This is a genomic window from Enterobacter sp. MGH119, from assembly GCF_001037675.1.
In the GTDB taxonomy this organism is placed as follows: Bacteria; Pseudomonadota; Gammaproteobacteria; order Enterobacterales; family Enterobacteriaceae; genus Enterobacter; species Enterobacter hormaechei_C.
Genome location: NZ_KQ089929.1, coordinates 1 through 115,343 on the forward strand (window position 1 = coordinate 1; position 115,343 = coordinate 115,343).

General features: G+C 56.1%; 98 protein-coding genes and 2 rRNA genes. 66 read left to right on the forward strand and 34 right to left on the reverse strand.

Annotation, left to right across the window (positions count from 1 at the left end; genetic code table 11):
* The 4 genes from SK53_RS00005 to SK53_RS00020 form a co-directional block, all read left to right on the forward strand.
* Positions 1-2,062, forward strand: a 23S ribosomal RNA gene (locus SK53_RS00005); the annotation flags it as partial.
* Positions 2,063-2,132: 70 nt separating this feature from the next.
* A 5S ribosomal RNA gene (rrf, locus tag SK53_RS00010) occupies positions 2,133-2,248 on the forward strand.
* Positions 2,249-2,376: 128 nt separating this feature from the next.
* The gene (locus SK53_RS00015) at positions 2,377-2,829 is read left to right on the forward strand and encodes a DUF4385 domain-containing protein (RefSeq protein WP_048208216.1); all 453 of its coding nucleotides are present in this window, start codon (positions 2,377-2,379) and stop codon (positions 2,827-2,829) included.
* A 151-nt stretch (positions 2,830-2,980) separates the two neighbouring features.
* Complete coding sequence (locus tag SK53_RS00020) at positions 2,981-4,288, forward strand: MFS family transporter (RefSeq protein WP_048208219.1); 1,308 nt, start codon at positions 2,981-2,983, stop codon at positions 4,286-4,288.
* Here the strand turns inward: SK53_RS00020 and SK53_RS00025 are convergent.
* The 5 genes from SK53_RS00025 to trxC form a co-directional block, all read right to left on the reverse strand.
* A complete protein-coding gene (locus tag SK53_RS00025; RefSeq protein WP_003860739.1) occupies positions 4,285-4,608 on the reverse strand; it encodes a YfiM family lipoprotein in 324 nt (107 codons plus the stop codon). The genes SK53_RS00020 and SK53_RS00025 overlap by 4 nt on opposite strands.
* Before the next feature lie 45 nt (positions 4,609-4,653).
* A complete protein-coding gene (gene pssA / locus SK53_RS00030; protein WP_023314682.1) occupies positions 4,654-6,009 on the reverse strand; it encodes a CDP-diacylglycerol--serine O-phosphatidyltransferase in 1,356 nt (451 codons plus the stop codon).
* Between the two features lie 109 nt (positions 6,010-6,118).
* Positions 6,119-8,782: a bifunctional acetate--CoA ligase family protein/GNAT family N-acetyltransferase gene (gene pat / locus SK53_RS00035; protein WP_003860736.1), complete on the reverse strand. Its 2,664-nt coding sequence runs from the start codon at positions 8,780-8,782 to the stop codon at positions 6,119-6,121.
* A 35-nt stretch (positions 8,783-8,817) separates the two neighbouring features.
* Complete coding sequence (gene tapT, locus SK53_RS00040; RefSeq protein WP_003860734.1) at positions 8,818-9,516, reverse strand: tRNA-uridine aminocarboxypropyltransferase; 699 nt, start codon at positions 9,514-9,516, stop codon at positions 8,818-8,820.
* A gap of 70 nt (positions 9,517-9,586) precedes the next feature.
* Complete coding sequence (gene trxC, locus SK53_RS00045) at positions 9,587-10,006, reverse strand: thioredoxin TrxC (RefSeq protein ID WP_003860733.1); 420 nt, start codon at positions 10,004-10,006, stop codon at positions 9,587-9,589.
* A 204-nt stretch (positions 10,007-10,210) separates the two neighbouring features.
* Here trxC and SK53_RS00050 point away from each other — a divergent pair, with 204 nt between their 5' ends.
* Positions 10,211-11,296 carry a tRNA/rRNA methyltransferase gene (locus SK53_RS00050; protein ID WP_022651671.1) on the forward strand — a complete coding sequence of 362 codons (1,086 nt, stop codon included), beginning with the start codon at positions 10,211-10,213 and terminating at the stop codon, positions 11,294-11,296.
* A 39-nt stretch (positions 11,297-11,335) separates the two neighbouring features.
* On the opposite strand, the gene ung is transcribed toward SK53_RS00050, so the two are convergent.
* Positions 11,336-12,025, reverse strand: a complete 690-nt coding sequence (gene ung, locus SK53_RS00055; protein WP_003860729.1) for a uracil-DNA glycosylase — start codon at positions 12,023-12,025, stop codon at positions 11,336-11,338.
* A 315-nt stretch (positions 12,026-12,340) separates the two neighbouring features.
* Here ung and grcA point away from each other — a divergent pair, with 315 nt between their 5' ends.
* On the forward strand, positions 12,341-12,724 hold the full coding sequence (gene grcA / locus SK53_RS00060) for an autonomous glycyl radical cofactor GrcA (RefSeq protein WP_048208221.1): 384 nt from the start codon (positions 12,341-12,343) through the stop codon (positions 12,722-12,724).
* Between the two features lie 51 nt (positions 12,725-12,775).
* Here the strand turns inward: grcA and srmB are convergent, their stop codons facing one another.
* Positions 12,776-14,104: an ATP-dependent RNA helicase SrmB gene (gene srmB, locus SK53_RS00065; RefSeq protein WP_003860725.1), complete on the reverse strand. Its 1,329-nt coding sequence runs from the start codon at positions 14,102-14,104 to the stop codon at positions 12,776-12,778.
* A 132-nt stretch (positions 14,105-14,236) separates the two neighbouring features.
* Between srmB and SK53_RS00070 the strand changes: the two genes are divergently transcribed.
* On the forward strand, positions 14,237-14,974 hold the full coding sequence (locus SK53_RS00070) for a tRNA(1)(Val) (adenine(37)-N(6))-methyltransferase TrmN (protein ID WP_032665848.1): 738 nt from the start codon (positions 14,237-14,239) through the stop codon (positions 14,972-14,974).
* On the opposite strand, the gene nadB is transcribed toward SK53_RS00070, so the two are convergent.
* Positions 14,959-16,578: an L-aspartate oxidase gene (gene nadB / locus SK53_RS00075; protein ID WP_048208224.1), complete on the reverse strand. Its 1,620-nt coding sequence runs from the start codon at positions 16,576-16,578 to the stop codon at positions 14,959-14,961. The two genes, SK53_RS00070 and nadB, sit on opposite strands and share 16 nt — an antisense overlap.
* A 425-nt stretch (positions 16,579-17,003) precedes the next feature.
* Between nadB and rpoE the strand changes: the two genes are divergently transcribed.
* The 11 genes from rpoE (at position 17,004) to acpS (ending at position 26,386) form a co-directional block, all read left to right on the forward strand.
* Complete coding sequence (gene rpoE / locus SK53_RS00080) at positions 17,004-17,579, forward strand: RNA polymerase sigma factor RpoE (protein ID WP_006176728.1); 576 nt, start codon at positions 17,004-17,006, stop codon at positions 17,577-17,579.
* Between the two features lie 31 nt (positions 17,580-17,610).
* Complete coding sequence (gene rseA / locus SK53_RS00085; RefSeq protein ID WP_006811610.1) at positions 17,611-18,261, forward strand: anti-sigma-E factor RseA; 651 nt, start codon at positions 17,611-17,613, stop codon at positions 18,259-18,261.
* Entirely contained in the window at positions 18,261-19,214 is a 954-nt protein-coding gene (rseB, locus tag SK53_RS00090) for a sigma-E factor regulatory protein RseB (RefSeq protein WP_003860717.1), read from the forward strand. The genes rseA and rseB overlap by 1 nt, the downstream gene beginning before the upstream one ends.
* Positions 19,211-19,687 carry a SoxR-reducing system protein RseC gene (gene rseC, locus SK53_RS00095; protein ID WP_003860716.1) on the forward strand — a complete coding sequence of 159 codons (477 nt, stop codon included), beginning with the start codon at positions 19,211-19,213 and terminating at the stop codon, positions 19,685-19,687. The genes rseB and rseC overlap by 4 nt, the downstream gene beginning before the upstream one ends.
* 185 nt (positions 19,688-19,872) lie before the next feature.
* Entirely contained in the window at positions 19,873-21,678 is a 1,806-nt protein-coding gene (gene lepA / locus SK53_RS00100) for a translation elongation factor 4 (protein ID WP_003860714.1), read from the forward strand.
* 15 nt (positions 21,679-21,693) lie between these two features.
* The gene (gene lepB / locus SK53_RS00105) at positions 21,694-22,668 is read left to right on the forward strand and encodes a signal peptidase I (protein ID WP_003860712.1); all 975 of its coding nucleotides are present in this window, start codon (positions 21,694-21,696) and stop codon (positions 22,666-22,668) included.
* A gap of 223 nt (positions 22,669-22,891) precedes the next feature.
* Positions 22,892-23,572 (forward strand): ribonuclease III, encoded by a 681-nt coding sequence (gene rnc, locus SK53_RS00110; RefSeq protein ID WP_003860711.1) that lies wholly within the window; start codon positions 22,892-22,894, stop codon positions 23,570-23,572.
* Complete coding sequence (gene era, locus SK53_RS00115) at positions 23,569-24,474, forward strand: GTPase Era (protein WP_003860709.1); 906 nt, start codon at positions 23,569-23,571, stop codon at positions 24,472-24,474. The genes rnc and era overlap by 4 nt, the downstream gene beginning before the upstream one ends.
* A gap of 17 nt (positions 24,475-24,491) precedes the next feature.
* Positions 24,492-25,199 (forward strand): DNA repair protein RecO, encoded by a 708-nt coding sequence (gene recO / locus SK53_RS00120; protein WP_003860708.1) that lies wholly within the window; start codon positions 24,492-24,494, stop codon positions 25,197-25,199.
* A gap of 75 nt (positions 25,200-25,274) precedes the next feature.
* Entirely contained in the window at positions 25,275-26,006 is a 732-nt protein-coding gene (gene pdxJ, locus SK53_RS00125; protein ID WP_045330528.1) for a pyridoxine 5'-phosphate synthase, read from the forward strand.
* Positions 26,006-26,386 carry a holo-ACP synthase gene (acpS, locus tag SK53_RS00130; RefSeq protein WP_003860706.1) on the forward strand — a complete coding sequence of 127 codons (381 nt, stop codon included), beginning with the start codon at positions 26,006-26,008 and terminating at the stop codon, positions 26,384-26,386. Before pdxJ ends, acpS begins: the two co-directional genes overlap by 1 nt.
* On the opposite strand, the gene SK53_RS00135 is transcribed toward acpS, so the two are convergent.
* Both SK53_RS00135 and SK53_RS00140 read right to left on the reverse strand, forming a co-directional pair.
* On the reverse strand, positions 26,383-26,643 hold the full coding sequence (locus tag SK53_RS00135; RefSeq protein ID WP_003860704.1) for a YfhL family 4Fe-4S dicluster ferredoxin: 261 nt from the start codon (positions 26,641-26,643) through the stop codon (positions 26,383-26,385). The genes acpS and SK53_RS00135 overlap by 4 nt on opposite strands.
* A gap of 56 nt (positions 26,644-26,699) precedes the next feature.
* The gene (locus SK53_RS00140; RefSeq protein WP_003860702.1) at positions 26,700-27,548 is read right to left on the reverse strand and encodes a MurR/RpiR family transcriptional regulator; all 849 of its coding nucleotides are present in this window, start codon (positions 27,546-27,548) and stop codon (positions 26,700-26,702) included.
* A gap of 118 nt (positions 27,549-27,666) precedes the next feature.
* On the opposite strand from SK53_RS00140, the gene murQ reads away from it, so the two are divergent.
* From murQ to tadA, 4 genes are read left to right on the forward strand one after another with little or no spacing between them, the layout of a single operon-like run.
* On the forward strand, positions 27,667-28,563 hold the full coding sequence (gene murQ, locus SK53_RS00145) for an N-acetylmuramic acid 6-phosphate etherase (protein WP_003860700.1): 897 nt from the start codon (positions 27,667-27,669) through the stop codon (positions 28,561-28,563).
* Between the two features lie 9 nt (positions 28,564-28,572).
* Entirely contained in the window at positions 28,573-29,937 is a 1,365-nt protein-coding gene (locus SK53_RS00150; RefSeq protein WP_048208228.1) for a PTS transporter subunit EIIC, read from the forward strand.
* 3 nt (positions 29,938-29,940) lie between these two features.
* Positions 29,941-30,576 carry a phosphatidylglycerophosphatase C gene (yfhb, locus tag SK53_RS00155; protein WP_003860696.1) on the forward strand — a complete coding sequence of 212 codons (636 nt, stop codon included), beginning with the start codon at positions 29,941-29,943 and terminating at the stop codon, positions 30,574-30,576.
* A gap of 24 nt (positions 30,577-30,600) precedes the next feature.
* Positions 30,601-31,140: a tRNA adenosine(34) deaminase TadA gene (gene tadA, locus SK53_RS00160; RefSeq protein ID WP_022651606.1), complete on the forward strand. Its 540-nt coding sequence runs from the start codon at positions 30,601-30,603 to the stop codon at positions 31,138-31,140.
* Here tadA and mltF read toward each other — a convergent pair.
* The gene (mltF, locus tag SK53_RS00165; protein WP_022651605.1) at positions 31,028-32,578 is read right to left on the reverse strand and encodes a membrane-bound lytic murein transglycosylase MltF; all 1,551 of its coding nucleotides are present in this window, start codon (positions 32,576-32,578) and stop codon (positions 31,028-31,030) included. The two genes, tadA and mltF, sit on opposite strands and share 113 nt — an antisense overlap.
* 267 nt (positions 32,579-32,845) lie before the next feature.
* Here mltF and purL point away from each other — a divergent pair, with 267 nt between their 5' ends.
* The 5 genes from purL (at position 32,846) to glnB (ending at position 41,201) form a co-directional block, all read left to right on the forward strand.
* The gene (gene purL / locus SK53_RS00170) at positions 32,846-36,733 is read left to right on the forward strand and encodes a phosphoribosylformylglycinamidine synthase (RefSeq protein ID WP_048208231.1); all 3,888 of its coding nucleotides are present in this window, start codon (positions 32,846-32,848) and stop codon (positions 36,731-36,733) included.
* 532 nt (positions 36,734-37,265) lie between these two features.
* Positions 37,266-38,699: a two component system sensor histidine kinase QseE/GlrK gene (qseE, locus tag SK53_RS00175; protein WP_032610263.1), complete on the forward strand. Its 1,434-nt coding sequence runs from the start codon at positions 37,266-37,268 to the stop codon at positions 38,697-38,699.
* Positions 38,696-39,448, forward strand: coding sequence for a two-component system QseEF-associated lipoprotein QseG (gene qseG / locus SK53_RS00180; protein WP_003860689.1), 753 nt, complete (start codon positions 38,696-38,698; stop codon positions 39,446-39,448). The genes qseE and qseG overlap by 4 nt, the downstream gene beginning before the upstream one ends.
* On the forward strand, positions 39,445-40,782 hold the full coding sequence (glrR, locus tag SK53_RS00185) for a two-component system response regulator GlrR (protein WP_045343126.1): 1,338 nt from the start codon (positions 39,445-39,447) through the stop codon (positions 40,780-40,782). Before qseG ends, glrR begins: the two co-directional genes overlap by 4 nt.
* Positions 40,783-40,862: 80 nt before the next feature.
* Complete coding sequence (glnB, locus tag SK53_RS00190; RefSeq protein WP_003860685.1) at positions 40,863-41,201, forward strand: nitrogen regulatory protein P-II; 339 nt, start codon at positions 40,863-40,865, stop codon at positions 41,199-41,201.
* 76 nt (positions 41,202-41,277) lie between these two features.
* Here the strand turns inward: glnB and hmpA are convergent, their stop codons facing one another.
* Positions 41,278-42,468: an NO-inducible flavohemoprotein gene (hmpA, locus tag SK53_RS00195; RefSeq protein ID WP_032665849.1), complete on the reverse strand. Its 1,191-nt coding sequence runs from the start codon at positions 42,466-42,468 to the stop codon at positions 41,278-41,280.
* A 304-nt stretch (positions 42,469-42,772) separates the two neighbouring features.
* Between hmpA and glyA the strand changes: the two genes are divergently transcribed.
* Complete coding sequence (glyA, locus tag SK53_RS00205; RefSeq protein ID WP_003860678.1) at positions 42,773-44,026, forward strand: serine hydroxymethyltransferase; 1,254 nt, start codon at positions 42,773-42,775, stop codon at positions 44,024-44,026.
* A gap of 53 nt (positions 44,027-44,079) precedes the next feature.
* Here the strand turns inward: glyA and SK53_RS00210 are convergent, their stop codons facing one another.
* Positions 44,080-44,502, reverse strand: coding sequence for a DoxX family protein (locus SK53_RS00210; protein ID WP_003860675.1), 423 nt, complete (start codon positions 44,500-44,502; stop codon positions 44,080-44,082).
* A gap of 172 nt (positions 44,503-44,674) precedes the next feature.
* Here SK53_RS00210 and SK53_RS00215 point away from each other — a divergent pair, with 172 nt between their 5' ends.
* The gene (locus SK53_RS00215; protein WP_003860673.1) at positions 44,675-45,814 is read left to right on the forward strand and encodes a 3-phenylpropionate MFS transporter; all 1,140 of its coding nucleotides are present in this window, start codon (positions 44,675-44,677) and stop codon (positions 45,812-45,814) included.
* Here the strand turns inward: SK53_RS00215 and csiE are convergent, their stop codons facing one another.
* A complete protein-coding gene (gene csiE / locus SK53_RS00220; protein ID WP_045336921.1) occupies positions 45,815-47,092 on the reverse strand; it encodes a stationary phase inducible protein CsiE in 1,278 nt (425 codons plus the stop codon).
* Between the two features lie 125 nt (positions 47,093-47,217).
* Here csiE and SK53_RS00225 point away from each other — a divergent pair, with 125 nt between their 5' ends.
* On the forward strand, positions 47,218-47,856 hold the full coding sequence (locus SK53_RS00225; RefSeq protein ID WP_045330516.1) for a DUF1007 family protein: 639 nt from the start codon (positions 47,218-47,220) through the stop codon (positions 47,854-47,856).
* Positions 47,847-48,827, forward strand: a complete 981-nt coding sequence (locus SK53_RS00230; protein ID WP_023314655.1) for a nickel/cobalt transporter — start codon at positions 47,847-47,849, stop codon at positions 48,825-48,827. The genes SK53_RS00225 and SK53_RS00230 overlap by 10 nt, the downstream gene beginning before the upstream one ends.
* Before the next feature lie 61 nt (positions 48,828-48,888).
* Here SK53_RS00230 and suhB read toward each other — a convergent pair whose 3' ends face one another.
* Complete coding sequence (gene suhB / locus SK53_RS00235) at positions 48,889-49,692, reverse strand: inositol-1-monophosphatase (RefSeq protein WP_003860668.1); 804 nt, start codon at positions 49,690-49,692, stop codon at positions 48,889-48,891.
* 132 nt (positions 49,693-49,824) lie between these two features.
* On the opposite strand from suhB, the gene trmJ reads away from it, so the two are divergent.
* The 11 genes from trmJ (at position 49,825) to sseB (ending at position 58,536) form a co-directional block, all read left to right on the forward strand.
* The gene (gene trmJ, locus SK53_RS00240) at positions 49,825-50,550 is read left to right on the forward strand and encodes a tRNA (cytosine(32)/uridine(32)-2'-O)-methyltransferase TrmJ (RefSeq protein ID WP_003860666.1); all 726 of its coding nucleotides are present in this window, start codon (positions 49,825-49,827) and stop codon (positions 50,548-50,550) included.
* A 216-nt stretch (positions 50,551-50,766) separates the two neighbouring features.
* Positions 50,767-51,258, forward strand: a complete 492-nt coding sequence (gene iscR, locus SK53_RS00245) for a Fe-S cluster assembly transcriptional regulator IscR (RefSeq protein WP_003860665.1) — start codon at positions 50,767-50,769, stop codon at positions 51,256-51,258.
* Between the two features lie 117 nt (positions 51,259-51,375).
* Positions 51,376-52,590 carry a cysteine desulfurase gene (gene iscS, locus SK53_RS00250; protein WP_003860663.1) on the forward strand — a complete coding sequence of 405 codons (1,215 nt, stop codon included), beginning with the start codon at positions 51,376-51,378 and terminating at the stop codon, positions 52,588-52,590.
* Between the two features lie 24 nt (positions 52,591-52,614).
* The gene (gene iscU / locus SK53_RS00255) at positions 52,615-53,001 is read left to right on the forward strand and encodes a Fe-S cluster assembly scaffold IscU (RefSeq protein ID WP_003860661.1); all 387 of its coding nucleotides are present in this window, start codon (positions 52,615-52,617) and stop codon (positions 52,999-53,001) included.
* Between the two features lie 13 nt (positions 53,002-53,014).
* A complete protein-coding gene (gene iscA / locus SK53_RS00260; RefSeq protein WP_003860659.1) occupies positions 53,015-53,338 on the forward strand; it encodes an iron-sulfur cluster assembly protein IscA in 324 nt (107 codons plus the stop codon).
* Positions 53,339-53,414: 76 nt separating this feature from the next.
* Entirely contained in the window at positions 53,415-53,930 is a 516-nt protein-coding gene (gene hscB, locus SK53_RS00265; protein ID WP_003860657.1) for a co-chaperone HscB, read from the forward strand.
* A 14-nt stretch (positions 53,931-53,944) separates the two neighbouring features.
* Entirely contained in the window at positions 53,945-55,795 is a 1,851-nt protein-coding gene (hscA, locus tag SK53_RS00270) for a Fe-S protein assembly chaperone HscA (protein ID WP_003860654.1), read from the forward strand.
* 1 nt (position 55,796) lies between these two features.
* The gene (gene fdx, locus SK53_RS00275) at positions 55,797-56,132 is read left to right on the forward strand and encodes an ISC system 2Fe-2S type ferredoxin (protein ID WP_003860652.1); all 336 of its coding nucleotides are present in this window, start codon (positions 55,797-55,799) and stop codon (positions 56,130-56,132) included.
* Position 56,133: 1 nt separating this feature from the next.
* A complete protein-coding gene (gene iscX / locus SK53_RS00280; protein WP_003860650.1) occupies positions 56,134-56,334 on the forward strand; it encodes a Fe-S cluster assembly protein IscX in 201 nt (66 codons plus the stop codon).
* A gap of 60 nt (positions 56,335-56,394) precedes the next feature.
* Complete coding sequence (pepB, locus tag SK53_RS00285; protein WP_023325070.1) at positions 56,395-57,681, forward strand: aminopeptidase PepB; 1,287 nt, start codon at positions 56,395-56,397, stop codon at positions 57,679-57,681.
* A gap of 78 nt (positions 57,682-57,759) precedes the next feature.
* On the forward strand, positions 57,760-58,536 hold the full coding sequence (sseB, locus tag SK53_RS00290; protein WP_048208235.1) for an enhanced serine sensitivity protein SseB: 777 nt from the start codon (positions 57,760-57,762) through the stop codon (positions 58,534-58,536).
* Positions 58,537-58,553: 17 nt separating this feature from the next.
* On the opposite strand, the gene SK53_RS00295 is transcribed toward sseB, so the two are convergent.
* The 4 genes from SK53_RS00295 to SK53_RS00310 all read right to left on the reverse strand — a co-directional run bounded on the left by SK53_RS00295 (position 58,554) and on the right by SK53_RS00310 (position 63,183).
* Positions 58,554-59,324, reverse strand: coding sequence for a MurR/RpiR family transcriptional regulator (locus SK53_RS00295; protein ID WP_015572161.1), 771 nt, complete (start codon positions 59,322-59,324; stop codon positions 58,554-58,556).
* Positions 59,324-60,169, reverse strand: a complete 846-nt coding sequence (sseA, locus tag SK53_RS00300; RefSeq protein ID WP_022651593.1) for a 3-mercaptopyruvate sulfurtransferase — start codon at positions 60,167-60,169, stop codon at positions 59,324-59,326. Before sseA ends, SK53_RS00295 begins: the two co-directional genes overlap by 1 nt.
* A gap of 89 nt (positions 60,170-60,258) precedes the next feature.
* Entirely contained in the window at positions 60,259-61,626 is a 1,368-nt protein-coding gene (locus SK53_RS00305) for a 6-phospho-alpha-glucosidase (protein WP_003860640.1), read from the reverse strand.
* A 12-nt stretch (positions 61,627-61,638) separates the two neighbouring features.
* Positions 61,639-63,183: a PTS transporter subunit EIIC gene (locus SK53_RS00310; RefSeq protein WP_003860637.1), complete on the reverse strand. Its 1,545-nt coding sequence runs from the start codon at positions 63,181-63,183 to the stop codon at positions 61,639-61,641.
* 286 nt (positions 63,184-63,469) lie between these two features.
* Here SK53_RS00310 and SK53_RS00315 point away from each other — a divergent pair, with 286 nt between their 5' ends.
* From SK53_RS00315 to SK53_RS00390, 16 genes are all read left to right on the forward strand, one after another.
* Positions 63,470-68,422, forward strand: a complete 4,953-nt coding sequence (locus tag SK53_RS00315; protein ID WP_048208237.1) for an alpha-2-macroglobulin family protein — start codon at positions 63,470-63,472, stop codon at positions 68,420-68,422.
* A gap of 1 nt (position 68,423) precedes the next feature.
* Positions 68,424-70,751 carry a peptidoglycan glycosyltransferase PbpC gene (pbpC, locus tag SK53_RS00320; protein WP_048208239.1) on the forward strand — a complete coding sequence of 776 codons (2,328 nt, stop codon included), beginning with the start codon at positions 68,424-68,426 and terminating at the stop codon, positions 70,749-70,751.
* Positions 70,752-70,839: 88 nt separating this feature from the next.
* A complete protein-coding gene (locus SK53_RS00325) occupies positions 70,840-73,218 on the forward strand; it encodes a DMSO/selenate family reductase complex A subunit (protein ID WP_023325065.1) in 2,379 nt (792 codons plus the stop codon).
* Positions 73,215-73,844: a DMSO/selenate family reductase complex B subunit gene (locus SK53_RS00330; RefSeq protein ID WP_003860631.1), complete on the forward strand. Its 630-nt coding sequence runs from the start codon at positions 73,215-73,217 to the stop codon at positions 73,842-73,844. Before SK53_RS00325 ends, SK53_RS00330 begins: the two co-directional genes overlap by 4 nt.
* Positions 73,837-74,616: a dimethyl sulfoxide reductase anchor subunit family protein gene (locus SK53_RS00335; RefSeq protein WP_048208242.1), complete on the forward strand. Its 780-nt coding sequence runs from the start codon at positions 73,837-73,839 to the stop codon at positions 74,614-74,616. Before SK53_RS00330 ends, SK53_RS00335 begins: the two co-directional genes overlap by 8 nt.
* Complete coding sequence (locus tag SK53_RS00340) at positions 74,616-75,491, forward strand: 4Fe-4S binding protein (RefSeq protein ID WP_048208244.1); 876 nt, start codon at positions 74,616-74,618, stop codon at positions 75,489-75,491. The genes SK53_RS00335 and SK53_RS00340 overlap by 1 nt, the downstream gene beginning before the upstream one ends.
* Before the next feature lie 124 nt (positions 75,492-75,615).
* A complete protein-coding gene (gene ndk, locus SK53_RS00345) occupies positions 75,616-76,047 on the forward strand; it encodes a nucleoside-diphosphate kinase (protein WP_003860625.1) in 432 nt (143 codons plus the stop codon).
* 147 nt (positions 76,048-76,194) lie between these two features.
* Positions 76,195-77,361 carry a dual-specificity RNA methyltransferase RlmN gene (locus SK53_RS00350; protein WP_003860623.1) on the forward strand — a complete coding sequence of 389 codons (1,167 nt, stop codon included), beginning with the start codon at positions 76,195-76,197 and terminating at the stop codon, positions 77,359-77,361.
* A 291-nt stretch (positions 77,362-77,652) separates the two neighbouring features.
* Positions 77,653-78,660, forward strand: a complete 1,008-nt coding sequence (rodZ, locus tag SK53_RS00355; RefSeq protein ID WP_023325062.1) for a cytoskeleton protein RodZ — start codon at positions 77,653-77,655, stop codon at positions 78,658-78,660.
* Between the two features lie 26 nt (positions 78,661-78,686).
* Positions 78,687-79,805, forward strand: coding sequence for a flavodoxin-dependent (E)-4-hydroxy-3-methylbut-2-enyl-diphosphate synthase (gene ispG, locus SK53_RS00360; RefSeq protein WP_003860619.1), 1,119 nt, complete (start codon positions 78,687-78,689; stop codon positions 79,803-79,805).
* An 81-nt stretch (positions 79,806-79,886) separates the two neighbouring features.
* Complete coding sequence (gene hisS, locus SK53_RS00365) at positions 79,887-81,161, forward strand: histidine--tRNA ligase (RefSeq protein WP_022649001.1); 1,275 nt, start codon at positions 79,887-79,889, stop codon at positions 81,159-81,161.
* Positions 81,162-81,174: 13 nt separating this feature from the next.
* A complete protein-coding gene (locus SK53_RS00370) occupies positions 81,175-81,795 on the forward strand; it encodes a YfgM family protein (protein ID WP_003860614.1) in 621 nt (206 codons plus the stop codon).
* Between the two features lie 10 nt (positions 81,796-81,805).
* Positions 81,806-82,984: an outer membrane protein assembly factor BamB gene (gene bamB / locus SK53_RS00375; RefSeq protein WP_003860612.1), complete on the forward strand. Its 1,179-nt coding sequence runs from the start codon at positions 81,806-81,808 to the stop codon at positions 82,982-82,984.
* Positions 82,985-83,096: 112 nt separating this feature from the next.
* Positions 83,097-84,569, forward strand: coding sequence for a ribosome biogenesis GTPase Der (der, locus tag SK53_RS00380; protein ID WP_003860611.1), 1,473 nt, complete (start codon positions 83,097-83,099; stop codon positions 84,567-84,569).
* Positions 84,570-84,869: 300 nt separating this feature from the next.
* Positions 84,870-86,411 carry a peptide MFS transporter gene (locus SK53_RS00385; RefSeq protein WP_003860609.1) on the forward strand — a complete coding sequence of 514 codons (1,542 nt, stop codon included), beginning with the start codon at positions 84,870-84,872 and terminating at the stop codon, positions 86,409-86,411.
* Positions 86,412-86,469: 58 nt separating this feature from the next.
* Positions 86,470-86,691 (forward strand): zinc ribbon domain-containing protein, encoded by a 222-nt coding sequence (locus SK53_RS00390; protein WP_003860607.1) that lies wholly within the window; start codon positions 86,470-86,472, stop codon positions 86,689-86,691.
* On the opposite strand, the gene SK53_RS00395 is transcribed toward SK53_RS00390, so the two are convergent.
* From SK53_RS00395 to xseA, 3 genes are read right to left on the reverse strand one after another with little or no spacing between them, the layout of a single operon-like run.
* Positions 86,688-87,038: a protealysin inhibitor emfourin gene (locus tag SK53_RS00395; RefSeq protein WP_003860606.1), complete on the reverse strand. Its 351-nt coding sequence runs from the start codon at positions 87,036-87,038 to the stop codon at positions 86,688-86,690. The two genes, SK53_RS00390 and SK53_RS00395, sit on opposite strands and share 4 nt — an antisense overlap.
* Positions 87,038-88,057, reverse strand: coding sequence for a M4 family metallopeptidase (locus tag SK53_RS00400; RefSeq protein ID WP_039270201.1), 1,020 nt, complete (start codon positions 88,055-88,057; stop codon positions 87,038-87,040). The genes SK53_RS00395 and SK53_RS00400 overlap by 1 nt, the downstream gene beginning before the upstream one ends.
* Before the next feature lie 58 nt (positions 88,058-88,115).
* On the reverse strand, positions 88,116-89,489 hold the full coding sequence (gene xseA, locus SK53_RS00405) for an exodeoxyribonuclease VII large subunit (protein ID WP_045896653.1): 1,374 nt from the start codon (positions 89,487-89,489) through the stop codon (positions 88,116-88,118).
* Between the two features lie 159 nt (positions 89,490-89,648).
* On the opposite strand from xseA, the gene guaB reads away from it, so the two are divergent.
* Both guaB and guaA read left to right on the forward strand, forming a co-directional pair.
* A complete protein-coding gene (guaB, locus tag SK53_RS00410; protein WP_003860601.1) occupies positions 89,649-91,115 on the forward strand; it encodes an IMP dehydrogenase in 1,467 nt (488 codons plus the stop codon).
* 67 nt (positions 91,116-91,182) lie between these two features.
* Positions 91,183-92,760 (forward strand): glutamine-hydrolyzing GMP synthase, encoded by a 1,578-nt coding sequence (gene guaA, locus SK53_RS00415; RefSeq protein ID WP_003860599.1) that lies wholly within the window; start codon positions 91,183-91,185, stop codon positions 92,758-92,760.
* 102 nt (positions 92,761-92,862) lie between these two features.
* Here the strand turns inward: guaA and SK53_RS00420 are convergent, their stop codons facing one another.
* Positions 92,863-93,216, reverse strand: a complete 354-nt coding sequence (locus SK53_RS00420; protein ID WP_022651570.1) for a helix-turn-helix domain-containing protein — start codon at positions 93,214-93,216, stop codon at positions 92,863-92,865.
* A gap of 338 nt (positions 93,217-93,554) precedes the next feature.
* On the opposite strand from SK53_RS00420, the gene SK53_RS00425 reads away from it, so the two are divergent.
* Together SK53_RS00425 and oqxB are read left to right on the forward strand one after the other, a co-directional pair.
* Positions 93,555-94,730, forward strand: a complete 1,176-nt coding sequence (locus SK53_RS00425; RefSeq protein WP_048208248.1) for an efflux RND transporter periplasmic adaptor subunit — start codon at positions 93,555-93,557, stop codon at positions 94,728-94,730.
* Positions 94,731-94,753: 23 nt separating this feature from the next.
* Positions 94,754-97,906, forward strand: coding sequence for a multidrug efflux RND transporter permease subunit OqxB (gene oqxB, locus SK53_RS00430; RefSeq protein ID WP_045330478.1), 3,153 nt, complete (start codon positions 94,754-94,756; stop codon positions 97,904-97,906).
* Positions 97,907-97,972: 66 nt separating this feature from the next.
* Here oqxB and SK53_RS00435 read toward each other — a convergent pair whose 3' ends face one another.
* The 3 genes from SK53_RS00435 to SK53_RS00445 all read right to left on the reverse strand — a co-directional run bounded on the left by SK53_RS00435 (position 97,973) and on the right by SK53_RS00445 (position 100,685).
* A complete protein-coding gene (locus tag SK53_RS00435; RefSeq protein ID WP_023325043.1) occupies positions 97,973-98,452 on the reverse strand; it encodes an RrF2 family transcriptional regulator in 480 nt (159 codons plus the stop codon).
* A 167-nt stretch (positions 98,453-98,619) separates the two neighbouring features.
* Complete coding sequence (locus tag SK53_RS00440) at positions 98,620-100,008, reverse strand: sensor histidine kinase (protein WP_032609820.1); 1,389 nt, start codon at positions 100,006-100,008, stop codon at positions 98,620-98,622.
* Positions 100,008-100,685, reverse strand: a complete 678-nt coding sequence (locus tag SK53_RS00445; RefSeq protein WP_022651566.1) for a response regulator — start codon at positions 100,683-100,685, stop codon at positions 100,008-100,010. The genes SK53_RS00440 and SK53_RS00445 overlap by 1 nt, the downstream gene beginning before the upstream one ends.
* A gap of 203 nt (positions 100,686-100,888) precedes the next feature.
* On the opposite strand from SK53_RS00445, the gene SK53_RS00450 reads away from it, so the two are divergent.
* Complete coding sequence (locus tag SK53_RS00450; RefSeq protein WP_048208251.1) at positions 100,889-101,725, forward strand: MipA/OmpV family protein; 837 nt, start codon at positions 100,889-100,891, stop codon at positions 101,723-101,725.
* A gap of 128 nt (positions 101,726-101,853) precedes the next feature.
* On the opposite strand, the gene SK53_RS00455 is transcribed toward SK53_RS00450, so the two are convergent.
* The 3 genes from SK53_RS00455 to SK53_RS00465 are packed head-to-tail and all read right to left on the reverse strand — an operon-like array spanning position 101,854 to position 104,359.
* The gene (locus SK53_RS00455; RefSeq protein WP_023325040.1) at positions 101,854-102,600 is read right to left on the reverse strand and encodes an alpha/beta fold hydrolase; all 747 of its coding nucleotides are present in this window, start codon (positions 102,598-102,600) and stop codon (positions 101,854-101,856) included.
* Positions 102,601-102,610: 10 nt separating this feature from the next.
* Positions 102,611-103,078 (reverse strand): DUF6130 family protein, encoded by a 468-nt coding sequence (locus SK53_RS00460; RefSeq protein ID WP_048208253.1) that lies wholly within the window; start codon positions 103,076-103,078, stop codon positions 102,611-102,613.
* Positions 103,079-103,129: 51 nt separating this feature from the next.
* Positions 103,130-104,359 carry an MFS transporter gene (locus SK53_RS00465; protein ID WP_022651562.1) on the reverse strand — a complete coding sequence of 410 codons (1,230 nt, stop codon included), beginning with the start codon at positions 104,357-104,359 and terminating at the stop codon, positions 103,130-103,132.
* A 97-nt stretch (positions 104,360-104,456) separates the two neighbouring features.
* Here SK53_RS00465 and SK53_RS00470 point away from each other — a divergent pair, with 97 nt between their 5' ends.
* Entirely contained in the window at positions 104,457-105,347 is an 891-nt protein-coding gene (locus SK53_RS00470) for a LysR family transcriptional regulator (protein WP_048208255.1), read from the forward strand.
* Here the strand turns inward: SK53_RS00470 and SK53_RS22360 are convergent.
* A complete protein-coding gene (locus SK53_RS22360) occupies positions 105,344-105,514 on the reverse strand; it encodes a YfgG family protein (RefSeq protein WP_017383512.1) in 171 nt (56 codons plus the stop codon). The genes SK53_RS00470 and SK53_RS22360 overlap by 4 nt on opposite strands.
* Before the next feature lie 368 nt (positions 105,515-105,882).
* Here SK53_RS22360 and SK53_RS00480 point away from each other — a divergent pair, with 368 nt between their 5' ends.
* Positions 105,883-108,123, forward strand: a complete 2,241-nt coding sequence (locus tag SK53_RS00480; RefSeq protein ID WP_023314636.1) for an EAL domain-containing protein — start codon at positions 105,883-105,885, stop codon at positions 108,121-108,123.
* Between the two features lie 4 nt (positions 108,124-108,127).
* Here the strand turns inward: SK53_RS00480 and ppx are convergent, their stop codons facing one another.
* The 4 genes from ppx to purM form a co-directional block, all read right to left on the reverse strand.
* Positions 108,128-109,666, reverse strand: coding sequence for an exopolyphosphatase (ppx, locus tag SK53_RS00485; protein WP_032609813.1), 1,539 nt, complete (start codon positions 109,664-109,666; stop codon positions 108,128-108,130).
* A gap of 3 nt (positions 109,667-109,669) precedes the next feature.
* Positions 109,670-111,730 carry a polyphosphate kinase 1 gene (gene ppk1, locus SK53_RS00490; RefSeq protein WP_003860568.1) on the reverse strand — a complete coding sequence of 687 codons (2,061 nt, stop codon included), beginning with the start codon at positions 111,728-111,730 and terminating at the stop codon, positions 109,670-109,672.
* Positions 111,731-111,958: 228 nt separating this feature from the next.
* Positions 111,959-112,600 carry a phosphoribosylglycinamide formyltransferase gene (gene purN / locus SK53_RS00495; protein ID WP_048208257.1) on the reverse strand — a complete coding sequence of 214 codons (642 nt, stop codon included), beginning with the start codon at positions 112,598-112,600 and terminating at the stop codon, positions 111,959-111,961.
* Positions 112,597-113,634, reverse strand: coding sequence for a phosphoribosylformylglycinamidine cyclo-ligase (gene purM / locus SK53_RS00500; RefSeq protein WP_003860563.1), 1,038 nt, complete (start codon positions 113,632-113,634; stop codon positions 112,597-112,599). Before purM ends, purN begins: the two co-directional genes overlap by 4 nt.
* A gap of 266 nt (positions 113,635-113,900) precedes the next feature.
* Here purM and SK53_RS00505 point away from each other — a divergent pair, with 266 nt between their 5' ends.
* Entirely contained in the window at positions 113,901-115,331 is a 1,431-nt protein-coding gene (locus tag SK53_RS00505) for a 6-phospho-beta-glucosidase (protein ID WP_003860562.1), read from the forward strand.
* The last annotated feature ends 12 nt before the right edge of the window (positions 115,332-115,343 follow it).

Genomic DNA, 115,343 nt, shown 5'->3' on the forward strand with positions numbered 1-115,343 from the left:
TCATCTTCGGGGGTAGAGCACTGTTTCGGCTAGGGGGCCATCCCGGCTTACCAACCCGATGCAAACTACGAATACCGAAGAATGTTATCACGGGAGACACACGGCGGGTGCTAACGTCCGTCGTGAAGAGGGAAACAACCCAGACCGCCAGCTAAGGTCCCAAAGTCATGGTTAAGTGGGAAACGATGTGGGAAGGCACAGACAGCCAGGATGTTGGCTTAGAAGCAGCCATCATTTAAAGAAAGCGTAATAGCTCACTGGTCGAGTCGGCCTGCGCGGAAGATGTAACGGGGCTAAACCATGCACCGAAGCTGCGGCAGCGACACTTATGTGTTGTTGGGTAGGGGAGCGTTCTGTAAGCCGTTGAAGGTGTGCTGTGAGGCATGCTGGAGGTATCAGAAGTGCGAATGCTGACATAAGTAACGATAAAGCGGGTGAAAAGCCCGCTCGCCGGAAGACCAAGGGTTCCTGTCCAACGTTAATCGGGGCAGGGTGAGTCGACCCCTAAGGCGAGGCCGAAAGGCGTAGTCGATGGGAAACAGGTTAATATTCCTGTACTTGGTGTTACTGCGAAGGGGGGACGGAGAAGGCTATGTCAGCCGGGCGACGGTTGTCCCGGTTTAAGCATGTAGGCGGAGGTTCCAGGTAAATCCGGTACCTTGTTAACGCTGAGGTGTGATGACGAGGCACTACGGTGCTGAAGTGATAAATGCCCTGCTTCCAGGAAAAGCCTCTAAGCATCAGGTAACACGAAATCGTACCCCAAACCGACACAGGTGGTCAGGTAGAGAATACCAAGGCGCTTGAGAGAACTCGGGTGAAGGAACTAGGCAAAATGGTGCCGTAACTTCGGGAGAAGGCACGCTGATATGTAGGTGAAGCCCCTGCGGGCGGAGCTGAAATCAGTCGAAGATACCAGCTGGCTGCAACTGTTTATTAAAAACACAGCACTGTGCAAACACGAAAGTGGACGTATACGGTGTGACGCCTGCCCGGTGCCGGAAGGTTAATTGATGGGGTTAGCGGCAACGCGAAGCTCTTGATCGAAGCCCCGGTAAACGGCGGCCGTAACTATAACGGTCCTAAGGTAGCGAAATTCCTTGTCGGGTAAGTTCCGACCTGCACGAATGGCGTAATGATGGCCAGGCTGTCTCCACCCGAGACTCAGTGAAATTGAACTCGCTGTGAAGATGCAGTGTACCCGCGGCAAGACGGAAAGACCCCGTGAACCTTTACTATAGCTTGACACTGAACACTGGTCCTTGATGTGTAGGATAGGTGGGAGGCTTTGAAGCGTGGACGCCAGTCTGCGTGGAGCCGTCCTTGAAATACCACCCTTTAATGGCTGGTGTTCTAACGTAGACCCGTGATCCGGGTTGCGGACAGTGTCTGGTGGGTAGTTTGACTGGGGCGGTCTCCTCCCAAAGAGTAACGGAGGAGCACGAAGGTTGGCTAATCCTGGTCGGACATCAGGAGGTTAGTGCAATGGCATAAGCCAGCTTGACTGCGAGCGTGACGGCGCGAGCAGGTGCGAAAGCAGGTCATAGTGATCCGGTGGTTCTGAATGGAAGGGCCATCGCTCAACGGATAAAAGGTACTCCGGGGATAACAGGCTGATACCGCCCAAGAGTTCATATCGACGGCGGTGTTTGGCACCTCGATGTCGGCTCATCACATCCTGGGGCTGAAGTAGGTCCCAAGGGTATGGCTGTTCGCCATTTAAAGTGGTACGCGAGCTGGGTTTAGAACGTCGTGAGACAGTTCGGTCCCTATCTGCCGTGGGCGCTGGAGAATTGAGGGGGGCTGCTCCTAGTACGAGAGGACCGGAGTGGACGCATCACTGGTGTTCGGGTTGTCATGCCAATGGCACTGCCCGGTAGCTAAATGCGGAAGAGATAAGTGCTGAAAGCATCTAAGCACGAAACTTGCCCCGAGATGAGTTCTCCCTGAGACCTTGAGTCTCCTGAAGGAACGTTGAAGACGACGACGTTGATAGGTCGGGTGTGTAAGCGCAGCGATGCGTTGAGCTAACCGATACTAATGAACCGTGAGGCTTAACCTTACAACGCCGAAGGTGTTTTGGCGAAGAGACAGACACGATTTTCAGCCTGATACAGATTAAACAGAATTTGCCTGGCGGCTTTAGCGCGGTGGTCCCACCTGACCCCATGCCGAACTCAGAAGTGAAACGCCGTAGCGCCGATGGTAGTGTGGGGTCTCCCCATGTGAGAGTAGGGAACTGCCAGGCATCAAACAAGAAAAACCCCGTACCGTAAGGTACGGGGTTTTTTGCTTTGGGCGCGGAAAACATGCCGGATGGCGGCTTCCCCTTATCCGGCCTACAATTGTTAAAACAATTTTAACAATGGTGCCGCTTTGACTCGTCCCTTTGATTATCAACAAGATTTTGCCAATATTAATTTTCGCGAACATCCCGAACGGTATCAGGTGGGCCGGGGTGAGCAGGGCGTATTGATGGTCGAGCCTTATAAAAGCGAAATCCTTCCACACTGGCGTTATAGAAATGCTGAAGTCGCAGCGCGTTCGGCAGAAGAGATCTACGCCCTCTTTGAAGAGTACCGCAGGAATAACGATTTTGTAGGTATGGATATGGCGCGTAAATTCATACAGATGGGATACACCCGTGCCCGGCGATACGCCAATCATAAAGGCGGAAAAAAGTATGATGAGAAGCGCCAGGTCAAACCCCTCGATCACGATCCAGTAAAAGCAGAGGCCGCTGCGGTATTCAAAACGTGGTGGGATAAAATTCGTGCCGATGAAGATTATTTGCAGCGAAAAAAGGCTCACCAGCAAGCGTGGGGATAATTACTACGTCCGCTAATAATTCGATACCTGATCGAGTTCACAAAATCCAATGAAACATATTGGAAACATTTTATTTACCTAACGATTCGTTTTAAATCCGGTTTTACTGTTTGTGGGCAATGGCCCGCAATGTGAGACAGGGGATTTTAAAATGACAGAAACCGTAGCCAGTGCAGATACGGATAACACAAATTTAGCAGGCAAGGATACTCGCCGTCGGGTTTGGGCAATTGTTGGAGCCTCATCGGGGAACCTTGTAGAGTGGTTTGATTTTTACGTCTATTCATTCTGTTCACTCTACTTTGCGCATATCTTTTTCCCATCAGGGAACACCACAACGCAGCTTCTGCAAACCGCAGGCGTTTTTGCCGCCGGGTTCCTGATGCGTCCCATTGGCGGATGGCTGTTCGGCAGGATCGCGGACAGGAAAGGGCGCAAGACATCCATGCTCATCTCCGTATGCATGATGTGCGTCGGCTCGCTGGTGATTGCCTGCCTTCCCGGATATGACACTATCGGAACATGGGCACCGGCGTTGCTGTTGCTGGCACGTCTGTTCCAGGGGCTGTCAGTGGGTGGCGAATACGGCACCAGCGCGACATACATGAGCGAAGTGGCTGTTGAAGGGCGCAAAGGTTTCTATGCATCATTCCAGTATGTAACCCTCATTGGCGGACAGCTACTGGCGTTACTGGTTGTGGTGATCCTTCAACAAATCCTTAGCGATGAAGATTTACGCGCCTGGGGCTGGCGCATACCGTTTGCCCTGGGGGCCGCCCTGGCGGTTGTGGCGCTGTGGTTACGCCGTCAGCTTGATGAAACCTCCCAACAGGAGGTCAGGGCGCTGAAAGAAGCCGGTTCGATGAAAGGGCTGTGGCGTAACCGCAAAGCATTTTTGATGGTACTAGGCTTTACCGCCGCAGGCTCGCTAAGCTTCTATACCTTCACCACCTATATGCAAAAATATCTGGTCAACACGACGGGCATGCATGCTAACGTTGCGAGTGTCGTCATGACGGTGGCGTTACTGGTCTTTATGCTCATCCAGCCGATTGTTGGCGCGCTGTCGGACAAAATAGGTCGCCGCACCTCCATGCTGATCTTTGGTGGCATGCTCACCCTGGGGACTGTTCCGCTTTTGACGGCGCTACAGCATACAACCTCTCCGTATGCCGCTTTCGCTTTGATTATGGTGGCACTTATTATTATTAGTTTTTACACGGCAATCAGTGGCATTTTGAAAGCGGAAATGTTTCCCGCACAGGTGAGGGCGCTGGGCGTAGGCCTCTCTTATGCGGTCGCTAACGCCCTGTTTGGCGGATCAGCAGAATATGTCGCGCTATCCCTAAAGTCATGGGGCAGTGAAACGACCTTCTTCTGGTATGTCACCATCATGGGGGCGCTGGCGTTTATTGTCTCCCTGATGCTGCATCGTAAAGGAAAAGGGATCCGCCTTTAATAATGCGCCATCTGCCAGACGGCGTAGCCGGTTGTTGCCCCGGCTACGTCCCAGGCAAAATCTTTCCAGCTCCAGCCGCTTCCCGAGGGGCGGCTATCCCAAAGTTCTTTTGATGCCCCCAGGCTGATGGAGAACATCAGGCCCATTGTGGCACTTCGATCCCGGCTATACCCCTGGTGCAGCGCATACTCATTACCCGCAGCGGACAACATTGCAGACGCCAGAAAGTGTTGAGCTTTATCCTGACCCGACCAGTTATCATTAGCCATATGGCTGCAACCGGTCAGGAAAAGAGGGATTATCAGGAAAGGCGTACGCATTAACAGACTCCATAAAAAAAGCCCCGTCGATGACAGGGCCCGTGTTTACAGAATGCGGCTGATGAGGCGGTCGATACGGATTCGACGTAGACGGCGAATCAGCTTGCGAACTTTCACCGGATAATCAGCGATGCTTTGCAGATCGCGATAATGACGAACCACGGTGGTATGCGTGCGTATAAGCTCCAGCTCACGATCGCGTTTCGCGGCTAACGCATGCTGAGGATCATGAATAAGGATGGCGTTTTCCAGATCCAGACGCCAGGCGCGTGGGTTCAGGTTATTACCGGTCAGCAGCATCCACTCGTCATCCACCCACATCCCTTTGAGGTGATAGCTGTTGTCTTCATCTTTCCAGAGACGCACAACCAGCTGGTCCGTGTTCACATAGTACTGTAAACGGCTCAGGAAGCGGCGCAGGTTAATCTCATAGAGATAAGGCAGTGCGCCGATGATCTTGAAAGGCTGATCCTCCGGAATGAAAAAGTCATTTGCCGTTTTATCCCCGACAATGATTTCCACCTTTTTACCATCACGCAGCAGCTGAATGATATTACGCACCAGAACGGCGGGAAGGTTAAAGTAAGGGGTGCAGATGGTGAGCTTATGTTCAGCGCACGGCATCAAATGAAAGATGGTCTTGTTCAGCAGGCTGGATTTCCCCAGGCCTACCAGGGGCGTAACGGACAGTTCTTCATTACTGGCATCACCCTGAAAACGATAAACCGCATCGCGCAGTTCCTGGCGGAAGGAGCGAACGTCGTTTTTGATTTCCGGGCTTTTCGGACGATGAGGATCGTCAAGACGGTGCACACCCCGACCATGAACCAGGTTTTTATCAACCCAGTTGAACATGATGTCAGCCATCTGCGGATTGCGGATCAGATGGTAGCGATCGTAGCGGTATTTACCGAGCTGATGGAGATACACATCATTCAGGCTGGCGCCGCTATAAAGGACGCTGTCATCAATGATAAATCCTTTAAAATGAAGAACGCCAAGCGCTTCACGGGTATTCACCGGTACGCCATACACCGGGATATCAATACCCGGATTTTCCTGGGCCGTGCGGCAATACCAGTCAGCATTGGTATTCGAGGCAGCCGCACCAATACGGCCACGCTGAGCACGGTGCCAGTCAACCAGCACGCGAACATCCAGTTCCGGACGCTGACGTTTCGCTTCATAGAGCGCGTTCAGGATCGCACGCCCACCTTCATCTTGTTCAAGATAGAGCGCCACAATGCAAATACGTCGCGTAGCGCTGGCAATCTTTTCAAGAAGCGTCTCCCGGAAATGAGCGGGAGCATAAAAGAACTCTACATCATCAACTGACTGAGAAATCTTCGGTAGTTGAGCAAGGTGTTGTTGATGTTTATTACGCTTAAATTTTGACAACATCACAGTGCGTTTCTTCTCTGTTCATTGAAGGGTTGTCTGTACCAGGCAAACAACATAAGCGGACAATGATACCCCAGTGCCGGTAAAAGTGGGTAACATTTCCAGCAGCTTACTCTTGTTTATCCGTCGAAGTCAGGCTGAGGGACAGAGAGACAATGCCTTCATCCAGCTGGATATCAACGTCAAAACCGAGCTTCCGCGCCAGGGTCACCATACCCCGATTGTTTGGCATAGTAATGCCATTCAGGCGTGACAATCCGTGAGCGCGCGTATAACCAATAAGTTTTTCGAGCAGCCGTCTGCCCAACCCCAAACCCTTAAGATCGGAACGCACCAGTACGGCAAACTCCGCATCCACGTTATCCGGGTCGGAAATAGCGCGCGTCACGCCGAGGATCTCCTCTCCCGCTCCGGAACGGCGGACCGCCACAATCGCCATTTCTCGATCGTAGTCGATCTGGGTCATATTGGCTAAATCGTCGTGGGTAAATTCATTGATTTCGCTGAAATAGCGATAGTACAAATCTTCCTTCGTCACCTGCGATATGAACGCCCGCAGCAGCGGCTCGTCTTCCGGCAGGATAGGGCGAAACAGCGCCCGCTCCCCATTTTTCATCTCCACCCACTCTTCCAGATGAAGAGGATAAGGACGAATGGCGAGACGGCTTTCCGGGTCACCGATATAGGGCGCAATATCCAGCGTCACGTCCAGGGCGGTAAATTCATTTCCGGAGGCAAGAAGGGGGTGAATATCCAGGCGCTGGATCTCCGCACAGTCAACAATGAGGTTGGAGACCTTCACCAGAAACTGGCTTAACCCGGCGATATCAAGCGGCCGCAGAGCGCTTCTCCCGCGGATTTTTTTGCTTTTGATGGCCTGAATAATTAAATAACGCGCCAGGTTCATGTTCAGAGGGGGAAGCGCGACAACCGCCTGTTCTTCTGGCCGCCACTCAACGCCGCCTTCACCCAGCATAATGAGCGGACCAAAAACCGGATCGTGTTCGACAACCACGCGCAGCTCCTGCGCACCTGCACGGTTGGCCATGCTCTGCACCAGCAGGCCGTGGATCCTGGCCTGTGGCCACGTCATTTTTACGCGATCGATAATGGCATCCGCGGCCTGTTGTACTTCTGTCGCGGTGCGCAGATACAGCATGACGCCCTGCACATCCGATTTGTGCGGAATATCGGGAGAGCGCAGCTTCAGCGCGACCGGATAACCAATCTGCTCAGCAATATGTACCGCCTCAGCGCTGTCGCCGGCAATCCAGGTGGGCAGGGTTTGCATTCCATAACTGCCAAGAATGGGTTGTACCTCATGTGTATCAAGAGAAGTGGCGCCCTCTTCGATGGCCTGCTGCAAAAGCCTGTGCACATCCACCGAATTTGCGGTGAGATTGCCCGGCAGGGCAGGCGTTTCACGCAGCTGCTTCTGGTTGCGGCGGTATTCAACCATATGCATAAACGCGGTAATGGTGCCCTCTGGGGTACGGTAGGTTGGCAACCCGGCTTCACTAAACAGACGCCGTGCCTCCTGCGAGGAGAATTCGCCGCACCAGTTGGTCAGCAGGGTAACGTATTTACCGCGGGGATGGTTTCGGACCGCCTCAATCAGCGCACGCGCACTTTCGCTGCCTGGCGCAACCGCGCTGGGCGAATGGATAATCATCAGCGCATCAAAGTCCTGGCTATCCAGCAAAATCGTGATCGCCTTAATGTAACGATCGCTGCTGGCATCATCGCGCAAATCGAGGGGATTATCGGGAACAACGCTTCCCGGTAACGCATCCCGCAGGCGCTGGAGCGTCTCTTCACCCAGCGTGGCCAGCTTGCCGTTGCGTAGCCAGAGCTCGTCCAGCGCCAGGGCGGCGGGAGCTGCACCGTTGCTGACAATCATCAGCTTTTCACCGCGCAGGGGGCGCATGTGGCTTAACGTTTCGACGGCGGAAAAAAGCTCGTGCGTATCCTGTACCCGCAGTAAACCGGCGCGCTGGATCGCTGCATCCCATGCGGGATCCATCCCGGAACGGGAATGTAGCAGGCGCTGAGCCGCGGGGCTGCGTCCGCTTTTGATGACCAGAATCGGTTTATTACGTGATGCGCTACGCGACGCCGACACAAAACGACGGGCGTCGCTCAGGTGTTCAAGGTAGAGCAGGATAGCGCTGGTTTTGCTGTCACGCGCCAGGAAATCCAACAGCTCATCGACGTCAATGTCCAGGCTGTCGCCGAGGGCAATGAAATAGGAAAAGCCCATCTCACGCTGCTGCGCCCAGTCGAGGATGGTATTGGATACCGCAGCCGACTGCGAAATAAAGGCCAGTTTGCCTTTACGGATCGGAACCGGGGAAAAACTGGCATTCAGCCCTTGCCAGGGCGCAAGCAGACCGAGGCTATTTGGACCAAGAATGCGCATCTGGTAGCGGCTGGCGCAGGCCAGCAGTTCGGGCTGCTGTTCAGGAGGCGAGGAAAGAATAATGCAGGTTTTACAGCCTTTCTGACCGAGCGACTCAAGCAATTCGAGGTTTCGTTTCGCATGCGTACAGAGCACGGCGAGGTCGGGAACAAACGGTAAACTTTGCACGTCCGGCCACGCCAGCACCCCCTGTACCGCCTTATAAGCGGGCGTAACGGGCATGACCGGGCCGTTAAATCCGCCAGCCAGCAGATTGCGCATCATCAGATACCCTGCGCGGTCCGGTTTCATCGAGGCGCCAATAACGGCAATGGATTTCGGACGGAGTAGCGCTTCTAACCCTCTCTGGCTCATGCAGGCCTCCTGTGAATGCAAGCGACCTGATGATTTTAAACGCTTTCTGCCTCAGTTGCTGTGACACTACCCTTATGAACGGTTTTTCCCGCAAGATAACGTTCGCGGAAGCAGGAGAAGTGACTGCCCAGCGCGCCGGCCGCCTGGGTATCGCCCGCCAGATCCAGTAGCGCTATGGCGACTTCAGCGGTGCAATATTGACCGTCGGCATGCGCTTCACGCAAGCGATAGGCCGAAACACGCGACAGATCGACGGAAATCACCGGCAGCGCATCAAGATAAGGGCTTTTGCGAAACATCTTTCTTGCTTCGGTCCAGGTGCCGTCGAGCATAATAAACAGCGGCGGCTTACCGGATGGTGGCGCCGTAAGTACCTGACGTTGTTCGCCTGCATATGATGCCGGGAAAACGACCATGGGCTGATAGTCCGGGCTTGCCACCAGGTCGAGCAGAGCCTGAGGTGGCTCAGTGCGCGACCACTGAAACGCTGCGGTGTTGGGTAGAATATCGGCGATCAAACGCCCTGTGTTGCTGGGCTTCATCGGTTCGGTATCGAACATGACCAGACAAAAGCGGCTTTTCGCCTCGCTCGGCGCAAGCGTTTCGCACAGACACACTTTCAGCGGTAAAAGGCAGCGCTGGCAGCGGCGAATACGATTGCCTCGGGCCAGAAAAGGGCGGGTGGCGCGCGCAAGGCGCTCGGCGCGTAATTGAAGTACAGCGTTATCAGTCATGGGCGAAAAGGCAGGAAAAACCCCATTTTCGCAGAGGAGAGAACGGGGCACAAGATATGCCCCGCGAATGTTACAGGGATTCGTTTAACCAGCTGTCGAAAGGCGCTTTTGGTACTGCACCATTGAGCATGTCGATCACTTCACCATTTTTGAAAATCATAATGGTTGGAATGCTGCGAATGCGAAAACGGGCGCTGAGTTCACGTTCCGCTTCGGTATTCACTTTGACAAAACGCATTTTCCCGCTGCGCTCTTCAGCTACGTCTTCGAAGATGGGCGCAAAGTTACGGCAGGGGCCGCACCACGGTGCCCAGAAATCGACCACAACAGGCAGATCGTCCTTGAGGAGTTTGTCCAGCGTAGCACCCGTCGCGTTAATGACATCGCCATCAAATAATTCGTGGCCACAACGCCCGCATTTCGCACCGTCATCCATCCGATCGTCCGGAATGCGGTTTAAAGCCTGACAGTTGGCACATACGGTATTCATAACTAACCTCTGATAGAGCCGTGGAACAACGGCAGAACGCCGATAATGTTTCTGATATGTTACATATTATCAGTGAGCCTGTATGAAACGACAACGCGTTTTATTCAATGGGAACAATAGTCACAGGCTTTTGTACGAAATTATGGCTATGAGCTTGCACATCGGGTAATCTGCGCGCTTCGCGCAGCGCTGGTGGAGAAAAGCATGAACGACGAAATGAAAAACAAAAGCGGCAAGGTCAAAGTGATGTATGTCCGCAGTGATGATGACTCTGATAAACGCACCCAAAATCCGCGTACCGGAAAAGGTGGCGGGCGTCCGGCGTCTTCTCGTGCAGACGGTGGCCGTCGCCCCGCCCGCGATGACAGAAATAACCGCGGCGATGACCGCAAACGTGATGACCGTAAGCGTGACGATCGCAAACGCGATGATTTTGTCCGCGACGGTGGATCGCCATGGCGTACCGTTTCTCGCGCGCCCGGTGAAGAGACGACCGAAAAAGCCGATCACGGCGGTATCAGCGGAAAAAGCTTTATCGATCCGGAAGTGCTGCGTCGTCAGCGTGCGGAAGAGACCCGTGTCTACGGTGAGAACGCCTGTCAGGCCCTGTTCCAGAGCCGCCCGGAGTGTATCGTTCGTGCATGGTTTATCCAGAGCGTGACCCCGCGCTTTAAAGAAGCGCTGCGCTGGATGGCGGCGAACCGCAAAGCCTACCACGTGGTTGACGATGCCGAGCTGACAAAAGCGTCCGGTACAGAACACCACGGCGGCGTCTGCTTCCTGATCAAAAAACGTAACGGCACTACCGTGCAGCAGTGGGTTAGCCAGGCGGATGCCGATGACTGCGTACTGGCGCTGGAAGATGTGGGTAACCCGCATAACCTGGGCGCTATGATGCGTAGCTGCGCGCACTTTGGCGTGAAAGGCGTTCTGTTGCAGGATGCCGCGCTGCTGGAATCCGGTGCGGCGATTCGTACCGCGGAAGGTGGTGCAGAGCACGTTCAGCCGATCACCGGCGACAGCGTGCTGGAAGCCCTGGAGCAATTCCGTAAAGCGGGCTACACCATTGTCACCACCTCAAGCCGTGCCGCTACGCCGTTGTTTAAAGCGACGTTGCCGCGCAAAATGGTGCTGGTGTTAGGTCAGGAGCGCGATGGTCTGTCTGATGCGGCACTCTCCAGCGCTGACCTGAGCGTCTCTATCGACGGCACTGGCAACGTTGAAAGCCTGAACGTATCCGTTGCGACCGGCGTGCTGCTGGCGGAATGGTGGCGTCAGAACAAGGCATAAGCCTTTTATGTGCCGGGCCTGACCCGGCACATTCAAACCCTACTCGCTCTCTGCCGGTAACACAGGCATCCAGTCAATCGGCTTTTCGCCACGCTTTTCCAGCCACTCATTCGTCAGAACAAAATGATTACTGCCAAAGAAACCACGATGCGCAGACAGCGGCGACGGGTGCGGCGCCTTCAGCACGTGATGACGCTGACGATCGATAATCGCCCCTTTCTTTTGGGCATGCGAACCCCAGAGTAAAAACACGACGCCTTCACGATGCTCATTGATCAGGCTGATAACCTTATCGGTAAAGGTTTCCCATCCCAGACTGGCGTGGGAGTGTGCCTGACCCGCCCGGACAGTTAATACGGTATTCAGCAACAGCACGCCCTGGCGCGCCCAGCTTTCCAGATAACCGTGATTAGGGCGGGTGAAACCCGGAATCGTTCCTTCCAGCTCTTTATACATATTCAACAGAGAAGGGGGGATGGCCACGCCCGGACGTACGGAAAATGCCAGTCCGTGAGCCTGCCCGGGGCCGTGGTATGGATCCTGCCCCAGGATAACCACCTTTACATCGCTCAGTTCGGTGTAGCGGAAGGCGTTAAACACATCTTTCTGCGGCGGATAAATTGTCTGGCCGGCCTGCCGTTCAGCCGCAACGGTACTGAGGGTATTTATAAAATAGGGCTGCTGCTTCTCTTCAGCCAGCACGTCATGCCAGGTTAAAGGTGTTGTCATCTCGCTCTCCTGCGAATCTCATTCTGTGTCTAGCTTACCTGTTAAACCCCAACGAGCAAAATTACCCGCGGAAAAGCAGGCTAAGTGACTCAATTTATGTTGAAAACCAGGCAGGATAAGTTGAATTGGTAAACCTTTAAAATTGATCTAAAACAAAAAATACAGACCACACTCTTTGTGTGGTTGGTGGTTTTGTTGATTTAAATCAATAAATCACCCGGGACTGAATGTTATATATACACACAACAAACAATGGTTTTACCAATTGGCCGCAAAAGGCCAGCATCAGTTAATGTAGCCTAAGGGAGGCAACACATGATTACAGGTATCCAGATTACTAAAGCTGCAAATGACGATCTGCTGAACTCTTTCTGGCTGCTGGACAGCGAGAAAAACGAAGCGCGCTGTGTAGTAGCGAAAGCAGGTTTTGCGGAAGACGAAATCGTTCCGGTGAGCAAACTGGGCGAAATTGAATACCGTGAAATTCCAGTGCAAGTGCAGCCAGAAGTACGCGTGGAAGGTGGTCAGCACCTGAACGTTAACGTCCTGCGTCGCGAAACGCTGATGGATGCCGTTGAGCACCCGGAAAAATACCCGCAGCTGACCATCCGTGTGTCTGGCTATGCGGTGCGTTTCAACTCTCTGACCCCGGAACAGCAGCGCGACGTTATCGCGCGTACCTTTACTGAAAGCCTGTAAGGTTTCAGCTTTGGGGGTGGAATAAAAAAGCCGGGAATGTCCCGGCTTTTTTTACTCTTCCGTTTTTGTCTCTGACGCAGCAGAGCTTGGCTTACGGCGCTTACCAATATTTTTGGTATCGCGGTGGCGCTGTTTAACGCGCGGCTTCTCTTTTTCTTTCTCTTTTCTCTCAGCACGTTTCGCGAGCGCTTTCTTGGACGGTTTACCCGTCATTTTTTCACTCGGCGCACGTGTGGTCGGACGAAGTCCGTCAATCACGCGAGCTTTCAGCGGCTCCTCAACGTAGCGGCCAATTTTCTGTAGCAGCAAATGGTCGTGCGCTTCTACCAGAGAGATAGCAATACCTTTGCGGCCCGCACGGCCGGTACGACCAATACGGTGCAGGTAAGTATCACCGCTGCGCGGCATATCAAAGTTGATCACGTGGCTCACGTCCGGGATGTCGATCCCGCGCGCGGCAACGTCGGTGGCAACCAGCACATTCACGCGGCCATCGGTCAGGCGCTTAATCCCTTCGGTACGCTTAACCTGCGCCATTTCACCTTCGAGATAGCAGTTGTTGATACCGGCATTGCGCAGCATTTCTGCCAGTTCATGCACGCGCTCACGTTTGCGTACGAATACGATGGTACGGGTTGCCTCTTCCTGCTTCAGCAGGTGTTTCAACAACTCAACCTTATGCTCAAGGTTATCTGCGCGGTAGTACCACTGGTGGATCTTCTTACGCTCACGGGTCGATGGCGTAGCGGACACTTCCACCGGATCTTCCAGCAGACGTTCGGCGAAATCTTTAATGGCATCCCCTTCAAGGGTTGCCGAGAACAGCATTGTCTGGTTACGCCAGCGCGTTTCACCCGCGATGTGTTCGATGTCCTGGGCAAAGCCCATGTCCAGCATGCGGTCAGCTTCATCGAGAATCAGCGTTTCCACTGCGCGGCAGTCGAAGTTCTCTTCTTTTATGTATTGCAGCAGACGGCCTGTCGTCGCGACAACGATATCCTGGTTTTCGCTGAACACTTCGGCGTGGTTCATATACGCTACGCCGCCGGTGATGGTCGCGATATCCAGATGGGTGTTCGCCGCCAGCTCACGCGCGTGTTCGGCAACCTGCATCGCCAGTTCACGGGTCGGGGTCAGGATCAAAATGCGCGGCGGGCCTGATTTTTTACGCGGAAAGTCGAGCAAATGCTGCAACACAGGCAGCAAGTAGGCTGCTGTCTTCCCCGTGCCGGTTGGCGCAGAACCGAGCACATCGCGGCCCTCAAGCGCAGGCGGAATGGCCGCGGCCTGAATGGCGGTCGGGCGTGTAAAGCCTTTGCTCTCAAGGGCATTGAGCAGGCTTTCATCGAGTTCAAGTTCGGAAAAAGTCGTTACAGTCATGTTCTACCTCTGTGTGGGGCGCTGATTATAGACGTTACGGCTGTAATCTTCATCTGTTTGTATGGATATCGCTTTTCGACCACTTCGCTTTCCCCTATGCTACTCCAGTTTCACTCAGAAGGTTGCCCTGACATGTCTCAACTCAAAGCGCAGTTGCGCCGCGATGGTTTTACGTTTAAACAGTTTTTTGTGGCGCACGATCGTTGTGCGATGAAAGTCGGTACAGACGGTATTTTACTGGGGGCATGGGCTCCTGTCGCAGGTGTAAAACGCATTCTGGATATTGGTACGGGCAGCGGACTTCAGGCGCTGATGCTGGCGCAGCGAACGGAAGAACACGTCACGATCGATGCCGTTGAGCTTGATCCTCAGGCGGCCCGGCAGGCAAGTGAAAACGCTGCCGACTCTCCGTGGGCAGAACGCATCAGGGTAGAATGCGCCGATGTCCTGACCTGGGCGCCGGAGCAGACCGCGCGTTACGATTTGATTGTCAGCAATCCGCCATATTTCACGCCAGGCGTGGAATGTGGCACGCCGGAACGCGAGCAGGCACGTTACACCGGCTCGCTCGATCACAAGGCGCTACTGACCAGTGCGGCGGAGCTCATCTCGGAAGAGGGATTTTTCTGCGTGGTCTTGCCTGTAAGCACGGGTAATACCTTCATTGAGATCGCACATGAGATCGGCTGGAATCTGCGTCTTCGTACCGATATTTCGGATACGGAAGGACGCTTACCGCACCGCGTGTTGCTGGCACTCTCGCCGAAAGAGGGCGAGTGCTTTATCGACAGGATGGTCATTCGTGGGCCAGACCAGCGTTATTCCGAAGATTACACAGCTCTGACCCAGGCCTTTTATCTGTTTATGTGAACCTGCGGCGTCAACACCGACGGCCCGGACGTTTCAAGCGGTTCGGGATAGTCCAGCGTATAATGCAGGCCACGGCTCTCTTTGCGCATCATTGCACAGCGCACAATCAGCTCGGCAACCTGCACAAGGTTGCGCAGCTCCAGCAGATTATTGGAAACGCGGAAGTTGGCGTAATATTCATCGATTTCCTGCTGCAACATCATGATGCGGCGTAACGCGCGTTCCAGACGCTTCGTTGTACGTACAATCCCGACATAATCCCACATGAAAAGCCGCAGCTCGTGCCAGTTATGCTGGATAACCACCAGTTCATCCGGGTTCTCTACCCGACTTTCATCCCATGCCGGCAGGTGTGTTGTCGGACGTGCATAGGGCATGCGTTTGGTAATATCTTCCGCAGCCGACCACCCATACACCAGACACTCCAGCAGCGAGTTTGAGGCCATGCGATTCGCACCATGCAGGCCGGTATAGCTGACCTCGCCGATCGCATACAAACCATCCACGTCGGTACGACCATGATCGTCAACCATCACCCCGCCACAGGTATAGTGGGCGGCAGGTACAATCGGCACCGGATCGCGGGTTAGATCAATACCCAGACTCAGCAGCTTTTCATAAATCATCGGGAAGTGCTGGCGAATAAAGTCTGCCGGTTTATGGCTAATGTCCAGATACATACAGTCCACGCCAAGCCGCTTCATCTCGTGGTCAATGGCGCGGGCCACGATATCCCGCGGTGCCAGTTCACCTCGGGGGTCGAAGTCCGGCATAAACCTGGAACCGTCCGGACGCTTCAGATACGCGCCTTCGCCACGCAACGCTTCAGTTAACAGGAAGTTACGCGCCTGCGGGTGGAACAGGGCGGTAGGATGGAACTGGTTAAACTCCAGATTCGCCACGCGGCAACCTGCGCGCCAGGCCATGGCGATACCGTCTCCGGAGGCGATATCCGGGTTAGTCGTGTACTGGTAAACCTTGGAGGCGCCGCCGGTGGCCAGCACAACGGCTTTTGCCTGGCAGGTTTCCACCTTCTCTTTATTCCGATTCCACACCCATGCGCCGACAACACGGCGCGTGCCGGGCAGGCCAATTTTATCGGAAATAATCAGGTCGACGGCGTTGCTGCGCTCCAGTACCCGAATATTGGGATGGCTGAGGGCTTTGCTGACCAGCGTGGTTTCAACCGCTTTTCCGGTTGCATCAGCAGCGTGCAGAATACGGCGGTGGCTGTGCCCGCCTTCACGGGTCAGGTGATAGCTCTCTTCACCATTAGGCTGAACCTGCGTATCAAACAGCACGCCCTGATCGATAAGCCATTGCACGCAGTGGCGGGCATTGCTGGCGACAAACACTGCGGCATGCTCATCCACGATCCCGGCACCGGCAATCAGGGTGTCTTCTACGTGCGAGGCAATGCTATCCGTTTCATCAAACACCGCGGCAATACCGCCTTGTGCATAGAAGGTGGAACCTTCGCTCATCGGCCCTTTACTCAGCACGATTACGTTCTGATGTTCCGCCAGGCGCAGTGCGAGGGAGAGGCCGGCAGCACCGCTGCCAATGATCAGTACATCACAATGAAGTTCAGGCGTCGTGTTCATGATGTTTGTTTAATTTACTAAACATGGTGTGGGGAGAATAGCATTGCGATGCGAGATATCGCACGTTTTTTTTGAGGTGTGTTGCAATGACTAAACGGAATCCCGGAAGATAAATCTGCGCTAAATGGCCGAAAATATTTTGCGAAGCAGATCGTTAGCTTCAGATTTTGTGGTGAAATAAAGCCTGTGTTGCGTTACTCTTCTGACGATAAAGTTAATGATTCTTGTCAGAAAGCGGGTGCGTATCGTGAACAGACTTATAATGAGAGAAAATGAATGGTCTGCGGCGCGATGAACAAAAACAAAGGCGTTACGGAACTTATTGAAGAACAGACACTCTAATTCGGTGCTTGCTCAAAGTGCAATGTTGTTAGAGTGGCGTTTCGATAACGCGTGGAATTTGGTTTGGGGAGACATTACCTCGGATGAGCGAGCAGTTAACGGACCAGGTCCTGGTTGAACGGGTCCAGAAGGGAGATCAGAAAGCTTTTAACCTACTGGTGGTGCGCTACCAGCATAAGGTAGCGAGTCTGGTTTCCCGCTATGTACCGTCAGGCGATGTTCCTGATGTTGTACAAGAGTCTTTTATTAAGGCCTATCGCGCGCTGGATTCATTCCGGGGGGATAGTGCTTTTTATACCTGGCTGTATCGTATTGCAGTCAATACGGCTAAGAATTATTTGGTTGCTCAGGGCCGGCGTCCGCCTTCAAGTGATGTTGACGCTATCGACGCAGAAAACTTCGAAAGTGGCGGCGCGCTGAAAGAAATTTCGAACCCTGAGAACTTAATGTTGTCAGAAGAACTGAGACAAATCGTTTTTCGCACGATCGAGTCGCTCCCGGAAGATTTACGCATGGCAATTACGTTACGGGAGCTGGATGGCCTAAGCTATGAAGAGATAGCCGCCATCATGGATTGTCCGGTCGGCACGGTTCGTTCACGAATTTTCCGTGCGCGAGAAGCCATTGATAATAAAGTTCAACCGCTTATCAGGCGTTGACGATAGCGGGATACTGGAAAAGGTATTAGGCATGCAGAAAGAAAAACTTTCCGCTTTAATGGATGGTGAAACGCTGGATAATGAGCTACTCAATGAGTTGTCTCATTCTCCCGAAATGCAACAGACCTGGGAGAGCTATCATCTTATCCGCGACACGCTGCGCGGTGATACCAGTGAGGTTCTCCATTTCGATATCTCAGCACGCGTTATGGCGGCCATTGAGAACGAACCTGTTCATCAGACCACGCCGCTGATTCCTGAAGCGCAGCCTGCACCTCACCAGTGGCAGAAAATGCCGTTCTGGCACAAGGTGCGTCCATGGGCCAGCCAGCTCACCCAGATGGGGGTCGCTGCGTGCGTATCGCTTGCAGTTATCGTTGGGGTCCAGCACTATAACACTCAGTCTGAAGCCAATCAGCAACCTGAAGCGCCAGTGTTTAATACGCTGCCGATGATGGGTAAAGCCAGCCCGGTTAGCCTGGGCGTACCGGCAGATGCCTCCGCAAGCGGCGGACAGCAACAGCAGGTACAGGAGCAGCGCCGTCGCATTAATGCGATGTTGCAGGATTACGAGTTGCAGCGCCGTCTGCACTCCGAGCAGCTTCAGTTTGAGCAGGCCCAAACCCAGCAGGCTGCTGTGCAGGTGCCAGGAAACCAAACTTTAGGAACGCAATCGCAGTAATGAAGCAACTTTGGTTCGCCATGTCTTTGATGGCGGGTAGCCTGTTCTTCTCTGCTAACGCCTCGGCTGATGTTTCATCCGGGGCGTTGTTGCAGCAAATGAATCTGGCCAGCCAGTCACTCAATTACGAGTTGGCATTTATCAGCATCAATAAGCAGGGTGTCGAATCGTTACGCTATCGCCACGCCCGCCTTGATAACCAGCCGCTCGCCCAGCTTTTACAGATGGATGGCCCGCGTCGGGAAGTGGTCCAGCGTGGGAACGAAATCAGCTATTTCGAGCCTGGCCTTGAGCCGTTTACGCTCAATGGTGACTACATCGTTGACTCCCTGCCGTCGCTCATTTACACCGATTTTAAACGTCTCGCCCCCTACTATGATTTTATCTCGGTGGGGCGAACGCGTATTGCCGACAGGCTGTGCGAAGTGATCCGCGTTGTTGCGCGGGATGGGACGCGTTACAGCTATATCGTCTGGATTGACGCAGAGACGAAGCTGCCGATGCGCGTTGATCTGCTCGATCGCGACGGTGAAACGCTGGAGCAGTTCCGTGTGATCTCCTTTGACGTAAACAGTCAGGTCGGCAACAGCATGCAGAATCTGGCCAAAGCCAGCCTGCCGCCTTTGCTTTCCGTGCCTGCCGGCGATTCTGTCAATTTTAACTGGGTACCATCCTGGATCCCGCAAGGGTTCAGCGAAGTTTCCAGCAGTCGTCGCCAGCTGCCCACTATCGAAACTCCGGTTGAGTCGCGACTCTATTCCGATGGGCTGTTTAGCTTCTCGGTGAATATCAATCGCGCTACGGCGAACAGTTCCGAACAGATGCTCCGTACCGGTCGCCGGACGGTCAGCACGACGGTGCGCGATAATGCGGAAATTACCATTGTCGGTGAATTACCGCCGCCAACGGCAAAACGTATTTCAGACAGCATTAAATTCAGGGCTGCGCAATGATTAAAGAGTGGGCCACGGTCGTATCCTGGCAGGATGGCGTAGCGCTTGTTAGCTGTGACGTTAAAGCATCATGCAGCAGTTGCGCTTCGCGAGCCGGTTGCGGCAGCCGCGTGTTGAATAAGCTGGGGCCGCAAACGTCGCACACTATTACTGTGCCGAGCGCTCAGCCGCTGGTGGCAGGGCAAAAAGTGGAGCTCGGCATCGCTGAAGGTAGCCTGCTCACTTCCGCCATGCTGGTTTACCTTTCTCCGCTCGCAGGCCTGTTCGTGATGGGCGGGGTTTTCCAGATGCTGTTCGGCACAGATTTGGCCGCCATGTGCGGGGCCGCGTTGGGCGGCGTGGGCGGGTTCTGGCTTGCTAAAGGTGTTTCCCCAAGGCTTGCCGCCCGGGAAGCGTGGCAGCCTGTCATCCTCAGCGTTGCACTGGCACCCGACCAACTTCGTGTTGAGACGCTCTCTTCTGAGGCCCGGTGATCTGCCGGGCTTTATTATTATTTACATCGCCATAAAGAAAACGCCGTCTCTTCGCGCTATACCTGGCTCTAAGTGCAGTTCCAGCTGACGAGGATGTAGTGTAGAATGCTGCGTTTTCGCACTGAAAAACGTCAGGCTAAGAACAGCGGCCTCCAGGAATTCGTAAGGCATAATTATTTAACTATATGAAGAACATACGTAACTTTTCGATCATTGCTCACATTGACCACGGTAAGTCGACGCTGTCTGACCGTATTATCCAGATTTGCGGTGGCCTGTCTGATCGTGAAATGGCAGCCCAGGTTCTGGACTCCATGGACCTGGAACGCGAACGCGGTATTACCATCAAAGCGCAGAGCGTGACGCTCGACTATAAAGCTTCCGATGGTGAAACCTATCAGCTGAACTTTATCGACACCCCAGGGCACGTTGACTTCTCTTATGAAGTGTCACGCTCGCTGGCGGCCTGCGAAGGCGCGCTGCTGGTGGTGGATGCCGGGCAGGGCGTAGAGGCTCAGACGCTGGCAAACTGCTACACCGCCATGGAAATGGATCTCGAAGTGGTGCCGGTTCTGAATAAAATCGACCTGCCAGCCGCCGATCCTGAGCGCGTAGCGGAAGAGATTGAAGACATCGTCGGTATTGATGCGACCGATGCAGTGCGCTGCTCGGCGAAAACCGGCGTCGGTGTTCCGGATGTACTGGAACGTCTGGTGCGTGATATTCCGCCGCCGGAAGGTGACCCGGATGCGCCGCTACAGGCGCTGATCATCGACTCCTGGTTTGATAACTACCTCGGCGTTGTTTCGCTGGTGCGTATTAAAAACGGCACCATGCGTAAAGGCGACAAAATCAAGGTCATGAGCACCGGCCAGGTCTACAACGCTGACCGTCTGGGCATCTTCACGCCAAAACAGGTTGACCGTACCGAGCTGAAATGCGGCGAAGTGGGCTGGCTGGTCTGTGCCATTAAAGACATCCTCGGCGCGCCGGTGGGTGATACCCTGACCGGTGCACGTAACCCGGCAGATAAAGCGCTGCCAGGCTTCAAAAAGGTGAAACCGCAGGTTTATGCGGGTCTGTTCCCGGTCAGCTCTGACGATTACGAAAACTTCCGCGATGCGCTCGGAAAGCTGAGCCTCAACGATGCCTCCCTGTTCTACGAGCCAGAAAGCTCAACGGCGCTGGGCTTCGGCTTCCGCTGTGGCTTCCTCGGTCTGCTGCACATGGAGATCATTCAGGAACGTCTGGAGCGTGAATACGATCTGGATCTGATCACCACCGCCCCGACGGTTGTCTACGAAGTAGAAACCACGTCGAAAGAGGTGATCTACGTCGACAGCCCGTCCAAGCTCCCGCCGCTGAATAATATTCAGGAACTGCGCGAGCCTATCGCAGAGTGTCACATGCTGCTGCCGCAGGAGTTCCTCGGCAACGTGATCACCCTGTGTATTGAGAAGCGTGGCGTGCAGACCAACATGGTTTACCACGGTAACCAGGTGGCGCTGACCTATGAAATTCCGATGGCGGAAGTAGTGCTCGACTTCTTCGACCGTCTGAAGTCTACCTCCCGTGGCTATGCGTCGCTGGACTACAACTTCAAACGCTTCCAGGCCTCGAACATGGTTCGCGTGGATGTACTGATCAACGGCGAGCGTGTTGATGCCCTGGCGCTGATCACCCACAACGATAACGCACCGTACCGTGGTCGTGAGCTGGTTGAGAAGATGAAAGATCTCATCCCGCGTCAGCAGTTTGACATTGCGATTCAGGCGGCCATTGGTAACCACATCATTGCCCGTTCAACCGTGAAGCAGCTGCGTAAAAACGTTCTGGCTAAGTGCTATGGCGGCGACGTCAGCCGTAAGAAAAAGCTGTTGCAGAAGCAGAAAGAAGGTAAGAAGCGTATGAAGCAGGTCGGTAACGTTGAGCTGCCGCAGGAAGCATTCCTTGCCATCCTTCATGTTGGTAAAGACGGTAACGGTAAATAACCTTAAGGAGTTGGCATGGCGAACATGTTTGCCCTGATCCTGGTCATCGCTACCCTGGTGACAGGTCTGTTGTGGTGCCTGGATAAGTTTATCTTCGCCCCAAAACGCCGTGAACGTCAGGCTGCCGCGCAGGCAGCCACGGGCGATGCGCTGGACGCGAAAACCCTGAAAAAAGTCGGCCCAAAACCGGGCTGGCTGGAAACAGGGGCATCGGTATTCCCGGTGCTGGCGATTGTGCTGGTGGTGCGTTCTTTTATCTATGAACCGTTCCAGATCCCGTCAGGATCGATGATGCCAACGCTGCTGATCGGTGATTTCATTCTGGTTGAGAAGTTTGCCTATGGCATCAAAGATCCGATCTACCAGAAAACGCTGATCGAAACGGGTCATCCGAAACGTGGCGACATCGTGGTGTTTAAATATCCGGAAGATCCACGGCTGGATTATATTAAACGCGCGGTAGGTCTGCCGGGCGATAAAGTAACCTACGATCCGGTGGCGAAAGAGGTGACCATTCAGCCAGGCTGTAGCTCTGGAACTGCATGTGAAAATGCGCTGCCAGTCACTTACTCCAACGTTGAGCCAAGTGATTTTGTGCAGACCTTTGCCCGCCGTAACGGCGGTGAAGCGACCAGCGGATTCTTCCAGGTGCCCAAAGGTGAAACCAAAGAGAACGGTATTCGTCTGGTTGAACGGAAAGAAACGCTGGGCGATGTCACTCACCGCATTCTGACCGTGCCAATCGCACAGGATCAACTGGCAATGTACTACCAGCAGCCAGGCCAACAGCTGGCGACCTGGATTGTGCCACCGGGACACTACTTCATGATGGGTGACAACCGCGATAACTCTGCGGACAGCCGTTACTGGGGCTTTGTGCCGGAAGCGAATCTGGTCGGTAAAGCAACCGCTATCTGGATGAGTTTTGAGAAGCAGGAAGGCGAGTGGCCGACCGGCGTTCGCCTGAATCGTATTGGCGGAATTCATTAATTTTCGTCAAAAATAACACGTAGCGGCTTTTATTCGCCGCTACGTGAATTATTTCAGCGATAAATCTCTTTGAACTAACGACATCCCCTGTCGTTGTGTATAGAATATTCCCCCGAAGTTTAAGGTTGGCCCTGCAAGGGTGCCACGGCACACGAAACCGCGTTGGTTTTCTCAGGTCGGTTTCGTGTGCTGCATTTTTGACGCATTCATTTATTGGTATCGCATGAACCCCATCGTAATTAATCGGCTTCAACGGAAGCTGGGCTACACTTTTCATCATCAGGAGTTGTTGCAACAGGCATTAACCCATCGCAGTGCCAGCAGCAAACATAATGAGCGTCTCGAGTTTTTAGGCGACTCTATTTTAAGTTTCGTGATTGCAAATGCGCTTTATCATCGTTTTCCGCGTGTGGACGAAGGTGATATGAGCCGCATGCGCGCCACGCTGGTGCGCGGCAATACCCTCGCTGAAATCGCACGCGAGTTTGAGCTGGGTGAATGTCTGCGTCTGGGGCCAGGTGAGCTGAAAAGTGGTGGTTTCCGTCGTGAATCCATCCTTGCCGATACGGTCGAGGCATTGATCGGTGGCGTGTTCCTGGACAGCGATATCCAGACCGTAGAAAAGCTGATCCTGAACTGGTATCAGACCCGCCTGGACGAAATCAGCCCGGGCGATAAACAAAAAGATCCTAAAACGCGTCTGCAAGAATATTTGCAGGGTCGTCATCTGCCGCTGCCATCCTATCTGGTGGTGCAGGTACGTGGCGAAGCGCACGATCAGGAATTTACCATCCATTGCCAGGTCAGTGGCCTGAGTGAACCGGTGGTCGGCACGGGTTCAAGTCGTCGTAAGGCTGAACAGGCTGCCGCCGAACAGGCGTTAAAAATGCTGGAGCTGGAATGAGCATCGACAAAACCTATTGCGGATTTATTGCCATCGTCGGACGTCCGAACGTTGGCAAATCCACCCTGCTGAATAATCTGCTTGGGCAGAAGATTTCTATCACCTCGCGTAAGGCGCAGACCACGCGTCACCGCATCGTCGGTATCCATACTGAAGGCGCGTATCAGGCGATTTACGTCGATACCCCGGGCCTGCACATGGAAGAGAAGCGCGCCATCAACCGTCTGATGAACAAGGCGGCGAGCAGCTCCATTGGCGACGTAGAGCTGGTGATTTTCGTTGTGGAAGGCACCCGCTGGACGCCGGACGACGAAATGGTCCTGAACAAGCTGCGCGACGGCAAAACGCCGGTGATCCTCGCGGTCAATAAAGTGGACAATGTGCAGGAAAAAGCCGATCTGCTGCCGCACCTGCAATGGCTGGGCAGCCAGATGAACTTCCTGGACATCGTCCCGCTGTCTGCGGAGACGGGTCTGAACGTTGATACCATCGCGGGCATCGTGCGCAAGCATCTGCCGGAAGCGACTCATCACTTCCCTGAGGACTACATCACCGATCGCTCTCAGCGTTTTATGGCGTCTGAAATCATCCGTGAGAAGCTGATGCGTTTCCTGGGCGCTGAACTGCCGTACTCTGTGACGGTGGAGATCGAGCGTTTCCAGAGCAACGAGCGCGGCGGTTACGATATTAACGGTCTGATCCTCGTTGAGCGTGAAGGGCAGAAGAAGATGGTGATCGGTAATAAAGGCGCCAAGATCAAAACTATCGGAATCGAAGCCCGTAAAGACATGCAGGACATGTTTGAAGCACCGGTTCACCTGGAACTGTGGGTGAAAGTGAAATCTGGCTGGGCCGATGATGAGCGTGCGCTGCGCAGCCTCGGTTACGGCGAAGATCAGTAACCTAAGACGACGAGCATATGGATGGATGGCAGCGCGCCTTTGTCCTGCATAGTCGTCCCTGGAGCGAAACCAGCCTGATGCTGGACGTCTTCACGGAAGAGTCCGGTCGCGTGCGCCTTGTTGCCAAAGGCGCACGATCCAGACGTTCTAATCTCAAAGGTGCCTTGCAGCCTTTCACCCCACTGCTGGTCCGCTTTGGCGGGCGAGGGGAAGTCAAAACCCTGCGCAGTGCTGAAGCCGTTTCCCTCGCGCTTCCTCTTTCTGGTATCACGCTCTACAGCGGTTTGTACGTCAACGAACTCATCTCACGGGTGCTTGAACATGAGACCCGCTTCTCTGAACTTTTCTTTGATTACCTGCACTGTATCCAGTCGCTCGCTGGCGCAACCGGCACTCCTGAGCCTGTGCTGCGTCGTTTCGAGCTGGCGCTGCTCGGTCACCTTGGATACGGTGTTGATTTTCTGCACTGCGCGGGGAGTGGGGACGAGGTAGAAGATACCATGACCTATCGCTATCGTGAGGAAAAGGGCTTTATTGCCAGTGTCGTCGTCGATAACAGCACCTTTACCGGGCGCCAGCTCAGAGCACTGTATGAACGCGAGTTCCCGGACGCCGACACCCTGCGTGCGGCAAAACGCTTTACCCGAATTGCGCTCAAGCCGTATCTTGGGGGCAAACCTTTAAAGAGCCGCGAATTATTCAGGCAGTTTATGCCGAAACGCTAATGTTTTACCCCTCACCCCAGCCCTCTCCCGGAGGGAGAGGGAGAAGGTAAATGAACAAAAATACCGAGGATTGTCATGGCTGAATTACTGTTAGGCGTCAACATCGACCACATTGCCACCCTGCGCAACGCGCGCGGCACGGCGTATCCGGATCCGGTTCAGGCGGCGTTTATCGCCGAGCAGGCTGGGGCGGACGGCATTACCGTCCATCTGCGTGAAGACCGTCGCCACATCACCGATCGCGACGTGCGTATCCTGCGCCAGACGCTGGATACCCGCATGAATCTGGAGATGGCAGTAACGGAAGAGATGCTGACGATTGCCTGCGATACGAAGCCGCATTTCTGCTGCCTGGTGCCGGAAAAACGACAGGAAGTGACCACCGAAGGCGGTCTGGATGTGGCCGGGCAGCTCGACAAAATGCGCGATGCCTGCAAACGCCTGGCGGATGCCGGTATCCTGGTTTCACTGTTTATCGACGCCGATTTCACCCAGATTAAAGCCGCTGCCGACGTGGGCGCGCCGTATATTGAAATTCACACCGGCTGCTATGCCGATGCTGAAAACGACGCAGCGCAGGCGAAAGAGCTGGAGCGGATCGCCAAAGCGGCAACCTACGCCGCGAGCCTGGGACTGAAGGTTAACGCCGGTCACGGCCTGACCTATCACAACGTAAAAGCCATCGCTGCCCTGCCGGAAATGCACGAGCTGAACATCGGCCACGCTATCATTGGCCGTGCGGTGATGAGCGGTCTGAAAGACGCGGTTTCCGAGATGAAGCGCCTGATGCTGGAAGCGCGTCAGTAATGGCTATTCTGGGCTTAGGCACCGACATCGTTGAAATAGCCCGCATCGAAGCGGTGATCGCCCGGAGCGGCGATCGCCTCGCAAGACGCGTGCTGAGCGATAACGAATGGGCTATCTGGGAGGCGCATCAGCAGCCGGTGCGCTTTCTGGCAAAGCGTTTCGCGGTAAAAGAGGCGGCGGCGAAAGCGTTCGGCACGGGCATTCGTAACGGCCTGGCGTTTAACCAGTTTGAAGTGTTTAACGATGAGCTGGGTAAGCCACGTCTGCGTTTATGGGGCGAGGCGCTTAAGCTGGCGGAAAAGCTGGGCGTGGCGCACATGCACGTAACGCTTGCAGATGAACGCCACTACGCCTGTGCGACGGTGATTATCGAAGGTTAAATTTTGTCCGCATGGTGCATCAGGACAAACTTATCCCACAGCTGTTCTTCGTTCTCGACATGTGCCGGATCTTTTAAGATCGTATTGGGGATTGGGCACACCTTCTGGCAGGTCGGCGTCTCATAGTGGCCAATGCACTCGGTGCAGCGGTCGCTGTTAATCTCATAAATGCTGTCGCCCATCGAAATCGCCTCGTTCGGGCATTCGGGTTCGCACATATCGCAGTTGATGCATTTTTTGGTGATTAACAGCGCCATCAGGAAATTCTCAGAAACATCACAAACAGGGCGGGCATTATACGCTCATTCGTTGTTCAAACCAGTTTTTTTACCAGCTCTTCGCTGTGACGAATACGCTCTGGCGCACGCTCCAGATCCTGCTGAACCAGCGCCATAAACAGCAGGTCCGTCAGCATCATCTGCGCACTCGTCGACGAAATCGCCGCGCTGCGAGTGGCCTGTTCCTCGGCGATGGTATACAGACAGCGGGTGGCCCGCTGCTGGAGCGCATTCGGGCTGAAGCCAGTAATGGCCAGAATTTTTCCTCCTACGCGCAGGGCTTCGTCGGTAGCCATATTAATTTCACGGCGCTCGCCGGAATAGGAGATGGCCAGCAGTAAATCGTCAGGATCCATGGCCTGCACGGTCGCCAGCAGCGCGTGCATATCCTGTTCAACGATGGCGTTATAGCCGATTTTTGTCAGCTTCCAGCCAAAGTTACGCGCAACCAGTCCGGAGGCACCGATCCCGGTCAATACAATACGCCGCGCGTCGCGAAGCATGGCTACGCTTTCCAGCAGCTTCTCTTCCGTGTTCACATCCAGCGTGGCATGCATTGCCGCCACGTTCTCTTTGATCAGCTTTTCGCCGACCAGACGCATCGGATCGTCGCCGCGGATCTGGTTATGCACCGGCATTGACTGCGGATTAGGGTTGCTTACCAGTGCTTCACTGATCGCCAGTTTTAGCGCCGGAAAGCCTTTATAGCCTATCTTCTGGGCAAATTTCACCACGCTCGACTGGCTCACCCCGGCTTCACCTGCCAGCTGCTGGGAGCTGAGGTGTCGCGCGCGATCGGGCTGGGAAAGTAAATAATCCGCCAGCTTTTTGTCACTCTGGGCAAACCCTGCGTAGCGCTGGCGAATACGAATTAAACAGTTCATACGGTCTCCTGGCGAAAATGTGATTACCCGCGCAATTACGAATTTTGCTCGCCTGAATGAATTTTATATTCCATTATAGTGCGTTTATTATGAATTAAAAATTCCAGAGGTAAATAACATGAATCTAGGCTCTCTTGTTTCTGAAACGCGTAACCCGCAAACCATGGATCTTGATGCACTGTCCACGCTGGAGCTGGTAAACCGCTTTAATCAACAGGATACCCTCGTCGCGCTGGCAGTCAAAGAGACATTGCCCGAGGTGGCGAAAGCCGTAGACGCCGCTGCCGACGCTCTGAAAGCAGGAGGACGCATTATTTACATGGGGGCGGGTACCAGTGGGCGCCTCGGTGTGCTGGATGCCTCAGAATGTCCCCCGACCTTTGGTGTTCCGCACGGTCTGGTCGTTGGCCTGATTGCCGGTGGCCCCGGCGCGCTGCTGAAAGCGGTGGAAGGGGCAGAAGACAATAAACAGCTTGGGGAGGACGATCTCAGGGCGCTGAACCTGACCGCGCAGGATCTGGTCGTCGGGCTGGCGGCTTCTGGTCGTACGCCGTACGTCATTGGTGGGCTGGAATACGCCAGACAGACGGGATGTACCACGGTGGCCATCTCCTGTAACCCGGGTTCGCCGATTGCGCAGGTGGCCGCCATTGCCATCTCTCCGGTCGTCGGGCCGGAAGCGCTCACCGGCTCCACGCGCCTGAAATCCGGAACCGCACAGAAGCTGGTGCTCAATATGATCTCCACCGGCGCGATGGTGAAATTTGGCAAGGTCTACCAAAACCTGATGGTGGATATGCAGGCCACCAACGTCAAGCTGGTGGACAGAGCCTGCCGCATGGTGATGGAAGCGACAGGCGCCAGTCGTGAAGAGGCGGAAAAGGTGCTTCAGCAGACCGATCACGATGTAAAACCCGCCATTCTGATGATATTAACCGGGCTGGATGCAGCCGCGGCCAGAGCCAGGCTTGAAGCCCATCACGGGTTTTTACGGGCGGCATTAGAACATCAATAAGAGGCGTTTATGGACAAAACAGCAGCGCTCGCCAGCGACATCCTGCTTGGGATCGGTGGGGAAAAAAATATTCAGCGTCTGGAAAACTGCATGACGCGTGTACGCGTCGAGGTGTACAACGACGAAAAGCTTGATTTAACGCGCCTGAAGCAGCTCCCCGGCGTGAGCGGGTACGTTAAACAGGGGCAACAGCACCAGCTGATTGTCGGTCCGGGCAAAGCGGCGCAGGTGGTTGATGCCATGCGCGCCCTGATGACGGGCAGTGAAACGGCTCCCACCTTTGACGACGCGGAACGCACCAAAGCGCAGGCGAAAGCCAAATACAAAGCCCCCATGAGCGATGCGCTGCGCCAGCTGGCAAACGTCTTTATTCCTCTTATCCCGGCGTTTATCGCGTCGGGGCTGATCACCGGGATTATCAATATCCTCAAGCGTCCGGATATTGTCGGGAATTTCGCCACCCAGTATCCGAACCTGCTGGGTATTCTGGCGATTTTCGGCAGCGCGGTGTTTGCCATCATGAATATTCTGGTGGGGGTGAACACGGCCAAAGTGTTCGGCGGCTCGCTGGCGATGGGCGGCGTAATGGCGGGTATCCTCTCCAGCCCGCAGCTGGCGCAGATTACGCTGTTTGGCGAGGCGCTTCAGCCTGGCCGCGGTGGGGTGATTGCCGTGCTGCTGGTGGTCATTCTGATGTGCTGGATTGAGAAAAAGCTACGCGCGTTGCTGCCAGGCTCGATTGAACTGATCCTCAACCCGCTGCTGACCACATTGATTACCGGGAGCGTGGCGATTGTGGCGCTGCAACCGTTAGGCGGCGCGATCTCTGAAGCCATCGCCCACGGCGCGTCTCTGGCGATCGATCGCGGCGGGCTGCTGGTGGGGGCCGTGCTGTCCGGGACCTTCCTGCCGTTAGTGCTGACCGGTCTGCATCAGGGGCTGGTGCCGATTCACGTCGAACTGGTACAGGCGCACGGCTATAACGCCCTGCTGCCGATCCTGTCGATGGCGGGCGTTGGGCAGGTCGGCGCGGCCATCGCGGTGCTGATGAAAACCCGCAACGCGCGTTTAAAAAAGGTCATTAAAGGGGCGCTGCCGGTCGGGTTGCTCGGTATCGGCGAGCCGCTGATTTTCGGCGTGACCTTGCCGCTGGGTAAGCCGTTCCTGGCCGCCTGTCTCGGTGGCGCGGTGGGCGGGGCGTTAATCAGCTACTGGAAAGTGGCGACCGTCATTACCTTCGGGATCTCCGGTTTACCGCTGGCATTAACCATCGTGACCGGAAAAGTGATGCTCTATCTGTTAGGCTATCTGGTAGCGGTGATCGCCGGGTTCCTGTTTACCTGGCTGTTAGGATTCAACGACCCAGAGGAGTAAGGTTTGGCCAGTCACGAGCGTCGCGTTGTCTTTTTTGATCTGGATGGAACGCTGCATCAGCAGGATATGTTCGGCACCTTTATGCGCTACCTGCTGCGGCGCCAGCCCCTTAACGCGTTGCTGGTATTACCCCTGTTACCCGTTATTGGCATCGCGCTGCTGGTGAAAGGCCGTGCAGCGCGCTGGCCGATGAGCCTGCTGCTCTGGGGATGCACGTTTGGTCATAGCGAAGCGCGCCTCAAGCAGCTCGAACAGGATTTTGCGCACTGGTTTCGCGGGCACGTCGCCGCGTTTCCCGTGGTACAGGCGCGCCTGACCAGCTATCTCGACGCCAATGATGCCGATATCTGGCTGATTACTGGCTCCCCGCAGACGCTGGTGGAGCAAGTCTATTTTGATACGCCCTGGCTGCCGCGCGTAAATCTTATCGCCACGCAGATCGCGCGCGGCTACGGCGGCTGGGTGCTCACCCTGCGCTGCCTCGGACATGAAAAAGTGGTGCAGCTGGAGAAACGCATCGGTACGCCGCTGCGTCTGTACAGCGGCTACAGCGACAGCAAGCAGGACAACCCGCTGCTCTATTTTTGTCAGCACCGCTGGCGCGTCACGCCTCTGGGCGAACTTCAGCAACTCGAATAGTCTTATCTGTACCGGCTGTGTATAATGCCGCCCGCTTTTCGACTGGAGTATCAGCCCTTGTCCAACCCTGAACACAATCATGAATACTGGATGCGTCATGCGCTGGCGCTGGCTCAGCGCGCCTGGGAAGAGGGCGAAGTGCCCGTGGGCGCGGTTCTGGTCCATAACAATCAGGTGATTGGGGAAGGGTGGAACCGTCCGATTGGCCGTCACGATCCTACCGCGCATGCTGAAATTATGGCGCTGCGTCAGGGCGGACTGGTGCTGCAAAACTATCGTCTGCTTGATACCACCCTGTATGTCACCCTTGAGCCGTGCGTAATGTGCTCCGGGGCGATGGTGCACAGCCGAATCGGTACGCTGGTGTTTGGCGCGCGGGATGAAAAGACGGGCGCTGCTGGTTCACTGATGGACGTACTTGGGCATCCGGGGATGAACCACCAGGTGAAAACTATCGGCGGGGTACTTGCACCAGAATGTTCGGGTCTGTTAAGTGACTTTTTTCGAATGCGTCGGCAGCAGAAAAAGCAACAAAAGGCAGAATTGAAACCGCAGGGTGATTAAGCTCTTCCGGTGCGACCACCGGATAGCTTTCAGCCAGCTGTTGCGCCTCGGCCGCCTCTTTTTCTTTCTCCAGCAGATATCCCACCAGGCTTATCTGATACTTACGAATATTTTCCACGTAGGCATACGCTTCATGGCCGCGCGCATAGCCATACGTCAGCTTCTGGTACCACTGTTTCTGGCTAAGCAGCGGCAGGCGCTGTTTTACATCTGACCAACTGTCCGGGTTACCTTTGGTTTTCGCCGTCAGCGCCCGCGCGTCGAGCATATGCGCATACCCCATGTTATAGGCGGCCAGCGCAAACCAGATCCGCTCCCCTTCCGGGACCGTCTCCGGCACTTTCGCCATCATATCCTGTAAATACTGCGCGCCGCCGCTGATGCTCTGTTCCGCATCGGTCCGGTCGCTGATGCCGAGGCTCTGGGCGGTATTTTTGGTCAGCATCATCAACCCGCGCACGCCCGTGGGGGAGGTGGCCTGAGCATCCCAGTGCGATTCCTGGTAGGAAATTGCCGCCAGCAGCTTCCAGTCAATCTCCTGGGCGTACTTCTCAAACAGCGGTTGCAGGTCCGGCAGCACGCTGTCCACCGCGCGCAGGAAGGTGCGGGTGTCAACGTAATCAAAATCGTCCCCGTGACCGAGATATTTCTCTTCCAGACGCGCCAGGGTGCCGTCTTCATTGATGGAATTAAAGAAATCGAGCATGGCCGCAGAGACGGTTTGATCGTCGTCCAGCTGGGTAAACCAGGTCACCGGCTGTTCGTCGGTCACATCCAGCGCCACGGCGATTTCAGGATGAACGCGCTGGAAAAGACTGATCGCCACCGAATCAGCAATGGTATAGGCCAGCTTTTTATCTTTTACCTGCTCCAGCAATTCGGTCGTGCCGAGTTTAGGATCGACCGTCCAGCTGAGGTTAGGGTATTTTTTCTCTTTCAACGCCCGCAGATCGTCAATCACCACATGGCCTGGCGCAATGGTCAATTGCTGGTCGGTGATGTCGGCCAGTGAGCGCGGGCGCAGGCTACCCACACGATAAACCACCTGCTGCGACACGGAGTAGTAGGTCGGGCCCGGCTGATAGTTTTTGCTGCGTTCGCTGTTGTACACCAGACCTGCGGCGAGAATATCGGCACGGTCATGGTCCAAATCATCAAACAGCTGGTTGATGTTCTGCCGCACGGTAACTTTCAGCTTCACGCCCAGATAGTCCGCAAACAGCTGTGCCAGTTCGTAATCAAGACCGATGGTTTTACCGTTGATATCGTCGTAAATAAGCGGGGAGGAGAGTGTACTGACGCGCAACTCCCCCCGCTCCTGAATGGCGGCGATACGGTTTTCGGCCTTGCCGAACCAGGGGATAGACGGCCAGAGGGCCACTGCCAGCAGCAACGTAACAATGCCGATGAGCAGATAATTAATCTTTAATTTTTTCAATTAGTTAATTCTCTGCGACGCCGGTTGCCTCAGTGTGCTGTAGTCATGTTAAGAGTAGAGATTGCCATTGATTGAGCGGCATTTTGCGCAAAGTAGCGCCAGTTGGCAACCAATTAGAGAGACAGGTCACATCTATTGTTAAACATAAAGGTTGATTTTATTTCGACGCAAACGGTTTCGTCGGCGCTCAGGATTCTCTATAATGACGCCCGTTTTCCCCCCTTGCGCACACTGTAAGCGCCCCGGCGCTTCGAAGACGAGAGACTTATGATGGAAATTCTGCGTGGTTCGCCTGCACTGTCTGCCTTCCGTATTACCAAACTGCTGGCACGTTTTCAGGCGGCCGACCTTCCGGTAAGCAATATTTACGCTGAGTATGTCCATTTTGCTGACCTGAATGCCCCCCTGAATGCAGAGGAGCGCGTACAGCTGGAACGTCTGCTTAAATATGGCCCAAGCCTGAGCAGCCATACGCCGACCGGCAAATTAATCCTCGCCACGCCACGCCCTGGCACCATCTCCCCCTGGTCTTCCAAAGCAACAGACATCGCTCACAACTGCGGCCTGAACCAGATTAATCGTCTGGAGCGCGGTGTGGCGTACTACGTGGAAGCCTCTACCCTGAGCGACGCGCAGTGGCAGGCGGTTGCGGCTGAACTGCACGACCGCATGATGGAGAGCGTGTTTGACTCTCTGGATGATGCGCAGAAACTGTTCTCCCACCATCAGCCTGCGCCGGTACAGAGCGTGGATCTGCTGGGGCAGGGCCGTCAGGCGCTGATTGACGCAAACCTGCGTCTTGGTCTGGCACTCGCAGAGGATGAAATCGACTACCTTCAGGATGCATTCGTTAAGCTGAATCGCAACCCGAACGACATCGAACTGTATATGTTCGCGCAGGCCAACTCCGAGCACTGCCGCCACAAGATTTTCAACGCCGACTGGATTATCGACGGCGAACAGCAGCCGAAGTCGCTGTTCAAAATGATCAAAAACACCATGGAGCAAACCCCTGACCACGTGCTGTCTGCCTATAAAGACAACGCCGCGGTGATGGAAGGTTCCGAGGTGGGCCGCTTCTTCGCCGATCGCGAAGCAGGGCGCTATGACTTCCATCAGGAGCCCGCGCATATCCTGATGAAAGTGGAAACCCACAACCACCCGACGGCGATCTCCCCATGGCCGGGTGCGGCGACCGGCTCCGGCGGTGAAATCCGTGACGAAGGGGCGACCGGTCGCGGCGCGAAACCAAAAGCGGGTCTGGTCGGTTTCTCCGTCTCCAACCTGCGTATCCCGGGCTTTGAACAGCCGTGGGAAGAAGATTTCGGCAAGCCAGAGCGCATCGTGACCGCGCTGGATATCATGACCGAAGGCCCGCTGGGCGGCGCGGCGTTTAACAACGAATTTGGTCGTCCGGCGCTGAATGGTTACTTCCGTACCTATGAAGAGAAAGTGGACAGCCACAACGGCGAAGAGCTGCGCGGCTACCACAAACCGATCATGCTGGCGGGCGGGATCGGCAACATCCGTGCCGATCACGTGCAAAAAGGCGAGATCGTCGTCGGCGCGAAGCTGATCGTGCTCGGCGGCCCGGCGATGAATATCGGTCTGGGCGGCGGTGCGGCCTCTTCGATGGCCTCCGGTCAGTCTGATGCGGATCTTGACTTCGCGTCCGTGCAGCGTGACAACCCGGAGATGGAGCGTCGCTGTCAGGAAGTAATCGACCGCTGCTGGCAGCTGGGCGATGCTAACCCGATTCTCTTTATCCACGACGTGGGAGCGGGCGGTCTGTCCAACGCCATGCCGGAGCTGGTGAGCGACGGCGGCCGCGGCGGACGCTTCAACCTGCGCGATATCCTGAGCGATGAGCCTGGCATGAGCCCGCTGGAAATCTGGTGTAACGAATCCCAGGAGCGCTACGTGCTGGCCGTTGCGGCGGATCAGCTGCCGCTGTTTGACGAGCTGTGCCGCCGCGAGCGCGCGCCGTATGCCGTCATCGGTGAAGCGACCGAAGAGCAGCACCTGACTCTGAGCGACACCCATTTCGACAACCAGCCTATCGATCTGCCGCTCGACGTGCTGCTCGGTAAAACGCCGAAGATGATCCGGGACGTAACAACCCGTAAAGCGGCGGGCAAAGCGCTGGATCGCCAGGGCATCACCGTGGCAGAAGCCGTTAATCGCGTGCTGCACCTGCCTGCTGTGGCTGAGAAAACCTTCCTGGTCACCATTGGCGACCGTACCGTTACCGGTATGGTATCCCGCGATCAGATGGTCGGCCCGTGGCAGATCCCGGTGGCGAACTGCGCCGTGACCACCGCGAGCCTCGACAGCTACTACGGCGAAGCGATGGCGCTGGGCGAACGCACCCCAGTGGCGCTGCTGGACTTCGCCGCCTCTGCGCGACTGGCCGTTGGTGAAGCGCTGACCAACATCGCGGCGACGCAGATTGGCGACATTAAACGCATCAAGCTCTCCGCGAACTGGATGGCCGCCGCCGGTCACCCGGGTGAAGATGCCGGCCTGTACGAAGCGGTGAAAGCTGTGGGCGAAGAGCTGTGTCCTGCGCTCGGCCTGACCATTCCGGTGGGTAAAGACTCCATGTCGATGAAAACCCGCTGGCAGGAAGGTAACGAGCAGCGCGAGATGACCTCTCCGCTGTCGCTGGTGATCACCGCGTTTGCGCGCGTGGAAGACGTACGTCATACCGTTACGCCGCAGCTTTCCACTGAAGATAACGCCCTGCTGTTGATTGACCTCGGCAAAGGCCATAACGCCCTGGGCGCCACCGCGCTGGCGCAGGTTTACCGCCAGCTCGGCGATAAGCCAGCCGACGTGCGCGACGTCGCCCAACTGAAAGGCTTCTACGACGCAATTCAGGCGCTGGTGGCGCAGCGTAAGCTGCTGGCCTACCACGACCGTTCCGATGGTGGCCTGCTGGTGACGCTGGCAGAGATGGCCTTCACCGGTCACTGCGGCGTTGAAGCAAACATTGCTACGCTTGGCGAAGACCGCCTGGCGGCGCTGTTTAACGAAGAGCTTGGCGCGGTCATTCAGGTACGCGCCGCAGATCGCGACGCGGTGGAAGCGATTCTGGCGCAGCACGGTCTGGCAGACTGCGTACACTATCTCGGTAAAGCGGTGCAGGGCGACCGTTTCGTGATTGAAGCCGACGGCCACGCGGTGTTCAGCGAAAGCCGCACCACGCTGCGTATGTGGTGGGCGGAAACCACCTGGCAGATGCAGCGCCTGCGTGACAACCCGGAATGCGCCGATCAGGAACACAACGCGAAGGCGAACGACAACGATCCTGGCCTGAACGTGAAGCTCAGCTTCGACATAAACGAAGACATTGCCGCGCCGTACATTGCGACCGGTGCGCGTCCGAAAGTGGCCGTGCTGCGCGAGCAGGGCGTTAACTCCCACGTTGAGATGGCGGCGGCCTTCCACCGGGCGGGCTTTGATGCCATTGACGTCCACATGAGCGACCTGCTGGCCGGGCGTACCGGGCTGGATGATTTCCAGGCGCTGGTTGCCTGCGGAGGGTTCTCCTACGGTGACGTGCTGGGCGCGGGCGAAGGCTGGGCGAAGTCTATTCTGTTTAACAGCCGCGTGCGTGACGAGTTCGAAACCTTCTTCCACCGTCCGCAGACGCTGGCGCTGGGCGTGTGTAACGGCTGTCAGATGATGTCTAACCTGCGCGAGCTGATCCCGGGCAGCGAAGCCTGGCCGCGCTTTGTGCGTAACCAGTCTGACCGCTTCGAAGCGCGCTTCAGCCTGGTAGAAGTAACCCAAAGCCCGTCTCTGCTGTTGCAGGGAATGGTGGGTTCGCAGATGCCAATCGCGGTTTCGCACGGCGAAGGTCAGGTTGAAATGCGTGATGCGGCGCACCTGGCTCAGCTTGAAAGCAAAGGACTGGTAGCGCTGCGCTTTGTTGATAACTTCGGCAAGGTCACCGAAACCTATCCGGCTAACCCGAACGGTTCGGCAAATGGCATTACCGCGGTCACCAGCGAAAGCGGTCGGGTGACCATCATGATGCCGCACCCGGAGCGTGTCTTCCGCACCGTGAGCAATTCCTGGCACCCGGAAAACTGGGGCGAGGACAGCCCGTGGATGCGCATTTTCCGCAACGCGCGTAAACAACTGGATTAAGTTTCAACGCCCTGACTGTAGGCCCGGTAAGCGCGAGCGCCACCGGGCTTTTTTGTACCTGTCGCAAAATTGCGACAATCCTCTGGATTGAGTGTCTCCAATAAGAGACATATAAATTGTTGATTTATCTATGGCAGGACAGGTTTCCATTAAGGTGTTGCTTAATAGCGACACTTAGCCTGGAAATCATTCACCTGACAATCAATGCATTTTAATAATAAAACAATTATTAATCATAAGGATAGTATCAAAGTTTGCAATCTGGCACGCATGTTGCATAATAGTAGCCAGTGGCTCATTCACCTTCTTATGTCAGCCCCTTCGGGACGTGCTACATAAACTTCGAATGACGCACAAAAAGGTGCCTGCCGTCCAACTACTGATTATTGCAATGCTTTATCAGGCCAGGGCGAAACGTCGAGTTAGGCACCGCCTTATTCCATGACAAAGCCGGGTTTTTACCTGGCTTTGTTGTATCTGAAGGGCAGACTCAGTTACGCTCTCCTCAAACCCGGATGATGAGAGTAATGTGTTGAAACGCTGGCCCGCTTTCCCTCGCTCCCTGCGACAGCTCGTTATGATGGCCTTCCTGCTGATCCTGCTACCTTTGCTGGTTCTGGCGTGGCAGGCATGGCAAAGCCTGAATGCGTTAAGTGCCCAGGCGGCCCTGACTAACCGCACCACGCTTATTGATGCCCGCCGTAGCGAGGCAATGACCAACGCCGCGCTGGAGATGGAGCGTAGCTATCGCCAGTACTGCGTGCTGGACGACCGTACGCTGGAGAGGGTCTATCAGAACCAGCGTAAACGCTACAGCGAAATGCTGGATGCCCATGCCGGGGTCTTGCCGGATGACAAACTCTATCAGGCGCTGCGTCAGGATCTGAACGATCTGGCGCAGCTCCAGTGCAAAAACAGCGGTCCTGATGCCGCCGCCGCCGCCCGACTTGAAGCCTTCGCGAACGCCAATACGGAGATGGTGCAGTCCACCCGTACGGTTATCTTTTCCCGTGGTCAACAACTCCAGCAGGAGATTGCCGAGCGCGGCCAGTTCTTCGGCTGGCAGGCGCTGGTGCTGTTCCTCGTCAGCCTGGGGCTGGTACTGCTCTTTACCCGCATGATCATCGGCCCGGTAAAGGGGATCCAGCGGATGATTAACCGCCTGGGGGAGGGCAAATCTCTCGGGGATACGGTTGTTTTTAAAGGCCCGCGCGAGCTGCGCTCGGTCGGTCAGCGCATCATCTGGCTTTCTGAACGCCTGGCGTGGCTGGAATCGCAGCGTCACCAGTTCCTGCGCCATATCTCACACGAACTCAAAACACCGCTGGCCAGTATGCGTGAAGGCACGGAGCTGCTGGCAGATGAAGTAGCGGGGCCGTTATCCCCTGAGCAAAAAGAGATCGTGGCGATTCTGGATGCCAGTAGCCGCAATTTACAAAAACTTATTGAACAACTGCTGGACTATAACCGCAAGCTGGCGGATGGTGCTGTGGTGCTTGAAAGCGTTGAGATTGAACCGCTGGTGGACATGGTGATCTCCGCCCATAGCCTGCCAGCAAGAGCTAAAATGATGCATACCCAGGTGGATCTCAATGCGCCATCCTGCCTGGCAGAGCCTATGCTCCTAATGAGCGTACTGGATAATCTTTATTCCAATGCGGTGCACTATGGTACTGAATCCGGTACCATTTATATCAGAAGCAATAACAACGGTTCGCGGGTATTTATTGACGTAGCGAATACGGGAAGCCCGATTCCGGATGATGAAAAAACGATGATCTTTGAGCCCTTCTTCCAGGGGAGTCATCAGCGAAAAGGTGCGGTAAAAGGAAGTGGTCTGGGGCTGAGTATTGCCCGCGACTGCATACGACGCATGCAGGGTGAGCTTAACATCGTGAGTGATGAACGCGCCGATGTCTGTTTTCGTATCGAACTGCCTCTTGAGCCGGAAAAATCAATGAAATGAATAACAACCTGGTGAGTATGTCACACGTCTTTTACCGCGCACTGCGCGCGGTGTTTTCCAGCAAAAATGTGCGCCTCAGCCTGCCCTGCTTACTGCTGGCCGGCTGTGTAACCCATGCACCAAAAAGTGCGATTAGCCACAAACAGGAAGATAAATGGCCGCAAAAACAGCTGGCCGATTTCCTTTCAACACGTTGCGATGATATCTGGAGCCTGTCGGGGCGTGATGTTGAATCCAATCCGCTGTTCTGGCTGCGCGGAATAGACTGCGCCCAGCGGCTGGCGCCCGCCGAGGCCCGTGCCCAGGCGGCGATGCTGATGGACGATACCTGGCAGGACGCGTTTAAACGCGGGATCGTGATGGCGGATGCCAGAATCACGCCTGTCGAACGCCGCGCCAACGTGACGCGGCTGGATACTTACGTGATCAATATTCCCCCCCAGGTGCGCCCGGTCTATCAGCTCTGGCGGGACGGACAAACCCTGCAATTACAGTTGTCCGAAGAGCGTTTCCGCTACAGCAAATTGCAGCAGTCGAGCGACAGCGAGCTTGATGCGCTTCGCCAGCAGCAGGAGTCGCTGCGCGAGCAGCTGGAAACCACCACCCGCAAGCTTGAAAATCTGACCGATATCGAAAGACAGCTCTCGACGCGTAAGCCAGCAGGCAGCTATCTGCCCGATGGGTCGAAAGGCAACTCTGCCACGACGCCAGACAGTGAGACGCCGAAACAAGAGGATGTGAAGCCATGACAAGCCGTAAACTTGCCCATCTGTTACTGGTGGATGACGATCCCGGTCTGTTAAAGCTGCTGGGGATGCGTCTGGTCAGCGAAGGCTACAGCGTGGTCACCGCTGAAAGCGGGCAGGAGGGGCTGAAAGTGCTCAGCCGCGAGAAAATCGATCTGGTGATCAGTGATTTGCGCATGGATGAAATGGATGGCCTGCAACTGTTCACGGAGATCCAGAAGCAGCAGCCCGGGATGCCGGTGATTATCCTCACCGCTCACGGATCTATTCCTGATGCGGTGGCCGCGACGCAGCAGGGAGTATTCAGCTTCCTCACCAAACCGGTGGATAAAGACGCCCTCTATAAAGCGATCGACAGCGCCCTTGAGCACGCGGCGCCATCCGGCGACGACGCCTGGCGTGAATCCATCGTGACGCGTAGCCCTGTGATGCTGCGTCTGCTGGAACAGGCGCGGATGGTGGCGCAATCCGACGTTAGCGTACTGATCAACGGCCAGAGCGGGACCGGGAAAGAGATCCTGGCCCAGGCGATCCACAACGCCAGCCCACGCAGTAAAAATGCCTTTATTGCCATCAACTGTGGCGCGCTGCCGGAACAACTGCTTGAGTCTGAGCTCTTCGGCCATGCCCGCGGCGCCTTTACCGGCGCGGTGAGCAGCCGTGAAGGGCTGTTCCAGGCGGCTGAGGGGGGCACGCTGTTTCTTGATGAAATTGGCGATATGCCCGCGCCGTTGCAGGTTAAACTGCTGCGCGTGTTGCAGGAGCGAAAAGTGCGTCCGCTTGGCAGCAACCGCGATATCGATATCAACGTGCGTATTATTTCCGCTACCCATCGCGATTTACCCAAGGTGATGGCGCGCAACGAGTTCCGCGAAGATCTCTACTATCGACTGAATGTCGTCAACCTGAAAATCCCGGCGCTGGCCGAGCGTGCGGAAGATATCCCGCTGCTGGCAAATCACCTTTTGCGCCAGGCCGCTGACCGCCACAAACCATTCGTGCGCGCGTTCTCCACCGATGCGATGAAACGCCTGATGACAGCAAGCTGGCCGGGCAACGTACGCCAGCTGGTGAACGTGATTGAGCAGTGCGTGGCGCTGACGTCATCGCCGGTGATCAGCGATGCGCTGGTGGAGCAGGCGCTCGAGGGGGAAAACACGGCCTTACCGACGTTTGCGGAAGCGCGAAACCAGTTCGAGCTGAACTATCTGCGCAAGCTGCTGCAAATCACCAAAGGCAACGTAACCCATGCGGCGCGCATGGCCGGGCGTAACCGTACCGAGTTTTATAAATTGCTCTCACGCCACGAGCTGGAAGCGAACGATTTTAAAGAGTAATACCGCAAAATTCGCCTGAATATGATACTGTGAGCAACCGATTACGAGGCTGCTTACTGGCAAGAGTTTAAGGACCCACCATGAAAAAGATTGATGCGATTATTAAACCTTTCAAACTGGATGATGTACGTGAAGCGCTGGCAGAAGTAGGCATCACCGGGATGACCGTAACTGAAGTGAAAGGTTTTGGTCGTCAGAAGGGCCACACCGAGCTATACCGTGGCGCAGAGTACATGGTGGACTTTCTGCCGAAAGTGAAAATCGAGATCGTGGTAAGCGATGATATCGTCGATACCTGTGTGGATACCATCATCCGCACGGCGCAGACCGGTAAAATTGGCGACGGGAAAATCTTCGTCTTTGACGTGGCGCGCGTGATCCGTATCCGTACCGGCGAAGAAGACGACGCGGCGATTTAAAAAAGATTTGGTAGGCCGGGTAAGGCGCAGCCGCCACCCGGCGAAAAAAAAGCCCCTCGTTGAGGGGCTTTTTGCATTACAGCACTTTATGCGGGCCGAAACATTCGTAATGAATGTTGTCTTTATTCACGCCCAGGTCTACCAGCTGCTTCGCGGCATACTGCATAAACGCTACCGGCCCACAAACGTAGAACTGCATCCCCGGTGCGCTGAACGCCCCTTCATGCTGCCCTAAATTCATCAGGCCTTCGCTGTCGAAACGAGCCGCTGCGCGGTCGGCTTCCGTGGGTAAACGATACCAGGTATGCGCGGTAAAGTGTGGCAGACCCGCTCCCAGCGCTTTCACCTCGTCCGCGAAGGCGTGAACATCACCGTTCTCCGCCGCGTGGAACCAGTTAACCTGCGCGCTGTGGTTTGCTTTCGCCAGCGTATCCAGCATCGCCAGCATTGGCGTCTGCCCCACGCCTGCGGAGATCAGCGTCACCGGGGTATTCGTTTCAACGGCCATAAAGAAATCGCCCGCCGGTGCCGCCAGATGGACCACGTCGCCCACGCTGGCTTCGTTATGCAGCCAGTTGGATACCTGACCGCCTTCCTCACGTTTAACCGCAATGCGATAGCCTTTGCCGTCTGGCTTGCGGGTCAGGGAGTACTGGCGAATCTCCTGATGCGGGAAGCCTTCAGGCTTCAGCCAGACGCCCAGATACTGGCCCGGCTGGTAATCGGCAACTGGCTGACCGTCAACTGGCTCAAACTCAAAGCTGGTGATCAGTGCGCTGCGCGGGGTTTTCTCAACGATGCGGAAGGCGCGCGTGCCTTCCCAGCCGCCAATCTTGCTGGCGTTTTCGCTGTAGATCTGTGCTTCACGGTTGATGAATACGTTTGCAAGTACGCCATAGGCCTTCCCCCAGGCATCCAGTACTTCCTGGCCCGGGCTGAACATTTCGTCCAGGGTCGCCAGCAGGTGACTGCCGACGATGTTGTACTGCTCAGGTTTGATCTGGAAGCTGGTGTGCTTCTGCGCGATTTTTTCCACCGCAGGCAGCAGAGCCGGCAGGTTTTCGATGTTGCTGGCATAGGCGGCAATAGCATTAAACAGCGCTTCGCGCTGATCGCCGTTACGCTGGTTGCTCATGTTGAAAATCTCTTTGAGCTCCGGGTTATGCGCGAACATGCGATCGTAGAAATGGGCGGTCAGTTTAGGACCCGTTTCAACCAGCAGGGGGATTGTGGCTTTCACGGTAGCGATGGTTTGGGCGTCGAGCATAGCAGCTTCCTTCTGATGTTACTTTAATGATGTATTTTATATGCATCTTATAAAAATACCCCTGCAATGTAAATGGTTCTTTGCATCGTGAAAAATATGCATCACAAAGCTGAAAAGAAATCCGTTGAAAATGGTGAGAGCTTTATTGCTCAAACCCTTGCGTGGCGTGGAGGTAAACGTTTGCGTAAAATCGTTTGTCAAGACCTGTTATCGCAGAACTATTCAGTTATACTGTTGCCCGTCGTCCAACAGGACTGCCTTTTCAGGCCAAAAATTTACTTGTTAGCTGAGTCAGGAGATGCGGATGTTAAAGCGTGAAATGAACATTGCCGATTATGATGCCGAACTGTGGCAGGCTATGGAGCAGGAAAAAGTACGTCAGGAAGAGCACATCGAACTGATCGCCTCCGAAAACTACACCAGCCCGCGCGTGATGCAGGCGCAGGGTTCTCAGCTGACCAACAAATATGCTGAAGGTTATCCGGGCAAGCGCTACTACGGCGGTTGCGAATACGTTGATATCGTTGAGCAGCTGGCTATTGACCGTGCGAAAGAACTCTTTGGCGCTGACTACGCGAACGTCCAGCCGCACTCTGGCTCTCAGGCTAACTTCGCTGTTTATACCGCGCTGTTGCAGCCGGGCGATACCGTTCTGGGTATGAACCTGGCGCAGGGCGGCCACCTGACTCACGGCTCTCCGGTTAACTTCTCTGGCAAACTGTACAACATCATCCCTTACGGTATTGATGAGTCCGGTAAAATTGACTACGAAGACATGGCGAAGCAGGCCAAAGAGCACAAGCCGAAGATGATCATCGGTGGCTTCTCTGCTTACTCCGGCATCGTTGACTGGGCAAAAATGCGTGAAATCGCTGACAGCATCGGCGCGTACCTGTTCGTCGACATGGCGCACGTTGCCGGTCTGATTGCCGCTGGCGTTTACCCGAACCCGGTTCCACATGCGCACGTTGTGACCACCACCACCCACAAAACCCTGGCGGGTCCACGCGGTGGGCTGATCCTGGCGAAAGGCGGTGACGAAGAGCTGTACAAAAAGCTGAACTCCGCCGTATTCCCAAGCGCCCAGGGCGGCCCGCTGATGCACGTTATCGCCGCGAAAGCCGTCGCGCTGAAAGAAGCGATGGAGCCAGAGTTCAAGGTTTATCAGCAGCAGGTTGCTAAAAACGCCAAAGCGATGGTGGAAGTGTTCCTGAATCGTGGCTACAAAGTGGTCTCTGGCGGGACTGAAAACCACCTGTTCCTGCTGGATCTGGTTGATAAGAACCTGACCGGTAAAGAAGCTGACGCAGCCCTCGGCCGCGCCAACATCACCGTGAACAAAAACAGCGTGCCAAACGATCCGAAGAGCCCGTTCGTGACCTCCGGTATCCGTATCGGTTCTCCGGCCGTAACTCGTCGTGGCTTTAAAGAAGCGGAAGTAAAAGAGCTGGCGGGCTGGATGTGTGACGTTCTGGACAACATCAATGACGACGCGGTTATCGAGCGCGTTAAAGGTAAAGTGCTGGACATCTGCGCACGCTTCCCGGTGTACGCATAATTCTCTGCGTTGCAGAACTGAAAAAGGCCGCTCATGCGGCCTTTTTTTATGGGCTAACGTCGATCGAGGGAGATGGCCCCCGGCCCGGTAATCGCCAGCAAAATAAATGCGCCAGCGATACTCACATTTTTGTAGAAGTTAATCATATTTGGCAGGACCGCATCGCCCGTCATATCCCAGTAGTGGTGACCAATCACCGCCGTTCCCAGCGTATAGAAGACAAAGATCACCGCGAGAGGGCGGGTGAAAAAGCCCAGCACGATTAGAATCGCGGCGGGGACTTCCATCACTACCGCAATAATCGCGGCCAGCATGGGCATGGGGGCACCGAGCGACGTCATATACTGAACGGTGCCGCTAAACCCCGTCAGCTTGGGATAACCGAAAATAATAAACAGGACCACGATAGCAATGCGGGCAATTAAAAGCAGGAGAGAACGAGAGGAGCCGAAATCGAAATAACGTAAGCTGTTCATGGCAAACGACCTCTTCAGGCGATGTCTTATAAACGTAATACAGTTTTACCGCTCTCGCCATACGCTGTCCGGCTGGTGATGATGTTAATTTTTAGTTAATTTATAGCACGCTAACGACTTGCTAAAGTCAGGGATTAACGCCAGACTATCGCCTCCATTTCGGGAGGGATTCATGGTCTTGCATTCCACGCGCTGGCTGGCGCTCAGCTATTTCACCTATTTCTTTAGTTACGGTATTTTTCTGCCTTTCTGGAGCGTCTGGCTCAAGGGAATTGGTCTGACGCCTGAGACCATTGGCATCCTGCTGGGCGCGGGGCTGGTGGCACGTTTCCTGGGTAGTCTGCTGATTGCGCCCCGCGTCAGCGATCCCTCCTTACTGATTAAAGCGGTGCGAATTCTGGCCCTGCTGACGCTGGTCTTTGCCGCCTGCTTCTGGGTTAGCCACCAGTTTGCCTGGCTGATGGTGGTAATGGTTGGCTTTAATCTGTTCTTCTCCCCGCTGGTGCCGCTGACGGATGCCCTGGCGAACACCTGGCAAAAGCAGATCACCATGGACTATGGCCGCGTGCGCCTGTGGGGATCGATTGCCTTCGTGATCGGCTCTGCGCTGGTCGGGAAACTGGTCAGCCTCTATGACTATCGTGCCATTCTGGCGCTGCTAACGCTCGGCATCGCCTCAATGCTGCTCGGTATGTTGCTGCGTCCGTCGGTGATGCCGCAGGGCGAAAGCCGCCATCAGGAGAGCGCCGGCTGGCCCGCCTGGCGCTCGCTGGTGGCGCAAAGCTGGCGTTTCCTGGCCTGCGTCTGTCTGCTTCAGGGGGCGCATGCGGCCTATTATGGCTTCAGCGCCATCTACTGGCAGGGGGCGGGTTACTCGGCTTCTGCGGTAGGCTACCTGTGGTCGCTCGGCGTGGTGGCGGAGGTTATTATCTTCGCGCTGAGCCAAAAACTGTTCCGTCGTTTCGGGGCGCGTGACCTGCTGCTGCTTTCCGCCGTGTGCGGCGTGGCGCGCTGGGGCATCATGGGCTGGACGACGGAGCTGCCGTGGCTGATTGTGGCGCAAATTCTGCACTGCGGAACCTTCACCGTCTGCCATCTGGCGGCGATGCGCTACATCGCGGCGCGAGAGGGTGGGGACGTTATTCGTCTTCAGGCGGTCTATTCAGCGGTGGCGATGGGCGGCAGTATTGCGGTGATGACCGTATTTGCCGGTTTCCTCTATCAGCACCTGGGGCACGGTGTGTTCTGGGTGATGGCGCTGGTCGCTTTACCGGCCATCGTTATTCGCCCTAAAGTCGCTGCTCGCACGTAACTACGATTCGAGCATTACGCGAATGTGTTCCTGCTGCTGCGTGTTCAGGGTCTCAACGGCATGAATGAGCGGCGGCGAGAACAGCGGCAGGGCGGTTGGATAAGGCGTAATAACCAGCGCCGCCTCGCGGGGCGCGCCCTCCTTCTTAAACGCCTCCAGGCTAAGATAACGAATATTGAGCGGCAGCAGCGTCAGCTCGCGAAGCTGCTGCTCAATTAACTCTTCACAGGCTTTATTTTCCCCCGTTAACAGGACCACCTGTTTTTCATGCAGATCGGTCTCCTGCATCAGCCAGGCACCAAAAATCACCGCCACCAGAGCCATCTCTTCACCGGAGAATCGCAGACCAAATTCGGCTTCCAGCTCAAACAGCGCCTCTTTAGTGGTGCGCAGCAGCCGGGGGTATAAACGGTGGATCTCTTCCGGCAGACTGTTGTCGATGCCGATGTCAAACAAGGAGCGGTCTAGCGCCTGAGCCAGATGGATATAAAGCTGATCGGTCAGACCTTGCTCATCGCTGAAGTTCATCCCGGTTTGTGCCCGGAAACGGGCAATCATACGCACGATGGCGCGACGCAGGCGCTGATCCTGCTGGTGTTTATCCATCACCGGGTCGGGTGTGCGAAGCATCATAAACAGCAGCGCCAGGAACAGCTGTTCATCGCTGTGCGTTCCCTGCGGGACGCGCCGTTTCCAGTGGCGGACAATTTCCTGCGCCGTAAAGTATTCCCCTCGGGACTGCGTCCAGCTGCGCTGAACGGGCGAAAACTCCGGCGTATTGCCCAGATGATGCTGAATCAGACAATATTGCAGATAGAGCTGTAAAAATTGTACGTCGCGGGACTCAAACTGGCGCTGAAGCTTGCGCGCACAAAAGTTGATAAGCGCCCGAAGGTTCGCATCGTCATAAAGCGGGCGGGCAATGCCGTGCTGTTTGAGCGCGGTTTTTAAGGCAGGGGTAAACTGTTGGGCGACAAAATGTGGACAGAGCCGAAGCGCCCTGCGCAGCCAGTGCAGCAGGCACAAACGTTGATTAAGGGCGGAACCCTCAATTCGGTAGCAGCCATCATGGTGCGTGACGATATCAAGCCGATGATAGCGCTGGATTTCATCGCGCGTCTCGGCTATATCTTGCCGTGCCATGACGTCGTCCACGCCGTTGGCAGCGATTATGCTCTGTGCGGTGATGGCAGCATCGGGCAGGTAAAGCATCAAAAGCACCTGGCAGCGGCGCTGCGAACTGGAAAGCACAGATGGAATTTCAAGCGTCGTCATCATCTGTCGGGTATCCAGTGTGAATGTTTGATAAGAATAGCTAAAGGATGGGCGCTGAAAAGCGCACCGGCAGGCCTTTCACTCAGGATTGCTGGCGAACATCACAGAATTTTTGACGTGAGGAACAGATGCAAATAGTTAAACAAAGCGCGGTAGCGTTATTTTTGGCGGTTTTCACTTTCGCCGCCGGCGCACATCCTCACAGTTTTATCAGCCTGAAAACCGAACTGGTGACGGACGGCACGCAGCTCAGTGGCCTGAAGATGCACTGGACGATGGATGAAATCACCTCCGCCGACCTGCTGTACGATGCCGGAAACGCAAAGCCCGGCGATGAGATCTGGAAAAAGCTGGCGGCGGAGGTGATGGCCAACGTGCTGGGTCAGCACTACTTCACCGAGTTCTGGCACAACGGACAAAAGGTGAAATTTCTTAACCGTCCCACGGAGTACGGCATGACCCGCGAAGGTCATCAGGCGGTGCTGACGTTCGTGCTTCCGCTGGCGCATCCTCAGCCGCTGCCCGGGCAAACGTACCGCTTTTCCACTTTTGACCCTACCTACTATGTCGATATGCGCTATGACAAAGACAGCGACGTACGGCTGCCGGACGCGCTGCAAAAAAGCTGCAAAATTGGCGTGCACACCCCTAAACCCAGCGAAGAGACGCTGAACTTTGCGATCTCGCTGGATAAAGCAGATGCCCCGCCTGAGGACATGGAGCTGGGTAAACAGTTCGCGCAGGAGGTGACGTTACAATGTCAGTGATCTCCTCTCCCGTCAGTAAGCCGCGTCGCTGGCTGCACCTCTGGCCTCTGGCGCTCTTTTTGTTGTTAGCGGTTGGCGGCGCGCTCTGGCTGTGGCAGGCATGGCCGCAGGTGATGGTGAAAAGCGTCCTCTGGCAGCGGGAAGTTAATCAGCAGATGAGCGTGCTGCTGAAAGCCGTGGCGGAAAATCCGACCAAAGCGGGCGGCGCTCTTCTGGCGTTCAGCTTTATCTATGGCGTGCTGCATGCCCTGGGGCCGGGGCACGGCAAAATTGTCATCACGACCTGGCTTGCCACGCATCCGTCGAAGCTGAAATCGAGTATCGGCCTGACGCTGGCTTCTTCTTTACTTCAGGGCGGTGTGGCGATTGCGCTGGTCGTGGTCGTCCTCTCGCTGCTACAGCTGCCGGCTCGCCAGCTGCATATGAGCAGCTTCTGGCTGGAGAAGGGGAGTTACGCGCTGGTAGGCGTGCTGGGGTTGATCCTCTGCTGGCGGGCGCTGAAAAAATTGCGCGCGTTGCTGCAAAAACCAAAATTCAAAGCCTTTACGCCGCATCACGTTCACCATGAAAACTGCGGGTGCGGGCATCAGCATCTGCCGACGCAGGAACAATTACAGAATGGTGACGACTGGCGTGCGCGTCTGATGATTGTGCTCTCAATGGGGATGCGTCCGTGCTCGGGCGCAATCATGGTGCTGTTGTTCAGCAAAGTGACAGGCGTATTTGGCTGGGGCATGCTCTCGGCGCTGGCGATGGCGGCGGGAACGTCTCTGACGATCTCTTCGTTAGCCTTGCTGGTGCACAGCTTCCGTCAGCTGGCGGTAAAACTCAGCGGCAATAAAACGCCGGTATTGTGGCGACAGGTTGGCTGGACGACGCTTGCGTTGGCGGGCGGGGTGATTCTGCTGGTGGCTGCGGTCACGATGTGGATGAGCGCGGTGCCGGTGGGAAGGGGGTTGCGGCCTTTCTAGCCGTATCTGAGGCGTGTTGTAGGCCCGGTAAGCGTAGCGCCACCGGGCTTAACAGACTGAATTAACGCTTCAGCGCATCGCTCAGTTCATCACGCATGTTTGCCAGCATGGCTTTAACAACGCGCGGGTTACCTGCAACGATGTTGCCGGTAGACATATAGTTATGGCCGCCGGTGAAGTCGCAAACAATCGCGCCAGCTTCACGTGCGATCAGCTCGCCCGCCGCGAAGTCCCACGGCTTCAGTGACAGCTCAAAGTAACCGTCAACGCGGCCGGTCGCCACGTAGGCCAGATCCAGTGCAGCAGAGCCAGTGCGACGGAAGTCCGCGCATTCGGTGAACAGCTTGCCCAGGATATTCATATAGGTGGTTGCGTGCTGCTTCGCCTTGAACGGGAAGCCAGTCGCCAGAATCGTGCCGTCCAGATCGCGTGCATTGCTGCAACGCAGACGGTAGCCGTTCAGCTGCGCGCCCTGACCGCGGGTTGCGGTGAACAGTTCGTTACGCATTGGATCGTAAACAACAGCGACTTCAGTACGGCCTTTGATGCGTACTGCAATAGACACAGAGAAGTGTGGCAGGCGTTTAACGAAGTTGGTGGTGCCATCCAGTGGATCGATAACCCATTGAACATCCTGATCGGTACCTTCATGTTCACCGCTTTCTTCGGTGATGATGGTGTGCTGCGGGTAAGATTTGCGGATCGTTTCGATAATAATCGCTTCTGCGGCTTTATCGACGTTAGTCACGAAATCATTGCTGCCTTTCTGGCTGGTTTCTACGGAGTCTGGGGTTTCGTAGTGTTTGGCAATTACATTACCCGCCTTGCGCGCTGCGCGCACGGCGATGGTCAGCATCGGATGCATCGGTCTCTCTCACTGGATGTTAAAGAACAGGAAAATCGGCGCAGAGTATAGCAGCGGGATCGGATTATGTCTCTCGTTTATGATAATATGCCCGAATATTCTTCAGACACTGAATCCAGACATCTAAAAATTATGCTGCAAAACATTCGAATCGTGCTGGTCGAAACATCGCACACCGGCAACATGGGCTCTGTGGCCCGCGCTATGAAAACCATGGGCTTAACGAACCTGTGGCTGGTTAATCCGCTGGTGAAACCAGACTCTCAGGCTATTGCTCTGGCGGCCGGCGCCAGCGACGTGATCGGGAATGCGCAGATCGTGGACACCCTGGACGAAGCCCTGGCCGGTTGCAGTCTGGTGGTGGGGACCAGCGCGCGCTCCCGTACGCTGCCCTGGCCGATGCTGGACCCGCGCGAATGCGGCCTGAAAAGTATCTCAGAAGCGGAACAGGCGCCGGTTGCGCTGGTGTTTGGTCGTGAACGCGTTGGCCTGACCAACGAGGAACTACAGAAGTGTCACTACCACGTAGCGATTGCCGCCAATCCGGAATACAGCTCGCTGAATCTGGCGATGGCGGTGCAGGTCATTGCCTACGAAGTGCGCATGGCATGGCTGGCGACGCAGGAGAAACCGGTCGAACCTAAAGAAGAGACGGCCTACCCGCTGGTGGACGATCTGGAGCGCTTCTACGGTCATCTGGAGCAGACGCTGCTCTCAACCGGCTTTATCCGTGAAGGCCACCCGGGCCAGGTGATGAACAAGCTGCGCCGTATGTTCACCCGCGCCCGCCCGGAAAGCCAGGAGCTGAACATTCTGCGCGGGATTCTGGCGTCGATTGAGCAGAAGAACAAAGCGTAGTGTCGATTTCCCCCTCTCCCCGTGGGAGAGGGCTGGGGTGAGGGCATCAGGCCGCACCTATATTATGAAGGCACAGAAGGTTAAATACCTGACTAAAACAGTCAAGTAAATAGTTGACCAATTTAGTCAGGAATGTCAGACTTGGCCCTGCTATGCAATACCCCCATTTTACAATAAAAAACCCCGGGCAGGGGCGAGTTTGAGGTTAAGTAAGACATGAGACTGACATCTAAAGGGCGTTATGCCGTGACCGCGATGCTGGACGTTGCGCTCAACTCCGAAGCGGGCCCGGTTCCGTTGGCTGATATTTCTGAACGACAAGGGATCTCCCTCTCTTACCTGGAACAGCTGTTCTCCAGACTGCGTAAAAATGGACTGGTGTCCAGCGTTCGTGGCCCGGGCGGCGGTTATCTGCTGGGTAAAGACGCGGGCAGTATTGCGGTTGGCGAAGTGATTAGCGCGGTTGACGAATCCGTTGACGCGACCCGTTGCCAGGGTAAAGGCGGCTGTCAGGGCGGCGATAAATGCCTGACCCACGCGCTGTGGCGCGATCTGAGCGACCGTCTGACCGGCTTCCTGAACAACATCACCCTCGGTGAGCTGGTGAATAACCAGGAAGTTCTGGATGTCTCTGGGCGTCAGCATAGTCAGGATTCACAGCGCAGCACCCGCACGCAGGACGCCATCGACGTTAAACTGCGCGCGTAATTAAAAAGATAAGTATTCAGAATCAGGCCGGGGTGGTCACACCCCGCGTACTCGGTCGTACATCCAGCCGGTTGCCTGATTCCTTGCATTGAAGCGATGTACGGAGTTTATAGAGCAATGAAATTACCGATTTATCTCGATTACTCCGCAACCACGCCGGTGGACCCGCGTGTTGCCGAGAAAATGATGCAGTGTCTGACCCTGGACGGAAACTTTGGTAACCCAGCTTCCCGTTCACACCGTTTTGGCTGGCATGCTGAAGAGGCGGTTGATATCGCCCGTAATCAGATTGCTGACCTGGTCGGTGCCGACCCGCGTGAAATTGTTTTCACCTCCGGTGCGACCGAATCCGACAACCTGGCGATTAAGGGTGCAGCCAACTTTTATCAGAAAAAAGGCAAGCACATCATCACCAGCAAAACCGAACACAAAGCCGTGCTGGACACCTGCCGTCAGCTGGAGCGTGAAGGGTTCGAAGTCACCTATCTGGCGCCACAGAGCAACGGCATTATCGATCTGAAAGAGCTCGAAGCGGCGATGCGTGATGACACCATTCTGGTCTCCATCATGCACGTCAACAACGAAATCGGCGTGGTACAAGACATCGCGACCATCGGCGAAATGTGCCGCGCGCGCGGTATCATCTACCACGTGGACGCGACCCAGAGCGTGGGCAAACTGCCTATCGACCTGAGCCAGCTGAAAGTGGACCTGATGTCCTTCTCCGGTCACAAAATCTATGGTCCGAAAGGTATCGGCGCGCTGTACGTTCGTCGTAAGCCACGTATCCGCATCGAAGCACAGATGCACGGCGGCGGTCACGAGCGCGGCATGCGTTCCGGTACGCTGCCTGTTCACCAGATCGTGGGCATGGGCGAAGCCTACCGCATTGCAAAAGAAGAGATGGAAACCGAGATGGCACGCCTGCGCACGCTGCGTAACCGTCTGTGGGACGGCGTGAAAGATATGGAAGAAGTGTATCTGAACGGCGATCTCGAGCAGGGCGCGCCGAACATCCTCAACGTCAGCTTCAACTATGTTGAAGGCGAGTCGCTGATCATGGCGCTGAAAGACCTGGCCGTTTCTTCCGGCTCTGCCTGTACCTCTGCAAGCCTGGAGCCATCCTACGTGCTGCGCGCGCTGGGTATGACTGACGAGCTGGCACACAGCTCTATCCGTTTCTCTTTAGGTCGTTTTACTACCGAAGAAGAGATTGACTACACCATCAAGCTGGTTCGTAACTCCATCGGCCGTCTGCGCGACCTTTCTCCACTGTGGGAAATGTTCAAGCAGGGCGTGGATCTGAACAGCATTGAATGGTCACATCACTAATCGGTACATAAGGAGAATTCAATCATGGCATACAGCGAAAAAGTCATCGATCATTACGAAAACCCGCGCAACGTTGGCTCTTTTGACAACAGCGACGAATCTGTTGGTAGCGGCATGGTCGGTGCACCAGCATGTGGCGACGTGATGAAGTTGCAGATCAAAGTCAACAATGAAGGTATCATTGAAGACGCGCGCTTCAAGACCTACGGCTGCGGTTCTGCTATCGCGTCCAGCTCCCTGGTCACCGAATGGGTGAAGGGCAAGTCTCTGGACGAAGCACAGGCAATCAAGAACACGGATATTGCTGAAGAACTCGAACTGCCGCCGGTGAAAATTCACTGCTCAATTCTGGCAGAAGACGCGATCAAAGCCGCCATTGCGGATTACAAAAGCAAACGTGAAGCAAAATAATTGAGGTTTGAGTATGTCGATTACCCTTAGCGACAGCGCTGCCGCGCGAGTAAGCTCTTTTCTGGCGAACCGTGGTAAAGGCTTTGGCCTGCGACTGGGCGTACGTACCTCCGGCTGTTCTGGTATGGCTTACGTACTGGAGTTTGTTGACGAACCGGCGTCTGATGACACCGTGTTTGAAGACAAGGGCGTGAAGGTGGTGGTCGATGGCAAAAGCCTGCAATTCCTCAACGGCACTCAGCTGGACTTCGTAAAAGAAGGCCTGAACGAAGGGTTCAAATTCACGAACCCGAACGTCAAAGACGAGTGTGGTTGCGGCGAAAGCTTCCACGTTTAACCGCGCGTCATCCGAAACCCCACCGTGGCTTTGCTACGCGTGGGGTTTGTTCTAACAGGCTACCCCTGAGATTGTTATGGATTACTTCACTCTCTTCGGACTACCCGCTCAATACCCGATCGATCTCCAGGCGCTGACGGTCCGTTTTCAGGATCTCCAGCGTCAGTACCATCCGGATAAATTCGCCAGCGGGACGCAGGCAGAGCAACTGGCTGCGGTATCACACTCCGCCACCATCAACCAGGCCTGGCAAACGCTGCGTCATCCGCTGGCGCGTGCAGAATATCTGCTCTCGCTTCACGGTTTCGATCTGGCGAGCGAACAGCATACCGTGCGCGACACCGCCTTTCTGATGGAACAACTGGAGCTGCGCGAAGAGCTGGATGAAATTGAACAGGCTAAAGACGAAGCGCGCCTGGAAAGCTTTATCACGCGCGTAAAGGGTATGTTCGATACCCGCCATCAGCAGATGGTGGAGCAACTGAACAACGAGACCTGGGACGTGGCGGCAGACACTGTGCGCAAACTCCGTTTTCTCGATAAACTGCGAAGCAGTGCTGAACAACTCGAAGAAAAGCTGCTCGATTTTTAATTTCGGAAGCAATTATGGCCTTATTACAAATTAGTGAGCCTGGCTTAAGTGCCGCACCGCACCAGCGTCGTCTGGCGGTCGGTATTGACCTGGGCACCACCAATTCCCTCGTGGCGACCGTGCGCAGCGGCCAGGCGGAAACGCTGGCTGACGAGCAGGGGCGCCATCTGCTGCCTTCTGTAGTCCACTACCAACAGCAGGGTCACGCGGTCGGGGTTGATGCCCGCGCTAACGCCGCGCGCGATCCGGCCAATACCATCAGCTCGGTTAAGCGCATGATGGGCCGCTCGCTGGCTGATATCCAGACCCGTTACCCGCATCTGCCGTATCAGCTACAGGCCAGCGAAAACGGCCTGCCGATGATCGCGACGTCAGCCGGTTTGCTGAACCCGATTCGCGTTTCTGCTGACATCCTTAAAGCGCTGGCGGCACGCGCCACGGCGACGCTCGGCGGCGATCTGGACGGCGTGGTGATCACCGTTCCGGCCTATTTCGACGATGCACAGCGTCAGGGCACCAAAGACGCCGCGCGTCTGGCGGGCCTGCACGTGCTGCGTCTGCTGAACGAACCGACGGCGGCGGCGATTGCCTACGGCCTCGACTCCGGTCAGGAAGGGGTGATCGCGGTCTACGATCTGGGCGGCGGCACCTTTGATATTTCTATCCTGCGCCTGAGTCGCGGCGTGTTCGAAGTGCTGGCGACCGGCGGAGATTCCGCGCTCGGCGGCGATGACTTCGACCATCTGCTGGCAGATTACATCCGCGAGCAGGCGGGCATCAGCGATCGCAGCGATGCGCACGTGCAGCGTGAACTGCTGGATGCGGCCATCGACGCCAAAATCGCCCTGAGCGATGCACAGTCCGTCAGCGTGAACGTCGCAGGCTGGCAGGGTGAGATTACCCGCGATCGGTTCAGCGAACTGATTGCGCCTCTGGTTAAGCGTACCCTGCTGGCCTGCCGTCGCGCATTGAAGGATGCAGGCGTTGAGGCTAACGAGGTGCTGGAAGTGGTCATGGTTGGCGGCTCAACCCGCGTGCCGCTGGTACGCGAGCGCGTGGGGGAATTCTTTGGCCGCACGCCGTTGACCTCTATCGACCCGGACAAAGTGGTTGCCGTCGGCGCCGCTATCCAGGCCGATATCCTGGTCGGCAACAAGCCGGACAGCGAAATGCTGCTGCTGGACGTCATCCCGCTGTCTCTGGGTTTAGAAACCATGGGCGGCCTGGTGGAGAAAGTCATTCCGCGTAACACCACCATTCCGGTGGCGCGCGCGCAGGAGTTCACCACCTTCAAAGACGGCCAGACCGCGATGTCCATCCACGTGATGCAGGGCGAGCGTGAGCTGGTGCAGGACTGCCGCTCTCTCGCGCGCTTTGCGCTGCGCGGAATTCCAGCGCTGCCTGCGGGCGGGGCGCATATTCGCGTCACCTTCCAGGTGGATGCGGACGGCCTGCTGAGCGTCACGGCGATGGAAAAATCGACCGGTATCGAGTCGTCTATTCAGGTTAAGCCGTCCTACGGCCTGACCGATGGCGAAATCGCCTCCATGATTCAGGACTCAATGAGCTACGCCGAGCAGGATGTGAAGGCGCGTATGCTGGCGGAACAAAAAGTTGAAGCCGCACGCGTGCTGGAAAGCCTGAACGGCGCGCTCGCTGCCGACGCCGCGCTGTTAAGCGCCGCTGAGCGCCAGGTGATTGACGACGCTGCCGCGCGCTTAAGCGCCGTGGCCGAAGGCAATGACGCTGACGCGATAGAAGAAGCCATTAAAAACGTTGATAAACAAACCCAGGACTTCGCTGCTCGCCGCATGGACAAATCTGTCCGCGTCGCGCTGAAAGGCCAGTCCGTGGACGAGGTTTAATATGCCAAAGATTGTAATTTTGCCTCATGCGGACCTCTGTCCGGATGGCGCTGTTCTGGAAGCGAAGACCGGTGAAACCATTCTCGATGTAGCCCTGCGTGCAGGTATCGAAGTGGAACACGCCTGTGAAAAATCCTGTGCCTGCACCACCTGCCACTGCATCGTGCGTGAAGGTTTCGACTCTCTCGCCGAGAGCACCGAAGACGAAGACGACATGCTGGATAAAGCATGGGGTCTGGAGCCAGACAGCCGCTTAAGCTGCCAGGCCGCGGTGACCGATGAAGATCTGGTCGTGGAGTTCCCACGCTACACCATCAACCACGCACGCGAGCATTAATATGGGACTGAAGTGGACAGACAGCCGTGAAATCGGCGAAGCGCTCTACGACGCGAACCCGGATCTCGATCCGAAGACCGTACGATTCACCGACATGCATCAGTGGATCTGCGATTTAGAGGATTTCGACGACGATCCCAACGCATCCAATGAAAAAATTCTGGAGGCGATTCTGTTAGTCTGGTTAGATGAAGCAGAATAAATAACAAAACGGGCTGCCTTCAGGCGGCCCGTTTGCTAGTTGCTAATAAGGAAAAATAAAATGACCGAAGCGATGAAGATTACGCTCTCGAATCAGCCTGCCGACGCGCGCTGGGGCGAGAAAGCCACCTACAGCATTAATAACGACGGCATTACCCTGCACCTGACGGGCAACGATGATTTGGGCCTGATCCAGCGCGCCGCGCGTAAGATTGACGGCCTTGGCATTAAGCATGTGTCGCTGGAAGGGGAAGGTTGGGACACCGACCGCAGCTGGGCGTTCTGGGCAGGCTACAAAGGGCCGAAAGGCACCCGTCAAATTGAGTGGGCGAACCTCGACGAAGCCGGTCAGAAAGAGCTGGAAAGCCGCCTGAACATTATCGACTGGGTGCGCGACACCATTAACGCACCGGCGGAAGAGCTGGGGCCGGAACAGCTGGCGCAGCGCGCCGTTGACCTGCTGTGCGGTGTGGCGGGCGAAAAGATGTCCTACCGCATCACTAAAGGGGAAGACCTGCGCGAGCAGAACTACATGGGTATCCACACCGTGGGTCGTGGCTCAGAGCGTCCTCCGGTCCTGCTGGCGCTGGATTACAACCCAACCGGCGACAAAGAAGCCCCGGTCTTTGCCTGTCTGGTCGGGAAAGGCATCACCTTCGACACCGGCGGCTACAGCCTGAAGCAGAGCGCATTCATGGACTCCATGAAGTCCGACATGGGCGGCGCGGCGACCATTACCGGCGCGCTGGCCTTCGCCATCACCCGCGGCCTGAACAAGCGCGTGAAGCTCTATCTGTGCTGCGCGGACAACATGGTGAGCGGCAACGCCTTCAAGCTGGGCGACATCATTCGCTACCGCAACGGTAAAAACGTTGAGGTGATGAACACCGACGCCGAAGGCCGTCTGGTGCTGGCCGATGGCCTGATCGACGCCTCTGCGCAGAAGCCGGAGCTGATTATCGACATGGCGACCCTGACCGGCGCGGCGAAAACTGCCCTGGGTAATGACTATCACGCCCTGTTCAGCTTCGACGACAAGCTGGCCGCTCGCCTGCTGGCCAGCGCGGCGGCGGAAAACGAACCGTTCTGGCGTCTGCCGCTGGCCGAGTTCCACCGCAGCCAGCTGCCGTCTAACTTCGCCGAGCTGAACAACACCGCGAGCGCAGCGTACCCGGCGGGGGCAAGCACCGCAGCAGGCTTCCTGTCTCACTTCGTTGAGAACTACCATGAAGGCTGGCTGCACATTGACTGCTCCGCAACCTACCGTAAAGCGGCGGTTGAGCAGTGGTCTGCGGGTGCGACCGGTCTGGGCGTGCGTACCGTAGCGAACCTGCTGACGGCTGAGTAATGCTCTTTGCCCTCACCCTAACCCTCTCCCCATGGGAGAGGGCAGGGGTGAGGGGGAAATTCGACATCTGGAATTGTTATGTCAGAAACCAAAAACGAATTAGAAACCCTGTTGGAGCAGGCGGCGACCGAGCCCGCCCACCGTCCGGCCTTTTTCCGCACGCTGCTGGAATCCACCGTCTGGGTGCCGGGCACCGCAGCGGAAGGGGAGCAGGTTGTCGAAGACAGCGCGCTGGATCTGCTGCACTGGGAGAAAGACGACGGCACGTCGGTGATCCCGTTCTTTACTTCGCTCGAGGCCTTGCAGGAAGCGGTAGAAGACGAACAGGCGTTCGTGGTGATGCCGGTGCGCACGTTGTTCGAAATGACCCTGGGGCAGACGCTGTTCCTCAACGCCAAACTGCCGACCGGGAAAGAGTTTACTCCGCGCGAAATCGGCCACCTGATTGGTGACGAGGGCAACCCGCTCAGCACTCAGGAGGTGCTGGAAGGGGGCGAAACGCTGCTGCTGTCTGAAGTGGCCGAGCCGCCCGCGCAGATGATTGACTCCCTGACCACGCTGTTTAAAACCATCAAGCCGGTAAAACGCGCGTTTCTCTGCTCCATCAAAGAGAGCGCTGACGAAAAGCCTGTTCTGCTGATAGGGATTGAGGCCGACGGCGATATCGACGAGATCATCCAGGCGGCGGGAAGCGTGGCGACCGACACCCTGCCGGGCGATGAGCCGATTGATATCTGTCAGGTGAAGAAAGGTGAGAAGGGGATCAGCCACTTTATTACCGAGCACATCACCCCGTTCTACGAGCGTCGCTGGGGCGGCTTCCTGCGCGATCTTAAGACCAACCGCATTATCTGATTACAGCGGGGTGATCTTCACCCCGTTGCTTCCAGCAGCAGTAAATCCATCAGCAGCACCAGATTCGACTCAAACGACGTCACACCTGCGGCTTCGGCGGCGAAATGTACCGCTTCGTCATAGAGAGCAAAATGCACGTCCGCCATACCCGCCAGCGTATTGGCCGACGCGCGGGTAAACGCGACGATCGTCATGCCGACGTTTTTGGCGATCCGCGCTTTATCCAGTACCTGCTCCGTTTCGCCGCTGCGTGAAACGGCAATAAACACCTGATAGCGCGCGGCGTTGCTGAGAAAAATATTCCGGCTGTCTCCCGGCCCGGAGATGAACGCCGTTTTTCCCAGCACCTGCAACTTCTTGGTCAGGTACTCGGCAAAAAGGTACGAAAACCCGGCGCCGTAGAGAAAGAAGCTCTCTTTCTGGCGCAGCAGGCTGGCAAACTGCTGGCGTTTGTCCTGAGTGACCCACTGGAAGGTCTGCTGATAGTTGGCAACGAACCGGGTAAAAAGCGCGGGCATTTCCGCATGTTGCTCAGGCTGTACGGTGATATGCGGCGTGTCAGAAAGCAGCTGCTTGCAGTGCCAGATAAACTCGCTAAAGCCGCTAAACCCCAGCTTCTGGCACAGCCGCATAATCGTCGCGGTAGAGACAAATGTCGCCTGCGCCAGCTCGCGCACCGTGATGTTGCCCACCAGCAATGGATGCTCAGTGAGGTGGGCGAGGACGCGATACTCCGCGCGGGTCAGCGACGACCCGCGCGTTAACAGCGTTGCCAGGCGGTTATCCATTATTTCGCCGGTTCAACCGGCAGATCGTCTCGTGCACCCCATTCACTCCAGGCGCCGTCGTACAGGGTCACGTCATTTGCGCCAAGGGTTGCCAGCGCCAGGATCACCACGCAGGCCGTTACGCCGGAGCCGCAGCTTGCAATAACCGGACGATGCAAATCCACGCCCTGACGTTCAAAAATGGCACGCAATTCATCGGTGGTTTTCAGCTCGCCTTCAAACACCAGATCGCCCCACGGCACGTTCAGCGCCCCCGGGATATGTCCTCGTTTCAGTCCCGGTCGCGGCTCGTCCGCTTCTGCGTTGAAACGTGGAGCGGGACGCGCATCGACGATTTGCGCCGTGTTTTCGTGGCTCACGACCAGCACGTCGGTCAGGCGCTTGACCACGTTAGCGTCAAACGTGGCATCAAATTCCCCTTCCGGCAGCGTGACGTCACCCTGCTGAAGCGGTAGTTCGTCGCGCTTCCAGCCTGCAAGTCCGCCCGCCAGAATCGATACCTTTTCCACGCCGAAGTTTTTCAGCATCCACCACGCTCGCGGCGCGGAAAACAGATTACCTTCATCGTAAACAACAAGATGTTTATCTTTGCTGATGCCCAGCTCGCGCATCGCCACGGAAAACGCTTCCGGGCGAGGCAGCATGTGCGGCAGGGAAGAGGTGTGATCGGAGAGGGCTTCGATATCAAAAAATACCGCGCCAGGCAGGTGCCCTGCCCGGTATTCAGCGGGAACGTCACGATGCTCCTGGCCCGGAGGGGCCATGCGCGCGTCGATAATCTGAACTTCCGGGTCGTCGCCGTGCTCAATCAGCCAGTCGGCAGCGACAAAATATGAGGTGGACATGGTTGCCTCCATTCTTTTCCGTAAAAAAGGATTGTCGGTGTTTTTTCTGACACCGACAAGCTCACCACGTTCAACTCGCGAGCAAGCCCCTATTTTTTCACCGCTTCACCGTCCTGCCAGGCCTTTTGCAGCGCAGGCCAGTAGTCGCGGTTGGCTTCGATCATCTCATCCAGAATCGCTTTCGCGTGCTCCATGGTCGGCACGGTGCGGTTCAGAGTGAACGCCTGCAACGCTTTCTCGTAGCTGCCTTCGATGGTTGCCTCAACCAGCAGCTGTTCAGAGGCCAGCTGCTGTTGCAGGAGCGTCTGGTGGAACAGCGGCACCTGACCCACGCGGACGGGCTCCGGCCCTTCGGAGGTGATATAGGCAGGCACTTCCACCACCGCATCGTACGGCAGGTTGGTAATCGCCCCGCGGTTTTCCACCATCACCAGATGGCGGCTTCGCAGGTTGAACGCCAGCGAACAGGCGACGTCAACGATAAATTCACCGTGGACGCCCACGTGGAAGGCATCCGGTAAAATTCCGGTGCGTTGATATTCTTCGGCGGCGGCGAACAGCTTTTTCTCGCGCCCGTTCATCACTTCGTTGGCGCGGGTATAGTCCGGGTTTTGATGCTCCACAATCTGGTTCGGCATCAGGTAGTACTGTAGATACGGGTTCGGCAGGTACTCCGGGAAGTTATCCATAATCGGCTTGATATTGCGCCAGGTTTTCACCCACGACGGATCGGAATGCTGCGGATCGGTTTTAGCCGCATCTTCCGTCAGCAGGCCAAACTTCGCGATATGCTTACGCAACTCCGGGAGCTTGTCTTCGCCGTCCACCAGCACGCGGGTAAACCAGCCGAAGTGGTTCAGGCCGAAGTAGTCCACTTCCAGTTTATGACGATCCACGCCCAGAATGGCGCCCATATTGCGCATCGCGGCAACCGGCATATCGCAGATGTTCAGCACCCTCGCGTTCGGACGCAGGCGGCGCACGCCTTCCGCGACGATCGCCGCCGGGTTGGAGTAGTTCACGATCCAGGCTTTCTCGTGCGCGTAGCGATCGACCAGATCGATAAGCTCCACCATCGGCAGGATCGTGCGCAGGCCATATGCCAGCCCGCCGGGCCCGCAGGTCTCCTGGCCCACCACGCCGTGACGCAGCGGGATCTTCTCATCCTGCTCACGCATTTTGTACTGGCCGACGCGCATCTGGGCGAAGACAAAATGCGCGCCGCTAAAGGCCACTTCCGGGTCACTGGTGACGGTAAATTTGATGCTCTGGCTGTGGTCGCGAATAACCTTCTCCACCACGGGCGCGATGGTGTTCTGGCGCGCCTCGTCAATGTCATACAGGCGGATCTCTGCCAGAGGGAAATCGTGCAGACGCACCATGAGGCTTTTCACAATACCTGGCGTGTAAGTGCTACCGCCGCCGGCAATCGACAGAATAAATGGGGGTGTAAACATCTTTAGCTCCTTTCAGAGAAACGTCTCAACGGCTTCTCGCATTTTTTTGACATGCAGCCCGTAGACCACCTGAACGTTGTTACCTTGTTTGATAATCCCTTTCGCGCCGGTCGCTTTCAGGCGCGGTTCGTCGATGATGGCGACGTCCTTCACCGTGACGCGTAAGCGGGTGTAGCAGTTATCCACCACCTCTATGTTTTCCCGACCGCCCAGACCCACAACGATCGATTCGCCCAGCCCGTCGTTATTGCCCTTCGCCTGGTACTCCTGCTTGCTGTAAAGGCGTGTCTCCTGGTCCTCATCTTCACGCCCCGGCGTTTTCATGTTGAAGCGCAGGATCAGGAAGCGGAATACCACGAAATAAAGAGTGAACATGATCAGCCCGACCACGATGTACATGGGCCAGTTGGACTTCTCCGTGCCGAGCGGCAGGTTGTAGAGGATGAAATCGATAATCCCGTTGGCGCCGATGGCGTGAACGCCAAACAGCGAGAACAGCATCATGCCGATACCGGTCAGCACCGCATGCACCACGAACAGCAGCGGGGCGACAAACAGGAAGGAGAACTCAATCGGCTCGGTTACGCCGACCAGCAGCGAGGTCAGCGCCGCCGGGATCAGAATCGCTTTCGCCGCCGCTTTACGCTCTGGCCTGGCGGTCATATACATCGCCAGCGCCGCGGCAGGCAGGCCAAACATTTTGCTGATGCCGCGCGCATCCCACACCACGGTACTGCTGAGCTGCTTCACGTCCGGGCAGGCCATCTCGGCGAAGTAGATATTGCGCGCGCCCTGGTAAGCCGTACCGCACACCTCCTGCGTACCGCCCAGTTCGGTATACAGGAACGGCGTATAGACCAGATGATGCAGGCCCGTCGGCACCAGAATGCGTTCAAGGAAACCGTAGATCGCCACGCCAAACGGACCGGACCCTTTGATCGCCAGCGCCAGGGCGCTTATTCCATGCTGTGCGTACGGCCAGAGTTCGCTCATGATCACGCCGAGCAGCATAGAGACAGGCAGCATTACAATCGCGACAAAGCAGTGGCCGGAGTAAATCGCCATCGCGCCGTTAAACTGGACACCGGAATATTTGTTGTACAGATAACCGGAGAGCGCCCCGGTCAGGATCCCGGCGAAAACGCCCATTTCCAGCACCTGGACGCCCAGCACCATGCTTTGTCCGGCGGCTTTCATCTGTTCCGCAGGGGCCAGTTCCCCCTGAAGCTGTAACGTCACGTTCATGGCATTGATAAACACGATAAAAGTTACCAGCCCAATCAGCGCCGCGTAGCCTTTGTCTCGGGTTGCCAGTCCAATGGGGATACCAACGGCAAACACCAGCGCCAGGTTGACCAGCACCGACACGGCAGACTTGGCGATCAGCTGGCCGACACTCTGGATCAGCGGGTGGCCAAGAAACGGCAGGTACTCGGCCAGATTGCCGTTACCCAGCACATTCCCAAAGGCGATAAACAGGCCTACGATGGGTAAGATAAGTACAGGTCCGTAAAGTGATTTTCCGAAATTTTGTAGGGCGTTCACGGCTCGTTTCATGGCTTTCTCTCTTATTGAACCGCGCACTCAGGGTGCGTCATGGTCATAAAACTAGCAGGCCTGATGCGAGCTTATCCAGCTATCTTCTTGTTTTAAAAACAAATGACGTGAAAGGTAACATGTGACGTTATGCGCTGTGATCGCGGTTCCATCACGGCGTAGCGGCGTGATGCCATTCTGCGAGGTGCTTTCCAGATTATAAAATTGGACTTTTTGTATTAACGAAACTTGCGGATAATACTTATCCGGACGATGACCAACAGGCCCCTCAGGCCAGGGATACAGGATGAAACCGTTTCGCTTAGCTGCGATCTCTCTCGCGCTGCTCACCACCTTTACGCTTGTCGGCTGTGATAACAGCGACGACAAACCCCAGGCCGCTGCCCCCGCAGCGTCTACTGCATCAGAAAAGAAAACCCCGGCAACACCGGATCCTGAAAAGCTGGCTAAGCTGGCCGCGCAGAGTCAGGGTAAGGCGTTGACGCTGCTGGATGCCTCTGAAGTGCAACTCGACGGCGCCGCGACGCTGGTTCTGACCTTCTCTGTACCGCTGGATCCCAGCCAGGATTTTGCGAAAACGGTACATGTGGTGGATAAAAAAAGCGGCAAAGTGGACGGCGCCTGGGAACTGGCCCCCAATCTGAAAGAGCTGCGCCTGCGCCATCTGGAGCCGAATCGTAATCTGGTTGTCACCGTCGAACGTGATTTGCTGGCGCTGAACAAAGCGACATTCGGCATTGACTATGAAAAAGCGATCACCACCCGGGATGTTGAACCGACGGTCGGATTCGCCAGCCGCGGATCGCTGCTGCCGGGTAAAGTGGTGGAAGGGTTGCCGGTGATGGCGCTCAACGTCAACAATGTGGACGTGAACTTCTACCGCGTTAAGCCGGAGTCGCTGGCCTCGTTTGTCAGCCAGTGGGAGTACCGTAACTCGCTGACCAACTGGGAATCTGACAATCTGCTGAAGATGGCGGAACTGGTCTACACCGGCCGTTTCGACCTCAACCCGGCGCGCAACACGCGTGAAAAACTGCTCCTGCCGCTCAAAGATATTAAGCCGCTCCAGCAGTCTGGCGTCTATATCGCCGTGATGAATCAGGCTGGTCACTATAACTACAGTAACGCCGCGACGCTCTTTACCTTAAGTGATATTGGGCTGTCCGCTCACCGTTATCATAACCGCCTGGACATCTTCACCCAGAGTCTTGAAAACGGTGCGGCGCAGTCAGGCGTGACCATTACCCTTCTGAACGATAAAGGGCAGACTCTGGCCGAGGCGAACAGCGACGCCGATGGTCATGCGAAACTGGAAACCGATAAAGAAGCCGCGCTGATCCTTGCCAGTAAAGATGGCCAGACCACGCTTCTTGACCTCAAACTTCCGGCGCTGGATCTGGCGGAGTTTGATATCGCCGGTAACCCGGGTTACAGCAAACAGTTCTTTATGTTTGGCCCGCGCGATCTCTATCGTCCGGGTGAAACGGTGATCCTTAACGGCCTGCTTCGCGACAGCGATGGCAAACCGCTTCCCGAGCAGCCGGTAAAACTTGACGTGCTGCGTCCGGACGGACAGGTGGCGCGTACGGTCGTTGTGCAACCTGAGAATGGCCTTTATCGCTTCAACTATTCGCTTGATAGCGGCGCCCAGACCGGCATGTGGCATATTCGCGCGAATACGGGGGATAACCAGCAGCGCATGTGGGATTTCCACGTCGAAGATTTTATGCCTGAGCGTATGGCGCTGAATCTGACCGGGCAAAAAACGCCGGTTTCCCCGCAGGAGGATGTGGACTTTAACGTTGTGGGCTATTACCTGTACGGCGCGCCAGCTAACGGCAATTCTCTGCAAGGCCAGCTTTTCCTGCGTCCGCTACGTGACGCGGTGCCTGCGCTGCCTGGCTTCCAGTTCGGTGATATTGCCGAGGAGAACCTGAGCCGCAGCCTGGATGAAGTGCAGCTTACGCTGGACGAACAGGGGCGCGGACAGGTTACCACCGAAAGCCAGTGGAAAGAGGCGCACTCGCCGCTGCAACTGATTTTGCAGGCCAGCCTGCTGGAATCAGGTGGGCGTCCGGTAACGCGACGCGCTGAGCAGGCTATCTGGCCGGCGGCTGAGCTGCCGGGTATTCGCCCTCAGTTCGCCAGCAAGGCGGTTTACGACTACCGCACCGATACTACCGTCAACCAGCCGATCGTCGACGAGAACGGCAACGCCAGCTTCGACATCGTCTATGCCGATGCCAGCGGAGCCAAAAAGGCCGTTTCCGGATTACAGGTACGACTGATTCGCGAGCGTCGTGACTACTTCTGGAATTGGTCCGAGAGTGAGGGCTGGCAGTCTCAGTTTGATCAAAAAGATCTGGTTGAGGGCGAGCAGGAGCTAAACCTCAAGGCCGATGAAACCGGTAAAGTCACCTTCCCGGTGGAGTGGGGCTCATACCGTCTGGAAGTGAAAGCCCCTGATGACATGGTCAGCAGCGTGCGCTTCTGGGCAGGCTACAGCTGGCAGGATAACAGCGACGGCACCGGGGCCGCGCGCCCTGACCGCGTGACGCTGAAACTGGATAAGCCATCCTATCAGCCAGGCGATACCATCCAACTGCACATCGCCGCGCCGGCCGCAGGCAAGGGCTATGCGATGATCGAGTCCAGTGAAGGGCCGCTGTGGTGGAAAGAGATCGACGTACCGGCTAACGGTCTGGATCTCGCTATCCCGGTCGACAAGGCCTGGAAACGTCACGATCTCTATCTCAGCACGCTGGTGGTTCGTCCTGGCGATAAATCAAAATCCGCCACACCAAAACGGGCGGTTGGCCTGCTGCATCTGCCAATGGGGGACGAAAATCGTCGCCTGAACATCGCACTGGATAACCCGCAAAAAATGCGTCCGAACCAGACGCTTTCTGTGAAAGTGAAAGCCAGCGTAAAAGAGGGGGCTGTGCCACAGAAGGTGAACGTGCTGGTCTCGGCTGTCGATAGCGGCGTGCTGAACATTACCGACTACGTCACGCCGGATCCGTGGCAAGCTTTCTTCGGTCAGAAGCGCTATGGCGCGGACATCTATGATGTTTACGGCCAGGTGATTGAAGGTCAGGGACGTCTGGCCGCACTGCGCTTTGGCGGAGACGGCGATGAACTGAAACGCGGCGGTAAGCCACCGGTGAACCATGTCACCATTATTGCCCAGCAGGCGCAGCCGGTTACGCTTGATGCCAACGGCGAAGGTACCATCACGCTGCCGATTGGCGATTTCAACGGTGAACTGCGTCTGATGGCGCAGGCCTGGACGGAAGACGATTTCGGCAGCAGCGAAAGCAAAATCATTGTGGCGGCTCCGATTATCACCGAGCTTAACACGCCGCGGTTCCTCGCAAGTGGCGATACCTCCCGCCTGACGCTGGACCTGACTAACCTGACTGACCAGCCGCAAACGCTGAACATTGCGTTAACCGCAGCCGGTAAGTTGTCGCTCGAAGGTGCTCAGCCAGAGCCGGTTAAGCTGCCGCCTGGCGCACGTAGCACCCTGTTTATACCGGTGCGTGCCCTGGAGGGCTATGGCGATGGGCAAGTGACTGCTCAGGTGACGGGCCTTCAGCTCCCAGGTGAGACGTTTGCGCCGCAGCAGAAGAGCTGGAAAATTGGCGTGCGTCCCGCATTCCCGGCGCAAACCGTGAATACGGGCACGATGCTGAATCCTGGCGAATCCTGGAGTGCGCCAGCACAGCATATCGAAGGTTTCTCGCCTGCCACGCTACAGGGGCAACTGTTGCTCAGCGGTAAACCACCTTTGAACCTGGCGCGCTACATACGTGAACTTCAGGCCTATCCGTATGGATGTCTTGAGCAGACCACCAGCGGCCTGTTCCCGTCCCTCTACACCAACGCGGCACAGCTGAAGGCACTGGGCATTAAAGGCGATACCGACGATAAACGCCGTGCGGCCATTGATATCGGGATCTCCCGTCTGCTGCAAATGCAGCGTGACGATGGCGGTTTTGCCTTGTGGGATAAAAACGGCCCGGAAGAGTACTGGCTGACCGCCTATGTCACGGACTTCCTGGTGCGGGCAGGGGAGCAGGGTTACAGCGTGCCTGCCGAGGCGGTGAATAACGCCAACAGCCGACTGCTGCGCTATTTACAGGATCCGGGCATGATGTCCATCCGCTACAGCGACGACACCCAGGCCAGCAAATTTGCTGTCCAGGCGTATGCTTCGCTGGTGCTGGCGCGTCAGCAAAAAGCGCCGCTCGGTGCGCTGCGTGAAATCTGGGAGCGCCACGCTCAGGCTGCTTCCGGGCTTCCGTTGATGCAGCTGGGCATGGCACTCAAACTGATGGGGGATGCATCGCGCAGCCAGCAGGCGCTGGATCTGGCTCTCAAAACACCCCGTAACGACAGCCGAAACTGGATGGCGGATTACGGCAGCCAGCTGCGTGATAATGCCCTGATGCTCTCCCTGCTGGAAGAGTACAAGCTGCTGCCGGATGCGCAAAACAGGCTGCTGAACGCGTTATCTGAAGACGCGTTCAGCCAGCGCTGGCTGTCTACCCAGGAGAGCAATGCGCTGTTCCTGGCCGGACGATCACTGCAAACCTTGTCAGGTGCGTGGCAGGCAACGACCTCTCTCTCTGAACAGACCCAGAGCAGTGATAAAGCGCAGGTAGAAAACCTGAACGGCGATCAGATTGGTGCGTTGAAGATGACGAATACCGGCACTACGCCGCTGTGGGTACGACTGGACACTACTGGCTATCCGGAGTATGCGCCTCAGCCATCCTCTAATGTCTTGCAGATTGAACGTCATATCCTGGCGACAGACGGCAGCAGCAAGTCGCTCTCCTCTCTGAAGAGCGGTGAACTGGTTCTGGTATGGCTGGAAGTGAAGGCCAGCCAGAACGTGCCGGATGCGCTGGTGGTGGATCTGCTCCCGGCAGGTCTGGAGCTGGAAAACCAGAATCTGGCGAGCAGCAGCGCCAGCTTGCAGGACAGCGGCAGTGAAGTGCAAAACCTGCTGAATCAGATGCAACAGTCTGATATTCAGCACATGGAATTCCGCGACGATCGCTTTGTGGCCGCGGTGCCGGTCAATGAAGGTCAGCCGGTCACGCTGGTTTACCTGGCCCGTGCCGTTACGCCGGGAACCTACCAGGTGCCTGTTCCGATGGTCGAGTCCATGTACGTTCCGCAGTGGCGGGCAACGGGGGCGGCCAGTGGCCCGCTGATCGTTGTTCCGTAAGATGCGGATAGCACGCCTGATTCGCTCCCGCTGGCTGTGGCTGGCGGGAGCGCTTCTCGTTTCAGGGGGGCTGATTGTCGTCGCTGACCGCGTGTGGCCGTTGCCCCTGAAAGAGGTCAACCCTGCGCGAGTGGTGGTGGATGAGCAGGGTGTTCCGTTGTGGCGTTTTGCCGACAGCGAAGGCATCTGGCGCTATCCGGTTACCATTAAAGAGGTTTCCCCACGCTATCTTGAGGCGCTGATCCAGTATGAAGATCGCTGGTTCTGGGATCACCCGGGCGTCAATCCGCTATCTGTACTGCGTGCCGCCTGGCAGGATCTCACCTCCGGGAGAGTGGTTTCTGGCGGGAGCACGCTTACCATGCAGGTGGCACGCCTTCTGGATCCGCATCCGCGAACCTTTGGCGGTAAAATTCGTCAGCTGTGGCGGGCGATGCAGCTGGAGTGGCATCTCTCCAAGCGTGAAATCCTGACGCTGTATCTGAACCGTGCCCCGTTTGGCGGCACGTTGCAGGGCGTGGGCGCGGCAAGCTGGACTTACCTTGGCAAACCGCCGTCTCAGCTGAGCTATTCCGACGCGGCGCTGCTGGCTGTACTACCACAAGCACCCAGCCGTCTGCGCCCGGACCGCTGGCCGGAACGTGCCGAAGCGGCGCGGAACAAAGTACTCGACCGCATGCTGACTCAGGGCGTCTGGTCTGAGAAGCAGGTGAAAGAGTCCCGTGAAGAGCCGGTCTGGCTGGCCCCCCGGCAGATGCCGCAACTGGCGCCGCTCTTTTCCCGCATGATGCTGAGTAAAAGTCGTGACACAAAAATAGTCACCACGCTGGATGCAGCATTGCAACGACAGCTTGAAGAGCTGGCAATGAACTGGAAATCACGCCTGCCCGCCCGCAGTTCGCTGGCGATGATCGTCGTGGAACATACATCCATGAAAGTGCGTGGCTGGGTAGGCTCGGTAGATATCAATGATGACAGCCGTTTCAGCCACGTAGATATGGTCAATGCGATCCGATCGCCGGGATCGGTTCTCAAACCATTCATCTATGGCATGGCGCTGGACGATGGTCTGATCCATCCCGCTTCGTTATTACAGGATGTTCCAAGAAAAACGGGGGATTATCGTCCCGGCAACTTTGACAGCGGCTTCCATGGGCCGGTCAGTATGAGCGAAGCCCTGGTGCGTTCCCTCAACCTGCCTGCGGTGCAGGTTCTGGAAGCGTACGGCCCAAAACGTTTTGCCGGAATGCTGAGCAACGCGGGATTACCGCTCATTCTGCCTGCGGGGGCACAGCCCAACCTCTCTCTGATCCTGGGGGGCGCAGGCGCACGCCTGGATGATATCGCTGCCGCCTATAGCGCCTTTGCGCGTCAGGGTAAGGCGGGCCGGCTGCGTTTACAGCCGGGCGATCCGCTGATCGAACGTCCGCTGTTATCGCAGGGGGCGGCGTGGATTATTCGTCGCATTCTCGCTAATGAAGCACAGCCCCTGCCGGACAGTGCGCTGCCCCAGGTTGCGCCGCTGGCGTGGAAAACGGGCACCAGCTATGGCTACCGAGATGCCTGGGCCATCGGCCTGAATGCCCGCTATGTCATCGGAATCTGGACCGGACGCCCGGACGGCACGCCCGTTGCCGGGCAGTTTGGTTTCGCCAGCGCGGTACCGCTCCTGAATCAGGTCAATAACATGCTTCAGTCCCGCTCGATGGTGGATGAAGCGCGCCTGCCGCGCGATCCGCGTCCCGCAAGCGTAGGACGGGGCGTGATTTGCTGGCCGGGGGGCCAGTCCCTGCCTGAAGGGAGCGAAAACTGTCGGCGTCGGCTGTCAACCTGGCTGCTGGAAGGCAGTGAACCGCCTACGCTGCTGCTGCCGGAACAGGAAGGTATTCGTGGGATCCGTTTCCCGGTCTGGCTGGATAAAGAAGGCAAACGCGTTGCGGCGGATTGTCCTGATGCGACAGAAAAAGTGCTGGATGTCTGGCCGCTACCGCTGGAGCCATGGCTGCCTGCTGCCGAAAAACGGGCTGCTCGTCTCCCCGCCCGTTCAGCGATTTGCCCTCCGCTGGATAACCATAATGCGGCGCCGCTGATGTTGTCAGGCGTCAGAGAAGGGGCGGTAATTAAACGTCTTCCAGGTGAGAAAAATATTACCCTCAACGTTTCAACCAGCGGCGGGGAGGGGCAACGATGGTGGTTTTTGAATGGCGAACCGCTGGACGGGCATCAGAAGAATTATTCACTGCAATTATATTTGCCTGGTAAATATCAATTAATTTTATTAGATGAAACAGGACAAACGGTGACGGTGAATTTTGAATTAGATCGCTAAGTGTTACTCCTCAAGAGTTAGCTTGATAATTATCAATATTCGTTCCTGAAAAAAAACGAGAATGCGTTTTTATTTGAAGGAACGAGCAATGAAAAAAAATAAACATCAGGGAGAAGGGCTTATTCCCGCCATATCCCGGCGTCATTTTATTCAGGCAGGGTCGGCGCTCGCCGCCCTGCCGTTTGTCGTCAAAACCGGCAAAGTACAGGCACAGGACGCGGCGGTTTCAGACGCTACGCCTGAAGAAAAAGTGGTGCAAACCTGTAGTACGTTTGACTGCGGCGGCAAGTGTGATATTCGTGCTCACGTCAGTGATGGCGTTGTGACCCGAATTTCAACGCGACCGGATAACGCGCTGGATCCGCAGATGCCAGTGATGCGCGCCTGCGTTCGTGGTCGGGCTTATCGGAAATTTGTTTATCATCCCGATCGGCTTAAATATCCAATGAAACGCGTGGGTAAACGTGGCGAAGGAAAATTCGAACGTATTACCTGGGATGAAGCCACCACCCTTATTGCGAATCAATTAAAAACTATTACGCAAAAATACGGTGCTGCGTCACGCTATGTTCATGTGGGCACCGCGGTGTCCGGCGGGACCTTTTCCGGCGATAAAATGGTTCGTCGTCTGCTCAACTTAACCGGCGGCTATCTCGAAAGCTATCACTCGGTCAGTATGGGTAACACGGCGGCGGCAACGCCGTATACCTATGGCACCGCCGCCAGCGGCAGCTCTCTGGACACGCTGCTGGACACCAAACTGGTCATTCTCTGGGGGCATAACCCGACGGAAACCATCTTCGGGCACAGCAACCACTTCTACCAGAAGATGAAGCAAAACGGCACGCGCTTTATCGTTGTTGACCCACGCTATTCCGATACGGTTTCCTCCCTTGCCGATCAGTGGATCCCATTGCTTCCTGCCACGGACAACGCCCTGATGGACGCGATGATGTATGTGATCGTCACGGAGAATCTGCACGATCGCGACTTTATTCAACGCTACACCCTGGGCTTTGACGAAGACGCCATGCCAGAAGGCGTTCCGGCCAATGAATCCCTGATGGCTTACCTGAGCGGTGCAAAGGATGGCGTGGCGAAAACGCCCGAGTGGGCAGAGAAAATCACTCACGTGCCTGCACAAACTATTCGTCAGCTGGCGCGCGACTACGCAACCACCAAACCCGCCGCGCTGATCCAGGGCTGGGGACCGCAGCGTCACAACTGCGGCGAGCGCACCGCGCGCGGCTCGACGATACTGGCCACGCTGACGGGTAACGTTGGGGTGAAAGGCGGCTGGGCAGCAGGCTATGGAGGCTGCGCAAACCGCAAATTTGCGGCCGGGCCAGAGATGCCGGACAACCCGGTCAAAGCCAAAATTTCGGTCATGAACTGGGTGCAGGCTGCTGATGATGCTTCTAAGGTAACCGCGGAAGATGGCCTGAAGGATGCTGAGAAGCTGGACAGCAATATCCGCATCCTGTTCTCGCTGGCGGGCAATTATCTGGCTAACCAGAACCCGGATCTTCATCAGGCAACCCGTGTCCTGGAAGACGAGTCGAAAATCGAGTTTATCGTCGCAAGCGATCTGTTTATGACGCCTAGCGCCAGATACGCCGACCTGCTTTTGCCGGAAACCAGCTTTATGGAACGCTGGAATATCGGCGAAACCTGGGGCACGGCAAGCTATCTGATCCTGTCAGAAAAGCTCATTGAACCTGAATTTGAACGCCGTTCAGACTACGACTGGCTGCGGGAGGTCGCTGCTAAGCTTGGCGTCGAGCCAGCGTTCAGCGAGGGCCGTGACGAAAAAGCGTGGATTGAGCACATCTGGGAGCAGACGCGGCTGTCCATGCCGGATGAAAACCTGCCGGACTTCGCGACGCTACAGAAGACGCGTCAGCATCTTTTCAAAAGCGCGCCGTACGTTGCCTTTGAAGACAACATTCGCGATCCGCAGAATCATCCGTTCCCGACGCCGTCCGGAAAAATTGAGATCTTCTCGAAGCGTCTGTACGACATGCATCACCCGGAAATTCCGGCGCTGTCGCACTACGTGCCTGCCCATGAAGGGCCGGAAGACGAGCTGGCGAAAACCTTCCCGCTCCAGCTGATCACCTGGAAAGGGAAAAACCGCGCTAACTCCACCCAGTACGCCAACCCGTGGTTAATTGAGGCGCAGCAGCAAAAGCTGTGGATCAACCCGCAGGATGCGCAAAAGCGCGGCATTGCGCAGGGGGATACCGTGCGTATTCATAACGCGCGCGGCATTTGCGAGATCCCGGCGGAGGTCACGCCGCGCATCATTCCAGGCGTGGTGGCCATGCAGGCAGGCGCCTGGTGGCAGCCGGACGAGCAGGGTATCGATAAAGGCGGCTGCGCGAACGTGCTCAGTTCCGCCCGTATTACCGCGCTTGCGAAAGGGAATTCCCATCAAACCATGCTGGTGGAGGTAGCTAAAGCATGAGTCAGTTTAAACATTACGCACCGGTGAGCGACAAACAGCTGGGTTTTTATATCGACTCTTCTCGCTGCTCGGGCTGCAAGGCATGCCAGGTGGCGTGCAAAGATAAAAACAACCTTGAGGTCGGACGTCGTTTCCGTCGCGTTTATGAAGTCAATGGCGGGAATTTCATCCCAACCGGGCAGGGCGGCGTCAGCAACAATGTGTTTGCCTACACGCTCTCTATTTCCTGTAACCACTGTGCAGACCCAATCTGCACTAAAAACTGTCCGACCACGGCGATGCACAAGCGTCCGGGAGACGGCATTGTGCGCGTTGATACTGATAAGTGCGTCGGCTGCGGCTACTGCGCATGGTCTTGCCCTTACGGCGCGCCACAGCTCAACGAGCAGACCGGGCAGATGTCCAAATGTGATTTCTGCGTGGATCTCCAGGCGAAGGGAGAGCAGCCCGTCTGTGTGGCAACCTGTCCACTCGAAGCGATTAAATTCGGGCCGATTGATGAACTGCGGGCGAAGTATGGTGCGGTCTGTGATGTGAAAGGCCTGCCTGATTCCTCCATCACCAAACCAAACCTGGTGATCAAAGCGCATCAGGGCGCAGAGAAAGAGGGGAAACGTCATGCATGAGTTACCGCTGCTGATTTTTACGCTGTTCCTGCAAGGATCGGTTGGCGTTACGCTGTGGCTGGCGTTCGGAAGCACGCAACGTAGCGCGCTGCTGCCGGCTGCCGGAGCGTTTATGCTGGCGAGCCTGGGGCTGCTCGCCTCCGCGCTGCACATGGGCTATCCGCTTAATGCTTTTAACGCGCTGCGCCACGTATCCAGCTCCTGGCTGAGCCGTGAGATTATCTTTGCCAGTCTTTATCTTGCGGCGCTTGGCTTCGCAACGCTGCTGATGTTTGTCAAAAAGCCAGGCTGGAAGCCACTGTTGGTTGTGGCAGGTCTGGTTGGTTTAGTCGATGTGTTCTGCATGGCGCAGATCTACATGCACGCATCCGTGGTGACATGGCAGCATGTTAACACTCTGGTGCTGTTTATCGGTTCGGTGGGGATTATCGGCTCAGCCTGCATGGCCGTTGGGACGCGTTCCCAGTCAACCGTGCGTGCGGCGATTGTCATTATCACGCTGCTGGTGCTTGTGCGTCTGGTGATGCAGCCCGTCTGGCTGGCAGATATTACGGCTATGGACCACACCGTGGTGACGTTCCCTCATGCACCGCTACAGATGCTGGAGCAACTGCGAACCGTTCATCTGCTGAGCTGGTGCGTATCCGTTGCGGGTATGCTGTGCTTTGCTGCGGGCGGTCTGAAAGCGGCGCGATCTCCCATACTGCTGGGAGGCGCGTTGCTGATTGTCGGTGAGCTGATGCTGCGCTTTGTTTTCTTCAGTATTGGCTGATGGGCGGATTGACCTTTGCCCCGGCGATGGACGTGACGCATGCGTGCGTCCGTCGCCGTTTTCGCCACTCTTCCTGCCTCGCCTGCGCTGACGTCTGTCCTGTGCAGGCTTTTTCTTTTACCGACTCAGGCGTCTCGGTTGATGACAGCCGCTGTATTGAATGCGGTGACTGCCTGTTCGTCTGCCCCGCTGGGGCCATCACCGGCATCACGCCGCGAAAACGCTTTCTGAGTGGCGATACGCTTGTTGGGCCGTTTACTGACCGTGCGCCAGGGGTGAATGAGCTTCTGCTGTGGCACGCGCAGTACCACGTTCGTTTTATCAGTATCGACGCGGAGCAGAATCCTGACTGGTTGCTGGCTATTGCCCGGCTGAATCTGGCGCTTCGTCGACGCGGTGAAGCGGCGTGGGCGTTTAAACATATACCCGTCAACGAGGTTAATACCGCCCGGCGTGCGCTGATGCACGTTCCCCGTGAGGATGTCCGGGTCTGTAGCGTCGTGCCCGGTCAGCGTGAGCTGCGCAGGGCGTTTTCTGCGTTTAGCGAGGCAGAGATAACTCTCGATACCGAATCCTGCGTACTCTGCGGCGCGTGCTGGCGGAGTTGTACGGAAAACGCGATTCGGTTTGAGAACGCTGAACTGGTCGTGGAAACCGGACGCTGTACGGGGTGCGGCGGCTGCGAAGCGGTATGCCAGCATGCGGCGATAAACGTGACGCAAACAGAAGGAACAGCGAAAAGCGTGACCATACCGGCATATGAAGCCGTTTGCCTGACGTGCCACCGTCATTTCTGGTCATTTACGTCTGATGAAAAGCAGTGTCCGCTCTGTTTTCATCATCAACACGGTATGCGAAATACGAGCTGTTGCTAATCTTCGTCTCATTTTAAAAAAATGTTATGCATAACCATAGGCAATGGCGCTATTGCTCTTTATAATCCGCGCCACACCATACTCAGGTATGCAAAAACAACAGAACATTTTACAGAGGTTATCAATGGCTATTGAACGTACTTTTTCCATCATCAAACCAAACGCGGTGGCAAAAAACGTTATTGGCAGCATCTTCGCTCGCTTTGAATCAGCAGGGTTTAAGATCGTTGGCACCAAAATGCTGCACCTGACCGTTGAACAGGCTCGCGGTTTCTACGCTGAGCACGAAGGTCGCCCATTCTTTGACGGTCTGGTCGAGTTCATGACTTCTGGCCCAATCGTGGTATCCGTACTGGAAGGCGAAAACGCGGTACAGCGTCACCGCGATCTGCTGGGTGCAACCAACCCGGACAACGCGTTGGCAGGTACTCTGCGCGCCGACTACGCAGACAGCTTCACCGAGAACGGCACCCACGGTTCCGACTCTGTTGAATCTGCTGCGCGCGAAATCGCGTTCTTCTTCGCTGAAGGCGAAGTGTGCCCGCGCACTCGCTAATAATTTCGTAAATGCTGCGTGCAAACGTGGCATCCCTGCGCCAGACTTTGTACAATGCAACGCCCCGGACGAGCAGACTGCTTACCGGGGCGTTTCTTTTCAACCCACCAAGGGCCACAACGTGTAACAACGAGGCCGGAAAAAATTATGTCTGAATTAGTGAATACCTCCGAAGTCGCCATTCCTGCGGTTCCCAATAAAAATGGAAAAATTAACCTGCTGGACCTGAACCGTCAGCAGATGCGCGAGTTCTTTAAAGAGATGGGCGAGAAGCCGTTTCGTGCCGATCAGGTCATGAAATGGATGTACCACTATTGCAGCGACAACTTTGATGACATGACGGACATCAACAAAGTGCTGCGCAATAAGCTTAAAGAAGTGGCTGAAATCCGCGCACCGGAAGTGGTGGAAGAGCAGCGCTCTTCAGATGGCACCATCAAGTGGGCCATTGCCGTTGGCGATCAGCGCGTTGAAACCGTGTATATCCCGGAAGACGATCGCGCCACGCTGTGCGTCTCTTCTCAGGTGGGCTGTGCGCTGGAGTGCAAATTCTGCTCTACGGCGCAGCAGGGCTTTAACCGTAACCTGCGCGTGTCGGAAATCATCGGCCAGGTCTGGCGTGCCGCGAAAATCGTGGGCGCGGCGAAAGTCACCGGTACACGTCCAATCACCAACGTGGTGATGATGGGGATGGGTGAACCGCTGCTCAACCTGACCAACGTCGTTCCGGCGATGGAAATTATGCTCGACGATTTCGGTTTTGGCCTGTCCAAGCGCCGCGTTACGCTCTCTACTTCCGGCGTGGTGCCTGCGCTGGACAAACTGGGCGATATGATTGACGTTGCGCTGGCCATCTCTCTTCACGCGCCAAACGACGCCATCCGTGACGAAATTGTGCCGATCAACAAAAAGTACAATATCGAAACCTTCCTGGCTGGCGTGCGCCGTTACCTGGAGAAATCCAACGCTAACCAGGGCCGCGTGACCATTGAATACGTGATGCTGGATCATGTTAACGACGGTACCGAGCATGCACATGAGCTGGCTGAACTGCTTAAAGATACGCCATGCAAGATCAACCTGATCCCATGGAACCCGTTCCCGGGCGCGCCGTATGGCCGTAGCTCGAACAGCCGTATCGATCGCTTCTCAAAAGTGCTGATGGAGTATGGTTTCACCACCATCGTACGTAAAACTCGTGGCGACGATATCGACGCAGCCTGTGGCCAGCTGGCGGGTGACGTTATTGACCGTACCAAGCGTACGCTGCGTAAGCGTATGCAGGGTGAGTCAATCGCGGTTAAAACCGTTTGATTATTATGCAGACACGGCGCATTTTTTGCGCCGTGAAGCATTAATTTACTGAATATTCAGTCACAATCATTACGACTGATTAATAATTACGGTGCGTTTCATACGACTTTCGGGCAGTATGTAACGACGTAACAACAGTTTAGCGTGAAGGCCTGCCAGCGCTGTCATCTGCGGCCCGACAGTCTTATACTGTTTGTTCCAGGTTAACTGACCTAAAGTTTCGCGGTGCGGGTGGCATTGTGACTCACCGGCACCTGAACCCTTATTTTCACGTACCAGTAGTTGTAGCGAATGAATACTGAAGCCACTCACGATCAAAATGCAGCACTCTCCACTGGCGTTCGTCTTCGCAACGCCCGTGAACAACTCGGACTTAGCCAGCAAGCCGTTGCAGAACGCCTGTGCCTGAAGGTTTCCACCGTTCGCGATATTGAAGAAGATAAGGCACCCGCCGATCTGGCTTCAACGTTTCTGCGCGGTTATATCCGTTCTTACGCCAAACTGGTTCATATCCCTGAAGACGAATTACTGCCGATGATGGAGAAGCAGGCGCCTGTGCGTGCGGCAAAAGTTGCGCCGATGCAAAGCTTCTCTCTGGGAAAACGTCGTAAAAAACGCGATGGCTGGCTGATGAGCTTTACCTGGCTGGTCCTGTTTGTGGTTGTCGGCCTGACGGGCGCATGGTGGTGGCAAAACCACAAAGCGCAGCAGGAAGAGATCACCACCATGGCCGATCAGTCCTCCGCTGAGCTTAATCAGTCTGGTAATAACGGCGCGCAAAGCGTGCCGTTGAGCACCGAAGGGGCGACCTCCAGCGAACCTCAGTCGGCAGCAAGCAACACGCCTGCAACCGAGCCAGCGGCGACGCCAGAAGCGACGGCGAATACCGCGCCAGCCACCCAGACCCAGGATCAGAACGCGGTCGTATCACCTTCTCAGGCCAATGTTGATACCGCCCCTGCGGCAACGGCACCGGCAGAGAACACCGCGGCGTCACTGCCAACTGACCCGGCTGGCACGGCGGCACCTGCCGTGGACCCGAATGCGCTGGTGATGAATTTTACGGCTGATTGCTGGCTGGAAGTGACTGACGCGACAGGTAAAAAGCTGTTCAGCGGCCTGCAACGTAAAGATGGCACGTTAAATCTAACGGGCCAGGCACCTTACAAGCTTAAAATCGGCGCACCGGCAGCGGTACAGATCCAGTATCAAGGAAAACCTGTCGATCTGAGCCGCTTTATCAGAACTAACCAGGTTGCGCGTCTTACCGTTAATGCCGAACAATCAGCAGCACAGTAACAGACGGGCAATGCGGGAGATTTTACATGCATAACCAGGCTCCTATTCAACGTAGAAAATCGAAACGGATTTACGTTGGGAACGTGCCAATCGGCGATGGGGCGCCTATCGCCGTCCAGTCGATGACCAATACGCGTACTACGGATGTAGAAGCGACGGTCAATCAAATCAAAGCATTAGAACGCGTCGGCGCGGACATCGTTCGCGTCTCTGTGCCTACCATGGACGCCGCCGAGGCGTTCAAACTGATCAAGCAGCAGGTGAGTGTTCCGCTGGTTGCCGATATTCACTTCGATTACCGTATCGCGCTGAAAGTCGCTGAATACGGTGTCGATTGTCTGCGTATTAACCCAGGCAACATCGGCAACGAAGAGCGCATTCGCATGGTGGTTGACTGCGCCCGCGACAAAAACATTCCAATCCGTATCGGCGTGAACGCTGGCTCTCTGGAAAAAGATCTCCAGGAAAAGTACGGTGAGCCGACGCCGCAGGCGCTGCTCGAATCCGCCATGCGTCACGTCGATCACCTGGATCGCCTTAACTTCGATCAGTTCAAAGTGAGCGTCAAAGCGTCTGACGTCTTCCTGGCCGTTGAATCGTATCGTCTGCTGGCAAAACAGATCGATCAGCCGCTGCACCTTGGCATCACCGAGGCGGGCGGTCTGCGCAGCGGTTCGGTAAAATCGGCGATTGGTCTCGGCCTGCTGCTCTCTGAAGGCATCGGTGACACGTTACGCGTCTCCCTGGCCGCCGATCCGGTGGAAGAGATCAAAGTCGGTTTCGACATCCTGAAATCACTGCGTATCCGCGCGCGTGGGATCAACTTCATCGCCTGCCCAACCTGTTCACGTCAGGAGTTTGACGTGATCGGCACCGTGAATGCTCTGGAGCAGCGCCTGGAAGACATCATCACCCCGATGGACGTTTCCATCATCGGCTGCGTGGTGAACGGTCCGGGTGAAGCGCTGGTGTCCACGCTGGGCGTGACCGGCGGTAACAAGAAAAGTGGTCTCTATGAGGATGGCGTTCGTAAAGATCGTCTGGATAATAGTGATATGATCGACCAGCTCGAAGCCCGCATTCGTGCAAAAGCGACGATGATGGACGAAGCGCAGCGCATCAGCGTTCAGCAGGTTGAAAAATAACGTGATGGGAAGCAGGCTGCTTCCCATGTATGATTGAACCCATTCTTTGGGTTCTTTTTTGTATATAGAAAGAGAATAAACGTGGCAAAAAACATTCAAGCCATCCGCGGCATGAACGATTATCTGCCTGGCGAAACCGCCATCTGGCAGCGCATTGAAGGCACACTGAAGCAGGTGCTCGGCAGCTACGGTTACAGCGAAATTCGTTTGCCGATTGTAGAGCAGACCCCGTTATTCAAACGCGCGATCGGCGAAGTAACCGACGTGGTTGAAAAAGAGATGTATACCTTTGAGGACCGCAACGGCGACAGCCTGACCCTGCGTCCTGAGGGGACGGCGGGTTGCGTACGCGCCGGCATCGAACATGGTCTCCTGTACAATCAGGAGCAGCGCCTGTGGTATATCGGCCCGATGTTCCGCCACGAACGTCCGCAAAAAGGCCGCTACCGTCAGTTCAACCAGCTTGGCGTGGAAGTGTTTGGTCTGCAAGGACCAGATATCGATGCTGAACTGATTATGCTTACTGCCCGCTGGTGGCGTGCGCTCGGTATTTCTGAGCACGTATCCCTGGAGCTGAACTCTATCGGTTCTCTGGAAGCGCGTGCGAACTATCGCGATGCGCTGGTGGCGTTCCTGGAACAGCACAAAGAGAAGCTCGACGAAGACTGTAAGCGTCGTATGTACAGCAACCCGCTGCGCGTACTCGATTCCAAAAATCCTGACGTACAGGCGCTGCTGAATGATGCGCCAGCGCTGGGTGACTACCTGGATGAGGATTCCCGCGAACACTTTGCCGGCCTGTGCAAGCTGCTTGAAGCGGCGGGCATTGCTTATACCGTTAACCAGCGTCTGGTGCGCGGTCTGGACTACTACAACCGCACCGTATTTGAGTGGGTCACCACCAGCCTCGGTTCGCAGGGCACCGTCTGTGCTGGCGGTCGTTATGACGGTCTGGTCGAGCAACTGGGTGGTCGCGCAGCACCGGCAGTAGGCTTCGCGATGGGCCTTGAGCGACTTGTTTTGCTGGTTCAGGCAGTTAATCCGGAATTTAAAGCCGATCCTGTTGTCGATATATACCTGGTGGCCTCAGGTGCGGATACGCAGTCTGCGGCAATGCAGCTTGCCGAACGCGTGCGCGATGCGCTGCCGGACGTTAAGCTGATGACCAACCACGGCGGCGGCAACTTTAAAAAACAGTTTGCTCGTGCCGATAAGTGGGGCGCAAGTATCGCACTGGTGCTGGGTGAGTCCGAAGTGGCCAACGGCGAAGTGGTAGTTAAAGACCTGCGCTCTGGTGAGCAAACTACGGTAACGCAGGATGGCGTTGCGGCGCACTTGCGCACTCTATTGGGCTAAGGAGAAGGACTGCGTGGAAATTTACGAGAACGAACACGACCAGGTTGATGCGGTTAAACGCTTCTTTGCTGAAAACGGCAAGGCACTGGTTGTAGGGGTTATTTTAGGTGTTGGTGCGCTGGTAGGCTGGCGTTACTGGAACAATCATCAGGCTGACTCTGCTCGCGGTTCGTCCCTGAACTACGAAAATACCGTTAGCGCAATCCGTGCCGATCAGCCGCAAACGCTGACGGCTGCGGAGAAATTTGCCGCTGACAACAAAAACACCTACGGCGCGCTGGCTGCGCTGGAAGTGGCTCAGCAGTATGTTGATAAAAACGAACTGGACAAAGCCGCTGCGCAACTGTCTCAGGGGCTTGCTGCTGCCAGTGACGATAATCTGAAAGCGGTGATCAATCTGCGTCTGGCGCGTATCCAGGTTCAGCAGAAAAAAGCCGACGACGCGCTCAAAACGCTTGATACCATTAAAGGCGAAGGCTTTGCCGCTATTGTTGCCGATCTTCGCGGTGAAGCACTGCTGAGTAAGGGTGATAAAGCGGGCGCGCGTAAAGCGTGGCAAGCTGGCGTGGATAGTAAAGCTTCACCTGCGCTGAGCGAAATGATGCAGATGAAAATAAATAATTTGTCCGTCTGAGAGGGACCCAATGCAATTGCGTAAATTACTTCTGCCAGGACTGCTTTCTGTTACGTTATTGAGTGGTTGTTCACTGTTCAGTGGCGAAGAAGACGTTGTTAAAATGTCCCCGCTGCCGACGGTTGAAAACCAGTTCACCCCATCCACCGCCTGGGACACTTCCGTAGGCGATGGTATTGGCGATTTTTATTCCAACCTGCACCCGGCATTTGCTGACGGCGTTGTCTATGCGGCCGATCGCAAAGGCACCGTTAAAGCGCTGAACGCTGATGACGGAAAAGAAGTGTGGTCCATTAACCTGGCGGAAAAAGACGGCTGGTTCTCCCGTAAACCTGCACTGCTTTCTGGCGGCCTGACCGTTACTGGCGGTCACGTGTATGTGGGCAGCGAAAAAGCGCAGGTTTACGCGCTGAATGCCAGCGACGGTTCGGTTGCATGGCAGACCACCGTTGCCGGTGAATCCTTGTCGCGTCCGGTTGTCAGCGACGGCCTGGTGCTGATCCATACCAGCAACGGCCAGTTGCAGGCGCTGAACGAAGCCGATGGTCTGGTAAAATGGACGGTTAACCTGGATATGCCAGCGCTGTCTCTGCGTGGTGAATCTGCTCCGGCGACCGCATTTGGTGCCGCCATTGTGGGCGGTGACAACGGCCGTGTCAGCGCGGTACTGATGCAGCAGGGCCAGATGATCTGGCAGCAGCGTATTTCCCAGGCGACCGGTTCAACTGAAATCGACCGTCTGAGTGACGTGGACACCACGCCAGTTATCGTCGACGGTGTGGTTTACGCGCTGGCGTATAACGGCAACCTGACGGCGCTGGACCTGCGTAGCGGCCAGATCATGTGGAAACGTGAGCTGGGTTCCGTGAACGATTTCATCGTCGACGGCAACCGTATTTATATGGTGGATCAGAACGACCGCCTGCTGGCGCTGAGCACCGAAGGTGGCGTAACGCTGTGGACGCAAAGCGATCTGCTGCACCGTCTGCTGACCGCACCGGCACTGTATAACGGCAGCCTGGTGGTGGGCGACAGCGAAGGCTATATGCACTGGATCGATCCAGAGAATGGCCGCTTCGTGGCACAGCAGAAAGTGGATAGCTCAGGCTTCCTGACGGAGCCCGTTGTGGCTGACGGCAAACTGCTGATTCAGGCAAAAGACGGCACGCTGTACGCGATCACGCGTTAATTACACGGCGGTTGTAGTATACTAAACGGCTCCTGTTCACTCAGGAGCCGTTTTGACATTTTTAAAAACGCTGCGAAAGCGACGTTATTTTGAATTTTATGAGGCTTCAAACATGGTACCTGTGGTCGCGCTTGTCGGGCGCCCTAACGTTGGAAAATCCACTCTTTTTAACCGTTTAACACGCACCCGTGATGCGCTGGTTGCGGATTTCCCGGGGCTGACGCGTGACCGTAAGTACGGTCGTGCAGAGGTGGAAGGACGCGAGTTCATCTGTATCGATACCGGGGGTATTGACGGTACGGAAGACGGCGTAGAAACCCGCATGGCAGAGCAATCTCTGCTGGCTATCGAAGAAGCAGATGTGGTTCTGTTTATGGTGGATGCTCGCGCTGGCCTGATGCCCGCGGATTCTGCTATCGCTAAACATCTGCGTTCACGCGAAAAGCCAACCTTCCTGGTGGCGAACAAAACTGACGGCATCGATGCCGATCAGGCCATTGCGGATTTCTGGTCTTTAGGCCTGGGCGATATTTATCCTATCGCGGCCTCGCATGGCCGTGGCGTCACCAGCCTGCTGGAAACCGTTCTGCTGCCGTGGGTTGATGAAGTAAACCCACCGGAAGAGGTGGACGAGGACGCTGAATACTGGGCGCAGTTTGAAGCCGGAGAAGAAGGAGAGGAAGAGCCGGAAGACGACTTCAACCCGCAGGATCTGCCTATCAAGCTGGCTATCGTGGGTCGCCCAAACGTGGGTAAGTCTACGCTTACTAACCGTATTCTCGGCGAAGAGCGCGTGGTGGTTTACGACATGCCAGGCACAACGCGTGACAGCATCTACATTCCAATGCAGCGCGATGAACGTGAGTACGTACTTATCGACACCGCAGGGGTGCGTAAGCGCGGGAAAATCACCGATGTGGTGGAAAAATTCTCGGTGATCAAGACCCTTCAGGCGATTGAAGACGCCAACGTGGTGCTGCTGGTTATTGACGCACGTGAAGGTATCTCCGATCAGGATCTCTCTCTGCTCGGCTTTATCCTCAATAGTGGGCGCTCACTGGTTATCGTCGTCAACAAGTGGGACGGCCTGAGCAATGAAGTGCGCGAGCAGGTGAAAGAGACACTGGACTTCCGTCTGGGCTTTATCGACTTTGCCCGCGTTCACTTCATCTCTGCCCTGCACGGGAGTGGTGTCGGCAACCTGTTCGAATCCGTTCGCGAAGCCTATGACAGCTCTACCCGCCGTCAGAGCACGGCGATGCTGACCCGTATCATGAACATGGCTGCTGAAGACCACCAGCCGCCGCTGGTGCGCGGTCGTCGCGTGAAGCTGAAATATGCTCACGCCGGGGGATATAACCCGCCTATCGTGGTGATCCACGGTAACCAGGTGAAGGATCTGCCGGACTCCTACAAACGCTACCTGATGAACTACTTCCGCAAGTCGCTGGACGTGATGGGTACGCCTATCCGTATTCAGTTCAAGGAAGGGGAAAACCCGTTTGCGAATAAACGCAACACCCTGACGCCGAACCAGATGCGTAAGCGTAAACGTTTGATTAAGCACATTAAGAAAAGCAAATAATCCTTACCGATCTCACTAAAACCCGCGCCTGTCGCGGGTTTTTTTTCGCTCATTCAAAAGGCCCGCCTTCCCTGTGTGATGTCAATCACTATTCGCTTTGAACCATGTTTATATCTAAGAAAGTAGACAATCGTCGAATTTTCGTCTTAAAGTCCAGGGTTCGGTACTAGACAAAACTAGCGCCTGGTTATCAAATGGTTAACCAACATTTCGCCGCATGTAAAAAATCGATCGGATACGTAACCGTTCGGCGTACATGCTGGTGTTTACAAGCACGACACATACCTTTTCGGGAGAATTATGCAATCCTCTGTTAATCAAAAAGAGAGCCGAACCTTCTTCGGCCATCCTTATCCGCTCGGTTCGCTGTTCTTCACCGAGATGTGGGAGCGTTTCTCGTTTTACGGTATTCGCCCGCTACTGATCCTGTTTATGGCCGCCACCGTGTATGACGGCGGAATGGGCCTGGCGCGTGAAAACGCCTCGGCGATTGTCGGTATTTTTGCCGGCACCATGTACCTCGCCGCGCTGCCGGGCGGCTGGCTGGCGGATAACTGGCTCGGCCAGCAGCGGGCCGTCTGGTACGGTTCGATTTTGATTGCGCTTGGGCACCTGTCGATTGCCCTGTCGGCCATCATGGGCGACAACCTGTTCTTCATCGGCCTGATGTTTATCGTGCTCGGCTCCGGCCTGTTCAAGACCTGTATCTCGGTCATGGTGGGGACACTGTACAAAAAGGGCGATGCGCGTCGTGACGGCGGTTTCTCGCTGTTCTATATGGGCATCAACATGGGCTCGTTCATTGCCCCTCTGATTTCCGGCTGGCTGATTAAAACCCACGGCTGGCACTGGGGCTTTGGTATCGGTGGTATTGGGATGCTGGTCGCCCTGATTATCTTCCGCGTGTTTGCCGTTCCGGCCATGAAGCGTTACGACAGCGAAGTCGGTCTGGACTCCACCTGGAACAGTCCGGTAGTGAAACGTAACGGCGTGGGCGCCTGGCTGCTGGCGCTGGCTGTGGGTGTTGCAATCATCGTTACGTTGATTGCCCAGGGCGTGATTGTGATTAATCCGGTCGCGGTCGCCAGCGTGCTGGTGTATGTGATTGCCGCCTCCGTCGCGCTCTACTTCATCTATCTGTTCATCTTCGCCGGGCTGAATCGCAAAGAGCGCGCAAGGCTGCTGGTGTGCTTTATTCTGCTGGTCTCCGCCGCGTTCTTCTGGTCCGCGTTCGAGCAGAAGCCAACCTCCTTCAACCTGTTCGCCAACGACTACACTAACCGCATGATCGGTGATTTTGAGATCCCGGCGGTGTGGTTCCAGTCGATTAATGCCCTGTTCATCATTCTGCTGGCCCCGGTATTTAGCTGGGCATGGCCGAAGCTGGCGAGCAAAAACATTCGTCCGAGCAGCATCACCAAGTTCGTGATCGGTATTCTGTGTGCAGCGGCGGGCTTTGGCCTGATGATGCTGGCGGCGCAGAACGTACTGAGCAACGGTGGGGCAGGGGTTTCTCCGTTCTGGCTGGTGGGTAGTATCCTGATGCTGACGCTCGGGGAACTGTGCCTGAGTCCGATTGGTCTGGCGACCATGACCCTGCTGGCGCCGGAAAGAATGCGCGGCCAGATGATGGGCCTGTGGTTCTGCGCCAGTGCGCTGGGTAACCTGGCTGCGGGGCTGATTGGCGGTCACGTGAAGGCCGACCAGCTGGATATGCTGCCAGACCTGTTTGCCCGTTGCTCCATCGCGCTGCTGATTTGTGCTGCGGTGCTGATCGTCCTCATTGTTCCGGTACGTCGCATGCTGGAAAATGCGCAAACTAAACCGGCTACCGAAGCCTGATACTATTCAGTCTGCCGGGGCAGTTGTCCTGTCCCGGCCCAACTCAACAGGAGAGAGCATGTCGATTACCTGTCCGGATTGCCACGCAGCGCTCGAGCCGCAAAACGGTATCGCGCACTGCGACAGCTGCAATAAAGATATTCCCCTCGAAGCGCGCTGCCCTGACTGCCATCAGCCGCTTCAGGTACTCAAGGCCTGCGGCGCGGTGGATTACTTCTGTCAGAACGGCCACGGGCTGATCTCAAAAAAACGCGTCGAGTTCGTCAGGGCTGGGGCTTAATCGCACACGCAGCCTTCTCCTTTTTGCCATAGCTCGATCAGCGATTCCGGCGCTTCCTGCTCCGGAACCAGCACAATAATATCGGTATACTGCGCCTGATTGTGCCGGGTCCAGATTATCTGAATGCGAAAATAGCGCTGATCGCCGCTGCCCGGAGACGACGCCTGGCCCGGTGGCTGTCCGCGCGGGATAGCCTGTTCCAGAATATTCACCACGCGCTGACGCTGCGCCTCGTTGAGCGTGGAGAGGGCGATCGTGCGCTGACCGCTCAGCTTAGGAATAAAGGCGACGCCGCCTTCCCGGGCCAGCTCAACCACGGCGTCATCCGTCAGTTCCGGTACCTGCATTACAGTACTCCCACCTGTTCCCAGGCTTGTTTAATGGCCGCCCCAACGTCGCTACCGGAGCGTTTCTCGCCGTGGGCGATCGTCAGTTTTGCGAAAGCGTCAAAATCCGCATCCTGCGCCAGGTTGCGATCGCAAACCGTGTCGTACCAGGCATAACCCGCTTTTTCCCAGGCGTAGCCACCGATTGCCGTTGCGGCCAGGTAAAACGCCCGGTTGGGGATGCCAGAGTTAAGATGCACGCCGCCGTTATCCTCGCGCGTTTTGATGAAGTCTTTCATGTGCGCGGGCTGCGGGTCTTTGCCGAGCAGCGGATCGTCGTAGGCGGTACCGGGTTCAGACATGGAACGTAGCCCTTTCCCGTTGATACCCTCCGCCAGCAGACCCTCACCAATCAGCCAGTCTGCCCGATCGGCGGTTTGCTTAAGATGGTATTGCTTCACCAGCGAGCCAAACACGTCTGACAGCGACTCGTTTAGCGCGCCCGACTGTTCAAAATAAATCAGCCCGGCTTCGGTCTCGGTCACGCCGTGGCTAAGCTCATGCGCCACCACGTCGATGGCAATGGTGAAGCGGTTGAAGATTTCCCCGTCGCCATCGCCAAAGACCATCTGCTGGCCGTTCCAGAAGGCGTTTTGATACTCACGGCCGTAATGCACGGTGCCGGTCAGGATCAGCCCCTTATTATCGAGCGAATCCCGCTGATACTCCTTCCAGAAGAAATCATGGGTGATCCCCAGATAATCGTACGCTTCATCCACCGCCACATCGCCGTTGGAGGGCTGGCCTTCATAGCGCACCTGGCTACCCGGCAGCTCCTGGGTCTGTTTCGCATCGTAGATGTCACGCTCAAGCTGACCGGCTTTATTCACATGCGGCGCGGCGGGTTTGCCCGGCATATGCGCCATCAGGGTTTGCACATGGGTTAATGTCTGACGGGCGCAGCGCTGCTGGGGCTCTGAACCGCTTTCGATAATACGACGAAGAATATACGGAGGGATGACGCTATGAAGATGGGGCATGCTGCTCTCCTTATCAAAAAAGGCAATAGCAGCAGTATAGTTTGTAACCGGCGAAGATTTATCCGCTTTTACGCTGGCGCGTTTTTTTCACCGGTTTGATCTCTTTTACCTCACTCTCGACCCAGCCGTCAGAAAGCCGGGTGGTGAGCACATCCCCGGCTTTAACCTGTTTCGTTTGTTTCAGCACTTTGCCGTCCGTCGCGGTGGTCACACTATAGCCGCGGGCCAGCGTGGAGAGCGGGCTGACGGCTTCCAGATGGGTGACCGCATTGCCAAAACGCTCGCGAGTGGCGCTCAGGCGTGAGCGGATATTTTCCGCGAGGCGATACTCAAGCTGCTGGATACGCGTTTGTGCGCGATAAACCTTCGGCTGTGGATTCTGCTGGTTCAGACGCTGCGTCATGCGCTGCTGGCGCGATACCGCCCGCTTAAGCTGGTTATCCAGCGCGAAGTTCATCCGCTGACGCAGACGTTCCAGCACGGTTTGCTGACGCGCCAGACGCAATTGCGGATGCTGCTGTTGCAGACGATGGTGAAGCTGGGTAAAGCGGCGGGTACGGTTGGCGAGGAAGTAGTCCATCGCCATCTCCAGGCGCTGCTGCCCGTTCTGGATCTGACGCAGCAGCTCCTGCTGGTTACGGCTGACTACCTCTGCCGCCGCGGACGGCGTGGGCGCGCGTAAATCCGCGACAAAATCGGCAATCGTCACATCCGTTTCGTGACCGACGGCGCTCACCACCGGGATAAGGCTGGCAAAGATTGCCCGCGCCACGCGCTCGTCGTTAAAGCTCCACAGGTCTTCCAGCGAGCCGCCGCCGCGCCCGACGATCAGGACATCACACTCCTGACGCGCATTCGCCAGCTCAATGGCGCGCACGATCTGCCCCGGCGCATCGTCACCCTGAACGGCAGTCGGGTAGATAATGACGGGCAGGGAAGGGTCACGGCGCTTAAGGACGTGCAAAATATCGTGCAGGGCCGCACCGGTTTTCGACGTGATAACCCCAACGCAGTGGGCTGGTGAGGGAAGGGGTTTTTTAAACTGCTGGTCGAACAATCCCTCAGCCGAAAGCATGGCTTTTAGCTGCTCGTACTTCTGTTGCAGCAAGCCTTCACCGGCGGGCTGCATGCTCTCGACGATAATCTGATAATCGCCGCGCGGCTCATACAGGGTAATGTTGGCGCGAACCAGAACCTGCTGGCCATGCTGAGGACGGAACGTCACGCGACGGTTGCTGTTGCGGAACATCGCGCAGCGCACCTGAGCGGTGTCGTCTTTCAGCGTAAAGTACCAGTGACCGGAAGCAGGCTGCGTGAAGTTAGAGATTTCACCGCTGATCCAGACCTGTCCCATTTCCTGCTCAAGCAGCAAACGCACCGTCTGATTAAGGCGGCTGACAGTATAAATTGAGGGGGATTGAGAGGATAACATGTGAGCGGGATCAAATTCTAAATCAGCAAGTTATTCCGTCGATAGTAACCTGCTGAGAGGTGAGCGCAAGCATTTTTTTCAAAAAAGTGTGGATGCAATCGGTTACGCTCTGTATAATGCCACGGCAATATTTAACCACCCAGGTCAGAGATATTGCCCATGCTACGTATCGCTAAAGAAGCACTGACGTTTGACGACGTCCTCCTCGTTCCCGCTCACTCCACCGTTCTGCCGAATACTGCCGACCTCAGCACGCAGTTGACGAAAACCATTCGTCTGAACATTCCTATGCTCTCCGCAGCAATGGACACCGTGACTGAAGCGCGTCTGGCTATCGCCCTGGCACAGGAAGGCGGCATTGGCTTTATCCACAAAAACATGTCTATCGAGCGTCAGGCGGAAGAAGTTCGCCGCGTGAAGAAGCATGAATCCGGTATCGTGTCCGATCCTCAGACCGTTCTGCCAACCACCACGCTGCACGAAGTGAAAGCCCTGACCGAGCGTAACGGCTTTGCAGGCTACCCGGTAGTCACTGAAGACAACGAACTGGTCGGCATCATTACCGGTCGTGACGTGCGTTTCGTGACTGACCTGAACCAGCCTGTAAGCGTCTACATGACGCCAAAAGAGCGTCTGGTGACCGTGCGTGAAGGCGAAACCCGCGACGTGGTGCTGGCGAAAATGCACGAAAAACGCGTTGAGAAAGCGCTGGTTGTGGACGCGAACTTCCACCTGCGCGGCATGATCACCGTTAAAGATTTCCAGAAAGCAGAACGTAAACCGAACGCCTGTAAAGACGAGCATGGCCGTCTGCGCGTCGGCGCTGCGGTTGGCGCGGGCGCAGGTAACGAAGAGCGCGTTGACGCGCTGGTTGCCGCAGGCGTTGACGTGCTGCTGATTGACTCCTCCCACGGCCACTCCGAAGGCGTTCTGCAACGTATTCGTGAAACCCGTGCTAAATACCCGGATCTCCAGATTATCGGCGGTAACGTGGCAACAGGCGCAGGCGCTCGCGCGCTGGCGGAAGCGGGTTGCAGCGCGGTGAAAGTGGGTATCGGCCCTGGCTCTATCTGTACCACCCGTATCGTCACTGGCGTAGGCGTGCCGCAGATCACGGCGGTTTCTGACGCGGTTGAAGCGCTGGAAGGCACCGGTATTCCGGTTATCGCGGACGGCGGTATCCGCTTCTCTGGTGACATCGCCAAAGCGATCGCCGCAGGTGCCGCAGCCGTGATGGTGGGCTCCATGCTGGCCGGTACCGAAGAATCTCCGGGTGAAATCGAACTCTACCAGGGGCGTTCTTATAAATCCTACCGCGGTATGGGCTCCCTGGGCGCGATGTCCAAAGGTTCCTCTGACCGTTACTTCCAGACCGATAACGCTGCTGACAAACTGGTACCGGAAGGTATCGAAGGTCGCGTGGCGTATAAAGGCCGCCTGAAAGAGATCATTCACCAGCAGATGGGCGGCCTGCGCTCCTGTATGGGGCTGACCGGCTGTGGTACCATTGACCTGTTGCGTACCAAAGCGGAATTCGTACGCATCAGCGGTGCGGGTATCCAGGAGAGCCACGTTCACGACGTGACGATCACCAAAGAGTCCCCGAACTACCGTCTGGGCTCCTGATAAATTTCCGCGCCCGGCTCAATGCCGGGCGCTTTGTTTTGTTTCACTTGCCTCGGAATTAGCGTCAATGACGGAAAACATTCATAAACATCGCATTCTCATCCTGGACTTTGGTTCTCAGTACACTCAGCTGGTGGCGCGCCGCGTGCGTGAGCTGGGCGTTTACTGTGAGCTGTGGGCGTGGGATGTCACGGAAGCACAGATTCGCGAATTCAATCCAAGCGGCATCATCCTGTCCGGCGGCCCGGAAAGCACCACCGAAGAGAACAGCCCGCGCGCGCCGCAGTACGTGTTCGAAGCGGGCGTACCGGTGTTCGGCGTTTGCTACGGTATGCAGACCATGGCGATGCAGCTGGGCGGCCACGTAGAAGGCTCTAACGAGCGTGAGTTCGGCTACGCACAGGTTGAAGTTGTCACCGACAGCGCGCTGGTGCGCGGTATCGAAGACTCCCTGACCGCAGACGGCAAGCCGCTGCTGGACGTGTGGATGAGCCACGGCGACAAAGTCACCGCCATCCCATCCGACTTCGTGACCGTTGCCAGCACCGAAAGCTGCCCGTTCGCCATCATGGCGAACGAAGAAAAACGTTTCTACGGCGTGCAGTTCCACCCCGAAGTGACCCATACCCGTCAGGGTATGCGCATGCTGGAGCGCTTCGTGCGTGACATCTGCCAGTGTGAAGCCCTGTGGACCCCGGCAAAAATCATCGACGACGCCGTGGAGCGTATCCGCCAGCAGGTTGGCGATGACAAAGTGATCCTCGGCCTCTCCGGTGGCGTGGACTCCTCTGTGACCGCGATGCTGCTGCACCGCGCCATCGGCAAAAACCTGACCTGTGTCTTCGTGGATAACGGCCTGCTGCGCCTGAACGAAGCGAAGCAGGTTATGGACATGTTTGGCGACCACTTCGGTCTGAACATCGTTCACGTGGAAGGCGAGCAGCGTTTCCTGGACGCGCTGAAAGGCGAGAACGATCCGGAAGCGAAACGTAAGATCATCGGTCGCGTGTTCGTGGAAGTGTTCGACGAAGAAGCGCTGAAGCTGGAAGACGTGAAATGGCTGGCGCAGGGCACTATCTACCCTGACGTGATCGAGTCTGCGGCCTCCGCAACCGGTAAAGCGCACGTTATCAAATCTCACCACAACGTGGGCGGCCTGCCGAAAGAGATGAAGATGGGTCTGGTGGAACCGCTGCGTGAGCTGTTCAAAGACGAAGTGCGTAAAATCGGTCTGGAGCTGGGGCTGCCGTACGACATGCTCTACCGTCACCCATTCCCGGGCCCGGGCCTCGGCGTACGCGTGCTGGGCGAAGTGAAGAAAGAGTACTGCGACCTGCTGCGTCGCGCGGACGCGATCTTCATCGAAGAGCTGCACAAAGCTGACCTGTACAACAAAGTGAGCCAGGCGTTCACCGTGTTCCTGCCGGTACGCTCCGTCGGCGTGATGGGCGATGGCCGTAAGTACGACTGGGTTGTTTCCCTGCGTGCGGTGGAAACCATCGACTTCATGACCGCGCACTGGGCGCACCTGCCGTATGACTTCTTAGGCCGCGTGTCTAACAGAATAATCAATGAAGTCAATGGCATATCGCGTGTCGTGTATGACATCAGCGGCAAGCCACCGGCGACGATCGAGTGGGAGTAAGCCCATAACCTTTCCTGCGAAGTTATAAGCAGGTAAAACTGATAAAACCCTCTGTTTACAGAGGGTTTTTCTTTTGTAGCTGATATCCGAACGGGACGTGAGCTACTGGCTCATCTGCCGGGATCCACGGCAGCCGATACTGCGTCGCCATGCCCCTGGCGCCTGACCATACTGACGCTTAAAGCTGCGATTGAAGGACTGCTGAGAGTCAAAGCCCAACGCGATCGCCACGTTCAGAATCGGTTCATCGCTGTGGGCTAAGCGCTCAACCGATTTTTGCAGCTTTTGCGCGCGAATATATTCGGCGAGAGGGGAGCCGGTATGTTCTTTGAAAAGCCGCTGGAGGTGCCATTTCGAATAGCCGGCTCGCCTGGAGACGGTTTCAATGTCCAGACGGCTATCGAGGTTGTTGTCGATCCAGTCGAGTAAATCGTGAATGAATGCACCCGTGTTCATCTTGCTTCCCCCTACGCCAAGCATTAAAAAGCATCTTTGTTTGTTGCACTTAAAGGTGACCCGTTTTTACATTAATTGCAAGTTTTATTGTTGCATTTAAATCCCTGTTCAAAACACGTGATTTACCTTTGCCGCAAATAGCACATAAAGTGCAACAATTATTCTTGCACTTAGTTAAGCGCCTTCCTACAATCGCCGCGAATAGTGTATTCGCAACTGTTACAGTTTTGTGGCGATGAACGACACAAACGGCCTTAAGCCAGCTACCGGACAAAGGAAGTGGCGCGGCGTCTCCCGCTGCGTCTTGCCCGGCGGCTACAATAACCGGAATAAAAATAATGAGCCTGCAAAAAACCTGGGGTAACTTTCATCTGAGCGCGATGGGGGTGGTTTTACTCTCCGTGCTTCTCGTCGGGTGCGATGACAGCGTCGCGCAAAATGCCGCGCCGCAAGCGCCCGTTGTCAGCGCTGCTGACGTGGTGGTGAAATCCATTAGCCAGTGGGACAGCTTTAACGGTCGCATTGAAGCGGTGGAAAGCGTTCAGCTGCGTCCGCGCGTGTCCGGCTACATTGAGAAAGTGAATTACACCGACGGCCAGGAAGTGAAGAAGGGCGAGGTGCTGTTCACCATTGATGACCGTACCTATCGCGCCGCGCTGGAACAGGCGCAGGCGAACCTGGCGCGGGCCAAAACGCAGGCCAGCCTGGCGCAAAGTGAGGCTAACCGTACCGATAAGCTGATCAATACCCATCTGGTCTCACGGGAAGAGTGGGAGCAGCGTCGCTCGGCTGCCGTTCAGGCGCAGGCCGACATTCGCGCCGCGCAGGCGGCGGTTGACGCAGCCCAGCTCAACCTGGACTTCACCAAAGTGACTGCGCCTATCGATGGTCGCGCCAGCCGGGCGCTGATCACCAGCGGGAACCTGGTGACTGCGGGCGATACCGCCAGCGTCCTCACCACGCTGGTCTCGCAGAAGACGGTGTACGTCTACTTTGACGTGGACGAGTCAACCTACCTTCACTATCAGAAACTGGCCCGCAGCGGGCAGGGGGCGTCCAGCAATCACACGGCGCTGCCGGTTGAGATTGGCCTGACGGGCGAGGAGGGCTATCCCCATCAGGGCAAAGTGGATTTCCTGGATAACCAGCTCACGCCGAGCACCGGGACCATCCGCATGCGCGCGCTGCTGGATAACTCACAGCGTCAGTTCACGCCGGGACTGTTTGCCCGCGTACGCCTGCCGGGCAGTGCGGAATTTAAAGCCACGCTTGTTGACGATAAGGCGGTGCTGACCGATCAGGATCGTAAATACGTCTATATCGTGGATAAAGACGGAAAAGCGCAGCGCCGCGACATCACGCCCGGGCGTCTGGCCGACGGTTTACGTATCGTACAGCAGGGGCTGAATCCCGGGGATAAAGTCATCGTCGATGGTTTACAAAAAGTGTTTATGCCGGGTATGCCGGTTAATGCAAAAACCGTTGCCATGACCGCCAGCGCCGCCCTCAACTGATCCCTTACCTGAGAATCCAATCCATGGACTTTTCCCGCTTTTTCATCGACAGGCCGATTTTTGCCGCCGTACTGTCGATTCTGATTTTTATCACAGGATTAATCGCCATCCCGCTGCTGCCGGTGAGCGAATACCCTGACGTCGTGCCGCCAAGCGTGCAGGTGCGCGCCGAGTATCCGGGCGCCAACCCGAAAGTGATTGCTGAGACCGTGGCAACACCGCTGGAAGAGGCGATCAACGGCGTTGAAAACATGATGTACATGAAATCCGTCGCGGGCTCGGACGGCGTGCTGGTGACCACCGTGACCTTCCGTCCGGGGACTGACCCGGATCAGGCGCAGGTTCAGGTGCAAAACCGCGTCGCGCAGGCCGAGGCGCGTCTGCCGGAAGACGTGCGGCGTTTGGGCATCACGACTCAGAAACAGTCGCCAACGCTGACGCTGGTGGTGCATCTGTTTTCGCCTGGTGGTAAGTACGATTCACTGTATATGCGTAACTACGCCACGCTGAAGGTGAAGGACGAGCTGGCGCGCCTGCCCGGCGTCGGCCAGATCCAGATTTTCGGCTCCGGTGAGTACGCGATGCGCGTCTGGCTGGACCCTAATAAAGTGGCGGCGCGCGGGCTGACCGCCTCGGACGTGGTCACGGCGATGCAGGAGCAAAACGTACAGGTCTCCGCCGGTCAGCTTGGTGCCGAGCCGCTGCCGAAAGAGAGCGACTTCCTGATCTCCATTAACGCCCAGGGCCGCCTGCATACCGAAGAAGAGTTTGGCAATATTGTCCTGAAAACAACGCAGGATGGTACGGTCGTCCGCCTGCGCGACGTGGCGCGGATTGAAATGGGCTCCGGGAGCTATGCCCTGCGTTCCCAGCTGAACAATAAAGACGCGGTCGGGATTGGTATCTTCCAGTCGCCGGGGGCGAACGCCATCGATCTGTCTAACGCGGTGCGCGCGAAAATGGACGAACTGTCCACGCGCTTCCCGGCAGACATGAAGTGGGCGGCACCTTACGATCCGACGGTCTTCGTGCGTGATTCAATCCGTGCGGTGGTGCAAACGCTGCTGGAAGCCGTGGTGCTGGTGGTGCTGGTGGTCATTCTGTTCCTGCAAACCTGGCGCGCGTCGATCATTCCGCTGATCGCGGTGCCGGTGTCGGTGGTGGGTACTTTCAGCATTCTCTACCTGCTGGGCTTCTCGCTGAATACCCTCAGCCTGTTCGGCTTGGTGCTCGCCATCGGTATCGTGGTGGACGACGCCATCGTGGTGGTGGAAAACGTCGAGCGAAATATCGAAGAGGGGCTTGCGCCGCTTGCGGCCGCGCACCAGGCGATGCGTGAAGTGTCCGGGCCGATTATCGCGATTGCGCTGGTGCTGTGCGCGGTGTTTGTGCCGATGGCGTTTCTGTCGGGCGTTACCGGCCAGTTCTACAAGCAGTTTGCGGTGACGATCGCGATATCGACGGTGATTTCAGCGATTAACTCGCTGACGCTCTCTCCGGCGCTGGCGGCACTGCTGTTAAAGCCCCACGGCGCGCCGAAAGATTTCCCGACCCGGCTTATCGACCGTCTGTTCGGCTGGATTTTCCGTCCGTTTAACCGCTTTTTCCTCCGCAGTTCAAACGGCTATCAGGGGCTGGTGGGCAAAACGCTGGGACGGCGCGGTGCGGTATTCGTGGTTTACCTGCTGCTGCTCTGTGCCGCAGGCGTCATGTTTAAAGCCGTTCCCGGCGGGTTTATTCCGACGCAGGATAAGCTGTACCTGATTGGCGGCGTGAAAATGCCGGAAGGCTCGTCGCTGGCGCGTACCGATGCGGTGATCCGCAAAATGAGCGAAATCGGGATGAATACCGAAGGCGTGGATTATGCGGTCGCGTTTCCTGGCCTGAATGCGCTCCAGTTCACCAATACGCCGAACACCGGGACGGTCTTTTTTGGCCTGAAGCCGTTCGACCAGCGTAAACATTCCGCGGCGGAAATTAACGCGGAGATCAACGCGAAAATCGCGCAAATCCAGCAGGGCTTTGGCTTCTCGATTCTGCCGCCGCCGATTTTAGGGCTGGGTCAGGGGTCGGGCTATTCGCTGTACATACAGGATCGCGCTGGTCTGGGCTATGGCGCGCTGCAAAACGCGGTGAACACCATGTCCGGGGCGATTATGCAGACGCCGGGGATGCATTTCCCCATCTCAACCTACCAGGCTAACGTGCCGCAGTTGGACGTCCAGGTTGACCGCGATAAGGCGAAAGCGCAGGGCGTGTCGCTGACCGATCTCTTCGGGACGCTGCAAACCTATCTGGGCTCGTCGTACGTCAATGATTTCAACCAGTTCGGGCGTACCTGGCGCGTGATGGCGCAGGCCGACGGGCAGTTCCGCGACAGCGTGGAAGATATTGCGAATCTGCGTACCCGCAACAGCCAGGGCGAAATGGTGCCGATTGGCAGTATGGTGAACATCACGACCACCTACGGTCCGGACCCGGTGATCCGCTACAACGGCTACCCGGCGGCGGATCTGATTGGTGATGCCGACCCGCGCGTGCTCTCTTCCGCGCAGGCGATGACGCAGCTGGACGCTATGTCTAAGCAGATCCTGCCGAACGGGATGAATATTGAATGGACGGACCTGAGCTTCCAGCAGGCCACCCAGGGCAACACGGCGCTGATCGTCTTCCCGGTCGCAGTGCTGCTGGCGTTCCTGGTGCTGGCGGCGCTGTATGAAAGCTGGACGCTGCCGCTGGCGGTGATCCTCATCGTGCCGATGACGATGCTCTCCGCGCTGTTCGGCGTCTGGCTGACCGGGGGCGATAACAACGTCTTTGTGCAGGTAGGGCTGGTTGTGCTGATGGGGCTGGCCTGTAAAAACGCGATTCTTATCGTTGAGTTTGCCCGCGAACTGGAAATTCAGGGCAAAGGCATCATGGAGGCTGCGCTGGAGGCGTGCCGCCTGCGTTTACGCCCGATTGTAATGACTTCTATCGCCTTTATTGCCGGGACTATTCCACTGATCCTTGGTCACGGGGCAGGGGCAGAAGTGCGCGGCGTCACCGGGATCACAGTCTTTTCCGGGATGCTGGGCGTGACGCTGTTTGGTCTGTTCCTGACGCCGGTCTTTTACGTGACGCTGCGTAAGTTCGTGACGCGCGGCAAAGCGGAAAGAGAGGTGTTGCCTGCGTAGGACGTAGCAGATAGCAAAAAGCCACCTTCACAATGAAGGCGGCTTTTTTTTCGCAGTCTGTCAGGATTAAGGCGCTTTTTTATGCTGCGTAAAGAGTTCCGGCACCGGATCGCACCCGCTGGTATCGGCTTTTTTCACCTCTTCCAGCGCGCTGGCGACGGTATGGCGCGCTAAAACCGCTAACGAAGCCTGCTCCGCTTCATCAGCGATTGATTTGAAGTACCAGCAGGCGTTGGCGCTGACCACGCAGCGGGCCGGGACGTCAGGACGGGACGCCCACAGCTTTTTATCTTCAGTGACGGAAAGGTAGATATCACGCAGGGTGATCTCTTCAGCCGGGCGGCCAAGATGAATAGAGCCGTTGCGGCCAAGCGTGGAGACGATAATGCCGTCGCGGGCGAGAGGAACCATTAATTTGCGGATAAAGCTCGGATTCGCTTCCAGGCCGTAAGCCAGGATTGCACTCGTCGAACGTTCACCCGATTGCTCCGCCATCGCTACGCTGAGAACCATCTGCAAAGCTGTCGGGAAGCGGTAATCTAACATTTTTCTGTCCTGGGTTGCGGTGAATCTTGTTCTTTTTGGCACCGCAGAGGTGAATAATCAGTAAGTAACAATATAACAAATACGGTAATTTTATTGAAGCAATCTGCGGCATACGTAAAGTAACGCTGCGCTGACACATGTCAGGACGTGTAGCGCCGCGTTTACGTTCATGCGAACGCCGGATTCGGGAAATCAACGGTCACCATAAGACCACCTTCGGCTGACGTACTCAGATTGACCCTGCCGTTGTGTTGCTGCGTAACGGCTTTGACGATGGCAAGCCCCAGTCCACTCCCGCTTTGGGTCTGATTAGGATCGCGGAAAAATCTGTCGAACACGCGCTCCCGCAGTTCAATCGGGATACCGGGGCCCGCGTCTGAGACGCGCAGCTGAGCGCATTTATCACGCGATTGCAGTTGTACCTCAATGCGTCCACCCTCAGGGCTGTACTTCACGGCATTCTCAATTAAATTGTCGATCAGCGACACCAGACGTTCCCGAATGCCTGCGACATGGATTTCATCGTCGGCGAAGAATTCAAACTCAATTCTGCGTCCGGACGCCAGCGGTTCCAGGGCAGCCATTCGCTCCTGAATAAGCGTTGTCAGCGGCACAGGCGACATCACCGTGCTGATGTGTGCTTCGCTGTGCATCATCAGCAGAAGCTGATTGACGAGACGCGCAGCACGGCTATTGCTGCGAACAATGCCCGCAAGCAGTTCCTGCTGGCTTTCGCTGATGACCCAGGACTGCAATGCCTCGACGTTGATCCGCATCGCGGCCAGAGGCGTACGCAGTTCGTGAGCGGCATCGGCAATAAACATTTTTTCCCTTTCGGCGCTTTCCCGCACCCTGGCCAGAAAGTCATTAATCGCGTCGACCGTCTGGCGAAGCTCTCTGTGTCTGGGGACGGCTTTTAAAGGCGAGAGATCGTCCGGCGTGCGCAATGAAATTTCATCTACCACCTTGTTCCAGGGGCGCATCGCGATGCGGATGGACAGCCACGCGGGGAACAGAAGAAAAGGGATGCATATCATCAGCGGCATGACGTAGTAGCCGCGCGAGTTCAGATAGATAAAGAAATTCCAGCTACCGGCAGGGGTAAAAAGGGTGACCTCCACGTCGGAGTGCGCGGATTTGAGGGTACGGCTTGTCCATGTATGGTCCTCACTCTGGACATGCTGCATGACCCCCAGACGGCTATTTTTTACCCCCGTTGGCGCACCATCCGAAGAAAAAATAATCTCGTTATTCTTGCGAACAATGAGGTTGATGGACAGCTCCGGGTCTTCACCGCCGCCATAGCCCTCCCGCAGCGCCTTGCTGAACGCTGCCAGCACGGCATTACGCGCCTGCGGGCGATCGTCCATGCTCTCTACCAGGGAAAAAACGGTTTCGTAAGTCTCATTGCCCGTCAGTATGGGAGGACTACGCAGGTCTTCCAGCAAAATGAAGGTTAAAAAGAGACACCAGAGCAACGTAAGCAGCAGCATCTGGGCGACCAGCATTCGCCTGACCAGTGTGGGAAGCCTGAGGTGGTGCCAAAAATTACGCATCAACCTGCCGCCTTCTGAACGGGTACGGTATCAATGACATACCCAACGCCTCTCACCGTTCGCACAAAGCCATCGCCAATTTTTCGCCGCAGGTTACCCATATGCACATCAAGTGCGTTGCTGAGGTTTTCTTTCGTGCCAAATAACCTTTCTTCCAGATACCGTCGCGTAAGCACGCGATCGGCGCGCAGCATTAACGTTTCAAGCAGCGCATATTCGCTTGCCGTCAGCTCAACGTGGCGTGCGCTCACCGTTACGCGACGCGTCGGAATATGAAGCGACAAACCGCGAATTTCTATTGCCTCATTTTCAAAACCGTAACTGCGCCGCGCAAGGGCTCTCACGCGCGCCAGCAGTTCGGCGAGAACAAAAGGTTTGACCAGATAATCGTCTGCGCCTGCATCCAGACCGCACAGGCGGTCCTGTAGCGTGCCTCGCGCCGTCAGGATGATGACGGGGACGCCCTTAAGCTGTTGACGCAGGCGCGTCATCAGGCTCATGCCATCGCCATCGGGCAGCCCCAGGTCTAGCAAAATAAGTTCCGGCACGCAGATCCCAAGCTGATGCAGCGCATCCTCTTTGCGGCGTACCCATATGACATCAAATCCTTGATCTGCAAGGGCGATACGTACGCCATTGCCGAGATCCAGGTCGTCTTCAATTAGTAGAATTTTCACATTGGTAACTGTATCAACAGTGCATGAAGAACAACTGAAGAAAAAACGGTATCAGGAATTCTTCAGGGTTTACAGAACCTTCACTTGCTTCAGCATTTCTTCATTTACGGCTCATAAGAACCTTAAGGTGAGTATTCAGAATGAGCGCTCTGGCGTTTAACACCGCTTGTATCGCAATTATCTGAATCCAAAGGGCTTCTTTAATGAGAAACATCACACTGCGTCATAGTTTCCCCCGTTCACGCATCGGTCGCAGCATGAAAAGCATCTTGCCGGGGGCCGTCCTGGCGTTACTGGCTACCACGGCCCTGGCGGCAGATCAGCGCCAGGGCAACGTGTTAACCCTGGGAGGCGGCGTGGATGTTGCGCCACGCTATTCCGGTTCGGACAAGAGCCGGGTCTCTGCGGCTCAGGTGGTTGATTACGCGATGGCAAATGGTTTTTTTGTCAGCACCACGCGGGGGATCGGCTACGGCAACAGCTTTGGTAACCTGGACTACAATGCAGCGCTGAGCTATCGCGCTGGACGTAAGGATCGCGACGTAAGCAGCGATTCGATCGCCTCCGGCAGCGACGACCTGCGGGGAATGGGTGACATTAAAGGCTCAGCTATCGTTGTGCCAGGGCTGGGGTACAGGGTGACTGACTGGCTGACCGTGCAGTTGCAGGCAGAGGTTCCGGTTTCTGAGAGAGACAATGGTGAGGCTGTGCATTTCGGCATTGCCAGCCCGATCTATACATCTCCGAAAAATGCGTTAACGCTGGCGCTGACCGGTAGCTGGGGATCCAGTAAGTACGTGCAAACCTATTACGGGGTGAATGCCGCCCAGTCGGCCGCATCGGGTTTTGCCCGACACGATGCCGGATCGGGACTATATGCGTATTCGCTGAACCTGGACTGGACTCATAAGCTCACCTCCCGCTGGAGCCTGCTTGCCGCAGCTGGCGTTACGCAGCTGACGGGAGAGGCTGGCGATAGCCCAATTGTTCAGCGAAAAACGTCTCCTGTGGGAAGTTTGAAGGTGACGTACAGCTTCTGATGGTTAAGAGTGGGGGGAAGGCGCGTTTGTGAAAACCGCACATAACCCCGTTGCAGGAGCCAGAAGTGCATAAAGCCCGCAGGATGGCGTGGCCCGAAGTCGGACCGTTCATCATGCGGGCTTTTTTATCACTGTTGACCCGATAACGCCTGTTCAATCGTACGGGTAACGACGTCCGGCTGGCTGACCATCGATACATGGCTTGCCGCTACCTCCGTGGTGTTGGCGTTGATTTTCTTCGCCATTGCGCGCTCAAGCTCAGGATTGATCATCCGGTCATTTTTGCTGATCACATACCAGCTCGGTTTGTCATGCCAGGCGGCATGCGCGACTTTCTCCCCAAACGCATCGGCCTTAATAGGGCTTTGCGTCGCGGCAATCACGCTGCGCTCAACGTCCTTCACGTCAGGGGCAAAATTCTCGCTGACCGCTTTTGTCGGCAGATATAAATACCCCTCTGACGTTTTAGCGAGGCTGGCGCTCCCTGGCGGAGCAGGATAACTGTCTGCCAGATCTGCGGTCGACTGGCCGGAATCCGGCGCAAAAGCGGCAACGTAAACCAGAGACTTCACCCGCGCATTATTGCCCGCTTCGCTGATTACCGACCCGCCCCAGGAGTGCCCGACCAGCACAACGTCGCCATGAGCCCGGGCGATAGCACGCTGCGTGGCGGCGACATCATCTTTCAGAGACGTGAGCGGAAGTTGTACCGCAATGACCTCGGTATGGTGTTTTTGCAGCCGGGTAATCACCTTATTCCAGCTGCTGCCGTCGGCAAACGCCCCGTGCACCAGCACCACGCTGGCTTTCGTCTCTGCCAGCGCGCTGGTGGAAACCGCCAGCAGCGCCGCTGTTAATACAGACAATGCTTTCATAACAGGCTCCTTAAAAGTGGTGAACCGCGGCGTGTGGCGGCACGGTGAATTCAACGGTTTTATGGTCGATGGGCTTATGCGTCGGGTCGGCAACGATGATGGTTACCTTGTGTTTCCCGGCGGGCAGCCCGACCAGGATCACCGGCTCGCCGCTGGTATCAGCCCAGTGCCAGGGCGCGTCATCCACCACAACGTGAATATGGCCGATACTCGGAGTGACTTTCAGCGCGTCGGGTCCAAATACAGGTTCAATGCGCAGGTTTTCGACGCGGTACTGAATAAAGACCGCACCTTTACTCAGCGGTCCCGCCAGCGGTGGGTCGACGATCAGTTTTGCTGGCGGCTGGGGTTTTTCCTGCGGCGCTACGGCGGCCGGGCCATTAACATCAGCGGCGCTCAGGCCATCCAACGGTGCGGCCAGTGCGCCAGCAAAGGACGTCAGCGCAAATACAGGAAGCAGGAAATATCGACGAATCATCTGTGTCTCTCCTCATCAGTTTATTATGGCGAGGGATACAGAAGACCATTTTTATGTATCGGGGATGTTTGCTTCTGCGGGCGTTTTGTACCGGTTTGTCAGCGTAGCGCTCGGGATACAGTGCGATACAGTTTGTTTGCCTGGGCTGCGCACGAGCGCCACTGCGAACCCCGCAATGACCAGCGTCAGTCCTGCGGAAACCCACATTCCGCCTGTTATACCCAGCGACTTATTTAGCCACGCATACGCAAACGGAGAGGCGGCTGCCATCAGTTGGCCTGGAATAAGCAGCAGCCCCGTGCGGCTGGCATAGCGCTCTGTACTAAACAGTTCCAGGGGTAGCGTCGCTTTGACGATAGTCACCAGCCCGTTAATGGCACCAAAGCCGAACACAAATCCGGCGGCACACCAGGCCAGCATGTCGCTGCTCAGTCCGATGAGAAAACAAAGCGGCATGGCGAGCGCAGTGAAAAGCGTCAGTTTTAGCGGAGTGAGGCGCGCCCCTGCCAGCACCTCCATAAGGCGCGCACCGGTCTGCCCCATTCCCCACAGCATGCCGACGGCGACCGGCAGGCCGAAGCTGGCGATAAATTCGGGAAGGTGTGTAGAGGTGCCGTTAGAGACGAAGGTGATGAGAGCAATGAAGGTTGCATAAAGCCAGCCATTACGCCTGTCATGAGGGGAAACCTGCGTACATGCTTTGGGCTTGACCGTAAAGCGCTGGCGCGGGAAGCGCCGAAGAAGCAGGGCACTGAGCAGACCGAACAGGGCGTAGATCTTCAGCGCATCCTGCCAACCCATCACGTTCAGTAAGGCGTCTCCCAGCGGCCAAAAGACAGCGGACGCCAGCCCGCCTGCCAGGGTGACACGAGAGATTGTCCTGCGTGCCTGCGGTCCGTATAGGTTCACAAGAGCGGAGAAAAGCGCATCATACAGCGACAGGCGCATCCCGATGCCGGTCAGCAACCAGGCGCCATACCAGCCTGAAAGTGTGGGCGTAAAGGCCATTGACAGACAGCTTACGGCGATCAGCAAGGTCCCGCTCATTACCACCCTTTGTCCACCAAAACGCGCCAGCAGAGGTGCGACAAACGGCGAGACAATAGCCATAACCAGCATGGCCAGCGTCAGGCCAAGATAGATTTTGGGGGACGACCAGCTTCGGTCTGCTGTAATGGCATGAGCAAAGGTTCCCGGCATGTAAAAGGAGATCCCCCAGTTAATGAGTTGATTACATCCCGCAGTGAGCGCAAGACGGCGAGGGAGTGCAGGTGTTTCCATTATTTTTCATTCCGTTAGGCAGTTGTCCCGAGCATACAGGGCGCGGTATTGTGCTGGCAGAGCCGTATCCTTATTCACCCTATAAGAGAAACTTTGCATGACGACGCTCAATCTGGGACACCTCGCCACTTTTCGTCTGGTCGTTCAACGCGGCAGCTTTTCTGCGGCAGCAGATGTAATGGGTATTTCCCAGCCCGCCGTCAGCCTGCAAATACGCCAGCTGGAGCAGTTTCTTCAGACGCGGCTGATCGAACGTACGGGGCGTGGAATCAAAGCCACTGCTGCCGGTGAGGCGCTACGGGTGCACGGTGAACGTCTTGAACTGGCGGTTGAGGAGACAATTCGTTCGGTTAGCGCGTTCACTCAGGAAGTGAGCGGCACCATCACGCTCGGCACGGGCGCGACGGCCTGTATTCATCTGCTTCCAGCGCTGTTGCAGCAGCTTCGTGAGGAGTATCCCCTGTTACGGATCGGAGTGACGACGGGAAATACGCCAGATATCGTCAGGGCGATTGAGGAGAATCGGCTGGATATGGGGCTGGTCACGCTACCGGCGAGCGGTCGTACGTTGGCGATTATGCACGCGATGGAGGAAGAGTTTGTCTGGATTGGCGCGCAGGTTCAGCCGGAAGAAGGGGAGCAGTTTACGCCAGACTCTTTATACGCTCAGCCGCTCATTGCGTTTGAGTCGGGCAGCGGTACGCGAACGTTGATTGACGGCTGGTTTGAAGCCCGCGGACTAGCCGTCTCACCGGTTATGCAGCTTGGCAGTATTGAGGCCATCAAACGCATGGTACGTGCAGGGCTGGGCTACAGTATTGTGCCGCGAATGGCGGTGGAGCATGCCGACGACCGGGAGGGATTACGCGTTCAATCGTTAACGCCCGTTCTGCGCCGGCAACTGGCGATAGTGATGCGTCAGGATAAGATCCTCAGCAAAGGGATGACGGTAATTATTCGGCTGTTACAGCGTGAACATGGACGTTAGCGCTCGGGCGAATCCACAACGAGGCCTGATTGCTGCGACTGAATTTTGTCCTGATGGTGATACCAGGCGCCAATGGAGGAATAAACAAAGCGGCCAAAGAAAAACAGGAAACTGATGAGCAGTATGATGCGGGTCATCCGGGTGTTAAATCGATGTCGTTTTCGCATACGCGTAGCCTGACTCACTTTCTTTTCCTGAGTATACCCTTTTGGGCGATACGGCTATTAAGGCACAGCCGCAAGTCTGGGTCAATTCGGCGAAATGTAAAATACCGTCAATGCTTACATTAATTTATGTTATTAAAAACAACGCTTTTATTTATCGCATTGATAATTACAGGAAAAATATTCAAAAAAAACGTAAGAAAGGTTTATTCAGATAAATTAATTTGATTTAGGTCAACCGCATCCCGTCGTTGATATTTAAAATCCCTCCTCCACTGTGCTTGCCAGGAATTTCCCGGGCAACGTGTACGTCAGGTTGGATGCCTGTCTTCCTTTACCCTCTGGAGCGCAAGGGTTGTAAACGAGCATCTATGAATATTCACCACATCCTGAAGCAAAATAAAGACCGCTGGTGGGCACTTCCTCTTATTTTACCCGTCGTGTTACTCCCGGTACTAAGTGTGGCTAATACCTTAACGCAGCTGGGCGACGGTATCGTTGCGCTCTATTATCTCCCGCTCTCTTTTCTGCTGGCGCTGATGTTGTTCTTTGGCCTGGAAGCCCTCCCCGGGGTGGTGGTATCGCTATTTTTACGTTATTACCCCTCCGTTGGGTTATTTGAAACCGTGGCTGGCATTCTGCATTTTATCGTTCCTCTGGTGCTCAGCTGGGGCGGTTATCGCGTATTTGCGCCCCGGCGCAATATGACCGCTTACGGTGACATACGTCTGATGGGGCAGCGTATTTTCTGGCAGGTGTTTTGTCCGGCAACGCTTTTTCTGGTGCTGTTTCAGTTTGCGGTTTATCTCGGCATTTATGAGAGCCGCCAGAGCCTCGCGGGACTAAATCCCCTCAATATTCGGACACTTATTAACTATCAGGGGCTACTGGTGAGCGGGCTGACGGGCGTGCCGCTAAGCTACCTGCTGATCCGCCTGATACGGCATCCGCGCTATATCAAGGGACTGATGTCCCAGCTCCGCGCGCAAATAGACAAAAAGGTGACGGCCGTTGAGTTTGTGGTGTGGTTTTTAGCCCTGGGCGGGTTGCTGGTCATGCTGCTGCTGCCCATGAATGCAAACAGTTCCATTTTCAGTACCAACTACACCTTGTCCCTGCTGATGCCCGTGATGCTCTGGGGGGCGATGCGCTTTGGCTACAAGCTGATGTCACTCATCTGGACGCCGGTCCTGCTGGTGTCGATTCACTTTTTTTATCACTACATTCCGGTGCAAGAGGGGTATGGCATTCAGCTGGCGATCACCTCATCCAGCTATCTGGTCTTTTCCTTCGTTGTGACGTACATGTCGATGCTGGCGACACGCCAGCGCGCCATCAATATTCGCTCCCGCAGTCAGGCTTTTCTCGATCCGGTGGTGCATATGCCCAACCTGCGGGCGCTGTCGCGCGAGCTGGCCAGTCATCCGTGGTCAGCGCTCTGTTTACTGCGCGTGCCCGAGCTGGAGGTACTGGGACGCAATTACGGCGTGATGCTGCGGATCCAGTATAAACAGCAGCTGGCGCAATGGATAAACGGCACTCTACAGCCCAATGAGCGAGTCTATCACCTCACCGGGTATGACATGGCGGTGCGTCTGGATGCGGAGTCGCATCAACAGCGCATTGAGACGCTGGACGAGCATATCAAGCAGTTCGTTTTTGTCTGGGATGGTATGCCGGTACAGCCTCAGGTCGGCATAAGCTATTGCTATGTGCGCTCACCCGTCAATCACCTCTATCTGGTGCTGGGGGAGCTGGGCATCGTGGCCGATCTCTCCCTTTCTACCAACCACCCGGAAAATCTTCAGCAGCGCGGGGCTGTTCACTTGCAGCGTAGCCTGAAAGATAAGGTCGCGATGATGAGCCGTTTACAGGCCGCGCTGGAGCAGGACGCTTTTACCCTGCTGGTTCAACCCGTTCGCGGGCTGCGCGGCGATTGTTATCACGAGGTGCTGCTGCGAATGCGTGATGATAATGGGGCGCTGATCTTTCCCGAACAGTTCCTGCCCATAGCACAGGAGTTTGGTTTATCGTCGCGTGTCGATTTATGGGTACTGGAGCGTACGTTGAGTTTCCTGGCACAGCACCGCCAGCGGTTGCCGGGCCAGCGCTTTGCGATCAACCTCGCACCTTCTACCGTCTACCGGGCGCAGTTCCCGCTTGAAGTGAGCCGCCTGTTAGCCAAATACGCCGTTGAAGCATGGCAGTTGATCTTTGAAGTGACCGAAAGCAGCGCCTTTGGTCATGCGGATCTGGCGGCGTCTACCCTCAGGAAATTACAAAAAATGGGCATCCGGATCGCCATTGATGATTTTGGCACCGGCTACGCCAGCTATGCGCGGTTAAAAAGCGTGGACGCCGACATCCTCAAAATCGACGGCGGTTTTATTCGCAATATTGTCAGCAACAGCCTGGATTACCAGATTGTGGCTTCTATTTGCCATCTGGCCCGGATGAAGAAAATGCTGGTGGTGGCGGAATATGTGGAAACAGAAGAGATACGTAGCGCGGTGCACGCGCTAGGTATCGATTATGTGCAGGGTTATTTGATTGGGTTGCCGGCTGAGCTTGATACGTTGCTCGACACGGAGCCTTCTCAGGAGAGCGCCTGAGCCGTTACGCTGCCGCCTCAGAACTCTCTTCTTCAATCTTCAACAGCCAGCCGGTGACCGCTTCCCAGTACTGCTGCTCTTTTTCCAGATCCAGCAGTACCAGCGCGTTCTGGCTGAACCAGTCGTGCGGGAAGCTCAGCGTCCAGTGATAGTCATCCGTTTTTAGCTTCAGCGTCGGCGGCGTGGTGGTCGCCTGTCGCTGATTATTGAGCAATACGCCCAGGCGCAACAGCTGAATGAGCGGCAGGAACTGCTTTTTCTTAAACAACGTAAAGCGCGGCAGATCGTCGAGCTTGATGGCTTTGCGGTGATAGCGGACCAGCGTCGCCATCATGGTTTGCTGCTCCTGGTTGAAGCCAGGCAGATCGCTGTTTTGCAGAATATAGGCTGAATGGCGATGCATTCCGCTGTGGTTAATGTTCAGCCCCACCTCGTGCAGCATGGCGGCCCATTTTAACAGTGCGGCCAGCTGCGGATGCGCCAGCTTAGGATTTTGCTCCTCCCACTGCTCGTACATCTGCACCGTGGTTTCGAGAACGCGCTTCGCCTGTTCACGGTCGATGTTGTACTGGTTGGCCAGGCTCTGCGCGGTACGGCTGCGAATATCCTGATGACGGAAACGTCCTTCCATCTCATACAGCACGCCTTCACGCAGGGCGCCGTCAGAGAGGCGCAGTTCTTTGATCGCCAGCGCGTCAAACACGCCGCAGAGGATCGCCAGCCCCGGTACGAACACGGCTTTACGTTCGTCGGACAGACCCGGCAAACTCAGGGCGTCGAAGCTCTTATGCTTAAGCACCTCTTCGGTGAGTCTCACCAGGCGCTCAGGCGTAATAAACCCGTCTTTTTCACCCATCGCCAGCAGCACTTCATGGGCCGCTTTAATCGACCCCGATGCGCCCAGCGCCACGTTCCAGCCCTGAATACGGTATTGCCAGGCCAGATTTTCCAGTTTTTGTACGGCGGCCATGCGCGCGCGCTGGAAGTTTTCGCGGGTGATGACGCCGCCCGGGAAATACATCTGCGCGAAGCTGACGCAGCCCATACGGCGGCTTTCCACCAGACGCGGCTCGAAGTCTTCGCCAATCACCAGTTCCGTGGAGCCACCGCCGATATCAATCACCAGCTTGCGGCCTTTTTCCGGCTGCGTATGCTCCACGCCCATAAAAATCAGGCGCGCTTCTTCGTTACCGGAGATGATCTCAATCGGGTAGGGGATAACCTTTTCCGCGCGCTTAAGAAATTCCGGCGCGTTCAGCGCCTGGCGTAGCGTATGCGTTCCAACGATGCAGACGCTGGACGGTGAAAAGCCTTGCAGACGTTCTGCGAACAGCGACAGGCAGTTCAGCCCGCGCTCCATAGCCTCTTCGCTCAGCATGTTACGCGCGTCGAGACCATCGGCCAGATGCACACGCTGCTTCAGACGACCGATGATCTGCATCGCGCCATCCACCTCGCGGGCGATGACCATATGGAAACTGTTTGAGCCAAGATCGACCGCAGCGAACTCCTGCGGGCGTGGGGTATTATCGTTTATTGGCATAGGTTAATCGGGTTGCTCAAGTGATTTAATGTAATCGTAAATCGCCAGCTGCGAGCGCACTTTACGGCGATTGCCGCGCGGTACATAGCGATTACTGAGTTCTTTATCGATATAACGTGCTTTCACCGTATCGCTGAACAGGATCTCGATAATGTCCAGGATACGCTGCTTCAGGCGAGGATCCAGCAGCGGTGCCGCCACTTCAATACGGTAATCAATGTTACGCGTCATCCAGTCGGCGGACGAGAGGTATACGCGCTTATCACCGGCGTTATCGAAAATATAGACGCGATCGTGTTCAAGATAGCGATCCACAATGCTGATCACGCGGATGTTATCGCTAATGCCTTCCAGTTCCGGAATGAGCGAGCACATGCCGCGAATGAGCAGATTTACCGGAACGCCAGAACTGGAGGCCGCGTACAGGCGGTCCACCAGGCCTTTGTCCACCAGATTGTTGAGCTTCAGCGTAATGCCGGACGACAAGCCGTTCTGCGCATTGGCAATCTCTTTGTCGATCATATCGTACAGCAGGCGCCGTGAGTTCTGCGGTGACACCAGCAGATAATCGAAGCTCACCGGGCGGTACGGGTTCTCAATGAAGTTGAACACCCGACGCACTTCGTTGGTGATGCGGGCATCGGCAGTCAGCAGCGAATAGTCGGTGTAGATTCTCGCGGTTTTCTCGTTAAAGTTCCCGGTACCGATATGGGCGTAGCGCACCACCTCGTCACCCTCTTTACGGGAGATCAGGAACAACTTGGCGTGAATTTTCAGCCCCGGCGCGGAGAAGATGACGTGCACGCCCGCTTCCGTCAGTCGGCGCGCCCAGTGGATGTTGGCCTCTTCGTCGAAGCGAGCCTGGAGCTCAACTACCACGGTCACTTTCTTGCCGTTGTGCGCCGCGTGGATCATCGCATCGATGATGCGGGAATCTTTCGCCACGCGATAAATATTGATTTTAATCGCCAGCACGTTCGGATCGAATGAGGCCTGACGCAGCAATTCCAGCACGTGCTCAAAGGTATGATACGGATAGTAGAGCAGTACATCCCGTTCGCGGATGGCGTCGAACCCGTTGCGGAACTTATCGAACCAGATATGGCGCAGGCGCGGCAGCGGTTTGTTCACCAGATTGGCTTTGCCGACGTTCGGGAAGCCAATGAAATCTTTAAAGTTGTGGTAACGCCCGCCGGGAATAATGGAGTCGTAGCGGGAGATGGTCAGCTTATCGCGCAGCATCTCCACCATTGCGTCCGGCATATCACGCTGATAGACAAACCGCACTGGCTCCGCCGTCAGGCGCTGCTTGAGGCTGGAAGACATCAGCTCCATCAGGCTGGCCTCCATCTCATGCACCAGATCGTACTCGGCGTCACGGGTCATCTTCATCGAGTAGGCGTTGAGCGCGTCGTAATCGAAGAAGCCTTTGAAGATATCGTCCAGGCAGTAGCGCAGGATGTTATCCAGCAGGATCATCGGCTTACGTCGGCGCGGGGTTTCCGGCGGCAGGTTTACAAAGCGTGGGACTTTATCAGACGGTATTTCCAGCAGCGCGTAGTTAATGGTCTCACCACGAATGATTTCTACCGCCAGATAGGTGTAGTCATCTTTCAGGAACTGCACCAGATCGGTTTCACGGTTGATCAGAATCGGGGTGATATGCTGGCGCAGATAATGTTTAAAATAGTGGCGCAGCCAGTTTTGCTGATTCGCGGAGAGCTGGCGTTCGTTGATCAGGAAGATTTGGTTGCGTGCCATTTCCAGCAGCAGCTCGTTATAGAGGCCATCAAATTCCTGATCGGCTTTCATGACGCGAGACTGGATTTTTCCAAGCAGATGTCGCGAGTGGGAGTTTAAGCCCTGTTCTTCGCTGATGATGATTCGGCGTTTCAGTTCGGCGAAGCGAACCTTGTAGAACTCATCCAGATTGTTGGAATAGATGCCTAAAAAACGCATACGTTCAATCAGCGGGTTGGTTTTATCGGCCGCTTCCTGAAGTACACGTTCGTTGAATGCTAACCAGCTTAGCTCTTTCTCGATGTATAACTTTTCCTGACCCATTACAGCTCACACTCCAGTTCAATCACAGGACGTGGTAAATCCGTCTCGTCCTTATTATGGCGAGCATTTCCACGATATGTCCAACAGTGCCAGAAAAGTATGACAGTTATTTTTTTATTGGGGAATTTAGAGGGTTGGGGGAGGGGATGTCGGGTGGCGCTGCGCTTACCACGACCTACGGGACCGTAGGCCCGTGCAAGCGAAGCGCCGCCGGGCAATTCAAACAGACTACTCTTCGGCAGCATAACCCTGCGGGGGCAACTTCACTCCGTCCAGCCAGGCTGCGCCGTCGCGCATCTCAAGACGGCCGTCAACAAACCAGCTTACCACCAGCGGATAAATGGCGTGTTCCTGAGCCTGTACACGTTCGGTCACGTCGTCTTCGTTGTCACCGTCAAGGACCGGTACTTTTGCCTGCAAAATGACCGGACCGCCGTCCAGCTCGTCGGTAACGAAATGCACGGAGGTACCATGCTCCTCATCGCCGTTCTCCAGCACCTGACGATGGGTGTGCAGACCGGGGTATTTTGGTAGCAGGGAAGGGTGGATATTGAGCAGTCGTCCGGCGTAGTGTGCAACAAAAGCCGGGCTCAGGATGCGCATGTAGCCTGCCAGCACCACCACGTCAGGCGCGTAGGCGTCAATCTCCTGCACCAGCTCACGGTCAAAGGCTTCACGCCCGGCGAACTGGCTGGCTTCCAGCGCGTGCGCAGGAATGTTCGCTTCCCGCGCGCGCTCAAGGCCGAATGCATCGGCCTTGTTGCTGAATACTGCCCGAATGGTGCCATTGATTTTCTTCTGTTTGCAGGCGTCTATGATTGCCTGCAAATTGCTTCCGTTGCCGGAAATGAGCACCACGATGTTTTTCATTCAATGACCACACGCTGTTCGGAATCGGAAGCTTTAATCGTACCGATTTTCCACGCGTTTTCACCTTTTTCTGTCAGCAGCTTAATCGCTTTATCCGCTTCGCTGGCGGGCAGGGCGATAACCATGCCCACGCCGCAGTTAAAGGTGCGGTACATTTCATGCTCGCTCACGTTGCCTGCGGTTTGCAGCCAGTTGAAGACGGACGGCCACTGCCATGAGGAGGCGTCGATCACCGCCTGGGTATTATCCGGCAGCACGCGCGGAATGTTTTCCCAGAAGCCGCCGCCGGTAAGGTGAGCGATGGCGTGCACGTCAACGTTCTCAATCAGCTCCAGCACGTTTTTCACGTAGATGCGGGTCGGGGCCAGCAGGTGATCGGCCAGCGGTTTGCCGTCCAGCTCGGTGGTCAGCGGGTCGCAACCGCTCACTTCGAGGATCTTACGCACCAGAGAGTAGCCGTTGGAGTGCGGACCGCTGGAGGCCAGCGCAACCAGCACATCGCCGTCAGCCACTTTGCTGCCGTCGATAATTTCTGATTTTTCTACCACGCCGACGCAGAAGCCTGCGACGTCATAATCTTCACCGTGATACATGCCAGGCATTTCTGCGGTTTCACCGCCGACCAGCGCACAGCCGGATTGCAGGCAGCCTTCGGCGATACCGTTAATGACGCTGGCTGCGGTATCCACGTCCAGCTTGCCGGTCGCGTAGTAATCCAGGAAGAACAGCGGCTCAGCGCCCTGTACCACCAGGTCGTTGACGCACATCGCCACCAGATCGATACCAATCGTATCGTGACGCTTAAGATCCATCGCCAGGCGCAGTTTTGTACCGACACCATCCGTACCCGAGACCAGCACAGGTTCACGATATTTTTGCGGCAGCGCGCACAGTGCGCCGAATCCACCCAGGCCACCCATCACTTCCGGGCGGCGGGTTTTTTTCACCACACCTTTGATTCGGTCAACCAGCGCATTACCTGCGTCAATATCAACACCGGCATCTTTGTAGCTGAGAGAAGTTTTGTTGGTCACGGCTTAAATCCCCACGCGATTGCATAGCTAGTAAGAAAAATCGGCGCAATTCTAACAGTCCAGGCAAACGTTTGCGAGCCTATTCTCGGCGTGGGGATCTTTTTTTCTGTGCGGCCTGTACAGGGCAACAAACTTGACTCTGTTCACGAAAATGAAACCGGTTTCGGCGATCTGCTTGCAACGGCAATCCCCTTTGCACATCATCAAACTGAAACCGGTTTCTGTAACTGTTTTTGCAGAAAATAACGCAGAATGAGGGATAGCGAATGTCAGGATTTAAAGCAGGTTTTCTGTGGGGTGGGGCCGTTGCGGCGCACCAGCTTGAAGGCGGCTGGAAAGAGGGCGGCAAGGGCGTGAGCGTTGCCGATGTCATGACGGCAGGTGCCCATGGGGTACCGCGTGAAATCACCAACGGCGTGATGGAGGGGAAAAATTACCCAAACCACGAAGCCATCGACTTCTATCACCGCTATAAAGAAGACATCAAACTCTTTGCCGAAATGGGGTTCAAATGCTTTCGCACCTCCATCGCCTGGACGCGTATCTTCCCGAAAGGCGACGAGCTGGAGCCGAACGAAGCGGGACTCCAATTCTATGACGATCTGTTCGACGAGTGCCTGAAGCACGGCATCGAGCCGGTGATCACGCTTTCCCACTTCGAGATGCCTTTCCACCTGGTGACGGAATACGGCGGCTGGCGCAACCGTAAGCTGATCGACTTCTTTGTCCGCTTCGCGAAGGTCGTTTTTGAGCGCTACCAGCATAAAGTGAAGTACTGGATGACCTTTAACGAGATCAACAACCAGGCCAACTTCCACGAAGACTTTGCGCCGTTTACCAACTCCGGGCTGAAATATGCGCCGGGAGAAGATCGCGAGCCGGTGATGTTCCAGGCGGCGCACTATGAGCTGGTGGCCAGTGCTCTGGCGGTGAAGGCGGGGCGCGAGATCAACCCGTCACTGCAAATCGGCTGCATGATTGCCATGTGCCCCATCTATCCGCTGACCTGTGCCCCGGACGACATGATGATGGCGATGAACGCCATGCATCGCCGCTACTGGTTCACCGACGTTCACGTGCGCGGCAAGTATCCGCAGCATCTGCTCAACTACTTTGAACGTCGCGGCTTCGCGCTGGATATTACCGAAGAAGATAAAGTGGCGCTGACGCAGGGCTGCGTGGATTACATCGGGTTCAGCTACTACATGTCTTTCGCTACCAAAGCGACGGCGGATAATCCGACGCTGGATTACGACGAGAGCAAGAGCCTGGTTTCTAACCCGTACGTGCAGAAATCGGACTGGGGCTGGCAGATCGATCCTGTCGGGCTGCGCTACTCCCTGAACTGGTTCTGGGATCACTATCAGCTGCCGCTGTTTATTGTGGAAAACGGTTTTGGCGCGATCGACGTGCAGGAGAGCGACGGCACGGTGAACGACCAGTACCGCATCGACTACCTTTCCGCCCACATCCGCGAGATGAAAAAAGCGGTGGTGGAAGACGGCGTGGATCTGATGGGCTACACGCCGTGGGGCTGTATCGACCTGGTCTCTGCCGGCACCGGCGAGATGAAGAAACGCTACGGCTTTATCTTTGTCGATAAAGATAACGAAGGTAACGGTACGCTGAACCGCAGCAAGAAGAAATCGTTCGACTGGTATAAGCAGGTGATTGCCAGCAACGGAGAGCAGCTATAATTGCCCGGTGGC

Coding starts and splice junctions, on each gene's coding strand:
- tadA (WP_022651606.1), top strand. CDS start 30,601: ATGCCGCCCGCTTTTCGACTGGAGTATCAGCCCTTGTCCAACCCTGAA.
- SK53_RS00310 (WP_003860637.1), bottom strand. CDS start 63,183: ATGAAACGAGCCGTGAACGCCCTACAAAATTTCGGAAAATCACTTTAC.
- acpS (WP_003860706.1), top strand. CDS start 26,006: ATGGCTATTCTGGGCTTAGGCACCGACATCGTTGAAATAGCCCGCATC.
- glnB (WP_003860685.1), top strand. CDS start 40,863: ATGAAAAAGATTGATGCGATTATTAAACCTTTCAAACTGGATGATGTA.
- rodZ (WP_023325062.1), top strand. CDS start 77,653: ATGAATACTGAAGCCACTCACGATCAAAATGCAGCACTCTCCACTGGC.
- SK53_RS00305 (WP_003860640.1), bottom strand. CDS start 61,626: ATGTTTACACCCCCATTTATTCTGTCGATTGCCGGCGGCGGTAGCACT.
- rseB (WP_003860717.1), top strand. CDS start 18,261: ATGAAGCAACTTTGGTTCGCCATGTCTTTGATGGCGGGTAGCCTGTTC.
- iscA (WP_003860659.1), top strand. CDS start 53,015: ATGTCGATTACCCTTAGCGACAGCGCTGCCGCGCGAGTAAGCTCTTTT.
- lepA (WP_003860714.1), top strand. CDS start 19,873: ATGAAGAACATACGTAACTTTTCGATCATTGCTCACATTGACCACGGT.
- SK53_RS00210 (WP_003860675.1), bottom strand. CDS start 44,502: ATGAACAGCTTACGTTATTTCGATTTCGGCTCCTCTCGTTCTCTCCTG.
- lepB (WP_003860712.1), top strand. CDS start 21,694: ATGGCGAACATGTTTGCCCTGATCCTGGTCATCGCTACCCTGGTGACA.
- SK53_RS00135 (WP_003860704.1), bottom strand. CDS start 26,643: ATGGCGCTGTTAATCACCAAAAAATGCATCAACTGCGATATGTGCGAA.
- SK53_RS00335 (WP_048208242.1), top strand. CDS start 73,837: ATGCATGAGTTACCGCTGCTGATTTTTACGCTGTTCCTGCAAGGATCG.
- SK53_RS00395 (WP_003860606.1), bottom strand. CDS start 87,038: ATGCAGGTACCGGAACTGACGGATGACGCCGTGGTTGAGCTGGCCCGG.
- ndk (WP_003860625.1), top strand. CDS start 75,616: ATGGCTATTGAACGTACTTTTTCCATCATCAAACCAAACGCGGTGGCA.
- SK53_RS00450 (WP_048208251.1), top strand. CDS start 100,889: ATGAGAAACATCACACTGCGTCATAGTTTCCCCCGTTCACGCATCGGT.
- rpoE (WP_006176728.1), top strand. CDS start 17,004: ATGAGCGAGCAGTTAACGGACCAGGTCCTGGTTGAACGGGTCCAGAAG.
- iscX (WP_003860650.1), top strand. CDS start 56,134: ATGGGACTGAAGTGGACAGACAGCCGTGAAATCGGCGAAGCGCTCTAC.
- ispG (WP_003860619.1), top strand. CDS start 78,687: ATGCATAACCAGGCTCCTATTCAACGTAGAAAATCGAAACGGATTTAC.
- pssA (WP_023314682.1), bottom strand. CDS start 6,009: ATGTTGTCAAAATTTAAGCGTAATAAACATCAACAACACCTTGCTCAA.
- ppx (WP_032609813.1), bottom strand. CDS start 109,666: ATGCCAATAAACGATAATACCCCACGCCCGCAGGAGTTCGCTGCGGTC.
- SK53_RS00225 (WP_045330516.1), top strand. CDS start 47,218: ATGCAAATAGTTAAACAAAGCGCGGTAGCGTTATTTTTGGCGGTTTTC.
- fdx (WP_003860652.1), top strand. CDS start 55,797: ATGCCAAAGATTGTAATTTTGCCTCATGCGGACCTCTGTCCGGATGGC.
- SK53_RS00455 (WP_023325040.1), bottom strand. CDS start 102,600: ATGAAAGCATTGTCTGTATTAACAGCGGCGCTGCTGGCGGTTTCCACC.
- glrR (WP_045343126.1), top strand. CDS start 39,445: ATGACAAGCCGTAAACTTGCCCATCTGTTACTGGTGGATGACGATCCC.
- SK53_RS00325 (WP_023325065.1), top strand. CDS start 70,840: ATGAAAAAAAATAAACATCAGGGAGAAGGGCTTATTCCCGCCATATCC.
- pepB (WP_023325070.1), top strand. CDS start 56,395: ATGACCGAAGCGATGAAGATTACGCTCTCGAATCAGCCTGCCGACGCG.
- hmpA (WP_032665849.1), bottom strand. CDS start 42,468: ATGCTCGACGCCCAAACCATCGCTACCGTGAAAGCCACAATCCCCCTG.
- qseG (WP_003860689.1), top strand. CDS start 38,696: ATGAATAACAACCTGGTGAGTATGTCACACGTCTTTTACCGCGCACTG.
- trxC (WP_003860733.1), bottom strand. CDS start 10,006: ATGAATACCGTATGTGCCAACTGTCAGGCTTTAAACCGCATTCCGGAC.
- purN (WP_048208257.1), bottom strand. CDS start 112,600: ATGAAAAACATCGTGGTGCTCATTTCCGGCAACGGAAGCAATTTGCAG.
- hscA (WP_003860654.1), top strand. CDS start 53,945: ATGGCCTTATTACAAATTAGTGAGCCTGGCTTAAGTGCCGCACCGCAC.
- purL (WP_048208231.1), top strand. CDS start 32,846: ATGATGGAAATTCTGCGTGGTTCGCCTGCACTGTCTGCCTTCCGTATT.
- glyA (WP_003860678.1), top strand. CDS start 42,773: ATGTTAAAGCGTGAAATGAACATTGCCGATTATGATGCCGAACTGTGG.
- SK53_RS00295 (WP_015572161.1), bottom strand. CDS start 59,324: ATGGATAACCGCCTGGCAACGCTGTTAACGCGCGGGTCGTCGCTGACC.
- iscS (WP_003860663.1), top strand. CDS start 51,376: ATGAAATTACCGATTTATCTCGATTACTCCGCAACCACGCCGGTGGAC.
- csiE (WP_045336921.1), bottom strand. CDS start 47,092: ATGATGACGACGCTTGAAATTCCATCTGTGCTTTCCAGTTCGCAGCGC.
- rseC (WP_003860716.1), top strand. CDS start 19,211: ATGATTAAAGAGTGGGCCACGGTCGTATCCTGGCAGGATGGCGTAGCG.
- oqxB (WP_045330478.1), top strand. CDS start 94,754: ATGGACTTTTCCCGCTTTTTCATCGACAGGCCGATTTTTGCCGCCGTA.
- SK53_RS00440 (WP_032609820.1), bottom strand. CDS start 100,008: ATGCGTAATTTTTGGCACCACCTCAGGCTTCCCACACTGGTCAGGCGA.
- SK53_RS00435 (WP_023325043.1), bottom strand. CDS start 98,452: ATGTTAGATTACCGCTTCCCGACAGCTTTGCAGATGGTTCTCAGCGTA.
- murQ (WP_003860700.1), top strand. CDS start 27,667: ATGAATCTAGGCTCTCTTGTTTCTGAAACGCGTAACCCGCAAACCATG.
- sseA (WP_022651593.1), bottom strand. CDS start 60,169: ATGTCCACCTCATATTTTGTCGCTGCCGACTGGCTGATTGAGCACGGC.
- pbpC (WP_048208239.1), top strand. CDS start 68,424: ATGCGGATAGCACGCCTGATTCGCTCCCGCTGGCTGTGGCTGGCGGGA.
- SK53_RS00340 (WP_048208244.1), top strand. CDS start 74,616: ATGGGCGGATTGACCTTTGCCCCGGCGATGGACGTGACGCATGCGTGC.
- hscB (WP_003860657.1), top strand. CDS start 53,415: ATGGATTACTTCACTCTCTTCGGACTACCCGCTCAATACCCGATCGAT.
- SK53_RS00385 (WP_003860609.1), top strand. CDS start 84,870: ATGCAATCCTCTGTTAATCAAAAAGAGAGCCGAACCTTCTTCGGCCAT.
- rseA (WP_006811610.1), top strand. CDS start 17,611: ATGCAGAAAGAAAAACTTTCCGCTTTAATGGATGGTGAAACGCTGGAT.
- tapT (WP_003860734.1), bottom strand. CDS start 9,516: ATGACTGATAACGCTGTACTTCAATTACGCGCCGAGCGCCTTGCGCGC.
- SK53_RS00050 (WP_022651671.1), top strand. CDS start 10,211: ATGAACGACGAAATGAAAAACAAAAGCGGCAAGGTCAAAGTGATGTAT.
- SK53_RS00400 (WP_039270201.1), bottom strand. CDS start 88,057: ATGCCCCATCTTCATAGCGTCATCCCTCCGTATATTCTTCGTCGTATT.
- SK53_RS00230 (WP_023314655.1), top strand. CDS start 47,847: ATGTCAGTGATCTCCTCTCCCGTCAGTAAGCCGCGTCGCTGGCTGCAC.
- recO (WP_003860708.1), top strand. CDS start 24,492: ATGGATGGATGGCAGCGCGCCTTTGTCCTGCATAGTCGTCCCTGGAGC.
- SK53_RS00020 (WP_048208219.1), top strand. CDS start 2,981: ATGACAGAAACCGTAGCCAGTGCAGATACGGATAACACAAATTTAGCA.
- guaB (WP_003860601.1), top strand. CDS start 89,649: ATGCTACGTATCGCTAAAGAAGCACTGACGTTTGACGACGTCCTCCTC.
- pat (WP_003860736.1), bottom strand. CDS start 8,782: ATGAGCCAGAGAGGGTTAGAAGCGCTACTCCGTCCGAAATCCATTGCC.
- era (WP_003860709.1), top strand. CDS start 23,569: ATGAGCATCGACAAAACCTATTGCGGATTTATTGCCATCGTCGGACGT.
- SK53_RS22360 (WP_017383512.1), bottom strand. CDS start 105,514: ATGCGAAAACGACATCGATTTAACACCCGGATGACCCGCATCATACTG.
- srmB (WP_003860725.1), bottom strand. CDS start 14,104: ATGACTGTAACGACTTTTTCCGAACTTGAACTCGATGAAAGCCTGCTC.
- SK53_RS00215 (WP_003860673.1), top strand. CDS start 44,675: ATGGTCTTGCATTCCACGCGCTGGCTGGCGCTCAGCTATTTCACCTAT.
- SK53_RS00505 (WP_003860562.1), top strand. CDS start 113,901: ATGTCAGGATTTAAAGCAGGTTTTCTGTGGGGTGGGGCCGTTGCGGCG.
- suhB (WP_003860668.1), bottom strand. CDS start 49,692: ATGCATCCGATGCTGACCATCGCCGTGCGCGCAGCGCGCAAGGCGGGT.
- SK53_RS00330 (WP_003860631.1), top strand. CDS start 73,215: ATGAGTCAGTTTAAACATTACGCACCGGTGAGCGACAAACAGCTGGGT.
- rnc (WP_003860711.1), top strand. CDS start 22,892: ATGAACCCCATCGTAATTAATCGGCTTCAACGGAAGCTGGGCTACACT.
- SK53_RS00140 (WP_003860702.1), bottom strand. CDS start 27,548: ATGAACTGTTTAATTCGTATTCGCCAGCGCTACGCAGGGTTTGCCCAG.
- SK53_RS00470 (WP_048208255.1), top strand. CDS start 104,457: ATGACGACGCTCAATCTGGGACACCTCGCCACTTTTCGTCTGGTCGTT.
- grcA (WP_048208221.1), top strand. CDS start 12,341: ATGATTACAGGTATCCAGATTACTAAAGCTGCAAATGACGATCTGCTG.
- SK53_RS00070 (WP_032665848.1), top strand. CDS start 14,237: ATGTCTCAACTCAAAGCGCAGTTGCGCCGCGATGGTTTTACGTTTAAA.
- trmJ (WP_003860666.1), top strand. CDS start 49,825: ATGCTGCAAAACATTCGAATCGTGCTGGTCGAAACATCGCACACCGGC.
- SK53_RS00480 (WP_023314636.1), top strand. CDS start 105,883: ATGAATATTCACCACATCCTGAAGCAAAATAAAGACCGCTGGTGGGCA.
- sseB (WP_048208235.1), top strand. CDS start 57,760: ATGTCAGAAACCAAAAACGAATTAGAAACCCTGTTGGAGCAGGCGGCG.
- SK53_RS00420 (WP_022651570.1), bottom strand. CDS start 93,216: ATGAACACGGGTGCATTCATTCACGATTTACTCGACTGGATCGACAAC.
- SK53_RS00350 (WP_003860623.1), top strand. CDS start 76,195: ATGTCTGAATTAGTGAATACCTCCGAAGTCGCCATTCCTGCGGTTCCC.
- nadB (WP_048208224.1), bottom strand. CDS start 16,578: ATGAACACGACGCCTGAACTTCATTGTGATGTACTGATCATTGGCAGC.
- iscR (WP_003860665.1), top strand. CDS start 50,767: ATGAGACTGACATCTAAAGGGCGTTATGCCGTGACCGCGATGCTGGAC.
- pdxJ (WP_045330528.1), top strand. CDS start 25,275: ATGGCTGAATTACTGTTAGGCGTCAACATCGACCACATTGCCACCCTG.
- der (WP_003860611.1), top strand. CDS start 83,097: ATGGTACCTGTGGTCGCGCTTGTCGGGCGCCCTAACGTTGGAAAATCC.
- bamB (WP_003860612.1), top strand. CDS start 81,806: ATGCAATTGCGTAAATTACTTCTGCCAGGACTGCTTTCTGTTACGTTA.
- SK53_RS00425 (WP_048208248.1), top strand. CDS start 93,555: ATGAGCCTGCAAAAAACCTGGGGTAACTTTCATCTGAGCGCGATGGGG.
- iscU (WP_003860661.1), top strand. CDS start 52,615: ATGGCATACAGCGAAAAAGTCATCGATCATTACGAAAACCCGCGCAAC.
- ppk1 (WP_003860568.1), bottom strand. CDS start 111,730: ATGGGTCAGGAAAAGTTATACATCGAGAAAGAGCTAAGCTGGTTAGCA.
- ung (WP_003860729.1), bottom strand. CDS start 12,025: ATGACAACACCTTTAACCTGGCATGACGTGCTGGCTGAAGAGAAGCAG.
- SK53_RS00025 (WP_003860739.1), bottom strand. CDS start 4,608: ATGCGTACGCCTTTCCTGATAATCCCTCTTTTCCTGACCGGTTGCAGC.
- SK53_RS00460 (WP_048208253.1), bottom strand. CDS start 103,078: ATGATTCGTCGATATTTCCTGCTTCCTGTATTTGCGCTGACGTCCTTT.
- xseA (WP_045896653.1), bottom strand. CDS start 89,489: ATGTTATCCTCTCAATCCCCCTCAATTTATACTGTCAGCCGCCTTAAT.
- SK53_RS00465 (WP_022651562.1), bottom strand. CDS start 104,359: ATGGAAACACCTGCACTCCCTCGCCGTCTTGCGCTCACTGCGGGATGT.
- guaA (WP_003860599.1), top strand. CDS start 91,183: ATGACGGAAAACATTCATAAACATCGCATTCTCATCCTGGACTTTGGT.
- SK53_RS00390 (WP_003860607.1), top strand. CDS start 86,470: ATGTCGATTACCTGTCCGGATTGCCACGCAGCGCTCGAGCCGCAAAAC.
- SK53_RS00315 (WP_048208237.1), top strand. CDS start 63,470: ATGAAACCGTTTCGCTTAGCTGCGATCTCTCTCGCGCTGCTCACCACC.
- SK53_RS00150 (WP_048208228.1), top strand. CDS start 28,573: ATGGACAAAACAGCAGCGCTCGCCAGCGACATCCTGCTTGGGATCGGT.